The organism is Citrobacter sp. Cpo126, assembly GCF_030332445.1.
Lineage (GTDB): Bacteria > Pseudomonadota > Gammaproteobacteria > Enterobacterales > Enterobacteriaceae > Citrobacter > Citrobacter portucalensis.
Map to the genome: position 1 here is coordinate 115,344 of NZ_JAOWHT010000020.1, position 115,343 is coordinate 230,686.

Here is a 115,343-nt window from a genome sequence, read left to right on the forward strand (position 1 = left end):
GTCCCCTATCGCACGGCGGTTGAGCTCTGTGCACTGGAGCATGGCGGAACAAATACCTGCGATGCCGGAACGAATGGTATCCCCTCTCCAACAACTACCCGTTACGTCTCAGCCATGAGCGTTGAAAAGGGAATTGTCAGTCTTAGTGGGCAGGAAAGCCTGAACGGGCTAAGCATCACCATGACGCCAGGTTGGGACAATGCCAACGGCATTACCGGCTGGAACCGAAACTGCGTCATCCAGAACGACAGCGCATTGCAGCAGGCCTGTGAAGACGTTTTCCGCTTTGATACCCACTAAGGAACAGAGATGAATACCACCCAACTTACGGCACTATGCCAACGTTATCAGGCAATATTACTGGATGCAGACAATGAAGTGGTGCATATCGCCGTCGTAGACGCCCCATCACACGAACTGCTGGATGCGCTGCATTTTGCCACCACCCGACGCATCGACATTGTCTGCTGGACATGTCAGCAAATGGAAGGCCACACGCATACACCGCAGAAAATGCTCCCGGCAGTAGTCACGAAAAGCAGCGCCAGCGCGGCAGACTTGCTGAATCAGACGTTTCATTCCGCTCTGACGCAACGGGCTTCTGATATTCATTTTGAACCCGAGGAAAATCACTATCGAATCAGATTACGCGTAGATGGCGTGCTTCACGCTTTACCGGAAGTCACGACCGAGATGGGCATTGCCATCACCGCAAGGTTAAAAGTATTAGGCAGCCTGGATATCGCCGAGCATCGGCTTCCACAAGACGGACAATTTACCGTTGAGATTTCAGGAGAGCCGGTCTCGTTTCGCATCGCCACCCTGCCCTGTCGCTACGGCGAAAAAGTCGTGTTACGGCTACTTCATCAGGTCGATCAGTCACTGGAGATCGCGGCGCTGGGAATGCAAGACGCGCAGCTGGCCGCATTTTCGCAAGCCTTGCAGCAGCCTCAGGGGCTGATTCTGGTTACCGGGCCTACCGGAAGCGGCAAAACGGTCACGCTGTACAGTGCGCTGCAAACCCGAAACACCCCGGATGTGAATCTTTGTAGCGTGGAAGATCCAGTAGAGATCCCGATCGCAGGTCTCAACCAGACGCAAATTCACCCACGCGCCGGTTTGACTTTTCAGGGAGTCTTACGTGCTCTGCTGCGCCAGGATCCCGACATTATCATGGTGGGTGAAATCCGCGATGGCGAAACGGCCGAAATAGCCCTTAAAGCAGCGCAAACCGGCCATCTGGTTCTTTCTACGCTGCATACCAATTCCACCAGTGAAACGCTGGTGCGCCTGCAACAAATGGGTGTCGCACGCTGGATGATCGCCTCCGCGCTGACGCTCGTTATTGCACAGCGGTTGGTCAGAAAGTTGTGCCCCCATTGCCGACAACGTCAGAGTACGCCTATCACGCTCCCGAAATCTGTCTGGCCTACACCACTACCGAATTGGCAGGCCCCTGGCTGCAAACATTGTTATCACGGATTTTATGGCCGTACGGCATTGTTTGAAGTCCTCCCGGTTACTCCGGCATTACGTCAGAGTATTGCCAGTGGCACATCCGTAGACGAAGTGGAATCTGATGCTCAGCAATCAGGAATGAGAACGCTTTTTGAGAATGGCTGTCAGGCCGTCGAGCAAGGGTTAACGACATTTGAAGAGCTGATTCGTGTACTGGGCATGCCTCATGTCCGCTAAACAGCTTTGGCGCTGGCAAGGCATTAACAACGAAGGTAAATCTCTGGAAGGAACGCTATGGGCCGATACCCGACCGTCATTGATGCTGACTCTTGAGGAACAACAGATTACGCCGCTGCGCATTAAACGTATGCGTGTCAAAATCTCGCACTGGAGCCGTACAAGAAGTGCCGAAACCATACACCAGTTGGCGACATTGCTAAAGGCAGGGTTAACGCTCTCAACAGGGCTAGCTCTGCTTGCTGAACAGCATCCCAGCACTCAATGGCAGGCGCTACTGCGTACGCTGGCTTACGATATGGAACAGGGCATAACCCTCTCCGCCTCGTTATCACAATGGCAACACGTTTTTCCGCCCCTTTACCTGGCAATGATCCGTACCGGAGAACTTACGGGTAAGCTGGACGACTGCTGTTTTGAACTCGCCTACCAGCAAAAGAAACAACAGCAACTTGCTGATAAAGTTAAAAAAGCCCTGCGCTATCCGATCATCATCATAACAATGGCGGTGATGGTCGTATTTGCGATGCTGCAGTTTGTACTCCCTGAGTTTGCCGCTATCTACCAGACGTTCAACACCCCGTTACCGGCGCTCACTCAGTGGATTATTACCATCGCACACTGTAGCAGCCAATGGGGATGGCTGGCGGTAGCGCTTGGCCTGGTAGCAGTTGCCACACATCATTTGATAAAGCAGAAACCGTACTGGCTCATTCTGCGCCAGAAATTGCTGCTCAGCCTCCCGGTCATAGGGCCGATGGTGAGAGGGCAAAAACTCACGCAGATATTCACTGTTCTGGCGTTAACGCAAAATGCAGGCATTCCCTTTTTGCAGGGGCTTGAGAGCGTTACCGAAACGCTGGCTAACCCTTTCTGGTCGCAACGTTTAGCACTGGTTCAGCAGGACATCAGCTCTGGAAAACCGATCTGGTTAGCGCTTAAAAATAGCTGTGAATTCAGCCCATTGTGTATACAGCTGGTCAGAACTGGTGAAGCTTCCGGCTCGCTGGATGCAATGCTGCGCAATCTTGCTCATCACCATGGCGAGAAAACCCTGGCTCAGGCTGAGAATTTGGCTGCATTACTTGAGCCTGCGTTGCTGGTCATTACGGGGCTTATCATCGGTACGCTGGTCGTCGCGATGTATTTACCGATTTTCCATTTGGGAGATGCGATGAGCGGGGTAGCATAGATTCAAATGCCGGATGGCGGCGTAACGCCATCAGGCATTTACAGAACTAGCTGTTCTTACAGGCTATTGAAAACGCGGTTTTCTTGTTCCTGTACACGAATAAACGTTGTACGTTTGGTCAGCTCTTTCAGACGGGATGCGCCCACATAGGTACAAGCAGAACGCAAACCGCCGAGGATATCGCGAGCGGTATTATCAACCGGGCCGCGCAGTGGCAGCTTGACGGTTTTACCTTCTGCAGCGCGGTACTGTGCAACACCACCTACGTGACGCGTCATGGCAGATTCAGAGCTCATACCGTAGAACAGCATGAATTTCTCACCGTTCTCTTCAACAATTTTGCCGCCACTTTCTTCATGACCAGCCAGCATGCCGCCGAGCATCACGAAGTCTGCGCCGCCACCGAACGCTTTTGCCACATCACCCGGCATTGTGCAGCCGCCGTCGCTGACAATCATGCCACCCAGACCGTGGGCTGCATCGGCGCATTCAATAACCGCAGAAAGCTGTGGATAGCCAACGCCGGTTTTTACACGCGTGGTACATACAGAACCTGGGCCAATGCCAACTTTGACAATATCAGCACCGGAGAGCACCAGCTCTTCGCACATTTCACCGGTGACCACATTGCCCGCACAGATCGTTTTAGTCGGCCATGCTTCACGCGCTTTCGACACGAACTGAACAAAATGCTCTGAGTAGCCATTGGCCACATCAATGCAGATAAAGTTCAACGCGGGGTTGAGCGCCAGAATCTGTTTAGTTTTTTCGAAATCTGCATCAGACGTACCGGTTGAAACCATTACGTGTTTAAGCACATCGGCAGAGCTCTCTGCGATGAAGGCGGCCCAGTCTTCAACAGAATAGTGTTTGTGCACGGCGGTCAGGATGTCGAAGGATGCCAGTGCCGTTGCCATGGCAAACGTCCCGACAGTGTCCATGTTCGCGGCAATAATAGGTACGCCGGACCAGGTCTGACCTGAATGCTTAAAGGTAAATTGACGTTCCAGCTCAACATCGGAACGGCTTTTGAGAGTAGAACGCTTAGGGCGGATAAGAACGTCTTTGAAACCTAACTTCAGATCTTCTTCGATACGCATGTGCGGATTCCTGGGGTTAATGGCGAAAAATCGAAACTCACAACTCCAGTGACGCTATCATACGCACTAATCAATGCCGCGCAAGACTGCGAAATTCTCTTTTTTTACGCTACAATCCCATAAATTTACCTGGCGAATAGTAGGTTAATCCTGCAGCAGCCTCGCCTTCGCACGCATAACTTTTAACTGTTTGATAATCAAACTTAAACTCCAGGATCGGCATCTATGAGGTATACGGTAGCCTTAACCGGCGGCATTGGCAGTGGTAAAAGCACCGTTGCAAATGCGTTCGCTGACCTCGGAATAAACGTCATTGATGCAGATATTATTGCGCGCCAGGTGGTTGAACCCGGCACACCTGCTCTTAAGGCGATCGAAGAACATTTTGGTTCCGACGTTATAGCCGCAGACGGATCGTTGCAGCGACGCATTTTACGCGAACGCATTTTTTCCAATCCTGAGGAGAAAAGCTGGCTGAATGCCCTGCTTCATCCGCTTATTCAGCAGGAAACGCAGCGTCAGTTTCAGCAAGCAACCTCTCCTTATCTGCTATGGGTTGTCCCTTTGCTGGTGGAAAATTCGTTGTATAAAAAAGCCGACCGCGTACTCGTGGTGGATGTCACCCCCGAAACCCAGCTCAGACGCACCATGCAGCGTGATGACGTCACGCGTGAGCATGTTGAACAAATTCTTGCTGCCCAGGCAACGCGTGAAGCGCGGCTGGCCGTGGCAGACGATGTTATTGATAATAATGGCGCACCGGAAGCCATCGCCTCGGATGTCGCCCGCCTGCACGCGCTCTATTTGCAATGCGCGTCGCAGTTTGTCTCACAGGAAAAACCGTAATGCACACCCAGGTCCTTTTTGAACACCCTCTCAATGAGAAGATGCGTACATGGCTGCGCATTGAGTTTTTAATCCAACAGCTCTCCGTTAATTTGCCTATTGCTGACCATGCCGGCGCTCTGCATTTTTTCCGCAATATCGGAGATTTACTGGATGTATTTGAACGCGGCGAAGTCCGTACCGAACTCCTCAAAGAACTGGAGCGACAGCAGCGTAAACTCCAGGCCTGGGTCGAAGTTCCCGGCGTCGATCAAAGCAGAATCGACTCTTTGCGTCAGCAGCTAAAAAGTGCAGGTAGCATTCTGATTTCTGCCCCGCGTATTGGACAGACACTGCGCGAAGATCGTCTGATTGGTCTCGTACGTCAGCGTTTAAGTATTCCTGGCGGGTGCTGCAGTTTCGATCTGCCGACTCTGCATATCTGGTTACACCTGGCACAGTCGCATCGTGACGCGCAGGTTGAAACCTGGCTTGCCAGCCTGAATCCGCTCAACCAGGCGCTGTCGCTGGTACTGGATTTAATTCGCAACTCAGCACCGTTTCGTAAGCAAACCAGCCTGAATGGTTTTTATCAGGACAACGGCGAAGATGCAGATCTGCTACGCTTGCAGTTGCCGCTTGATTCGCTGCTTTATCCGCAAATTTCTGGTCATAAGAGCCGTTTTGCCATCCGCTTTATGCCGCTGGATAGCGAGAATGGTCAGGTGCCTGAGCGCCTCGATTTTGAACTGGCGTGCTGTTAAGGAGTCAACATGTCTGAACAAACCATCGTCAACTGCCCAACCTGCGGCAAGCCTGTAGTATGGGCTGAGGTCAGTCCGTTTCGCCCATTCTGCAGCAAGCGCTGCCAGTTAATCGATCTGGGAGAGTGGGCCGCAGAAGAGAAACGCATCCCAAGCTCTGGTGATCTGTCAGAAAGCGACGACTGGAGTGAAGAACAGAAGTAATTCTGCTAAAACGGTGGGTCGGATTAGGCAACGCCGCACCCGGCATTTTATGTTGTTTTGCCTGATGGCGCTGCGCTTATCAGGCCTACGAACTAAAACGTAGGGCGGGCAAGCGTAGCGCCCCGCCATAATTTGCCGGATGCGGCGTTGCCTTATCCGGCCTACAGCACCATTAGCCAGCTATCAGCTTTTCAATGACCGGTGCATTCGCGGGCGGGAAATCCTGCGCATTCAGAGCATCTTGCGCAATCCACTGCGCCGGTTGCCCCTCTTTTCCCCACGGCTCGCCTTCCCAGCTTTCAACCAGCCAGAACCACAGAGTGATATGCCTGTCCGGAAACTGATACTCCAGCTTTTCGAACAATGAGCTTTGAGTCGGCGTGATCCCCACTTCTTCCTGTAGCTCGCGAATCAGCGCCTGCTCCGGCGTTTCGCCCGCTTCAATTTTCCCGCCGGGGAATTCCAGCTTATTTGCCATGTGGGCATCAGCCGCACGCTGGGTGATAAAAATTTCATGTTGCTGATTACGAATAATCCCGACGGCGATTTGCAGTATTTTCATCTTTATCGTCCATAAAAAAGGCGCAGAATTCTGCGCCTTTTCAGTAAGTTATTTTCTTAGCTCAGACGGCCGTGGCACTGTTTGTATTTTTTGCCAGAGCCGCAAGGACACGGATCGTTACGACCCACTTTACGATCGCCGGTTTGTGCTGCCAGCTCTTCTGCTGCGGCAGAATCGTCGCCTTTATGACTCAACTGCTGCATCTGCGCTAAGCGCTCAGCTTCTTCACGACGCTGCTGCTCCATGGCTTCGACTTCTTCAGGCATACGCACCTGAACTTTGCTCAGGGTGCTGATCACTTCGTATTTCAGTGATTCCAGCATTGACGCAAACATAGAGAAGGATTCACGCTTGTATTCCTGCTTCGGATCTTTTTGCGCATAACCACGCAGGTGGATACCCTGACGCAGATAGTCCATCGCAGCAAGGTGCTCTTTCCACAGAGAGTCGAGAGTTTGCAGCATCACGCCTTTTTCGAAGTGACGCATCATCTCCGCGCCCACAACTTCTTCTTTACGCTGATAAACTTCGATGGCGTTTGCCAGGATACGTTCACGCAGCGTTTCTTCGTGCAGCTCAGGCTCTTTATCCAGCCACTCTGAAATCGGCATCTCAAGATCGAAGTCGTTTTTCAGACGTTCCTGCAGACCCGGGATATCCCACATTTCTTCCAGAGACTGCGGCGGAATATAGGCATCAATAGTTGCTTTGAAGACATCTTCACGGATGCTGTTGATGGTTTCGCTAACGTCAGTTACGTCCAGCAGTTCGTTACGCTGGGTGTAGATAGCACGACGCTGATCGTTGGCAACGTCATCATATTCCAGCAGCTGCTTACGAATATCGAAGTTGCGGCTTTCCACTTTACGCTGCGCGTTAGCAATTGCTTTGGTCACCCATGGGTGTTCAATGGCTTCACCTGGCTTCATACCCAGTTTACGCATCATGCCTGACACGCGGTCAGAGGCAAAAATACGCATCAGCGCATCTTCCATCGACAGATAGAAACGGGAAGAGCCCGCATCACCCTGACGACCCGAACGACCACGCAGCTGGTTATCGATACGGCGAGATTCGTGACGCTCGGTACCGATAATATGCAAGCCACCGGCAGCTAATACCGCGTCATGGCGAACCTGCCAATCGGCTTTAATCTGCGCGATTTGTTCCGGAGTTGGGTTTTCCAGCTCGGCAACTTCCGCCTGCCAGCTACCGCCCAGTACGATATCGGTACCACGACCGGCCATGTTCGTCGCGATAGTCACGGCTGACGGGTAACCCGCCTGGGCGACGATTGCAGCTTCGTTGGCGTGGAACTTGGCGTTCAGAACGTTGTGTTTGATACCCGCTTTGCTCAGCTCGTTAGACACTACTTCCGATTTTTCAATGGAGATAGTACCTACCAGCACCGGCTGGCCATTTGCGGTACGCTCTTTAATATCTTCAATGATCGCCTGAATTTTTTCCGCTTCGGTCATGTACACCAGATCCGGTAAATCCTTACGGATCATCGGACGGTTGGTCGGCACAACCACGGTATCCAGTTTGTAGATGGAGCTAAATTCAAACGCTTCAGTGTCGGCTGTACCGGTCATACCGGCCAGTTTTTCGTACAAACGGAAGTAGTTCTGGAAGGTAATAGATGCCAGCGTCTGGTTCTCGTTCTGGATCTCTACGCCTTCTTTAGCTTCAACAGCCTGGTGCAGACCATCGGACCAGCGACGCCCCTGCATGGTACGACCGGTGTGTTCATCGACGATGATAACTTCGCCGTCTTTCACGATGTAGTCTACGTCGCGGGTAAACAGCACGTGCGCACGCAGTGCGGCAGTCACGTGGTGCATCAGCATAATGTTGCCTGGAGAGTACAGTGACTCGCCCTCGTCCATAATGCCTTCGTTAACCAGCAGCTCTTCAATCAGTACCAGACCACGTTCGGTCAGGTTAACCTGGCGCGCTTTCTCATCAACAGAGAAGTGGCCTTCGCCCTGGAACGTGTCGGAATCTTCCTTCTCCTGACGGATCAGGTGCGGGATGATTTTATTCACTTTTTTGTACATTTCCGAGCTGTCTTCAGCCGGGCCGGAAATGATCAGCGGCGTACGCGCTTCATCGATCAGGATGGAGTCGACTTCATCGACCAGCGCATAGTGCAGTTTACGTTGAACACGCTCTTCCGGACTAAACGCCATGTTGTCACGCAGGTAGTCAAAGCCGTATTCGTTGTTGGTACCGTAAGTAATATCGGCGTTGTAGGCTTCACGCTTGGCTGGCGCAGGCAGGCCAGACATGTTGATACCCACGGTCATGCCGAGGAATTCAAACAGCGGGCGGTTATTTTCGGCATCACGCTGAGCCAGATAGTCGTTCACGGTAACCACGTGTACGCCCTTCCCGCTTAATGCGTTCAGGTAGGCTGGCAGCGTCGCGGTAAGGGTTTTACCTTCACCAGTACGCATTTCCGCGATGCAGCGATCGTTAAGCACCATACCGCCCAGCAGCTGAACGTCGAAGTGACGCATACCGAACACGCGTTTACTCGCTTCACGCACTACTGCGAACGCTTCCGGGATCAGGCTCTCAACGCTGGCACCTTTTTCCAGACGGGCGCGGAATTCAGCGGTCTTCGCTTTCAGTTCATCATCGGAGAGTTTTTCCATCTCCGGTTCCATCGCGTTGATGACATTGACCACTTTACGCATACGACGCAGCGTACGCTCGTTACGGCTACCGAATACTTTCGTTAATAATTTGATTAGCATAATAAAATCTCAAACGCCCCGCGGTGCGGAGTCAAAAATTATAAGTTGGAAGGTTCTTTTTTAGCTGAGGCGTTGAGGACCAGCGCGGATACCCTGCAGCTGGCTGATCCAGACCGGAACGCTAAACGCGGCCTGAGAGGTAAAGTGTGCGTATGTCACGCGACTTACTGTCGCGGGCGGAGTGCCTTCCTGCGTCAGCATCGCGCTGAGCGTATTCAGTAACGCAAGATGGTGCGCCTGGATTGGCAATGGCTCTTCGGCAACGGGCAACGCCTGAGGCGCCATGGCAAAAGAAAGATGGCGGATAACCGTACGAATGGCATGTTGATGCCAGTAATCGACGGTAAAATTTGGGCGGCGATTAGTCGCTTCCAGCAAAGCAAGCTGGCTAAAGTTAACTTTAGCGCCTTGATCGTGATTGCTGGCGGTCGCCTTCGCGGGGGTATTAGGTTCAGCAGCATTACCGAGCGCGGGCAGGCCAAAACTAGCCGCGACCATCCCCAACAGGAGATGCGGCCAGAAGTACCGTCTGCCTAACTGTCGCCAGCGCGTCAGTATTCCACTCACGTTATTGCCACCTGATATACCCTGCGTTTGGGGTTACAAATGCAAAACCATTTTTTGCGCACAAATCTTACCATTAATGCGTTCGCACCACAGCAGTAATGACAGCAAGTCGCGGGTAAATATGCTTAAGAAAGCAGCGATCGAACGGTATTTTAATCTACCTGTGGGGAAAAAGTCGCTTCAGATAAGATGGTTTGCACTCGGAAGATAAAAAAACGACTGGCTCACCTGGCCGGAGAGAGTGCCAGATTAACCAGTCGAATTTATGCGACAGGTATACACTTCATCTTTCAAGCTGCCTCTTTGTTGGCTGCTTTCTCTCACCCCAGTCACGTACTAGTGTACGCTCCTGCGGATTCGTTCAGTTGCCGCCTTGATGCAACTTGAATGATTTTGTGTATAGTTATTATGCCAGTACGGTCGAAGGTGCTTTGAACGCCAGCGGCAGTTCTGCATCGTCCTGGAAGGTCACATATTCCCAGGCTTCCTGTTTTGCCAGGACCGCCTGCAACAGTTTGTTATTCAATGCATGACCGGATTTATACGCGGTGAATGCACCAATAATGTTATGACCACACATGAACAAGTCACCAATCGCGTCGAGCATTTTGTGACGAACGAATTCGTCTTCAAAACGCAGGCCGTCTTCGTTCAATACGCGATAATCGTCAACAACGATGGCACAATCGAAGCTGCCGCCCAGGCACAGGCCGCGGGACTGCAGATATTCGATATCACGCATGAAGCCGAAAGTACGCGCACGGCTGATCTGACGCATGAACGCATCCGCAGAGAAGTTCATCGCGTAGCGCTGCGTGCTGGAGTCGATCGCCGGATGGTTAAAGTCGATGGTGAAATCCAACGTAAAACCATTATACGGCTTAAACTCAGCCCACTTATCGCCATCTTCGACACGAACGGTCTCTTTGATGCGAACAAATTTTTTGGCGCTGCTCAGTTCTTCAATACCTGCATCAAGCAGCAGATAAACGAACGGAGCGGCACTGCCATCCATGATCGGGATTTCCGGTGCGTTAACTTCAATAACGATGTTATCGATACCTAAACCCGCCAGAGCAGCATTAAGGTGCTCTACGGTTGAAATCCGTACATCATGCTCATTGACCAGACACGTACAGAGCATGGTATCACGCACAGATTTGGCATCGGCCGGGAAATCTACCGGAGGATTCAAGTCGGTGCGACGATAGATGACCCCGGTGTTGGCCGGCGCAGGGCGTAATGTCAGGGTGACTTTTTTGCCGGTATGCAAACCGACGCCAGTCGCCTGAACGATACGTTTAAGAGTCCTTTGTTTGATCATCGTATAATCTCGCCAAATTACCTATCCAACCGAAGTGTACTATACATTCGGTGGGCCAGTTTAGCACAAAGAGCCACAATTCCCAAATTCCAGCTAATTCTTAATCAGCTTGCTTACGCAGGAATGCTGGGATATCCAGATAATCCGGCTCTTTGGTGGTTTGCGGCGTATTGTCGTTAACCACTTTCGCTACCGGTTTCTGCTCTTGCGTCAACGGCGCCATGCCGTGCTGCTGGTAACGATCCATTACCGGCTGCTGTACCTGCTTGTTGGTCACCAGAGTGATTTCAGGACGTTTGTCCATACCAATTCCAGTTGCAACAACGGTCACGCGCAGTTCGTCGTTCATATCCGGGTCCAGGGAGGTACCGATAACCACGGTCGCATTATCCGATGCAAAGGCACGAATCGTGTTACCGACGGTTTCGAACTCATCCAGACGCAGGTCGAAGCCCGCAGTAATGTTGACCAGCACGCCGCGCGCGCCAGACAGATCGATGTCTTCCAGCAGCGGAGAAGAGATAGCCATTTCAGCCGCTTCTTCTGCACGGTCTTCACCGCTTGCCACGCCTGAACCCATCATCGCGTAGCCCATTTCGGACATCACGGTGCGCACGTCTGCAAAGTCGACGTTCATCAGGCCCGGACGAGTAATCAGTTCAGCGATACCCTGGACTGCGCCTTTCAGCACATCGTTCGCTGCGCCAAACGCATCCAGCAGGGAGATACCGCGACCCAGCACTTTCAGCAGCTTGTCATTCGGAATAGTGATCAGAGAGTCCACATGTTTGGACAGCTCGGTGATACCCTGCTCCGCGAATGCCATACGCTTCTTACCTTCAAAGTTGAAAGGCTTAGTCACGACAGCAACGGTCAGAATACCTAAATCTTTTGCTACTTCAGCAACCACTGGCGCTGCACCGGTACCGGTACCGCCGCCCATGCCAGCTGCGATAAACACCATGTCTGCGCCGTCAAGCGCTGCACGCAGAGCTTCACGATCTTCGTCTGCCGCATTACGACCTACTTCCGGGTTTGCACCCGCGCCCAGACCTTTGGTGATGCCGCTACCAATCTGAATGGTCTGTCCAACCGCCGTTTTACGCAACGCCTGAGCGTCGGTATTCACCGCGAAGAATTCAACACCTTCGATGCGCTCGCGCACCATGTGTTCAACGGCATTACCGCCGCCGCCGCCGACGCCGATGACTTTAATCACCGCGTCATTGGTAAGTTCCATAGGTTCAAACATAGTTTCTCTCTCCGTTGTGCCTGTCGCCTGAGACCGTTAATGTGCGTTGGTCTCTTTAAAAATTAAAACTCTTTTCGCAGCCAGCTATTGAGTCGTTTGATCCACGAGCCAACTGATGCCGTAACGCGTTTTTCTACTTCAGCCTCACCACTCAAATGGGATTCTTTCCCGTAGTGAAGCAGCCCCACTGCCGTTGAATAATACGGCTCCTGGGCATAATCCGTCAGACCAGTGATATTCAGCGGTGCGCCAATACGTACTTGCGTATGGAACACGCGCTGTGCGCAGGCCGCAAGACCTTCAATTTGCGCAGCGCCACCGGTTAACACAATCCCCGCCGCCAGATGATGTTTCACACCCTGCTGGCGAAGCTGTTCTTGTAATTGCAAAATTTCTTCGTTGACCAGGTTGAGCAGCTCGGTATAACGCGGCTCAATGACCTCTGCCAGGGTCTGACGTTGCAGGCTACGCGGTGGACGACCACCTACGCTTGGCACTTCAACGCTTTCGTCTTTACCCACGATGGAGCCCAGCGCGCAACCATGGCGCACTTTGATGGCTTCAGCATCGCTCGGCGGCGTACCAAAGGCATACGCGATATCGCTGGTCACTACATTCCCTGCATAAGGGATAACTTTAGTGTGGCGCAACGCCCCGCCAGTATAAACGGCGATGTCCATTGTACCACCACCAATATCCACCACGCAGACACCCAGCTCACGTTCATCTTCCGTCAACACGGAATAACTGGCTGCCAACCCGGCAAAAATCAGTTGGTCAACTTTCAGACCACAACGTTCAACGGCTTTGACAATGTTCTTTGCCATGTCGTTGTGGCAGGTAATAAGATGGACTTTTGCCTGCATACGCACGCCGGAAAGACCGACCGGATTTTTAATGCCTTCCTGGTAGTCGATGGCGTATTCCTGCGGAATAACGTGCAGAACACGATGTTCATCGCGAACGCGTACGGATTTTGCCGTATGTACCACGTTTTCCACATCTTCCTGCGTCACTTCCTCTTCGGAAATGGGCACCATACCAATTTCATTTTGACAGCTAATATGTTTACCGGAAAGTGCCAGATACACCGAGGAAATCTGGCAATCTGCCATCAGTTCAGCCTGGTCAATGGCGCGCTGTACGCACTTCACCACTGACTCAAGGTCATTCACCCCGCCTTTATCCATACCTCGCGATGGGCAACTGCCCACGCCAATGATATTGACCATACCGTCGGGCAGAACTTCCCCTACTAAAGCGGCTACCTTCGCGGTGCCAATCTCCAGTCCAACTACCAGTTTTCTGTCCGTCGCCTTGATCATTGTTGTTCTGCCTGTGCCTGATTCTGTTGCTGATTAGATTCCTCAGGAGGCAAGGGAACCCAGCCTACTGCCGCTCCTGAGTCATAACGCAAATCAACGTAGCTAATCCGTTTGCCATCGGTTTGCGCCTGCTGCTGTAAAACCGGGTAGAGTTCCACAAAGCGAGCCAAACGTTTTATCGTATCGCCCCTGCCCAGATTCAGCTTAATATCGTTATTCAGCGTCAACTGCCAGGAACGACGAGCGGTCATCGCCGCTTCCTTCAGGGTGAATCTATCCTTAGCCAGCACCTGCCCCATATCGCGGAACCCTTGCAACACTTCACTTGCGCTGCCTTCCGGTCCATACAACATGGGTAATACCTGCTTATTGGCCCGACCGGTTGGAACACTGAACGTATTTCCTTCAGCATCTACCATATGTTGGTCATTCCAACGCGCAATGGGCACATATTCAACCAGATGAATCTTCAATTCATCGGGCCATTGCTTTCTGACGCTCGCCTGTTTAATCCAGGGGAGGCGTTCAATTTGACTCTGAATGATGTTCACATCCTGAGTCATAAAGGTTCCCGGAGCGCCCAGCGCCAAAATGGACTGACGAATATCGTCATTGCGCGTGTAATGTCGTTCGCCGGTTAACACCAGTTTCGATAAAGGCAAACGTTGCGCATCTTCCATCCATCCCAACACTACCCAGCCGCTGACAAACACGGTGCACAGCACTGTCAGCAGGAACAATATTCCTGCAAGACGCGTTCCATTATTGCGGCGTGAGGAGTTTACTTCTTCTTCATCACCGTTTCGCGTGTTCAGCGCAGCCTGCGACATATCAGTCCGCCAACTCCAGAATTCTTACCACCAACTGCGAGAAGCTCAGGCCCGCCTGACGCGCCGCCATCGGCACCAGACTGTGGCTGGTCATACCCGGAGAGGTATTCGCTTCCAGCAGATAAAACTGGCCATCGCTGTCCAGCATGACGTCAATGCGACCCCAACCTTTACAGCCCAATGTGGTCCACGCTTTCAGGACTAATTCCTGTAAACGGGCCTCTTGTTCGACTTCCAGACCGGCAGGGCAGAAATATTGTGTCTCATCAGAGAGATACTTCGCCTCATAATCATAGAAGGTTCCCGCGGGTTGGATACGTATTGACGGTAAAATTTCTTCACCAAGTATCGCAACTGTAAATTCCGGGCCACTGAGCCATTTTTCGATCAGTACTTCTTCATCATGCTGAAAAGCCAATGCTAATGCACCATGCAAAGCATTTTCTTCTTCAACTTTTGACATCCCTACGCTTGAGCCTTCACGGCTTGGCTTCACAATCAGCGGCAAACCTAGCGCAGAAATCTCCGTAACAACCTCATCACTAAGACCTTTTTCGAACTCAGCGCGGGTCAATGCGACCCAAGGCGCGACCGGTAAACCAGCCCCCTGCCACAACAGTTTGCTGCGCAGTTTGTCCATCGAAATCGCAGAAGCCATGACGCCACTACCGGTGTACGGCAGACCAACCAGCTCCAGCATGCCCTGCAACGTGCCATCTTCACCACCACGACCGTGCAGCGCAATAAACACCTTTTGAAAACCCATCGATTTCAAAAGCGTGACATCAACCTCTTTTGGGTCAATTGGATGAGCATCCACACCACCTTCGCGTAACCCTGCCAGTACGGCCGCGCCGGAATTCAGCGAAACGTCACGCTCTGCGGAGGTTCCCCCTAACAGGACCGCGATTTTATCAGCCATGTTGTTCTTCCTCCGGGTTTTGCGGCTTCAGTTTGATTTCAGCTAAGGAACGCGCGATTTTGCCGATATTTCCAGCGCCCTGCACCAAAATCAGATCGTTGCCGGTTAATACCGGCGCCAGCATATCTGCCACCTGAGCCGGATCGGATACCAGAATCGGGTCGATCTTACCGCGACCACGGATCGTACGGCACAGCGAGCGACTGTCGGCTCCTGGAATCGCGGCTTCACCCGCGGCGTACACATCCAGCATCAACAGTGCATCGACCTGAGTCAGCACGTTGGCAAAGTCGTCATACAGATCGCGAGTACGCGTAAAGCGGTGCGGCTGGAACAGCATCACCAAATTTTTGTCCGGCCAGCCCGCGCGTGCAGCTTTAATCGTGGCATCCACTTCCGTAGGGTGATGACCATAATCATCCACCAGCATCGCCGTCCCGGTTTTACCGTTTACCGGCTCAAGTGGGAATTCGCCGAGGAAGTCAAAACGTCGTCCGGTGCCCTGGAAACTTTCCAGCGCGCGCAGAATTGCGTCGTCTTCAATGCCTTCTTCTGTTGCAACTGCTACCGCCGCCGCCGCGTTCAGCGCATTGTGACGGCCCGGTGCGTTCAACGTCACGCGTAAATCTGCCATCCCCTGACGCAGCAGCGTGAAGTGTCCTTGTGGACCAATCTGCTGATAATCTTCGACGCGCACATCAGCATCATCGCTGAAACCATAGGTTGTGGTTTGACGACCAACTCGCGGCAACAACTCGCGGATCACTGGGTCGTCAACGCACATCACCGCACGACCATAAAACGGCAAGTTATGCAGGAAATTAATAAACGTCTGCTTTAAATTTTCGAAGTCGCCATGGTAGGTATCCATATGATCGGCTTCGATATTGGTAACAATCGCTACCATCGGCTGCAAATGCAGGAACGACGCATCGCTCTCATCCGCCTCCGCAATTAAATAACGGCTATGACCCAGACGCGCATGGACGCCTGCGGCCTTCACCAGACCGCCGTTGACAAACGTCGGATCCAGCCCCGCTTCCGCGTAGATACTAGAGACCATCGCTGTGGTCGTGGTTTTACCGTGCGTCCCGGCAATGGCGATACCGTGACGAAAACGCATTAACTCCGCCAGCATTTCAGCACGACGGATCACCGGAATGCGCGCTTCATGCGCCGCAACAATTTCCGGGTTATCCGCAGAAATGGCGCTGGATACCACCACCACGCTCGCATCGCGCACGTTTTCCGGGCGATGGTTGAAGAAAATCGTGGCGCCCAGATTCGTCAACTGCTGCGTCACCGGGTTCGGCGCTAAGTCAGAACCGCTGATCTGATAACCTTCGTTGGCCAAAACTTCGGCAATACCGCCCATACCAGCACCACCGATGCCGACAAAGTGAATGTGCCGAACGCGACGCATTTCGGGCACGATGGAACGCAGTTTTGCCAGTTGTTGTGTATTCATTCTTTAGCCATTAACTTCTTAGTTCATGCGATGCAAAAGGCATCACCACAATTACGCCCGGGCAGCCCGGCTCACTTCATTAGCAACGCGCTCTGTAGCATCCGGAATGGAAGCGGCGCGCGCACGTTCTGCCATGGTTAATAAGGTTTCTCGCGACCACCCGGAAAGGGTGTTAGCGACGGCATCCACAGTAAACTGCGGCTGCTCAAGAATTTTGGCGGCGCCCGCTTTCTCCAGCGGCAGCGCATTCCAGTACTGCTGTCGGTCTTTGTGCTGGAAAGGCACAAACAGCGCAGGCAAACCTGCGGCGGCAATTTCGCTTACCGTCAGCGCGCCGGAGCGACAAACTACAACATCCGCCCACGCGTAGGCAGCTGCCATATCATCAATAAACTCAGTGACCTTGTGCTGCGGTTGTCCCGCGTCGGCATACGCCTGTTCAACGGTTTGCTGCGCGCCTTTGCCACTCTGATGCCAGATAGTCACCGCGTCACCAAGTTTTGCGGCAACCTGCGGCATCGTCTGGTTCAATACGCGTGCGCCCTGAGACCCCCCGACGACCAGCACACGAACCGGGCCTTCACGTCCAGCCAGACGCGCTTCGGGTAACGGCAGCGCCAGCACGTCCGTGCGTACCGGGTTCCCGACCACTTCCGCATTCGGGAAAGCGCCTGGGAAAGCCTGCATAACCTTCGTTGCAATCTTTGCCAGCCACTTGTTGGTTAATCCCGCAATGCCGTTCTGCTCATGCAGGACAACCGGAATGCCTAATGACCAGGCAGCCAGACCGCCAGGGCCGGACACGTAGCCGCCCATCCCCAGCACCACATCAGGCTTAAACTGCTTCATGATGGCGCGCGCCTGACGCCAGGCATTAAAAATACGCACGGGGGCGGCAAGCAGCGCGTTGACACCTTTGCCACGCAAACCGGAGATGCGAATAAAGTCAATTTCAATGCCATGCTTCGGCACTAAGTCCGCTTCCATACGATCGGCGGTGCCCAGCCAACGAACCTGCCAGCCCTGGGCCATTAAATGATGCGCGACCGCCAGCCCCGGGAACACATGCCCGCCGGTACCGCCTGCCATCACCATTAACCGCTTCGGTTGACCACTCATCGTGCACCTCGTGTAAACGCCTGGGCTTTTTCCAGACGCGTTTCATAATCAATACGTAACAAAAACATGATGGCCGTCGACATAATCAACAAACTGGAACCACCATAACTGATCAGCGGTAACGTCAGACCTTTTGTTGGCAGCATACCTGCTGCCGCGCCGACGTTTACCAGGGCCTGGAAGCTAAACCAAATCCCGATGGAGCAGGCTAAAAAGCCTGAAAAACGGTGGTCAATTTCCAGCGCTTTGCGGCCAATCGACATCGCGCGAAAAGCGACGAAGAATACCATTAAAAGTGCCAATACCACACCGATATAACCCAGCTCTTCCCCAATGATGGCGAAGATGAAGTCGGTGTGCGCTTCCGGTAAATACTCCAGTTTTTGCACTGAATTACCTAACCCCTGACCCCAAACCTCACCGCGACCAAAAGCCATCAGCGATTGCGTTAACTGATAGCCGCTGCCAAACGGATCTTCCCATGGGTTCCAGAAGGAGGTTACGCGGCGAATACGATACGGTTCGGCAAGGATCAGCAGCACCACCGCCGAAATCCCCATGCCGATAATGGCAATGAACTGCCACAGTTTCGCGCCAGCGAGAAACAGCATCGCCAGCGTCGTGACAAACAGCACCACCACCGTACCAAGGTCAGGCTGCGCCAGCAGTAAGACTGCCAGCACCAGAATCACACCCATCGGTTTTAAGAAGCCGCGCAGGTTATTACGCACTTCATCGACTTTACGCACCAGGTAGTTAGCGAGATAACAGAACAGCGACAGCTTGGTGAATTCCGCAGGCTGAATACGCAGTGGACCCAGCGCGATCCAGCGCGATGCCCCGTTAACGGAGCTCCCCACCACCAGCACGATCAACAACATGATGATCGAGGCGATCAGCATCGTCGTGCTGTACTTTTGCCAGAACTCCATCGGCAGACGCAGCGTCACCATCGCCAGACAGAACGCGAGGAAGATATACAGCGCGTCACGCTTAGCAAACAGGAAAGGATCGCCTGCCAGGCGTTGCCCTACAGGCATCGATGCCGATGTCACCATCACAAAACCGATCGCTGCCAGACCAAAAGTCAGCCACAGCAGCATGCGGTCATACATGATCAGGCTGTCCGCGTCTTTATCACGCGAAGCCATCACCCAGCCTTTAAGTGCCGCGAAGATCCACGCCAGGACACCCAGTCCCGGTACGCGCGGCATTTTCAGACGAGGGAGAGAGAATCGCATCAACCCAACTCCTTCGCTAAACGGGTAAAGACGTCACCGCGTTGCTCAAAGTTCTTGAACTGGTCAAGGCTGGCGCAGGCTGGCGACAGCAGCACCATATCGCCCGACTTCACACGCGGTGCGAGCAGACGCATTGCCTGCTCCATGGTTTCAGTGTGTTCCGCAACCTCAGGACGCAGAGCGGCAAGCTGCGCGCCATCGCGACCAAAGCAGTACAGACGAATGTTGTCGCCAGTCAGGTAGCGTTGCAGCGGCATAAAGTCGGCGGATTTCCCATCGCCGCCCAGCAGCAGGTGCAACGTACCGTCAACGTGCAGGCCATTCAGTGCCGCTTCGGTGCTGCCAACGTTGGTGGCTTTTGAGTCGTTGATCCAACGCACACCGTTATGATTCAGTACCAACTGGAAACGATGCGCCAGACCGGTAAAGGTAGTCAGCGCTTTCAGGCTGGATGCCCGCGGCAGACCCGCAGCATCCGCCAGCGCCAGCGCCGCCAGGGCGTTGGTATAGTTATGCTGGCCGGTAAGCGTCATCTCTTTCACGTTCAGGACTTTTTCACCCTTCACCCGCAGCCAGGTCTCACCCTGCTGACGATTGAGATGATAGTCACCCATGTTGATGCCAAAGCTCACGCAGCGCTCATCCGCCCCGCGAATCGGCATGGTCAGCGCATCATCGGCATTAACCACACACACTTTCGCATTCTCATAGACGCGCAGTTTGGCTGCACGGTACTGCTGCAAGCCAAACGGATACCTGTCCATATGATCTTCAGTGACGTTCAAAATGGTGGCGGCTACGGCCTGTAAGCTGGAGGTTGTCTCCAGCTGGAAGCTCGACAGCTCCAGTACATACAGCTCACGTTCGTCATCCAGCAACATCAGCGCGGGCAGGCCGATATTTCCGCCAACACCCACGTTCACACCAGCCGCTTTCGCCATTTCTCCCACCAACGTGGTGACGGTGCTTTTCCCGTTGGAACCGGTGATCGCGACGATCGGCGCCTGCGCTTCACGACAGAACAGCTCGATGTCACCGACAATTTCGATCCCTGCATCAGCAGCGGCGCTCAGCGAAGGATGCGCCAGGGCAATACCAGGGCTGGCGACGATAAGATCGGCGGCCAGCAGCCAATCATCATTCAGGCTGCCAACATGACGCTCAACCGCTTCCGGCAATTTATCCAGGCCAGGTGGCGTTGCGCGGGTATCCATCACACGCGGCGTCACGCCGCGCGCCAGAAAGAAATCCACGCAGGACAGCCCGGTCAGTCCCAGACCGATAATGACGACTTTTTTACCCTGGTAATCAGCCATGATTAACGTACCTTCAGCGTTGCCAGGCCAATCAGCACCAGCATCAGCGAAATAATCCAGAAGCGCACAATTACGCGCGGTTCCGGCCAGCCTTTCAGTTCATAGTGATGGTGAATCGGCGCCATACGGAAGATACGCTGCCCGCGCAGCTTAAAGGAGCCAACCTGCAGAATGACCGACAGCGTTTCCACAACAAATACGCCGCCCATGATTACCAGCAGGAACTCCTGACGCAGCAGCACGGCAATAATGCCCAGCGCGCCGCCCAGCGCCAGAGAACCGACGTCGCCCATAAAGACCTGCGCCGGATAGGTGTTAAACCACAGGAAGCCTAACCCCGCACCGACAATCGCCGTACAGACGATCACCAGTTCACCGGCATGGCGTAAATAGGGAATGTGCAGGTAGTTGGCAAAGTTCATGTTACCTGTAGCCCATGCCACCAGCGCAAAACCTGCGGCCACGAACACGGTCGGCATAATCGCCAGACCATCCAGGCCATCGGTGAGGTTTACCGCATTGCCAGTACCTACAATAACGAAGTACGCCAGCAGCACGTAGAACAGCCCCAATTGCGGCATGACATCTTTAAAGAACGGCACCACCAGCTCGGTAGCCGGGGTATCTTTACCGGCGAGGTACAGCGCAAAGGCTACACCCAGCGCAATCACCGACATCCAGAAGTACTTCCAGCGGGCAATCAACCCCTTGGTATCTTTGCGCACCACTTTGCGGTAGTCATCGACAAAACCGATAATGCCGTAGCCAATCAATACCACCAGCACGCACCATACATACGGGTTCGACGGATATGCCCACAACAGAACGGAGATAACAATCGCGGTGAGGATCATGATCCCGCCCATGGTTGGCGTACCACGTTTACTAAAGTGCGATTCCGGACCGTCGTTACGTACAACCTGTCCAAAGGACATTTTTTGCAAGCGGGCAATCATGCGCGGGCCCATCCACAAAGAGATGAACAGCGCGGTCAGCAGGCTGACGATGGCGCGAAACGTCAGATAGGAAAAGACGTTAAAGCCGGAATAATATTTGACCAAATGTTCGGCCAGCCAAACTAACATGTCCCATTCTCCTGTAATGCGCGTACTACCTCTTCCATGGCGGCACTACGTGAACCCTTCACTAAAATCGTCATGACCTGATGTTCTGCAATCAATGCTTTAAGATGCGCGGCCAGCGCGCTTTTATCCGCAAAATGTTCGCCAACGCCGCTGGCGTCGCTAATTGCCTGACTCAGTTTTCCTGTACTCAGTACACGGTCGATACCTGCTGCTTTCGCAGCAACACCTACCTGTACATGGCATGCTTCACTTTCTGCGCCAAGCTCTGCCATATCGCCAACGACCAGTACGCGATAGCCCGGCATTTCAGACAGCACCTGCACCGCTGCGGTCATCGAACCGACGTTCGCGTTATAGGAGTCATCCAGCAGCAGCTGATTTTCTGCGAGTTGAATCGGGAACAGACGTCCCGGTACCGCTTGCAGATCCTTCAAACCCGCTTTGATCGCCTCGTGCGTCGCGCCTACCGCCATAGAAAGCGCCGCCGCCGCAAGGGCGTTAGCGATATTGTGGCGACCCGGCAACGGCAGCAGGACATCAATGCTTCCGGTCGGCGTTTGCAGAGAAAATTCTGTGCCATGCGAGGTCACATGAACGTTGGTAGCAGAAAAGTCGCTGTTGGCCGCATTCGGGGAGAAGCGCCAGACTTTGCGTTCGCCGATGATGCTTTGCCAGTTCAACCAGTCGTTGTTGTCGGCATTCATAATGGCGATACCGTTCGCAGAAAGGCCGGTAAAAATCTCACCTTTTGCCTTCGCAACGCCCGCCAGAGAGCCGAAACCTTCCAGGTGCGCGGCGGCCAGATTGTTCACCAGCGCCGCTTCCGGACGCGTCAGGCCGACGGTCCAGGCGATTTCGCCCTGATGGTTGGCGCCGAGCTCAATCACGGCATAGTCGTAATCGTTATTTAAGCGCAGCAGCGTCATCGGTACGCCGATGTCGTTATTCAGATTGCCCGCGGTATATAGGGTGTTACCACACTGGCTCAGAATGGCAGCCGTCATCTCTTTGACGGACGTTTTACCGGATGAGCCGGTCAGCGCGACAACGCGCGCCGGAACCTGAGCGCGCACCCACGCCGCCAGTTCACCAAACGCCAAACGCGTATCTTTAACAATCAGCTGCGGCAGGTTGGTGTCCAACGGGCGGCTGACCAGCAGCGCACCCGCCCCGCTCTCTTGCGCTTTGTCTGCAAAATCATGGGCATCAAAGCGTTCGCCTTTCAGCGCCACAAACAGGCAGCCCGGCGTCACTTTACGCGTATCGGTTGTTACGGCATCAAGGGTAAGATCGGCCCCTTTCAGTTCGCCACTGAGGATCTCCGCCAGTTGGCTGAGCGTTACGCTAATCATGCGATAACCCCCAGCAGACGCGCTGCGGTCACGCGGTCAGAATAGTCGAGACGCTGCGAGCCGACGATCTGGTAATCTTCGTGACCTTTCCCGGCCACCAGCACCACGTCGTTTTCTTTCGCCTGCATAATGGCGTTTGTCACGGCTTCTGCGCGCCCTTCCATCACCTTCGCCTGTCCGGCATCCAGCATACCCGCCAGAATGTCGTTAATAATGGCGCGCGGCTCTTCGGTACGCGGGTTGTCATCAGTCACCACGACAACATCTGCAAACTGCTCGGCGATTGCGCCCATCAACGGACGTTTGCCTTTATCGCGATCGCCACCGCAGCCAAAGACGCACCACAGTTTGCCAGTACAGTGCAGACGTGCCGCCTGCAGCGCTTTTTCCAGCGCATCTGGCGTATGAGCGTAATCAACCACCACGGTGGTTTTACCCGGCGCGCTGAACACTTCCATACGTCCGCAAACCGGCTGCAATTGTGTCGCCGTTTTCAGTAAATCAGCTAACGGATAGCCCAGTGCCAACAGCGTTGCCAGCGCCAGCAAAAGATTGCTGACGTTAAACGCCCCCATCAGGCGGCTTTCAATTTCGCCGTCGCCCCATGAGGAGGTAAAACGAATCGTTGCCCCGCTGTCGTGATACTTCACGTCAACCGCTTTTAACCAACGACCATGACAGTTCGGGTTGATGTGGTCTTCCATCGAAACGGCAACCGCATCAGGGAGTTTCGCCAGCCAGCGACGCCCGACTTCATCATCCGCATTGACGATGGCCTGACCGCAATGGTGCGTGGAATACAGCAGCCATTTCGCAGCTTCGTAATGTTCCATGTCGCCGTGGTAGTCGAGATGGTCACGGCTTAAGTTAGTAAATACTGATGCGGCAAACTTCAGCGCCGCCACGCGATGCTGAACCAGGCCGTGTGAAGAGACTTCCATCGCGCCAACCGTTGCGCCCTGCGCAGCCAGCCCCGCCAGCACATGCTGGACATCAACGGCTGAACCGGTGGTATTTTCCGTCGGGATCACTTTGCCCAGCAGGCCATTACCTACTGTTCCCATTACCGCGCTGGTTTCGCCAAGCAGTTGGCTCCACTGGGCCAGCAATTGGGTGGTGGTGGTTTTACCGTTAGTCCCGGTTACACCGACCAGACGCATTTTCTCAGAAGGCTCGTGGTAAAAACGGCCCGCCAGTGCAGATAAACGTTCGTTAAGCTGACTGAGATAGATGACCGGAACGCCATGCATTTCACGGATTTCACCATCAGTAGCTTCATCTTTTGCTTCTGCAATAATGGCAGCCACACCTTGCGCTATCGCCTGCGGGATATACCGACGCCCGTCCGCCTGATGACCCAATACTGCGACAAACAGATCGCCTGATGCAGCCACACGGCTGTCAAGCGTCATCTCCCGCAGTGCTCGCTCCGGTGCACCCGGCACCCATGGAGCAAGAAGGTCGCGCAAATTACGATCTGCCACCTGTTGCCTCGCCTTGATTATTCACAAATTCATTTTTATCGCCCGTTGTCAGCGCATCCGGCTCGATGTTCATGGTGCGCAGTACGCCGCCCATGATGGCACCAAAGACCGGCGCGGAAACGGCGCCACCGTAGTATTTACCCGCCTGCGGATCGTTGATAACAACAACCAGCGCGAAGCGCGGCTGACTCGCAGGCGCAACGCCTGCGGTATAAGCAATGTATTTGTTGATGTAGCGGCCATCCGGCCCTACTTTTTTCGCTGTACCGGTTTTAATAGCGATGCGATAGCCTTTAATCGCCGCCTTCACGCCGCCGCCGCCCGGCAGCGCCACGCTTTCCATCATATGCACGACGGTACGCACGGTATCTTCCGGGAAGATACGCTCACCCGGAACAGGAGGGTCAACTTTGGTAATCGACAGTGGACGATAAACGCCGTAGCTGCCGATCGTTGCATAGACTCGCGCTAACTGTAACGGCGTTACCATTAGCCCGTAGCCGAAAGAGAAGGTGGCCCTCTCTATGTCAGACCACCGTTGTTTTTGAGGATATAAGCCACTGCGTTCTCCGACCAACCCCAAATTGGTCGCTTTTCCCAGCCCAAAACGTGAGTAAGTATCTACTAACGCTGAGGACGGCATCGCTAACGCCAGCTTGGAAACACCGACGTTACTCGACTTCTGCAAAACCCCTGTGAGGGTTAATTCGCTATAACGCGCCACGTCTTTGATTTCGTGGCCATTAATTCGGTAAGGGATAGTGTTAAGGACGGTATTTTCGCGTACCACGCCACGCTGCAGCGCGGTCATCACCACCATCGGTTTAACGGTAGAACCCGGTTCAAACACGTCGGTGATGGTACGGTTACGCATCGCGTCTTTTGGCGTACCGGTGAGATTGTTCGGGTTGTAGGACGGACTGTTGGCCATGGCCAGCACTTCACCGGTGTTTACATCCACCAGTACCGCACTGCCTGACTCCGCCTTGTTGAACGCCACGGCGTTATTCAGTTCACGGTAGACCAGTGCCTGTAAACGCTCATCAATGCTCAACGCGAGGTTATGCGCCGCCTGGCTGTCGGTAGAGGAGATATCTTCAATGACGCGGCCATAACGGTCTTTACGTACAATACGTTCGCCCGGTTGTCCGGTGAGCCACTTGTCGAAGCTCTTCTCTACGCCTTCAATCCCCTGGCTGTCGACGTTAGTAAAGCCGATGAGGTGAGCAGTCACTTCTCCGGAAGGATAGTAACGGCGGGATTCTTCGCGCAGGTGGATACCTGGCAGCTTCAGTTTCTTGATGTAGTCGGCCATGTCAGGGTTTACCTGACGCGCCAGATAGATGAAGCGCCCTTTCGGGTTGGCGTTAATGCGGGAAGCCAGTTGATCGAGCGGGAGATTCAGCGCGGTTGACAGCGCTCTCCAGCGTTCGCCAACGCTCACGCCGCCTGCATCATGTACTTCTTTCGGGTCGGCCCATATCGCTTTAACCGGAACGCTCACCGCCAGCGGGCGACCAGAGCGGTCGGTAATCATTCCGCGTGATGTAGACACTTCCTGGACGCGTAGAGAGCGCATATCACCCTGACGCACCAGCATGTCCGGCGCGATGATTTGCAGCCAGGCAACGCGCCCCAGCAGAAAACCCAGTGCCAGCAAAATACAGCCGCACAGTAACGCAAAACGCCAACTGATAAAGTTGGCTTGTTCTTCCTGGCGTTTTGGTTTGTGCGTTTTTGCCGCTGCTTTCATGCGTCGCGTTTATCCTTATTTTTGTACTACGATATTTTCTTGTGAGGGATCGACATGCTGCATTTGCAGCTTTTCCGTTGCGATCCGTTCAACACGGCTATGGTCGCCGAGCGCGTTCTCCTCAAGGATCAAGTTGCGCCATTCGATATCCAGCGCATCTCGCTCCAGAACCAGCTGCTCACGCTGCGCAGTCAGTAACCGCGTATGGTGTGCTGTTGTCACGACGGTAACCGCCGTCAAAATAATGCAAATGAACAGGCAGAGTGGCAGCTTCCCAAACCGCAAAAGATCGTCACCGATCACGCCAGGCAAGGCATGGCGCTCGTTGCTTCCTATCGATCCTTTAACTTTGCTGAGGGCTTCTGTCACTCTGCTGATCATGCGTTCGTCCTCTCTGCAATACGCAGAACTGAACTACGGGCACGAGGATTCTCAGCTACCTCTTCTTCACCCGGCATCATCTTGCCTAGTGCTCTTAACTCACGGCCGCCCAGCTTTTTGATCTGCGCTTCGGTCATCGGTATTCCAGCCGGTACCTGAGGACCACGGCTTTGTTCACGCATAAAGCGTTTCACAATGCGGTCTTCAAGCGAATGGAAACTGATGATCGAAAGGCGACCACCTGGAGCCAGCACGCTGAGCGAGCTTTTTAGCGCCTGCTCTATCTCCTCCAGTTCACTGTTCACCCAAATGCGCACCGCCTGGAAGGTACGGGTCGCGGGATGTTTGAATTTGTCCTTCACCGGCATTGCCGCTGCAATAACTTCCGCCAGCTCTTTGGTGCGGGTCATCGGTTCGATGCGGTTGCGCTCCACGATGGCGCGCGCAATGCGTTTGCCGAAGCGCTCTTCGCCAAAGGTTTTAATCACCCAGGCAATGTCTGCTTCATCGGCGGTTTGCAGCCATTCGGCCGCTGACTGACCGCGTGTTGGGTCCATACGCATATCTAACGGACCGTCACGCATAAACGAGAAACCGCGCTCTGCGTCATCGAGCTGCGGTGAAGAAACGCCGAGATCGAGAAGAATCCCGTCGATCTTACCGGTCAGTCCACGCTCGGCGACATAGTCAGCCAGCGCAGAGAAAGGTCCATGTACGATGGAGAAACGGGGATCGGTAATCGTTTTTGCAACGGCAATAGCCTGCGGATCGCGATCGATTGCCAGTAAACGTCCCTCTTCGCCAAGCTGGGAGAGGATCAGACGTGAGTGACCGCCGCGACCAAATGTCCCGTCAATGTAGATGCCGTCTGGACGAATATTCAGGCCGTTTACGGCTTCATCCAGCAACACCGTTGTATGTTTATAATTTTCCGTCATTTTATAGAGACAAATCCTGCAATCGTTCCGACAACGCGCCAGTAACAGACTGCTCAGCGTCGATATCTTCCTTGACCTGTTGATACCAGGTCGTTTCATCCCACAGCTCAAACTTATTGAACTGCCCAACCAGCATCACTTCTTTCGTTAGCCCTGCGTGTTGCCGCAGAATGGGCGCTATCAGTAATCGACCAGCGTTATCCATCTGACATTCGCTGGCATGACCCAACAATAAGCGCTGTACGCGACGCTCAACTGGATTCATGCTCGACAGACGCGATAGCTTCTGCTCGATTATTTCCCATTCAGGCAGGGGGTACAGCAGCAGGCACGGGTGATGGATGTCAATGGTGCAAACCATTTGACCGGTAGCGCTCTCAAGCAGTTGATCCCGATAACGGGTAGGCACGGATAAGCGCCCTTTACTGTCGAGATTAACTAACGTTGCTCCCCGGAACATGCCAGTCTCACCCCCAATTACCACTTTATCCCACAAATTCCCACTTAAAGGAGTTTACGGAGCGGAGGAAAACCTTGTCAAGCAAGTCGCGGCGCTTAGCGGAGCAAAAAACCCATTGTTTACGGCTAATATCAGCGTTGAACAAATTCCGTACAGCAAACGAAGCAAATTAACGTCATGAATATTTGTAAGAAAAAAATCCAACAACTCATCATTGTTTAAAACAACTGAATATCATCCAAAGAAAATATAAAGTGTCAGTTTGCGACGCGAGCGGCATTTTAGGACAATATGCAGCGAGTTAACAGTACCAGTTAATCGGTCTGTACGCCGCGCAGAGCCGAGGAAAGCACCAGATGGCCGCAATACGAGAGCAAAGTGTTTGTTAATTCGGCAAATCCATACAAGCATGTAACAAAATAATACAAGCGTAACGCGTCGTTACGTATCAATAACCCAAAAATGGATAGTTGCATTTTTAATTCGGGGTATTTCAAGAATGATTTCAGATAATTCTAAAGAATATTCTTAAATATAATGCGGTTATTTCTGAGAATAGAAAAATTGAAGACGTCAGAGGCTTATCCCGCCGACGTCATCAATTGAGGAAACTTAGTTACGGCTGAGAATACCGCGACGGTAGAGATTACGCCGTATACGCGTTAAACCTGGTTTTGGTTTACGCGGTTCGTCCAGACTTGCCAGTACAATCTCCAGCACGCGTTCTGCGACATCACGATGGCGCTGTGCCACTGCCAGTACCGGGCACTGCAGGAAGTCGAGCAGTTCGTGATCGCCAAAAGTCGCAATCGCTAAATCAGACGGCAGTTGCCCATCACGACGCAGGGTCACATCCATCACGCCCTGCAACAGGGCAAACGACGTGGTAAACAACGCCTGAGGCATTGGGTGCGTTTCCAGCCATTTATCAAACAGCTGCGCAGCCGCTTCCCGCTCATAGCTGTTGGCGTACAGGAAATGGACTTCACGCGGATCGTCCTTCCACGCGGTACGAAAACCCTGCTCGCGCAGGAAACTGACGGATAATTCAGGAAGCGCGCCCAGATAGAGGACGGTTTCAGCAGGGAATTTGCGTAACTCCTCTGCCAACATTTCCGCATCATCCTGATCCGCCCCCACAACGCTGGTAAAATGTTCGCGGTCCAGTGCACGGTCCAGCGCCACAATCGGGAATGAACTGTTTGCCCAGCGTTGGTAGAACGGATGCTCAGGCGGCAAAGAAGTCGACACAATAATGGCATCGACCTGGCGCTGTAAAAGATGCTCAATACAGCGCATTTCGTTATCCGGCTGATCTTCAGAGCAGGCAATCAACAGCTGATACCCACGCTGACGCGCCTGGCGTTCCAGATAGTTTGCGATCCGGGTATAGCTTGTGTTCTCAAGATCCGGGATCACCAGCCCGATAGAACGTGTGCGTCCAGCACGCAGCCCGGCCGCCACGGCATTCGGGTGGTAATTATGCTCACGCACCACCGCCATGACTTTTTCAACCGTTTTGTCGCTTACGCGATATTGCTTTGCTTTGCCATTAATAACGTAGCTTGCAGTCGTTCGCGAAACGCCGGCCAACCGAGCGATTTCATCCAGTTTCACAATTGCCCCTTGCGTAAAATGTACAAACCATAACCTTTTAGATGGCATGGGTTAAACTTCTTAACATCTAAGCGCAGAATAATGACTGCGGCAACCGCTTTTGTCTCTGGTTACTGCTGATTTCGCAAAAAAAAGCGCAGCAGGTAGCATCAGCGAAAGCGGGTTCGTTACCTGCAGGCAGGATAAGGCGTTTATGCCGCTATCCGGCATGACCTCCACGATGAGGCCTGATAGCGCTTTGCTTACCAGGCCTACGGTTGACGATTAGCGCATAATTTTATCGCCACGGGAGAGTCCCACCACACCGGAACGAGCAACTTCCACAATTTTGGCGACTTCACGCAAGGTTGCCAGAAACGCATCCAGCTTGTCGCTGGTGCCCGCCAGTTGTACGGTGTAGATAGACGGCGTCACGTCGATGATTTGCCCGCGGAAAATCTCCGTATTGCGTTTCACCTCTTCCCGGCCATAACCACTGGCCTGGATTTTCACCAGCATGATTTCTCGTTCAACGTGGGCACCCTGCCCCAGCTCGCTAACGCGCAGAACATCCACCAGTTTGTGGAGCTGCTTTTCGATCTGCTCAAGGACTTTCTCATCCCCTACCGTCTGAATCGTCATCCGCGATAAGGTGGGGTCGTCGGTCGGCGCGACGGTCAGGCTTTCAATGTTGTATCCACGCTGGGCGAAGAGGCCAATCACCCGCGACAATGCACCCGACTCATTTTCCAGCAATACTGATAATATCCGGCGCATAATCAGGTCCTCTCCGTTTTGCTTAGCCACATTTCATCCATCCCGCCCCCACGAATCTGCATCGGGTAGACATGCTCACTGCCGTCGACGGTGACGTCGACAAACACCAGGCGATGATTACGCACATGCTCCAGCGCTTCACCCAGCTTGCTCTCCAGTTCATCTGGATGATTAATCTGGATACCGATATGCCCATAAGCCTCAGCAAGGCGCACAAAATCGGGCAGCGACTGCATGTAAGACTGGGAGTGACGCCCGGAGTAGATCATGTCCTGCCATTGTTTGACCATGCCGAGATAACGGTTGTTAAGGTTGAGCACCAGCACCGGCAGTTCATACTGCAGCGCCGTCGACAGCTCCTGGATATTCATCTGAATGCTGCCATCCCCGGTGACGCACACTACCGTTTCATCCGGCAACGCCATTTTCACCCCTAACGCCGCAGGTAAACCGAATCCCATCGTGCCGAGGCCGCCTGAGTTAATCCAGCGACGCGGTTTATCGAACGGATAATAAAGTGCGGCAAACATCTGATGCTGGCCAACGTCAGAGGTCACATACGCTTCCCCTTTCGTCAGATGCCAGATGGTTTCAATCACCGCCTGCGGCTTAATGCTTTCGCTTTGCGTGTCGTATTTCAGACACTGACGGGCGCGCCAGTGCTCAATCTGTTGCCACCAGTCACGGTTATCATCCAGTGGCTGCTGTGATTTCTCTTGCTCCAGCAGTTCGAGCATTTGATCCAGCACCAGACGGGCATCACCCACAATCGGAATATCCGCAGTAACGGTTTTAGAAATAGAGGTCGGATCGATGTCGATATGCAGCACGGTCGCATTCGGACAGTATTTTGCCAGGTTATTTGTCGTTCGATCGTCAAAGCGAACGCCGACAGCAAAGATCACATCGGAATGATGCATGGTCATATTCGCTTCGTAGGTACCGTGCATCCCTAACATGCCCAGCGCCTGACGATGCGTGGCCGGAAACGCGCCCAACCCCATTAGCGAGGAGACAACCGGCAGATTCAGCGCTTCAGCAATCTGAGCTAACTGCTCATGGCAAGCAGCATTGACCGCGCCACCACCCACATAGACAACCGGTTTCTTCGCCGCGACCAGCGTCTGTAGCGCCCGTTTGATCTGTCCTTTATGCCCCGTCGTCGTCGGATTATACGAGCGCATACTCACCGAGTCCGGCCAGCTATAAGGCAGTTTCTTCGCCGGATTCAGAATATCCTTCGGCAAATCCACCACCACCGGCCCAGGACGACCGCTTGCTGCCAGCCAGAAGGCTTTTTTCAGCACCTGCGGGATATCTTCCGTTTGTTTGACCAGGAAGCTGTGTTTTACCACCGGGCGGGATATACCTACCATGTCGCACTCCTGGAAGGCATCGTAGCCAATCAGCGACGTTGCGACCTGTCCGGAGAGGATCACCAGCGGAATGGAATCCATGTAAGCCGTTGCGATTCCGGTAATCGCGTTGGTCGCCCCCGGTCCGGAGGTAACTAATACGACCCCCACTTCTCCCGTGGCACGCGCAAGGCCATCAGCCATATGTACCGCCGCTTGTTCATGGCGGACCAGCACATGATCAATACCTCCGACCGTATGCAGCGCATCATAAATATCGAGGACGGCCCCCCCGGGATAACCGAATACCTGCTTCACACCCTGATCGATGAGCGATCGGACGACCATCTCGGCTCCAGACAACATCTCCATGGCTTGCCTCACTCTTATAATGAATTACGGTTTAACAACACATTAACCGCTGACGATGACGCATGGCAATTGACTCCGAAGGGGTGTCACTGGAGTAAATAAGAATAAAAAGGAGGAAAGACGCGAATAAACGGAGAATTAAACCAGCATAAGCAATCAGTATGATAAATAATCGCTTAAAAATGGGAACTTACAGCAATTACTCTATTTTTTGACACTTTTGGACAGACGTAAAAAATAGAGTTCAGCATAAAATTTCAGTTATAAAGACAAAAGCAGAATAAACAGGATGTATTGTCCGGTTTACTCTGCCGAGTGCTACTGCTTACAAACGGAGACTAACAGCTCTTCCATCCATTGATGTCCTTTATCCCGGCCCGCGGCTTCATGCCAGGAAAGATAGCATGTGCGGCTGTTCAATTTTAACGGTAAAGGTAAGATCTGTAGTTCTAAAGAATCGGCAAATTCTTCTGCTAACCAACGCGGCGCAATAGAGACCAAATGCGTTTGCGACACAATATTAAGAACGCTAATTAATGCCATGCCCTGATAAGCTACGCAGGATTGTTTATCCGGTGTGTCATACCACGGTTGGCTGAATGATGCGAAGCGATCAAGTGACACCACCGCATGCTGTTCATTATAGACATCGCTTTCCAGTAACGGACCACTAATGCGCGGATGCTTTTTACTTGCGACTAACACCATTTCGTCATTGAATAACGGAATACTGGTAAATTCAGGACGACGGAATTCTTCATAGCTAATAACGAATTCTGTTTCCTGGTAACGTAATTGATGCTCTGTATTTTGATTGAGTGAAGATTTAAATACGACATGAATGTTTGGCGCTACTTGCTCAACCCGATTATAAATCAACGACGTCAGAATATTATCCAATGGGCTGCATACGCAAAGATTGAATACGCGCTCGCTGCTGGCTGGCTCAAAACCCGATCCAGGTAGTTCATTTTGCACTAATTGCAATGCCTGGCGAACAGAACCAAATAGCTGGAAAGCTCTTGCTGTCGGCTGGATACCGCGTCCATAACGAACAAAAAGCTCATCATTAAACATCACTTTCAGGCGCGCGACCGCATTACTGACAGCAGGTTGCGACATTCCTAAAGTATGCGCGGCACGGGTAATATTTTGTTCTTGCATCACCGCATCAAAGACGGTTAATAAATTAAGATCAACCATGCGAAGCTGTGGCTTCCCCATATCTATAATATTTGTTTTATCTATTATTTTTACTTCTGGCATATTTAACTCCACTGTCACTCTAAACTCCCTTTTCCCAGACGGAGTGAAGAAATAATCTCCGTTAATATGATTTACCATACATATAAGATGAGAAAAAGAAAAAACATTAAAATTAGGAAAACATAAAGGTACAAACCTAAATGAACAAAAGACCAATGCGAGCGCAGTGTGGCAGGTGTCACTGCACGGTGATTCATATGTTTAAATTTCAAAAACAATATAACCATAAGCATGGCGAATATACAATCATACGTATCGTGAATACGTATTTAAGTTTTAATTAAATGTTTATATTATTAATACATTAAAAGTTAACATTAATTTATCAATTATGTGGAGTCATACCGCACATAGCCATTCACGATTACTATAAAAACAGTCAAATCATAAAGATATGAAATCCCAAGAGCGACCTTTTCTTCAGTTCGCCGTTACAATAAATGCAAATAATTATGCTCAAATATGTCAAACCATGAAAAGTATGTACAACCATCAACTGATTAATTTTATGTACTCCGAAAAATTCAGCACAATTCGCTTAAGTTTTGCAGAAACTTCTCCCCTCAAGTAAGGCATTTGCAGAGGTGAGGGTTGACATCAGTCTTCATATCCAGTACCACTAAAAGCATATCGCATTCGCCTGGAGCTTAATTGATGACTTACATTGCTCGTTTTAACGGTCTACTACTACTAAACGCATCTTCATTGCGCGGTAGACTGGTGGACGACATTCAGCATTAAGTCAGCTCCAGTTAAGACAAAAACCCGCGCCGTTGCGCGGGTTTTTTTATGCTCGAAGCAAGGCGCCCTAAGTAACCAAGGACCTAAACCATGAGCCAGCAAGTCATTATTTTCGATACCACCTTACGCGATGGTGAACAGGCGTTACAGGCAAGCCTGAGTGTGAAAGAAAAACTGCAGATTGCGCTGGCCCTTGAGCGTATGGGCGTTGACGTGATGGAAGTAGGTTTCCCCGTTTCTTCACCGGGCGACTTTGAGTCAGTTCAGACCATTGCTCGTCAGGTTAAAAACAGCCGCGTTTGCGCCTTAGCCCGCTGCGTAGAAAAAGATATCGACGTCGCTGCAGAATCGCTGAAAGTCGCTGAAGCTTTCCGTATTCATACGTTTATCGCCACCTCGCCGATGCACATCGCGACGAAATTACGCAGTACGCTGGATGAGGTCATTGAGCGCGCGGTCTACATGGTTAAGCGTGCGCGTAATTATACCGATGACGTGGAGTTCTCCTGCGAAGATGCAGGCCGTACCCCTATCGCCGATCTGGCTCGCGTTGTTGAAGCTGCTATTAACGCGGGTGCCAAAACCATTAACATCCCTGATACCGTCGGTTACACCATGCCTTTCGAATTTGGGGCAATCATTTCTGGCTTGTATGAACGCGTACCAAATATCGATAAAGCCATCATCTCCGTACACACCCATGATGATTTGGGTTTGGGCGTAGGCAACGCACTGGCAGCCGTTCACGCCGGAGCGCGTCAGGTGGAAGGCGCGATGAACGGTATCGGCGAACGCGCCGGTAACTGCTCACTGGAAGAAGTGATCATGGCGATCAAGGTGCGTAAAGATATCCTGAATGTACAGACCCGCATCAATCACCAGGAGATCTGGCGTACCAGTCAGTTAGTCAGCCAAATCTGCAACATGCCAATTCCGGCAAACAAAGCCATTGTCGGTAGCGGCGCCTTTGCCCACTCCTCCGGCATCCATCAGGACGGCGTACTGAAAAACCGTGAAAACTACGAAATCATGACGCCTGAATCCATTGGTCTGAACCAGGTACAGTTGAACCTGACCTCCCGTTCCGGACGCGCCGCGGTGAAACACCGTATGGATGAGATGGGATATAAAGAAAATGAATACAGCCTGGACAACCTGTATGACGCATTCCTGAAACTGGCGGATAAAAAAGGTCAGGTATTTGATTACGACCTGGAAGCGCTGGCCTTCATTAATAAACAGCAGGAAGAACCAGAGCATTTCCGTCTGGATTACTTCAGCGTGCAGTCCGGCTCAAACGACATCGCCACCGCCTCCGTCAAGCTGGCCTGCGGTGACGAAGTCAAAGCCGAAGCGGCGAACGGTAACGGTCCGGTCGATGCTATTTATCAGGCCATCAACCGTGTAACTGAGTACAACATCGAACTGGTGAAATACAGCCTGACCGCCAAAGGGCACGGTAAAGATGCGCTGGGTCAGGTGGATATCGTTGCCAACTATAACGGTCGTCGTTTCCACGGCGTCGGTCTGGCGACAGATATCGTCGAATCTTCTGCTAAAGCGATGGTGCATGTGCTGAACAACATCTGGCGCGCCGAAGAAGTCGAAAAAGAATTGCAACGCAAAGCTCAGAACAACGAGAACAACAAGGAAACCGTGTGATGTCGAAGAATTATCATATTGCTGTTTTGCCGGGTGACGGTATTGGCCCGGAAGTAATGGCGCAAGCCCTGAAGGTACTGGACGCAATCCGCAACCGTTTTAACATGCGCATTACCACCAGCCACTACGACGTGGGTGGTGCCGCGATCGATAACCACGGTCAGCCGCTGCCACCTGCAACGGTTGAAGGCTGTGAACAAGCTGACGCCATTCTGTTTGGCTCCGTTGGCGGCCCGAAATGGGAAAACCTGCCGCCAAACCAGCAGCCAGAGCGTGGCGCACTGCTGCCATTGCGTAAGCACTTCAAATTATTCAGCAACCTGCGCCCGGCTAAGCTCTACCAGGGGCTGGAAGCGTTTTGCCCTCTGCGCGCAGATATTGCCGCGAACGGTTTCGACATCCTGTGCGTACGCGAACTGACTGGCGGGATTTACTTCGGTCAACCAAAAGGCCGCGAAGGCAGCGGACAACATGAAAAAGCTTTTGATACCGAGGTTTATCACCGTTTCGAGATCGAACGTATTGCGCGTATCGCGTTTGAATCCGCTCGCAAACGTCGCCGTAAAGTTACGTCGATTGATAAAGCTAACGTACTGCAAACGTCTATTCTGTGGCGCGAAATTGTCAATGAAATTGCTAATGAATACCCGGACGTTGAGCTGGCGCATATGTACATCGACAACGCGACTATGCAATTAATTAAAGATCCATCCCAGTTCGACGTGTTGCTGTGCTCTAACCTGTTTGGTGACATTCTGTCTGATGAGTGCGCCATGATCACCGGTTCAATGGGCATGTTACCGTCCGCCAGCCTGAATGAGCAGGGCTTCGGTTTGTACGAGCCTGCTGGCGGCTCCGCCCCGGACATCGCCGGGAAAAATATTGCCAACCCTATCGCCCAGATCCTGTCGCTGGCGCTGCTGCTGCGCTACAGCCTGGATGCCAATGATGCGGCAACCGCAATTGAGAGCGCCATCAACCGCGCATTAGAAGAAGGCATTCGCACCGGTGACTTAGCCCGTGGCGCTGCCGCAGTCAGTACCGATGAAATGGGCGACATCATTGCCCGTTACGTCGCAGAAGGGGTGTAATCATGGCCAAAACGTTGTACGAAAAATTGTTTGATGCGCACGTCGTCTTTGAGGCGCAAAACGAAACCCCACTGTTGTACATCGACAGGCATCTGGTGCATGAAGTGACCTCTCCGCAGGCGTTTGATGGTCTGCGCGCGCATGGCCGTCAGGTGCGCCAGCCAGGTAAAACCTTTGCCACCATGGATCACAACGTCTCGACCCAAACCAAAGACATCAACGCGTCGGGTGAGATGGCGCGCATCCAGATGCAGGAGCTGATTAAGAACTGTAACGAATTTGGCGTCGAGCTGTACGACCTGAACCATCCGTATCAGGGTATCGTTCACGTGATGGGACCAGAACAAGGCGTGACGTTGCCGGGTATGACCATCGTCTGCGGCGATTCCCACACCGCTACACACGGCGCGTTCGGCGCACTGGCGTTTGGCATTGGCACCTCTGAAGTTGAACACGTTCTGGCGACGCAGACCCTGAAACAGGGGCGCGCCAAAACCATGAAGATTGAAGTCAACGGTAAAGCAGCCGCTGGCATTACCGCCAAAGATATCGTGCTGGCGATTATCGGTAAAACCGGTAGCGCAGGCGGTACCGGACACGTGGTTGAGTTTTGTGGCGAAGCCATCCGTGCATTGAGCATGGAAGGCCGGATGACCCTGTGCAACATGGCCATTGAAATGGGCGCCAAAGCGGGTCTGGTTGCACCGGATGAAACGACCTTTAACTATGTTCAGGGTCGTTTACACGCACCGAAGGGCGAGGATTTTGACCACGCGGTTACATACTGGAAAACCCTGAAAACCGACGACAACGCGACGTTTGATACCGTCGTTACCCTGCAGGCAGAAGAGATCGCTCCGCAGGTCACCTGGGGAACAAACCCGGGTCAGGTCATCTCGGTGAACGATAATATTCCCGACCCGGCGTCATTTGCCGATCCCGTTGAGCGTGCATCAGCTGAAAAAGCGCTGGCGTATATGGGGCTGAAACCGGGTATTCCGTTAACGGAAGTGGCTATCGATAAAGTGTTCATCGGTTCCTGCACCAACTCGCGTATTGAAGATTTACGCGCCGCGGCAGAAATCGCCAAAGGGCGCAAAGTTGCGCCGGGCGTGCAGGCACTGGTGGTGCCGGGCTCTGGTCCGGTGAAAGCGCAGGCGGAAGCAGAAGGTCTGGATAAGATCTTTATCGAAGCCGGTTTTGAATGGCGTTTACCGGGCTGTTCCATGTGCCTGGCGATGAACAATGACCGCCTGAACCCAGGCGAACGCTGCGCATCCACCAGCAACCGTAATTTTGAAGGCCGTCAGGGCCGCGGTGGTCGCACGCATTTAGTCAGCCCGGCCATGGCCGCCGCTGCCGCCGTTACCGGTCATTTTGCCGACATTCGCAGCATCAAATAAGGAAACTACCATGGCAGAGAAATTTACCCAGCATACCGGCCTGGTTGTCCCACTGGATGCCGCCAACGTTGATACCGACGCAATTATCCCTAAACAGTTTTTGCAGAAGGTTACGCGCACCGGTTTTGGCGCCCATCTGTTTAACGACTGGCGTTTCCTGGACGAAAAGGGCCAACAGCCGAATCCTGAGTTCGTTTTAAACTTCCCGGAATATAAAGGGGCATCAATTCTGCTCGCACGGGAAAACTTTGGCTGCGGCTCTTCACGCGAACATGCGCCGTGGGCACTGACCGATTACGGCTTTAAAGTGGTGATCGCACCAAGCTTCGCCGACATCTTCTACGGCAACAGTTTCAATAACCAACTGTTGCCGGTGACCCTGAGCGACGCGCAGGTTGATGAAATGTTCGCGCTGGTGAAAGCCAATCCGGGCATTAAATTTGAAGTGGATCTGGAAGCGCAGGTGGTGAAAGCAGGCGATAAGTCCTACAGCTTTAAAATTGACGACTTCCGCCGTCACTGCATGCTGAACGGTCTGGACAGCATCGGGTTGACGCTGCAGCATGAAGCGGCCATCACCGAGTACGAAGACAAGCAGCCAGCATTTATGCAGTAATCTCTTCCGCTGGTCACCGCACGGTGGCCAGCCCTTTCTCTTCGCCTACAGCGTATCGCCGTAATAGATTTGGTAGCCAAGATTGACGCTGCCCGGCGCATCTTTCCCGTTCAAACGCTTAATCAGAATATCCGCCGCCGTTTTGCCAATCTCAAAGCGTGGCGTAATCACGCTGGCGATTTTTTGCAGCCGCGCACGGCCAATTTCCAGCCCGTGGAAACCGGCAATCGCCATTTTTCCCGGCACATCGTACTGCTGTGCCTGACACTCCAGCAGCGCGCCAACCGCCAGGTCATCGTTGGTACAGAAAATAGCGTCAATATCCGGCTTTTCCGCCATCGCCTGCTGGAACATCTTGCGGCCCAGCGCCACCGACGAAATAGTTTTTGGCGCCAGGTGGTACGCTTCCAGTCCCTGCGCCGCCAGCGCTTTCTCGGTGCCGCGAAAACGGCTAAGGTCTCGGGGGTCATCCATCGAGCCAAAGAAAGCAATGCTGCGTTTACCGCTGTCGATAAAAGCCTGCGTCATTTCAAACGCGGCTTTTTCGTTATCAAACCCAACCTGTATATCAAGATACTGGCCGCTAATATCCATCAGTTCCGCCACCGGTACGCCGCTGGCGCGCACGTACTGGATCATCCGCTCGGTATGCAGCTTTCCCGTGAGGATCAGGCCGTCGATATTGTAAGAGAGCAGGTTCAGCACCTCGCGTTCTTCACGCTCGGCATCATATTCGTAGTTGGCGATCAGCGTCTGGTACTGGCAGGCCGAGGTGACGGATTCAATCCCTGCCAGCACGTCGGCAAAGATCTGATTACGAAACGAGGGGATCAGCACACCAATGGTTTTGCTGCGTGCGTTGAGCAGAATTTCCGGGGCGCGGTTGGGGATGTAGTTGTTCTCTTCCATCACTTTCGAAATCAATTCGCGGCTGCGTTGCGACACCTGATTCGGGTCACGCAGATAACGGCTGACCGTCATCTTATTCAGCCCAGCCAGATTAGCGATATCCTGTAATGTCATCCGATTGTTTTTCATGAGGTTCTCTACGACCAACAGCCCATTATGCTCGCAGAGAACCTTATCACAGCCGGTTAGCGACTGCACTCCTCGCTCAACCTTAACGCGTAGCCATCTCAGCCGACGGCGACGTGGTTTCATTTTGCGCACGAACGCAGTACATCAGCACCACCGACGCCAGCAGAGCAATCGCCATGAAGGTGTAGGAGACGCCCGGCCCGCCGGTCACACCGTTGAGATAACCCACCAGCCACGCGCCGAGGAATGCCCCTAACGCGCCAAAACTGTTGATCATCCCCATCGACACGCCGGAGACGTTGCGCGGCAGCAGTTCGGGGATCAGCGCAAAGAACGGCCCGTAAGGCGCATACATACAGGCGGCGGCCACAACCAGCAGCGCGTAGGAGAGCCAGAAGGACTGGTTGCCCAACAGCCACGAGGCAAAAAACGCGATGGCGGCAATCAACAGCAGCGGCCAGATAAACAGCTTACGGTTCTGGAACTTATCGGACAGCCAGGAGACGGTCAGCATCAGGCAGATCGCCGCCAGATACGGCACCGCTGCCAGCCAGCCTACCGCCACAATGTCCATCTGAGCCGCATTTTTGAGGATTGACGGCATCCACATCATGAAGCCATACACGCCGATGCTCCACAGCGCATGCACCGCGCAAAGCATAATGACGCTGCGTGAACGCATCGCTTCACCGTAGTTACGCATCGGTTTGATGTCGCGCTGCTCGCGATCCATTGCCTGCTGTAATGCCTGTTTCTCCTGCTCGCTCAACCAGCCCGCTTCCGCTGGTTTGTCGCGTACCAGAATCACCCAGCAGAACGCCCAGATCACCGCCGGGATACCTTCGATAATAAACATTTCGCGCCAGCCCCAGGCTTCAATCAGGTAGCCGGAGACTATCGACATCCACAGCACTGTGACCGGGTTGCCGAGAATTAAAAAGGTGTTGGCGCGCGAGCGTTCAGTTTTGGTAAACCAGTTGCTGATATAAATCAGCATCGCGGGCATCACCGCTGCTTCGACGATGCCGAGAATAAAGCGGATCGCCATCAGCGTTGGGATATTGCTGACAAAGCCGGTCGCCGCGGCACAAAGCCCCCAAAGGATCAGGCTGTAAAAAATCATTTTGCGCACGCTACGCTTAACGGCGTATATCGCGCCCGGCACCTGGAAAAAGAAATAGCCCAGGAAGAATAACGCGCCAATTAACGATGCTGTTCCCTGAGTAATTCCTAAGTCATGTTCAATACCGGCGGCAGCGGCAAAGCCGTAATTGGCGCGGTCGAGATAAGCTAAGCTGTAGGTAATAAAAATAATCGGCATTAAATACCACCAGCGACGCGCTGGCAGTTTTGCGAGCATATTCATACTCACTCCTTGGATTATTGTTTTCGCTCAGGCCGCGCGTTGCGGCCCATTATTGATCAGACCGCGGCGAGCATGCCGCCGTCCACAAACAGAAGATGCCCATTCACAAAGTCAGAGGCGGGCGCGGCAAGATAAACCGCCGCGCCGATAAGCTCTTCCGGGTTACCCCAGCGAGCGGCGGGCGTGCGCTGGAACAGCCAGGCGGAGAATGCTTCATCGTTGACCAGCGCGGTGGTCATGTCGGTAGCGAAATAGCCGGGAGCAATGCCGTTGACCTGAATATTGTATTCCGCCAGTTCCACGCACATGCCACGGGTTAACATTTTGACCGCGCCTTTTGACGCCGCGTATGGAGTAATGGTTTTACGACCTAATTCGCTTTGCATTGAGCAGATATTAATAATCTTCCCGCGGCGGCGTTGCACCATGTAGCGGGAAACCTGCTGCGACACCAGAAAGACCGATTTCTGGTTTACATCAATCACTTTGTCCCATTCAGCCTCCGGGAATTCGGTGAAGGGATAACGACGCTGAATTCCGGCGTTGTTAATTAAAATATCAATGGCCCCAACTTCCTTTTCAATTTGCGCGATGGCGCGCGCAACCTCTTCCCCGTTGGTGACATCAAAACCATAACCAACGGCGCGATAGCCTTCGGCAACCAGTTTGTCCGCCGCCGCCTGAGCGCGCTGCTGGGTAATATCGTTAATCACAATCTCAGCACCGTGCGCCGCCAGACCGTTGGCCAGCAGGTTACCAATGCCCTGAGCGGAACCGGTAATCAGCGCGCGTTTGCCGGTCAGGTCGAATAGGTTTTTCATAAAAAACTCCTTTTTTAATAACTGTTACGCGTAACTGTATACGCGTAACAGTAGAAAAAAGAAGATCAAGGAAGAGGAAAATAATCGTTATGTGATCAACATTACATTTACGTGCAAGATGAAAAAAAGAGGGATAGACCTGATAAGCGTAACGCGATCAGGCCATAAAGACAGGTTGCCGGATGGCGGCGTAAACGCCTTATCCGGCCTACAAAAACGACAAAAGCGAATACGAAATGTCGTCCGGTCGAGCACTGCAACGCCGGGACTGCACCGGACTAAACATCCTTCACCCGCCCGGTCATCCACAGCGTCACCACCGAAATCACCGCAATTACCCAATAGACGGCATAGTGACCGTAGCTTTGCGCAACAGCCCCCTGAATCACCCCTGCCAGAATGACTCCCGTTGAAATACTGTTGGTAAATAATGTGGTCGCTGACCCCGCACGTCCGGGCATCAGATCCTGAAACCACAGCATGCCTATCCCGGCGATAATACCGATAAATACCGCGTTAAACAGTTGCAGCACCAGCAGCGCCGTACGGCTGTGAAAGAAGATCAAACCAAGATAAAACAGCACGCCTGCCGCGACGGCCGCGATCATCATTCGCCGTTTGCCAAAGCGCTTCACGTAATAGCCCGCCAGAATCATCGCCGGAATTTCCAGCCCAGCCGCCGTCCCCATTAGAATCCCGGCCAGCTTGTCCGGCAAGCCCAGTTCGAGGCTTATCCACAGCGGCATATCGATGATGTACATGGTGTTGCAGGTCCACATCAGCGTGGAGGCAATAAACAACATACGCACATTTTTGTCCTGCCAACCACCGGTCTGTTCCAGCGGCACGTCTACAGGCTGCTCCACCCGAGCAACTGACGGCAGTATCAGCGCAATCAGCACCAGGCTAATGGCAAAAATCCCTGCGGCAATGGAAAACATCGCCGTAAAGCCGTAATTCAGCGCCAGCATAAAAGCCAGCGGTGGGCCAACTACCCAGGCCAGTGAAAGCTGCGCACGCATCACCGAGCTAAACATCACCACTTCACGCGCGGAGTTATCAGCATATTCCCGCGCCAGCGCAAACAGCTGCGGCATGGCGGTGTTCGCCAGCGAGGCCAGCAGCACACCGCAGGTGATCAGCGTAAGATAGTGACGATTAAAGGCAAACAGCAACGCATTGCCAATTGCCATCAGGCAGCAGAACATGATCAACTTGCGTCGATCGCCCTGGCTGTCGGATCGTTTCGCGAGGCCAAGGCTGACGACGATCCCGACAATCGCATTGACGGTGTAAAACAGCCCGACCCAAAATGGCTGCGCCCCGACCTCACGGCTCAGGAACAGACTCAGCGTGGGTGCCTGCAATGCCCCCGCCACGCCCATCATAAAAGCGACCAGCATAAATGCCGCGTAAACGCCGTTGAGGCGCCGTCCCATGGTCATAATCCAGAGCATTGTTATCCCTATTGGCTGGGCTGATACGAAAAAAGCCAGCAGAAAAAATCTGCTGGCGGGTGATTTTACACCAATACTCAGTCACACATGATGTCTGCAATTTCCAATTCAGGAGTCAGATGTCATCTCCCACTGCATCAGCTCTTCGAGCATCTTTAAGCGCTGCGGGGCACTCAGGCAAGCCAACCAGGACGATTTTTCTGTCGCGGTAAAGTACTTCAACCAGAACTGACGCATAGATGACCCCTTCGTTGTCTCATCGCTTCATCGGAATCTATTATTGGCTTAATATAGGGATTATAAAATTGCTGAGTTTTCCGCAGGAGTTCCCCTTTTATGTCTTCTGGTCGTTTGCAACAACAGTTCATCCGTCTGTGGCAATGCTGTGACGGCAAGACGCAAGACACGACGCTCAACGAGCTGGCGGATCTGCTGAGCTGCTCGCGCCGCCATATGCGTACGCTGCTTAATACCATGCAGGATCGTGGCTGGTTAACGTGGGAAGCTGAAGTTGGACGAGGTAAACGCTCGCGACTGACATTCCTCTATACCGGGCTGGCGCTCCAGCAGCAGCGCGCGGAAGACCTACTGGAACAGGATCGCATCGATCAACTAGTGCAGCTTGTCGGTGACAAAACGGCCGTACGGCAAATGCTGGTCTCCCACTTGGGCCGCAGCTTTCGCCAGGGTCGGCATATCATGCGCGTTCTCTATTATCGCCCCATGCACAACCTGCTCCCCGGCACGGCATTACGCCGCTCCGAAACCCATATCGCCCGGCAAATCTTCAGTGCCTTAATTCGGGTAAATGAGGAAAATGGGGAACTGGAAGCGGACATTGCTCATCACTGGCAGCAAATTTCACCTTTGCATTGGCGGTTCTTCCTGCGCCCGGGGATCCATTTCCATCATGGCCGCGAGCTGGAAATGGAAGATGTTATCGCCTCGCTGAGGCGCATTAACGCTCTGCCGCTGTATTCGCACATCACGCAAATAGTTTCTCCCACGGCCTGGACGTTGGATATCCATCTGGCCCAGCCAGATCGCTGGCTTCCCTGGCTATTGGGGCAGGTCCCCGCCATGATCCTGCCGCGAGAATGGGAAACACTAAACAACTTCTCCAGTCACCCGATTGGTACCGGTCCGTATGCGGTAATGCGCAACACCAATAACCAACTGAAAATTCATGCATTTGATGATTACTTTGGCTACCGGGCCTTGATCGACGAAGTTAACGTTTGGGTATTACCCGATATCGGAGAAGAACCGGGCGGCGGGTTGACGCTAAAAGGCCCCACAGAGGATGAAAAGGCGATCGAAAGCCGCCTCGAAGAAGGCTGCTACTACCTGCTGTTTGATGCTCGTAGCCACCGTGGCGCTAATCAGGAGGTTCGCGAGTGGGCAAGCCGCGTTCTCTCGCCAACAAATTTAATCTGCCACGCCGATGAACAGTACCAGCGGTTGTGGTTTCCCGCCTACGGTTTGCTTCCCCGCTGGCATCACGCCAAACCAGGCCATGGTGAAAAACCCGCCGGGCTGGAAACGCTGACAATCACCTACTATCGCGATCATATCGAACACCGGGTTATCGCGCAGATCATGAAAACGTTGCTGGCGCAGCATCAGGTACAGTTGAATATTCAGGAGATCGACTACGATCAGTGGCATGCAGGTGAAATCGTCAGCGATATCTGGCTCAACAGCGCCAACTTTACCCTCCCGCTGGACTTCTCACTGTTCGCCCATTTGTGCGAAGTCCCTTTGCTGCAAAACTGTATCTCGCGTGACTGGGAAAACGATGCGGCTCGCTGGCGAACGGGCGAAATGAGCCTGGCGGCATGGTGCCAACAGTTGCTCGCCACAAAGGCCATTGTGCCATTAATCCACCACTGGCTGATCATTCAGGGGCAGCGCAGTATGCGCGGGCTGCGCATGAATACCCTCGGCTGGTTTGATTTTAAATCGGCGTGGTTTGCGCCGCCGGATCCATAAGAGCCAGCTCTTAATTGCTGCCCGGCAACAAAATCACTACACTAACGCCGTTCTCAACGGGGTGCTAAATAAAAAACATACACAAGATCATTCATGATGCATCAAGGCGGCAAGCGAGTGAGTCCCCAGGAGCATAGATAACTATGTGACTGGGGTGAGCGAGCGCTGCCAACACAGAGGCAGCGTGAATGATGAAGTGTATGGGCTGAGAGATACCCGTCGAACCTGATCCGGATAATGCCGGCGAAGGGATTTGAGGCTTATCTCAAGTCCTTTGCCACCCAACTCTTGAGGTGCAAAGTGTTTAAAAAATGTCTTCCGCTTATACTGCTGTGCGCAGCGCCTGCCTTCGCTAAACCTGTACTGACCGTCTATACCTACGACTCGTTCGCAGCTGACTGGGGCCCGGGCCCGACAATCAAAAAAGCCTTTGAAGCTGACTGCAACTGCGAGCTAAAACTGGTGGCGCTGGAAGATGGCGTCTCACTGCTTAACCGCTTGCGCATGGAAGGAAAAAACAGCAAAGCCGACGTCGTGCTGGGTCTGGATAACAACCTTCTGGAAGCCGCTACACAAACCAAACTGTTTGCCAAAAGTGGTGTTGCAAACGACGCCGTTAACGTACCCGGCGGCTGGAAAAACGATACCTTCGTTCCGTTTGATTACGGCTATTTCGCCTTCGTTTATGATAAGAACAAGCTGAAGAATCCGCCCAAAAGCCTGAAAGAACTGGTAGAGAGCGACCAAAAATGGCGCGTCATTTATCAGGATCCGCGCACCAGCACGCCGGGATTGGGTCTGCTGCTATGGATGCAGAAAGTCTATGGCGATAAAGCGCCAGAGGCGTGGCAGAAACTGGCAGCCAAAACCGTCACCGTCACCAAGGGCTGGAGCGAAGCCTACGGCCTGTTCCTGAAAGGTGAAAGCGATCTGGTGCTCAGCTACACCACCTCTCCGGCCTATCACATCATCGCCGATAAAAAAGACAACTACGCCGCAGCCGACTTTAGCGAAGGCCACTATTTGCAGGTGGAAGTCGCCGCCCGTACCGCGGCCAGCAAGCAGCCGGAACTGGCCGAGAAATTCCTGAAGTTTATGGTATCCCCGGCATTCCAGAATGCGATTCCGACCGGCAACTGGATGTATCCCGTGACGCAAGTCGCCCTACCGCCAGGATTCGAGCAACTGAATAAACCGGCCACCGCGCTGGAATTTACGCCGCAGCAGGTTGCGGCTCAACGTCAGGCATGGATTAGCGAATGGCAACGCGCCGTCAGCCGCTAATCCCCGGCTGGCTGGTTCCAGGGCTTACCGCCGCCACGCTGATGGTGGCCGTTGCCCTGGCCGCATTTTTGGCACTGTGGTTTAACGCCCCGCAGGGAGAGTGGCTCTCGCTGTGGCAAGATGACTACCTGTGGCACGTGGTGCGCTTTTCTTTCTGGCAGGCATTTTTATCCGCTGTGCTGTCGGTTGTCCCGGCGATTTTCCTTGCCAGAGCGCTCTATCGTCGTCGTTTTCCAGGGCGTCTGGCGCTGCTGCGTCTGTGCGCGATGACGTTAATCCTGCCAGTGCTGGTCGCGGTATTCGGTATTCTTAGCGTCTACGGTCGCCAGGGTTGGCTGGCCTCGCTCTGGCATACATTCGGGCTGGAGTGGACGTTTTCGCCATACGGTTTGCAGGGCATTCTGCTGGCGCATGTCTTTTTCAATCTGCCGATGGCCAGCCGCCTGCTGTTACAGTCGCTGGAGAATATTCCCGGCGAACAGCGGCAGTTAGCCGCTCAGTTGGGTATGCGTGGCTGGCATTTCTTCCGTTTTGTTGAATGGCCATGGCTGCGTCGTCAGATCCTGCCCGTCGCGGCACTCATCTTTATGCTGTGCTTCGCCAGTTTCGCCACCGTTCTGTCGCTTGGCGGCGGGCCACAGGCCACCACCATCGAGCTGGCTATCTATCAGGCGCTGAATTTTGATTACGATCCTGCCCGCGCAGCCATGCTGGCGTTGATCCAGATGGTTTGTTGTTTGGCGCTGGTGCTCCTCAGTCAACGTCTGAGCCGCGCGATTGCTCCCGGTGCTACCCTGGTACAAGGCTGGCGCGATCCCGACGATCGCCTGCACAGCCGACTGGCTGATGCAATCCTGATTATTCTTGCCCTGTTGCTGTTACTGCCGCCGCTGCTGGCGGTGATTGTCGATGGCTTAAACCGCCATGTTCTGGATGTACTGATGCAGCCAGTGCTGTGGCAGGCGCTGGGAACCTCGCTGCGCATCGCATTAGCAGCAGGAGCGTTATGCGTCGTGCTCACTATGATGCTGTTATGGAGCAGTCGTGAACTTCGTGCCCGACAGCAACTGCTGGCAGGTCAGATGCTGGAGTTGAGCGGCATGATGATCCTCGCCATGCCGGGCATCGTGCTGGCAACCGGCTTCTTTCTACTGCTCAATAATACCATTGGGCTTCCTGAATCTGCCGACGGCATTGTCATTTTTACCAATGCGCTGATGGCGATCCCTTACGCGCTGAAAGTGCTGGAAAACCCAATGCGTGACGTCACTGCGCGCTACAGTATGTTGTGCCAGTCGTTGGGTATTGAGGGATGGTCGCGCCTGAAAGTGGTTGAACTGCGAGCCCTGAAGCGCCCGCTGGCGCAGGCGATGGCGTTTGCCTGCGTCCTGTCGATCGGCGATTTTGGCGTAGTGGCATTATTTGGTAATGAGGATTTCCGTACCCTGCCATTTTATTTATATCAGCAGATTGGCTCTTATCGCAGTCAGGATGGCGCAGTTACGGCGTTATTACTGCTGATCCTGTGCTTTACGCTTTTTACCGTTATTGAGAAATTGCCGGGTCGAAATGTTAAAACTGATTGATATCACATGGCTGTATCACCATTTGCCTATGCGCTTTACGCTGTCGGTCACGCGCGGTGAGCAAATAGCTGTACTCGGGCCCAGCGGCGCCGGGAAAAGTACGCTGCTGAATCTGATTGCCGGCTTTCTCACGCCTGCCAGCGGTACCATGATGATTGACGGTGAAGATCACACCACCACGCCGCCCTCACGCCGTCCTGTTTCCATGCTGTTTCAGGAAAATAACCTGTTCAGCCATCTGAGCGTACAGCAAAACATCGGCCTGGGCCTGAATCCGGGATTGAAGCTGAACACATCGCAGCGGGAGAAAATGCACCACATCGCTCAACAAATGGGACTCGACTCTCTGCTGGAACGCCTCCCCGGTGAGCTTTCCGGCGGGCAGCGGCAGCGCGTGGCGCTGGCGCGTTGTCTGGTGCGAGAACAACCTATTTTACTGCTTGATGAACCGTTCTCAGCGCTCGATCCCGCGCTGCGCCAGGAGATGCTAACGCTGGTCGCCGAAGTCTGTCGCGAGAAGCAGCTGACGTTGCTGATGGTTTCTCACAGCGTAGAAGATGCCGCGCGAATTGCGTCCCGCTCGATTGTGGTCGCCGACGGGCGCATCGCGTGGCAGGGCAAAACGGACGATCTGTTAAGCGGCAACGCCAGCGCCTCGGCGCTATTGGGCATTAAAGCATAATGCGTTGCCGGATGACGGCGTGAACGCCTTATCCGGCCTGTAGGTCGCACATTTTGTAGGCCGGATAAGGCGAAGCCGCCATCCGGCAAAGGTATCGTCAGTAACCTACAACCTTACGCAGAATGTCGATATACACCGGCATCAGCGGATGGCGCAGTAACGCCACCAGCGCGACCACGCCGATCCCGAGCGTTAACGGCGCCAGATACAGCAAACGGCTGCGGGAGAAATACGCCGTTAAGCGATCAACAGCCGCTTTGCCACTACGCCATAGCCGCCAGCAAAACCAGCCGCCCACCCAGAGCAACACCGCCGTCGCCAGCAGCAACCATTTAAAATCCCCGCTCTGCATATCAGAAGGGATATCAATTGCCGCTCCCGCCAGGATCCCCGGCAGGAAGTAGAACGGTGGCCACAGCACGCAGCCAATAATATTCGGGACGATAAATTTAGCGACAGGCAGATCCAGCATGCCTGCTACCATCGGCACTAGCGGGCGCGTCGGCCCGACAAAACGGCCTACCAGAATGGTAAACATGCTGTGTTGATGCAGGGCGTGCTCGGTTTTATCCAGCAACGCCTTGTTCTTTTTCATGAACGACCAACGGTGCAGCGGCTTTTTAAAGCGCCAGCCCAACCAGAAGGAGATCCAGTCCCCCAACAGGCAGCCGACAATGCCCGCAAGCCAGGCATGCCAGAAGTTCAGTTCGCCGCTGCCAATCAGCGCGCCCAACCCCGCCATCATCACGGTCCCGGGCAGAATCAGACCAACCAGCGCCAGCGACTCCAAAAAAGCCACCAGAAGTACGGCGATCAGAGAGTACAGGGCGGACTGGAGAATAAAGTGTTCCAGCAATGCTTGCATAATGTGTCCGTCAAATTTACGAAGCAGGGATTTTGATAACCCCTCTCAACTTCGTCAAGCCATCAATTGTCTGAATAGATTGCGAGTTATGACAACTTTCAGGATACATCATTCACTTTTTATTCACATCCAGCGCGAAACTCGCTCGGACTGGCACCGGTACATTTTTTGAAAACACGAGAGAAATAGAGCTGGTCGTCAAAACCAACATTGCGACCTACGGTGGCGATAGGCATACGTGTGGTACTCAGCAGTAGCTTCGCCTGGCTGATGCGCTGGTCCTCGCGCCAGCTTAATACGCTGATCCCCAACTGCTGACGGAACAGATGCGACAAACGGGAAGGCGACAGGCAGACGTGCTGCGCGACGCTGGCGATATCAAAATTGCTGTCCGCCAGGTGATCGCTGATGTACTGGCAGGCATCACGGACGCGGTTGTCCATGGGCGGGTGTAGCGATTCATTGATGGCTTCCATACGTCGGAGCAACAACTGCTCCAGTAAATTAATCGCCAGCAGTTCGGAATAACGACCTTCTCCCTGCCCAGCGTTAATTATTTGCCCAAACAGCTCGTTAAAATGCGGCTGATGTGCTTCATCCGGGCGGAAAAAACCGGTCTGGCCAAAAATGGCCGGCCAGGTCAGCCACTCCTGCCAGTAGGCGCGCGGTCGAAAGTAAACCCACTGGTGATACCACTCGCTGGCATCAGGATGGCGCCCGTAGTGGTGAATTTCTCCAGGAGGAAACAACAGAATATCGCCAGGCCGGCAGACAAATTGCTTGCCCTGATTATTGATAACCCCTTCGCCACGGATGGTGAGATTGAGGATATAACCCTTCATACCCAGCGGCCTGTCGATAAAAAAATCCAGGTATCCGTTCGCCTCAATGGGGGTTAATCCGGCCACCAAATGCGCGTTAAACGAATAACCAGGCAACAGGGGATCGTTTTGCGTTTCAGCCATAATTTCAATACTCCCTACGTCCTGCCAAGAAACAATTTGTCCATATTACGCCAGACATCATCGCTGTCGCCCCTGCGGGCCGCTGTATTTGCGGCAATGGACCACCAACCCCGCTTGTGAAAAGCTCTTTGTAAAAAACATGTACTACGCCAACGTCAAAATCGGCTAACAAAAGTGTCTATAACTACGGCAGAAATGTCCACATTGATTATTTGCACAGCGTCACACTTTGTGATGCCACAGCATTTTAGTCCATAAGATTAGCGGATCCTGCCTGACGGTTTTTATCGCTACTCACTACTGTTTATCCATACCCGTATTTTTGGATGGAGTAAGACGATGGCGATTGCAATTGGCCTCGATTTTGGTAGTGATTCAGTACGCGCTTTGGCGGTGGAATGTGCCACCGGCGAAGAGATCGCCACCAGCGTTGAGTGGTACCCACGTTGGCAGGAAGGGCAGTATTGCGATGGCCCAAACAACCAGTTTCGCCATCATCCGCGCGACTACATTGAATCCATGGAAGCGGCGCTGAAAACCGTACTGGCCGAACTGAGCGCTGAGCAGCGCGCGGAAGTGGTCGGTATTGGCGTTGACAGTACCGGCTCAACCCCGGCACCCATCGATGCAGACGGTAATGTACTGGCGCTGCGTCCGGAGTTCGCGGAAAACCCGAATGCGATGTTTGTCCTGTGGAAAGATCACACCTCAGTAGAAGAAGCCGAAGAAATCACCCGCCTGTGCCATACACCGGGCAAGATCGATTACTCCCGCTATATCGGCGGCATTTATTCCAGCGAATGGTTCTGGGCCAAAATCCTGCATGTCACTCGTCAGGACCACGCAGTTGCCGAGGCTGCGGTTTCGTGGATTGAGCTATGCGACTGGGTTCCGGCCCTGCTCTCCAACACCGTACGCCCACAGGATATTCGTCGCGGTCGCTGCAGCGCCGGGCATAAATCCCTGTGGCATGAAAGCTGGGGTGGTCTGCCGCCAGCCAGTTTCTTTGACGAACTCGACCCCATCCTCAACCGCCATCTGCAATACCCAATGTTTACCGATACCTTCACCGCGGATCTGCCGGTTGGCACCCTGTGCGCCGAGTGGGCACAGCGTCTGGGACTACCGGAAAGTGTGGTGATTGCAGGCGGCGCTTTTGACTGCCATATGGGCGCGGTCGGCGCAGGTGCGCAGCCTAACACGCTGGTGAAAGTCATCGGCACGTCAACCTGCGACATTCTGATTGCCGACAAGCAAAGCGTTGGCGAGCGTGCGGTGAAAGGCATTTGCGGCCAGGTTGATGGCAGCGTGGTGCCTAATTTTATTGGCCTTGAAGCTGGTCAGTCTGCATTCGGTGACATCTATGCCTGGTTTAGCCGCGTGCTGAGCTGGCCGCTGGAACAGCTTGCCGCGCAGCACCCGGAACTGAAAACACAGATTAAAGCCAGCCAAAAACAGCTGCTGCCTGCGCTCACCGAAGCATGGGCGAAAAATCCGTCGCTGGATCACCTGCCGGTGGTGCTCGACTGGTTCAATGGTCGTCGTACGCCGAATGCCAACCAGCGTTTGAAAGGCGTCATTACCGACCTGAATCTGGCAACCGATGCGCCAGCGCTGTTCGGTGGTCTGATTGCCGCCACGGCCTTTGGCGCACGCGCCATCATGGAATGCTTCACCGAACAAGGCATTGCGGTTAACAACGTGATGGCGCTTGGCGGTATCGCGCGCAAGAACCCAGTCATCATGCAGGCCTGCTGTGACGTGCTGAACCGTCCGCTACAGATTGTCGCTTCAGACCAGTGCTGCGCACTCGGTGCAGCTATCTTCGCCGCCGTTGCCGCGAAAGTACACGCCGATATCCCTGCCGCTCAGCAGCAGATGGCAAGCGCCGTGGAAAACACGCTGCAACCTCGCCCAGAGCAGGCTCAACGTTTTGAACAGCTTTACCGCCGCTATCAGCAGTGGGCAGTAAGCGCTGAACAGCAATACCTTCCGACTGCCGCTCCGGCGCAACAAGCCCCGGTAGACCTGGCAACCCTGACACATTAAGGACACGACAATGACGATTTTTGATAACTATGAAGTGTGGTTTGTGATTGGTAGCCAGCATCTGTATGGCCCTGAAACCCTGCGTCAGGTAACCCAACATGCCGAGCACGTCGTTAACGCACTGAATACTGAAGCCAAACTGCCCTGCAAGCTGGTATTAAAACCGCTGGGCACTTCCCCTGATGAGATTACCGCTATCTGTCGTGACGCGAATTACGACGATCGCTGTGCAGGGATGGTGGTCTGGCTGCATACCTTCTCTCCGGCCAAAATGTGGATTAACGGCCTGACTATTCTCAACAAGCCGCTGATGCAGTTCCACACCCAGTTCAATGCCGCCCTGCCGTGGGACAGCATTGATATGGACTTTATGAACCTGAACCAGACTGCGCACGGCGGTCGTGAGTTCGGCTTCATCGGCGCGCGTATGCGTCAGCAGCATGCCGTGGTCACCGGCCACTGGCAGGATAAACAAGCGCACGAACGCATTGGCTCCTGGATGCGCCAGGCCGTGTCCAAACAAGATACCCGCCACCTGAAAGTCTGCCGTTTTGGCGACAACATGCGTGAAGTTGCGGTCACCGATGGCGATAAAGTCGCTGCGCAGATCAAGTTCGGCTTCTCGGTAAACACCTGGGCCGTGGGCGATCTGGTGCAGGTAGTGAACGCAATTAGCGACGGCGAAATCAACGCGCTAATCGATGAGTACGAAAGCACCTACACCATGACGGCGGCGACGCAAGTCCACGGCGAAAAACGTCAGAACGTCCTGGAAGCGGCCCGTATTGAACTGGGGATGAAGCGCTTCCTGGAACAGGGCGGATTCCACGCCTTCACCACCACATTTGAAGATTTACACGGCCTGAAACAGCTCCCGGGTCTGGCCGTACAGCGTCTGATGCAGCAAGGCTACGGCTTTGCGGGCGAAGGCGACTGGAAAACCGCCGCTCTGCTTCGCATCATGAAGGTGATGTCAACCGGTCTGCAGGGCGGCACCTCATTTATGGAGGATTACACCTACCACTTCGAGAAAGGCAACGATCTGGTGCTCGGCTCGCACATGCTGGAAGTGTGCCCGTCCATCGCGGTGGAAGAGAAACCGATCCTCGACGTACAGCACCTCGGCATTGGTGGTAAAGACGATCCTGCCCGTCTGATCTTCAACACCAAAACCGGCCCGGCAGTGGTTGCCAGCCTGATCGATCTCGGCGATCGCTATCGCCTGCTGGTTAACTGCATCGACACGGTACAAACGCCGCACTCCCTGCCAAAACTGCCTGTCGCTAACGCGCTGTGGAAAGCTCAACCGGATCTGCCAACCGCTTCTGAAGCCTGGATCCTGGCCGGTGGCGCGCACCACACCGTGTTCAGCCACGCGCTGGATCTGAACGACATGCGTCAGTTCGCTGAAATGCACGATATCGAGATCGCGGTGATCGATAACGATACCCGCCTGCCGGCCTTTAAGGACGCGCTGCGCTGGAACGAAGTGTATTACGGCTTCAAACGTTAACAACTGCCGGATGACGGCGTAAACACCTTATCCGGCCTACAAGAATGTGCGATTTGTAGGCCGGATAAGCGTAGCGCCATCCGGCAAGATTCATCGGAGAGCATCATGTTAGAAGATCTTAAACGTCAGGTACTGGAAGCGAATCTGGCGCTGCCAAAGCACAACCTGGTGACGCTGACCTGGGGAAACGTTAGCGCCGTCGATCGCGAACGCGGCGTGTTTGTGATTAAACCTTCCGGTGTCGATTACAGCGTCATGACCGCAGACGAGATGGTTGTTGTCAGTATCGCCACTGGGGAAGTCGTTGAAGGCACGAAAAAGCCCTCCTCCGATACTCCAACACACCGTTTGTTATATCAGGCATTCCCGAGCATTGGCGGTATTGTTCATACCCACTCGCGCCACGCGACAATCTGGGCGCAGGCGGGTCAGTCAATTCCAGCGACAGGCACCACCCACGCGGACTATTTCTACGGCACGATTCCCTGTACGCGGAAAATGACCGACAGCGAGATTAACGGTGAATACGAGTGGGAAACCGGAAATGTAATCGTTGAAACCTTCGAGAAACAAGGCATTGACGCAGCGCAGATGCCTGGCGTACTGGTGCACTCTCACGGTCCGTTCGCCTGGGGAAAAAATGCCGAAGATGCGGTGCATAACGCCATCGTGCTGGAAGAAGTAGCCTATATGGGGATTTTCTGCCGGCAGCTCGCGCCGCAGCTGCCGGATATGCAACAAACCCTGCTAGATAAACACTACTTGCGCAAACACGGTGCTAAAGCGTATTACGGACAGTAACCTCTTTTGAGCATGACAACTGTATAAAATCACAGCTAATCTATCAGAACCAGGCTATAATAATGCCTAGTTTTTTGACGGATACGCAGCGTGGCGCAAGCAGGTTTTATTTTAACCCGGCACTGGCGGGACACCCCGCAGGGAACTGAGGTCTCATTCTGGCTGGCGACAGACGATGGGCCGCTGCAGGTCACGCTCGCGCCTCAGGAGTCGGTCGCGTTTATTCCCACCAGTCAGGTTCCTCGCGTAATGTCATTATTACGCACTGAAAACGGCTATCGCCTGAAATCGCTGCAATTGCAAGACTTCCACCGCCATCCTGTTTCCGGCCTGTATTGCCGCTCACATCGCCAGCTCATGCGGTTGGAAAAACTGCTGCGCGAAAACGCAGTCACCGTCTATGAGGGCGATGTACGCCCACCTGAGCGGTATCTGATGGAGCGCTTTATCACCTCCCCTGTTTGGGTCGAAGGCGACAGACATAATGACATGCTGGTGAATGCCCGCCTGAAGCCGAACCCTGACTATCGACCACCGCTAAAATGGGTATCGCTGGATATTGAAACCACGCGCCACGGCGAACTCTATTGCATCGGTCTTGAAGGCTGCGGGCAGCGTATTGTCTACATGCTCGGCCCGGCAAACGGCGACGCCTCTACGCTTGATTTTGAACTTGAGTACGTTGCAAGCCGCCCGCAGTTGCTGGAAAAACTCAATGACTGGATTGCCCGTCACGATCCTGATGTGATAATCGGCTGGAACGTCGTGCAATTCGATTTACGCGTCCTGCAAAAGCACGCCGAACGTTACCGCATTCCCCTGCGTTTTGGTCGTGATAGCAGCGAGCTTGAGTGGCGCGAGCATGGCTTCAAGAACGGTGTATTCTTCGCTCAGGCTAAGGGGCGCCTGATTATCGACGGTATTGAGGCGCTCAAATCCGCGTTCTGGAATTTCTCGTCATTTTCACTGGAAACAGTGTCACAGGAGCTGCTGGGCGAAGGGAAGTCGATTGATAATCCGTGGGACAGAATGGACGAAATCGACCGTCGGTTTGCCCAGGATAAGCCCGCGCTTGCCACCTACAATCTCAAAGACTGTGAGTTGGTCACGCGTATTTTTCATAAAACCGAGATCATGCCTTTTCTGCTGGAGCGCTCGACGGTCAACGGCCTACCGGTCGACCGTCACGGTGGTTCGGTTGCCGCCTTCGGCCACCTCTACCTTCCGCGCATGCACCGGGCGGGTTACGTGGCGCCAAATCTGGGGGAAGTTCCCGCGCACGCCAGCCCCGGCGGCTACGTGATGGACTCGCGCCCAGGCTTATACGACTCCGTACTGGTGCTGGATTACAAAAGCCTGTATCCCTCAATAATTCGTACTTTTTTAATCGATCCGGTGGGGCTTATCGAAGGGATGGCGCAGCCGGATCCGGAACACAGCACCGAAGGTTTCCTTGACGCCTGGTTTTCACGCGAAAAGCACTGCCTGCCGGAAATCGTTACTCAGATCTGGCACGGGCGCGAAGAAGCAAAACACCGCGGCAATAAGCCACTCTCGCAGGCGTTGAAAATCATCATGAACGCATTTTACGGCGTGCTGGGCACCACCGCCTGTCGCTTTTTCGACCCGAGACTGGCCTCGTCCATTACCATGCGCGGCCATGCGATCATGCGCCAGACCAAAGCGTTAATTGAGGCTCAGGGTTACGATGTCATTTATGGCGATACCGATTCCACCTTTGTCTGGCTGAAAAAGGCGCACTCAGAAGACGATGCAGCCCGAATTGGTCGGGAACTGGTGAGCTATGTCAACACCTGGTGGGCGCAATCGCTGAAGCAACAAAATCTGACCAGCGCGCTGGAGCTGGAATTTGAAACCCATTTTTGTCGCTTTCTGATGCCGACCATTCGCGGTGCAGATACCGGCAGTAAAAAACGCTATGCGGGGATGATTCAGGACGGTGCTGAGCAACGTATGGTGTTTAAGGGACTGGAAACGGTACGAACCGACTGGACGCCGCTAGCCCAACAGTTTCAGCAGGAGCTATACCTACGAATTTTTCGTAACGAACCTTATCAGGAGTTTGTTCGTGAGACTATTGACCGTCTGATGGCTGGTGAAATGGATGAACAACTGGTGTACCGCAAGCGCCTGCGCCGCCCGTTAAGCGAATACCAGCGAAATGTTCCACCACACGTTCGTGCCGCGCGACTCGCCGATGAGCAGAATGTAAAACTGGGGCGTCCACCGCAGTATCAGAATCGCGGAACCATAAAATATGTCTGGACGGTTAATGGCCCTGAACCTGTTGATTATCAGCTATCTGCGCTCGATTACGAGCATTATCTGACCCGCCAGATCCAACCCGTTGCCGAGGGAATTCTTCCCTTTATTGACGATAATTTTGCTACACTACTCACAGGACAACTGGGGTTATTTTGACGCGTGACGAAACCGCCGCCATCCAGTACCATAGCGCCCTTTCCATTCCTGGACCCATTTAACACCACTACCACTGATTTATTAGCCTGGTAGCGGGGTCGTATGCTCTCAATAACGGGGATTAGCCCGGAAAATGACGAGTATTGCCTGCAATTAAAGATATAGAGCCGAACATATATGCCTTTTACACTTGGTCAACGCTGGATCAGCGATACAGAAAGCGAATTGGGACTTGGTACTGTTGTCGCCATGGATGCGCGAACCGTCACTTTACTTTTCTCATCGACGGGCGAAAACCGTCTGTATGCGCGCAGTGATTCCCCCGTGACCCGCGTGATGTTCAATCCTGGCGATACGATAACAAGCCATGAAGGCTGGCAACTGCATGTCGATGAAGTAAAAGAAGAAAACGGCCTGCTTGCCTATATCGGAACCCGCCTGGATACCGAAGAAACCGGTGTCATGCTGCGTGAAGTACTGCTCGACAGCAAACTGGTATTCAGCAAACCGCAAGATCGCCTGTTTGCCGGCCAGATTGACCGCATGGATCGCTTTGCTCTGCGCTATCGCGCCCGTAAATTTCAGAGCGAACAATACCGTATGCCGTGGAGTGGGTTGCGTGGCCAACGTACCAGCCTGATTCCTCACCAGCTGAACATTGCCCATGATGTTGGTCGTCGTCATGCGCCTCGCGTTTTACTGGCAGACGAAGTGGGTTTAGGTAAAACCATTGAAGCCGGGATGATCCTGCATCAGCAACTGCTTTCCGGCGCCGCAGAGCGCGTGCTGATCATCGTCCCGGAGACATTACAGCATCAGTGGCTGGTCGAAATGCTGCGCCGTTTCAACCTGCGTTTTGCACTGTTTGATGATGAGCGTTATGCAGAAGCGCAGCACGACGCCTACAACCCGTTTGAAACCGAACAACTGGTCATCTGCTCGCTGGACTTTGCCCGTCGCAATAAACAGCGTCTGGAGCACCTGTGTGACGCCGAGTGGGATCTGCTGATTGTCGATGAAGCCCATCACCTGGTGTGGAGCGAAGACGCGCCCAGCCGCGAATATATGGCCATTGAACAACTGGCAGAACGTGTGCCGGGCATCCTGCTGCTAACCGCTACACCGGAGCAGCTGGGCATGGAAAGTCACTTTGCACGCCTGCGCCTGCTGGACCCGAGCCGTTTCCACGATTTCGCCCAGTTTGTTGAAGAGCAAAAAAATTATCGTCCGGTCGCCGACGCCGTCGCCATGTTGCTGGCAGGTAACAAGCTGAGTAACAATGAGCTGAACATGTTAGGCGACATGATTGGCGAGCAGGACATTGAGCCGCTATTGCAGGCGGCAAACAGCGACAGCGAAGACGCCCAGAGCGCGCGTCAGGAGCTGGTTTCGATGCTGATGGACCGCCATGGCACCAGCCGTGTGCTGTTCCGTAACACCCGTAACGGTGTAAAAGGCTTCCCGAAACGCGAGCTGCATACCATCAAGCTGCCGCTGCCGACCCAATACCAGACGGCGATTAAAGTCTCCGGCATTATGGGCGCGCGTAAAAGTGCAGAAGACCGGGCGCGCGACATGCTCTACCCGGAACAGATTTATCAGGAATTCGAAGGCGACACCGGCACCTGGTGGAACTTTGACCCGCGCGTGGAATGGCTGATGGGCTACCTGACCAGCCACCGCTCGCAAAAAGTATTAGTTATCTGTGCAAAAGCCACCACCGCGCTTCAGCTGGAGCAGGTTCTGCGCGAGCGCGAAGGTATCCGTGCTGCCGTATTCCATGAAGGGATGTCGATCATTGAGCGTGACCGCGCCGCAGCATGGTTTAGCGAAGAAGATAGCGGCGCCCAGGTAATGCTGTGCTCTGAAATCGGCTCCGAAGGGCGTAACTTCCAGTTCGCCAGCAATCTGGTGATGTTTGACCTGCCGTTCAACCCGGATCTGCTGGAACAGCGTATTGGCCGTCTGGACCGTATTGGTCAGGCGCATGATATTCAGATTCACGTTCCGTACCTGGAAAAAACCGCGCAATCCGTGCTGGTGCGCTGGTACCACGAAGGTCTGGATGCGTTCGAACACACCTGTCCGACTGGCCGTACCATCTATGACACGGTCTATAACAATCTGATCGGCTACCTGGCTGAACCAGAAAATACCGAGGGCTTTGACGATCTGATCAAAACCTGCCGCGAACAGCATGACGCGCTGAAAGCACAGCTGGAGCAAGGTCGCGATCGCCTGCTGGAGATCCACTCTAACGGCGGCGAAAAAGCACTGGCGTTGGCTGAAAGTATTGAAGAACAGGACGACGATACCAGCCTGATCGCCTTCGCCATGAACCTGTTTGATATCGTCGGTATTAATCAGGATGACCGTGGCGACAATTTGATCGTACTGACGCCGTCCGATCATATGCTGGTGCCGGATTTCCCAGGGCTGCCGGAAGATGGCTGCACCATTACGTTCGAGCGCGATGTCGCCCTGTCGCGTGAAGATGCCCAGTTTATTACCTGGGAGCATCCGCTGATCCGCAATGGTCTGGATCTGATCCTCTCCGGCGACACCGGAAGCAGCACTATTTCGTTGTTGAAAAACAAAGCATTACCTGTTGGTACACTGCTGGTTGAGCTGGTCTATGTTGTTGAAGCGCAAGCGCCGAAACAACTGCAGCTAAACCGCTTCCTGCCACCAACGCCGGTACGCATGCTGCTGGATAAAAACGGCAATAACCTTGCTGCACAGGTTGAGTTCGAAACCTTTAACCGTCAGCTCAGCGCCGTTAACCGCCACACCGGCAGCAAACTGGTCAACGCCGTGCAGCAGGATGTTCATGCCATTCTGCAACTCGGTGAAGCGCAGGTGGAAAAATCAGCCCGTGCGCTGATCGACGCGGCGCGTAAAGAAGCGGACGAGAAGCTGACGGCAGAACTTTCCCGTCTCGAAGCGCTGCGTGCCGTTAACCCGAACATCCGTGATGACGAACTTAGCGCAATTGAAAGCAACCGTCAGCAGGTGATGGAAAGCCTGGATCAGGCGGGCTGGCGTCTCGATGCCCTGCGCCTGATCGTCGTGACGCATCAGTAACGGAGCCATACATGGGGATGGAAAACTACAATCCGCCGCAGGAACCCTGGCTGGTCATCCTGTATCAGGATGACCACATTATGGTGGTCAACAAGCCGAGCGGCTTGTTGTCTGTGCCAGGTCGTCTGGATGAGCACAAAGACAGCGTGATGACGCGTATTCAGCGCGATTATCCGCAGGCTGAATCCGTGCATCGTCTGGATATGGCAACCAGCGGCGTGATTGTAGTCGCGCTAACCAAAGCGGCAGAGCGCGAGCTAAAACGCCAGTTTCGCGAGCGCGAACCGAAAAAACAGTATGTCGCACGCGTCTGGGGGCATCCTGCTCCGGCCGAGGGTCTGGTTGATTTACCGCTGATTTGCGACTGGCCAAACAGGCCAAAGCAAAAAGTGTGTTATGAGACCGGGAAATCGGCGCAGACCGAGTATGAAGTTGTGGAGTTCGCGGCGGATAACACCGCCCGGGTAGTGCTCAAGCCCATTACCGGACGCTCACACCAGCTGCGTGTGCATATGCTGGCTTTAGGGCATCCTATCCTGGGCGACCGCTTCTATGCTCCGCCGGAAGCTCTGGCGTTAGCGCCGCGCCTGTTGCTGCATGCAGAGATGTTAACCATCACGCATCCCGAATACGGCAACAGTATGACGTTTAAAGTCCCGGCAGATTTTTAAATTCTGAGCCAATTTATGCCAGGGGCGCTTCGCTTGCCCGGCCTACATTCATTAACGTAGGCCGGATAAGGCGCTAGCCGCATCCGGCAATTCAATCACTTGAATCCTTTTTGATCCTTAATCAGCTCGTAAGCTTTTTGGATTTCCTGCGCTTTTTGCTTCGCCATTTCCATCATCTCTGGCGGCAGACCTTTCGCGACCAGTTTGTCCGGATGGTGCTCGCTCATCAGCTTACGGTAAGCCCGCTTGATGGTGGTCGCATCGTCGGTCGTTTTCACACCCAGCACATTACAGGCGTCTTCCAGCGTCGGGCCGCGTTGCGCCTGCTGCCAGCCACCGCCGCCAGACTGCTGCTGATATCCGCCGCCAAACTGTGCGCCGCCCTGCATCATGCGCAGGAACTGATCAAATTGGGTGCGTGAGATCCCCAACTCTTCAGCAATCACATACAGCACTTCACGTTCGTTAGGATGCAACGACCCATCGGCAAATGCCGCCTGGATCTGAATCTCCAGAAACATGCGGATCAGATCGAATCGACCAAAACAGACGCTGCGAAACTGACGCATCTTTTCACGTAATGGGTAATTATCCGATTTTCCTACCCGGAAGGCATGTTGTGCAGCCGTTCGCGAGTCACCGTGCAAATTCATCCGATCCATCAACTGGCTGGCGATATGTATATCGGCTTCCGTGACGCGACCTTTGGATTTGGTCAGATGTCCCATCACCTCAAAAGTGGTGGCAAAAAACAGCGCCTGGCGTTCACGTTGGTTGGCAAACCACGCCATTTTGCGCATGCGGGCTTTGTCGAACATGTGGCCAACTAACAGCCCCAGAACCACACCCCAGAAGCCGCCGCCCATCATTAAGGCCACGGCTACACCAATTATCTTTCCCCAATACTGCATAGACTCCCCAAATCTTTCCGCTCTCAGCCAGGCTATGTCCCACAATATAAGGTGCTTTTACCGATTTACGGCTGCGGTCAATTGTGGGACATCGCCTATAATTTGCATTATCATACCTGTCATTCAATGCCGTGCCTAACACCACAAACGCTATACCCGTTGGATTTCGAGTTGCAGCAAGGCGGCAACGTAGTGAGTCCCCTGGAGCTTACCCATGTAAGTGACTGGGGTGAACGAGGAAGACAACGAAGATGCAGCTTGAAAGGTGGCGGGTATAAAATGGGCAGGATTAATACTAGCGAAGTGAAGATGAGATAAGTTAGGCTGTGACCGTTTGTCACGCGCGACGCTACTGATGATGGAACAATAAATACAACGTATGAAAAAACGTATTCCCACTCTTCTGGCCACCATGATTGCCAGCGCCCTCTATAGCCATCAGGGCCTGGCAGCCGATCTCGCCTCACAGTGTATGCTGGGCGTGCCGAGCTATGACCGTCCTCTGGTACAGGGCGAGACTAATGAGTTACCCGTCACCATCAATGCCGACAACGCAAAAGGGAATTATCCCGATGACGCGGTGTTTACCGGCAACGTGGATATCGCACAGGGTAACAGCCGCCTGCAGGCCGACGAAGTGCAGCTTCATCAGAAGCAGGCTGAAGGCCAGCCGGAGCCAATTCGTACCGTCGATGCGCTGGGCAATGTCCATTATGACGACAATCAGGTTATTCTGAAGGGGCCGAAGGGCTGGTCCAATCTGAATACCAAAGATACCAACATCTGGGAAGGTGATTACCAGATGGTCGGCCGTCAGGGGCGCGGGAAAGCTGACCTGATGAAACAACGTGGGGAAAACCGTTATACCATTCTGGAAAACGGTAGCTTTACCTCCTGTCTGCCAGGTTCCGATACCTGGAGCGTCGTCGGTAGCGAAGTTATCCACGACCGTGAAGAACAGGTCGCGGAGATCTGGAACGCCCGTTTCAAACTGGGTCCGGTTCCGGTCTTTTACAGTCCTTATTTACAGTTACCCGTCGGCGATAAGCGCCGTTCCGGTTTCCTGATCCCGAACGCAAAATATTCCACCAATAACTATTTTGAGTTCTACCTCCCGTATTACTGGAACATTGCGCCCAATATGGACGCCACCATCACGCCGCACTATATGCACCGTCGCGGCGGGATCATGTGGGAGAACGAATTCCGCTACCTCACCCAGGCGGGTGCGGGCTTGATGGAGTTCGACTATCTGAATTCCGATAAAGTGTACGAGGACGAACATCCGAATGATGACAATTCACGTCGCTGGCTGTTCTACTGGCAGCACTCTGGGGTGATGGACCAGGTGTGGCGTTTCAACGTCGACTACACCAAGGTCAGCGACTCCAGCTACTTTAACGACTTTGACAACAAGTACGGTTCCAGTACCGATGGCTACGCCACGCAAAAATTCAGCGTCGGATACGCGGTGCAGAACTTTGACGCCACGGTATCGACCAAGCAGTTCCAGGTCTTTGCTGATCAGAACAACAGTAGCTACTCCGCTCAGCCACAGCTAGACGTTAATTTCTATCAGAATGACGTCGGTCCGTTCGATACCCGGATTTATGGGCAAGCGGTGCATTTCGTTAATACCAAGGATTACATGCCGGAAGCAACGCGTGTTCACCTGGAACCGACGATCAATCTGCCGTTGTCGAATAACTGGGGCAGTGTCAATACCGAAGCGAAGCTGCTGGCAACGCACTACCAGCAGACCAACCTGGATTGGTATAACACCAATAATGCCACTAAGCTTGATGATTCCGCCAACCGCGTCATGCCGCAGTTTAAAGTCGACGGCAAGATGGTATTCGAGCGTGACATGCAAATGCTGGCGCCGGGTTATACCCAGACGCTGGAGCCGCGCGCGCAGTACCTGTACGTCCCGTATCGCAACCAAAGTCATATCAATAACTATGACTCCTCCCTGCTGCAATCTGACTACAGCGGCCTGTTCCGTGACCGCACCTATAGTGGTCTGGACCGTATCGCTTCTGCCAACCAGGTAACGACCGGGGTCACATCTCGCGTTTATGATGACGCGGCAGTTGAACGTTTTAATATTTCTGTGGGTCAAATCTACTATTTCACCGAGTCTCGCACTGGCGATGACCATACAGAATGGGAGAATGACGACAAAACAGGTTCACTGGTATGGGCTGGCGATACCTACTGGCGCATCTCCGATCGTTGGGGTTTACGCAGTGGGATCCAGTACGACACGCGTCTGGATAGCATAGCCACCAGCAATAGCAGTATCGAATACCGACGCGACGAAAACCGTATGCTGCAGTTGAACTACCGTTATGCCAGCCCAGAGTATATTAAGGCCGCTGTACCTTCACGTGATGTAACTAACGCCCAGTATGAAAACGGGATTTCGCAGGTGGGCGCAGTGGCAAGCTTCCCGATCGCCGATCGTTGGTCGATTGTTGGTGCTTACTACTTCGATACCAACGTGAACAAAGAAGCAGATTCAATGTTGGGCTTACAGTACAACTCCTGCTGTTACGCCATTCGCTTTGGCTACGAGCGTAAGCTGAACGGTTGGGATGACAAAATGCAGCACGCGATTTATGACAACACGATCGGCTTTAATATCGAACTCCGCGGCCTGAGCTCAAACTACGGTCTCGGCACGACTCAAATGTTACGTTCGAACATTTTGCCGTATCAAAGCGCTTTATGATCTGATTGATTTACTACGTAATCCGCATTGCGGTTAATTAATAATGGAAAAAGTATGAAGAACTGGAAAACGCTGCTTCTCGGTATCGCCATGATCGCGAATACCAGTTTCGCTGCCCCACAGGTAGTCGATAAAGTCGCAGCCGTCGTCAATAACGGCGTCGTTCTGGAAAGCGACGTCGATGGCTTAATGCAGTCAGTAAAACTGAATGCAGGTCAGGCTGGTCAGCAATTACCGGATGACGCCACGCTGCGTCATCAGATCCTGGAACGTTTGATCATGGATCAAATCCTCCTGCAAATGGGTCAGAAGATGGGGGTGAAAATCTCTGACGAGCAGTTGGATCAGGCTATTGCCAACATCGCCAAGCAGAACAACATGACGCTGGATCAGATGCGCAGCCGCCTGGCACAGGATGGCTTAAGCTATTCAACCTATCGTAGCCAGATCCGCAAAGAGATGACCATCTCTGAAGTGCGTAACAACGAAGTTCGCCGTCGCGTCACCATTCTGCCTCAGGAAGTAGATGCCCTGGCGCAACAGGTGGGCAACCAAAACGATGCCAGCACCGAGCTGAACCTGAGCCACATTCTGATCCCATTACCAGAAAACCCAACGTCCGACCAGGTTAACGCGGCTGAAAGCCAGGCGCGCTCGGTTGTTGATGAAGCGCGTAACGGTAGTGATTTCGGCAAACTGGCTATTACTTATTCCGCTGACCAGCAGGCGCTGAAAGGCGGTCAGATGGGGTGGGGACGTATTCAGGAGCTGCCGGGTATCTTTGCCCAGGCGTTAAGCACTGCGAAAAAAGGCGATATCATTGGCCCAATTCGTTCCGGTGTCGGCTTCCACATCCTGAAAGTCAACGATATGCGTGGCCAAAGCCAGAGCATCTCCGTGACTGAAGTTCATGCTCGCCACATCCTGCTTAAGCCGTCGCCGATCATGACCGATCAGCAGGCGCGTCTGAAGCTGGAACAAATCGCGGCAGATATTAAGAGCGGTAAAACTACCTTCGCGGCAGCCGCTAAAGAGTTTTCTCAGGATCCAGGCTCTGCCAACCAGGGCGGCGATCTGGGCTGGGCTGCAGCGGATATTTTCGACCCTGCTTTCCGCGATGCACTGACCAAACTTAACAAAGGCCAGATGAGCGCCCCGGTGCACTCCTCTTTCGGTTGGCATCTGATCGAACTGCTGGATACGCGTAACGTTGATAAAACTGACGCAGCGCAGAAAGACAGAGCTTACCGTATGCTGATGAACCGTAAATTCTCGGAAGAAGCAGCAACCTGGATGCAGGAACAGCGCGCCAGCGCTTACGTTAAAGTTCTGAGCAACTAATGACTCGTGCTCAACGCGTTGTTATCACTCCCGGCGAACCCGCCGGGATTGGCCCGGACCTGGTGGTTCAGCTCGCCCAGCGCGATTGGCCTGTAGAACTTGTTGTCTGTGCGGATGCAGCACTCCTCAATGACCGGGCAGCGATGCTCGGTTTACCGCTTTCACTCCTCCCCTACTCTCCAGATACCCCAGCCAAACCGCAATCAGCAGGCACATTGACGCTGTTACCGATTGCGCTGCGGGCACCTGTTGTCGCGGGTCAGTTGGCGGTAGAAAACGGGCAATATGTGGTGGATACGCTGGCTCGCGCCTGCGATGGCTGTCTGCAAGGTGAGTTTGCGGCGCTGATCACCGGCCCGGTTCACAAGGGCGTTATCAATGACGCTGGCGTCCCGTTTACCGGACATACCGAGTTTTTTGAAGAGCGCTCACAGGCAAAGAAAGTTGTTATGATGCTGGCGACCGAAGAGCTGCGCGTTGCCCTGGCAACCACGCATTTGCCGCTCAGAGCCGTTGCCGACGCCATTACGCCCGCCCTGCTTCAGGAAGTGATCGGCATTTTGCATCATGATTTACGCACCAAATTCGGCATTGCCGATCCGCATATTCTGGTGTGCGGTCTTAACCCGCATGCTGGTGAAGGCGGTCATATGGGAACGGAAGAGATAGATACCATCATTCCGGTACTCGATGAACTGCGTGCGCAGGGAATGAAATTAAACGGTCCGCTGCCCGCAGATACGCTGTTTCAGCCCAAATATCTCGACCACGCGGATGCCGTGCTGGCAATGTACCACGATCAGGGTCTCCCCGTGCTAAAATACCAGGGATTTGGTCGCGGTGTGAATATCACGCTGGGCCTGCCCTTTATTCGCACATCCGTCGATCACGGCACCGCACTTGAACTCGCGGGCCGTGGGCAAGCAGATGTCGGCAGTTTTATTACGGCGCTTAATCTCGCCATCAAAATGATTGTTAATACCAATGAATAATCGAGTCCATCAGGGCCATTTAGCCCGTAAACGTTTCGGGCAGAACTTCCTCAACGATCAGTTTGTGATCGAAAGTATTGTCTCTGCTATCAACCCGCAGAAAGGTCAGGCTATGGTCGAAATCGGCCCAGGCCTGGCGGCATTGACCGAACCAGTAGGCGAACGCCTGGACAAGCTCACGGTCATTGAACTCGACCGCGATCTGGCAGCACGCCTACAGACACACCCGTTTTTAGGGCCTAAGCTGACGATTTATCAGCAAGATGCTATGACCATGAACTTCGGCGAACTGGCACAAACGATGGGGCAGCCGCTGCGCGTATTCGGCAACCTGCCGTACAACATCTCCACGCCGCTCATGTTCCATCTTTTTTCCTATACTGATGCCATTGCCGACATGCATTTCATGTTGCAAAAAGAGGTGGTGAATCGTCTTGTTGCAGGGCCAAACAGTAAAGCGTATGGTCGATTAAGCGTCATGGCGCAGTATTACTGCAATGTGATCCCGGTACTTGAAGTACCGCCTTCCGCATTTACGCCAGCGCCTAAAGTTGATTCAGCCGTTGTGCGTCTGGTCCCTCATACGACGATGCCGTACCCGGTTAAAGATGTTCGTGTGCTGAGCCGTATTACCACCGAAGCGTTTAATCAGCGCCGTAAAACGGTACGTAACAGTCTCGGCAACCTGTTTACCGTTGAAGTACTGACAGAGCTGGGCATTGATCCGGCGATGCGAGCGGAAAATATCTCTGTCGCGCAATACTGCCGGATGGCTAACTATCTGTCAGAAAACGCGCCATCGAAGGAGAGTTAAACATGATCAATTCGCCCCGAGTGTGCATTCAGGTACAAAGCGTCTACATTGAGGCGCAATCCTCACCTGATGATGAACGTTACGTTTTTGCTTACACCGTAACTATCCGCAATTTGGGGCGAGCGCCTGTGCAGCTGTTGGGGCGTTATTGGTTGATCACTAATGGTCATGGCCGCGAAACCGAAGTTCAGGGTGAAGGCGTGGTTGGCGTCCAGCCCCACATCGAACCCGGCGAAGAGTACCAGTACACCAGCGGTGCGGTGATTGAAACACCGCTGGGCACCATGCAGGGTCATTACGAAATGATCGATGAACAAGGCATCGCCTTTACCATCGATATTCCCGTATTCCGACTCGCCGTTCCAACACTCATTCATTAAAACAATAACTATGGCGACATACCTTATTGGCGACGTTCACGGTTGTTACGATGAACTGGTAGCCTTGCTGCATCAGGTAGACTTTAATTCCGAAAAAGACACCCTATGGCTCACCGGCGATCTGGTCGCTCGTGGACCGGGCTCGCTGGACGTTTTGCGCTACGTGAAATCACTGGGCGACAGCGTGCGGTTAGTATTGGGTAATCACGATTTACACCTGCTGGCCGTATTTGCTGGTATCAGTCGTAATAAACCTAAAGACAGGGTCACATCGCTGCTCGAAGCACCGGATGCCGACGAATTACTTAACTGGCTCCGCCGTCAACCGCTGTTGCAGGTAGACGAAGAGAAGAAGCTGGTGATGGCGCATGCCGGTATCACCCCACAGTGGGACCTGCAGACAGCAAAAGACTGTGCTCGCGATGTTGAAGCCGTGTTGTCGAGCGACTCGTATCCCTTCTTCCTTGATGCGATGTACGGCGACATGCCCAATAACTGGACCCCGGAACTGACCGGGCTGGCGCGCCTGCGTTTTATTACCAACGCCTTTACCCGCATGCGTTACTGCTTCCCTAACGGTCAGTTGGATATGTACAGCAAAGAGTCACCAGAAGACGCACCTGCCCCGCTGAAGCCGTGGTTTGCCATTCCTGGACCTGTCAGTGAAGCATACAGCATTGCATTCGGGCACTGGGCATCGCTGGAGGGTAAAGGCACGCCAGAAGGCATTTACGCGCTGGATACGGGGTGTTGCTGGGGAGGCGATCTCACCTGTCTGCGCTGGGAAGACAAACAGTACTTCGTGCAGCCGTCAAATCGCCATCTGAATCTGGATCCTGGCGAAGCGGTCAACGCCTGATAGTCGTTTGCCGGATGCGGTGCTCGCACCTTATCCGGCCTACATTAGCTGGATGATAAGGCGTTTCGCCGCCATCCGGCACTTACAGTATTAACGACGTTCCAGAATCTCGAAGCAGTAGCTGTGAGAGTTTTGCGCGTCGGCATCGTGGAATTCACTGAACACCGATTCCCAGTCATCCGGTTCGTAGTCCGGGAAATGCGTATCCCCTTCCACTTCCGCATCAATGTGCGTCAGATACAGTTTCTGTGCTTTTGGCAGGAACTGCTCATACACACGCCCACCGCCAATTACCATAATTTCAGGTTCATCGCCGCAGGCCGCAATTGCTTCATCCACAGACTTCACCCACTGCACGCGATCGTCGGTGCCAGGATTACTGCTGATGACGATATTTTTACGCCCAGGTAACGGTCGCCCGATGGATTCCCAGGTATGGCGTCCCATGACAACCGGCTTGTTTAAGGTATTACGTTTAAACCAGGCGAGATCGGCAGGGAGGTTCCACGGCATGGCGTTCTCCATACCGATGACGCGATCTACCGCTAACGCCGCAATCAGACTGATCATTGAATATTTCCCGGATACAAAAAAATTGTCGCCACTATACGGAAAGCGCAATCTTTCGTCGACTGGCGGAAAGAGGATGAACAGGAAAATTTTCCGTTCTGCTGGCGAACCGACCTATTTAAGGTGGTACGCCAGCATTACAGTAGTTCAAAAACAGCCAATTAGCAGTAAAGTTTGCAGAACATCACATTTTTTACCCTATGCTGACGGTTTCACTTCCGGCTCATCGGCGACGTCGCCCGTATGCTTACCTTCATCCGTGCCTTGCCAGCCATGGCGCTGAATTAACGATAAGTGCTGACGATCTTCCGCAATAATTTCACTCAGCATTGCGCTGGTGCGTTTATAAACGGCCGCGCGGGAAGTCGCGTCATTTTCCCCTTTCACCATCTCCTCTACCATCATGGTATTGAATCGGCGGAATACGTCAGCCCGCTCACGTGCCTCATAGCGCCCAAGCCCGAGACCTTCCAGCGCCAGACGTCCGGTCTTCAGTGCACCTTCAAAGGTTTCACGTTCCGGCATATCCACGCCCGCCTGGCGCAGGCGGATGTAATGATCCACGTCGCGCGCACGAGCAATAATTTGCAGATGCGGGAAATGCTCTTTCACCATTTCGGTTAATTGCAGACTGGTTTGCGGATCGTCAATGGCATTAATAATGACTTCAGCTTTCGCCGCCCCGGCAGACTCCAGCAGATCCATCCGGGTCGCGTCGCCATAGAAAACCTTCATCCCGAATTTACGCAGCGTTTCGATATGATCTGGGTCATGATCAAGAACCACCATTTTGACCCCGCTCGACAACAGCAAACGACCGGTTATCTGGCCAAATCGCCCAAACCCGGCGATGATCACCCTAGGTTGTTCCTCATCGATTTCATCGGCTTCGCGCTCTTCCTCAGTCGCCGATTTTTCCAGACGCGTCAAAATCACCAGCAAAATCGGCGTAGCCGCCATCGACAACGCCACCGCCAGCGTCAGCGATTTCGCCCAGTCAGGATCGAGCACATTTGCCATTTGCGCCGCGCCAAACACCACAAAGGCAAACTCACTGCCCTGCCCTAATAATACGGCAAACCAGCGACGCTGCTTGTTCGGCACCTGCAACGGTTTCGCTATCAACCACAGCATGACGGTTTTGATAACCAGGAAACCGACCAGTAGAATGATAATACGCAAGGGATTATCAATCAGCGTACCAAACTCGATAGACATCCCTACACCGATGAAAAACAGCCCCAGCAGCAGTCCTTTAAATGGTTCAATGTCGCTTTCCAACGCGTGGCGATACTCAGAGCTTGCCAGCAACACCCCGGCCAGGAATGCCCCCATCGCCATCGACAATCCAACCTCTTCCAACAGCAGACCGAAGCCAAACACGAGGAACAGCGCAACGGCACTGAACACTTCCCGCAGGCCCGAACGGGCGACAAAACGCAAGGCAGGACGTGTGACATAACGACCTAACAGCACCACCAGCACCAGTGCGCCCGCTACCTTAAGGGCAGACAATGCAAACGCCCCAAGCGTTGTTGATGCGCCACTCGCTGCCAATAATGGGATCATCGCCACCAGTGGAATAGCAGCGATGTCCTGGAACAGCAGCACGGCAAACGCGCTGCGGCCCATTTGCGAAACCATCAGGTTGCGTTCATTCATTGCCTGCATAGCGATGGCCGTAGAGGAAAGCGCCAGCGTCATGCCGATCAGCTCCGCTACCTGCCAGCGCAGGCCGAGGAACATACAGAACACACCAATCAGGCCTCCGCAGACCACCATTTGCAATGCGCCGCCGCCGAACACCGAAGCTCGCAGTTTCCACAAACGTTGCGGATCCAGCTCCAGACCAATGACAAACAGCATCAGCACCACACCGATCTCCGCAAAATGCAGGATGGATTCAGCGTCCGTCACCAGCCTCAGGCCCCATGGGCCGATAATGCACCCGGCGATGAGATACCCCAGTACCGACCCGAGTCCCAGCCGTACGGCGATGGGGACAATCAGTGCCGCCGATCCGAGATAAATCAGCGCCTGTATCAGCGTATGGCTATCCATGGTGTGCCTCCTGCCATTCCATCAGACGCTGTTTGTAGTGACGCGCCTGCGCTTGCAGGGTTTCATCATCACAGATAAACGTACAGTGCATCGCAAACGGCGGTAGCCATTTGAGGCCACAATAAAGTGCCGTCGCCTGTAAGGGTTGAGAAAGCACATCAAATCCGGGATGGGAGCCAATATCGAAGTGGTTTTCACCGCCGCCGGTCGTCACCGCCCACAGCAGATGTTTACCGTGCAGCGCAGTACCGCCATGGCCATACGCCCAGCCGTGCGAAAGGACTTTATCCATCCACAGCTTGAGTAATGGAGGTGTGCTGTACCACTGCATCGGATGCTGCCAGATGATCAAATTAGCGCGTGCCAGCGCATCCTGTTCAGCGGCAATATCGATATTGAAGTCGGGGTAGAGCTGGTAGAGCGAGCGGATCTCCACGCCCTCCAGCGTCCTTGCCTGTTCAAGCATCCGCTTATTCGCATGCGAGTGCTGCGGATAGGGATGCGCATAAATGATGAGGATCATGATTAGCCTGTTTCACTGCATTATTGTAATAACAGTGAGTTTAGTCACTTAATCCACAGGCTAACAGTCAATATTATTGAGTGGCTGAATGGAGAAAACTGAACTAGTTATCCAGTTCACTCATATCTTTAACCTGATCGCGGTTAATCTGTTCCGTCTTACCCGTTTGCGCATTTTTATACGACACCAGGCCAGTATCATCATCGACTTGCGGTTTGCCGTCAGTGACGATTGTTTTGCCATCGGTGGTTTTAACCGCCTGGTTTGAGGAACAACCGGCCACGGTAAACAGTGCTGCTGCGGTAAAAATTGAGGTGATCAGGATATGTTTTTGCATGGTGTTCTCCCTGCTTTTCAGTTGTTTTCAGTGATATACCCAGTTAACTGTAGGCTAACTGACTGAGTTGCAGGGAAAATACAGAACACTCCTAATAACTCGCCCTGGTCACGGGCTTACTGCGAATCGTCATTTGACTGGTTTGCGCCAGCGTCAGACCTCGCGTTTCCGGGGCGAAAGCGATGGACACCAGCAGGCCAATCAGCGAAATTCCTGCGCCCATCAGCATGACATTGCTGATCCCGTATTTGGTAATGAACACCGGCAGCGCCCAGGTTGAAACAATGGTGCCGATGCGGCTTAAGGACATAATCACCCCGACGGCAGATGCGCGAATGTCGGTAGGGAACAGTTCATTTGGGTACAGCCACTGAAGATTTCCCGGCCCCCCCGAGAAAAAGGCGTACACGGCAAACGCCAGCACCACCAGCCACGCTCCCATATCAGGAATTAACCCCAGCACGGCCAGCGCCAGCGTCATCATAATAAAGCTGCCAATTAACAATGGCCGACGGCCCGCGCTATTGAGCCAGAACATGGGTGGAATGCACCCCAGCATAAAGCACAGGCTTATCACCACATTGCCCAACGCCGCGCTTTTCCCGGCACCAAGCCCCAACAGTCCAACAATCTGCGGACCAAAGGTATAAATGGCGAACATCGGGATCACCTGACAGGTCCAGATAGCGGCGACAAACAGGACAAACGGGAAATGACGGCGGTTAAACAGCTGCAGGAAGCGCGTCTCCTGCGGCGCCTCTTCGTCGAACACCACCGGTTCGCCGAACAGTTTGATCATCATCGCTTCACACTCTTTCACCCGACCTTTACGCAGCAGCCAGCGCGGCGATTCAGGAAGATCGAAGCGCCCAATCAGGATCAAAATACAAGGGATCACAGCGCTGCCCAGCATCCAGCGCCATCCTCCTTCAACATCATACAGCCAGTAACCGACCAGATCGGCACAGGTGGCGCCGACATACCACATCGCGGCGATAAAACCGATGGAGAAAGCGCGCTGGCGGGTATTGGAGAACTCAGTAATCATCGAGGTAGCAATTGGATAATCGGCACCAATCACAATGCCGATCAGCACACGCATTACCAACAGCTCAATGGGTGAGGAAACAAACATGGTTGCCGCCGATATCACGCCAATGGCAATAATATCGATGATAAACATTTTGCGCCGCCCGACCTTATCGGAAATGTAGCCAAACAGCGACGTCCCCACAAACAGACCGGCGAGCGTGCCAGCCCCCAGTAGACCAATCCACTGTGCGTCCAGTTTCAATGCTGGCGTGAGTTGTTCCAGCGCCACGCCAATCATCACCAGCACATAACCATCCAGAAATGGCCCACCGCTTCCCCACAGCATTATCCGGCGGTGAATAGAGGTAAATTTGATGTCATCAAAGTTCCTGGGCTGCTGCATAGCGACTTCCTGTTTCAACACGGGCAAAGCGTCATCTGTAGGCCGGATAAGGCGTTTAGGCCGCCATCCGGCATTGGCGCCACATGATTGCCGGATGGCGACGCTACCACGTCTTATCCGACCTACGGGTGCACAACCTCGTACTTATTAGCCGTAGCGAAACTCCACGCCAAATGTCCCGCGCGGGTATTCCCATTTTTCCAACGCTGTATCAAGTCCGAGAATGCGGCACGTTCCGCACTCCAGGCATCCGGCGTAATCAAAACGGACGCTGCCGTCGTCCTGTTTTTTATACAGTCCGGCCGGACAGGCCTTAATCAGCACTTCCAGCGCCTGTTTATCAGGATCGGTTTTGAGAATGATGTGCGGGCTGTCTTCATCCACATTGAACTTATTGACGCCCAGTTTGACGTCCACATTGACGGGAGATGTCATAATACGGTCACTCCTTTCAGGCCATCTTTCATCAGGTTGATGAAGCCCACTTTCTTCGCATGACGCAGGATTTTTTTGCGCATTGGCACCGGAGCAGAGCCATCCACGGTGAACAGGTCGCGCGCGATGCTGACCGCCATTTCGGGATAGGCGGTAAACATGCGTGGGTTATCAAGGAAAGCGGGAAGCTTCTGATACATGCGCATATCGCGCATTGGACCATCATCGAGATGCTGACGGTATTCGCCCAGCGACTGTTTGCTGAAGTCGTCGCGCTTCATTGCGGAAAGCACCGTTTTCGCCGCCGCTTCGCCTGCGGATATGGCGAGATCCATACCGCGGATGGTAAAGCCGAGGTTCATACACATTCCGGCAGCATCACCGGCAATCAGCACACCGTCACCCACCAGTTCAGGCTGCATATTCATACCGGCCTCCGGTACGACGTGCGCGGCATATTCCACCAGCTTGCCACCGGCGATCAGTGGGGCAACCGCCGGATGCTGTTTGAAATCTTCCAGCATTTGTGGGACCGATTTTTTAGCATCTTTCAGATGATGAAGACCGCAGACCAGCCCCAGAGAAAGGGTCGTTTCATTAGTATAGAGGAAGCCCCCGCCCATCAACCCATCGGTTGGAGAACCGGCAAACAGGCAAGCTGCACCTTCGTTCCCCTGTAACTGGAAACGATCTTCAATCACCGATTTTGGCAATTCGATCAGCTCTTTTACGCCAACGGCAACATGCGATGCCTCAACGCGCTTTGCCATGCCCAGTTTTTCTGCCAACAGAGAATTCACCCCGTCAGCGAGGATCACCACTTTGGCTTCCAGAATATCGCCGTCGGCTTCCACACCCACGACTTTGCCTTCGCGCTGCACAACGTTATCCACCCGAATACCGGTGATAAGCTGGGCTCCCGCCTCCTCGGCCTGCTCCATCAGCCAAGCGTCAAATTTGCTGCGTAAGACGGAATAAGAAACCTGCGACGATGCAGCCTCTTCACCATTGCAATAGTCGATGGTCATCGCCCCTTTATCGGTCATAAAGGCGAGTTTTTCGTGGGTGATTATGCGTTCAATGGGGGCCTGCTCAGCAAAGCCGGGAATGATGCGTTCCAGGCTATGGGCATACATGCGCCCACCGGTGACATTCTTCGCGCCAGCAGAATTGCCGCGCTCGATGACCAGCACCTGTGCACCTTCCCGAGCCAGCACCAGCGCCGCAACCGAACCGGCCAGACCAGCACCCACGATGATGGCATCAAAGATATCTTCGGACATACGTACTCCTGTCAGTGGCAGGATACTTTCGCACCCTGCCCGAATGGTTTAACGCGCCAGAGCAGCCGTCAGCGCAGGCAGGATCTTCAGCGCATCGCCAACGATGCCAAAATCTGCGTACTGGAAGATCGGCGCATTTTTATCTTTGTTGATGGCGAAAATCGTCTGCGCGCCGTTGGCGCCGACCATATGTTGGATCTGCCCGGAGATCCCCACGGCCAGGTACAGTTCTGGTTTGAGCATCAGGTTGGAAATGCCGACGTAGCGTTCGTGCTCCATCCACTTCTCGTTTTCCGCCACTGGACGGGAACAGGCCAGCTCAGCGCCAATCGCCTGGCACAGCGCTTCGGCCAGCGAGATATTTTCTTTGCTACCAATACCGCGTCCCACGCTGACCACCAGACGGGCTTTGTCGAGATCGACGCTGTTGCTCTGACGCACCTGCGTTGCCGTACGGGTCACGGCGATAGTCGGAGCCTGCCACTGGACGGTGTGCACCTCGCCGCTGCGGGCAGTATCCGGTTGCTGCGCGTCAAACGTTCCGCTGCTGAGAGTGATCACGGCAAACGGTGAAGCGATTGTTTCTGCTCCCATCGCCAGGCCGCCGTAGACCATATGTTTGACCGCCGCTTTTCCGTCCTGCACCGCGACTGCGCTGGCGTCGTTTGAGACTGCAGCCGACAAGCGAAAGCCCAGCTTTGCCGCTAACAGCTTGCCCCGACGCGTATTCGGCAGCAGCACCGCGCCGCCCTCGCTGTGCTGACGAATGGTTTCGGCCATCGCATCGGCGTAGTCTTCAACCATACGGTCTTCTGGTTTGCCGCTGAGCAGCCAGACATGATCCGCACCTAAATGGCATGCCGCCGCGCTGTCCTCATCGCTGAGCACAAACGTGTTAACGTTTTCACCTAAAGCCTGCGCACCATTCATCAGTTCCGGCAGACGAGAAGGGGTATCGCTGAATACCCAGACACTGGAAAATTTGTTCATAACATCCCCTGATAATTAAATGATTTTGCGAAGATTCTCGACAATCGCGGCAATCTGTTCTTCACCGTCACCTTCAATCACAACGCGCTGACGCTCGCGCTGCTTCGGTGCGGCAACCTGTTGTTCGGAATACGCTTGCGCGCCGTTCAGCCCAATGTCCGCAGACGACCAGACCTGGACCGGTTTTTTCGCTGCACCAAGAATGGCTTTCATGGAAGGGATTTGAGGGGTGTTGATGTCGGTAGAGACCGCGATCACCGCCGGAAGCGGGATACTCAGGGTTTCAACTTCATCTTCCAGTTCACGCTCTACCGTCAGCGTGCTGTCGGTAAGAGAGAGGATTTTACTCACGCCGTTAATCGCCGGCACGTTCAGCATTTCGCCCACCAGCAGACCAACCTGCTGTGCATAAAGATCGGAAGAACCGTCGCCGCAAATAAGCAGATCAAAACCTGATTTTTGTGCGGCGGCAGCCAGCGCAGTGGCGGTTTGTTGCGGCAGCGCCTGTTCAAAGTGATCGTCAATGACAACAATCAGTTCATCAGGGCCACGGGAGAGCACATCTTTGCGCCCTTTTGCATTGGTCAGCGCTTTGCCGCCGACGCTCATGGCCACAACCTGAGCCTCTCCCACCTGCTGTTTTAACTGGCAAGCCGCTTCGATCGCATTCAGATCATATTGGCTGATTTTGCCATCTGCTTTGCTGAAATCGAGTGTTCCATCAGCATTATTAATCGCAATATCCTGCTCATCAGGTACGCATTTGTAGCAAGTAATTATCTTCATTGCATCTCCAGAAATCATGAAGGAAACGTATTTATATCGGCGGTGTTAAATACAGATATCACGCTCTTTAATTCGGAAATAAAACATTAATCACCAATATTGAAAATGTCACACATTGATATTCGTAACTTTCAATAGTGTTATGCACCTCACCAATATTGAAAGAAACATGTCAAATACGAAAATTTTCAATATTGTTTGCTGGTTCAACAATATTGAACGCCAGTCACTTAAAAAAGTTAAAAAAGCAACATCAACATTATGATTAATAAGGGAATTATTTGTATTTTCAGACAAAATAACCAGCATAAGAAAGTGTGACGCAGATAACAGAATAGCCGGAAATGAATACCCATTATGAGTTACTCACTGAGGCGCCCAGAGGTTAAAAAGTTATCAACAAATCATTAATAACAAATAAACAAACGATCACATACGGGCACGCTAAATAAATTTCGTTTTCACACTGGAATTCACTTATGAAAAATGAAAAGAGAAAGTCGGGAATTGAACCGAAGGTTTTTTTTCCGCCATTAATAATTGTTGGGATACTTTGTTGGTTAACAGTAAGAGATCTTGATGCCGCTAACATCGTTATTAATGCGGTATTCAGTTATGTCACCAACGTCTGGGGTTGGGCATTCGAATGGTATATGGTCGTCATGCTCTTCGGCTGGTTCTGGTTGGTCTTTGGCCCGTATTCGAAAAAGAAATTAGGCGACGAAAAACCTGAGTTTAGTACCGCCAGCTGGATTTTTATGATGTTCGCTTCCTGTACATCCGCCGCGGTGCTGTTCTGGGGTTCCATCGAGATCTACTACTATATCTCTACCCCTCCGTTTGCTCTCGCCCCCAACTCCGTTGGCGCAAAAGAGATAGCTCTGGCGTACAGCTTGTTCCACTGGGGACCGCTGCCGTGGGCGACCTACAGCTTCCTTTCAGTCGCGTTCGCCTACTTCTTCTTTGTACGCAAAATGGACGTTATCCGCCCTAGTTCCACGCTGGTACCGTTAGTTGGCGAGAAGCATGCTAAGGGCTTGTTCGGCACCATCGTCGATAACTTCTATCTGGTGGCGCTGATCTTCGCGATGGGCACCAGCCTCGGTCTCGCTACCCCGCTGGTAACCGAGTGTATGCAATGGCTGTTCGGTATTCCACATACGCTGCAACTCGACGCCATCATCATTACCTGCTGGATCATATTGAACGCCATTTGCGTGGCCTGCGGCCTGCAAAAAGGGGTCAAGATCGCCAGCGACGTACGTAGTTATCTGAGCTTCCTGATGCTCGGCTGGGTGTTTATCGTCAGCGGCGCCAGCTTCATCATGAACTACTTCACCGACTCGGTCGGCATGCTGCTGATGCATCTGCCGCGCATGCTGTTCTATACCGATGCCATCGGCAAAGGCGGCTTCCCGCAGGGCTGGACTGTTTTCTACTGGGCGTGGTGGGTTATTTACGCTATCCAGATGAGTATCTTCCTGGCACGTATTTCTCGCGGTCGTACCGTACGTGAACTGTGTTTCGGGATGGTACTGGGCCTGACCGCTTCCACCTGGATCCTGTGGACCGTCCTTGGCAGCAACACGCTGCTTCTGATGGATAAAAACATTCTCAACATCCCGCAGCTGATTGAACAACACGGCGTGGCGCGCGCCATTATCGAAACCTGGGCTGCTTTACCGCTCAGCACCGCCACCATGTGGGGATTCTTTATCCTCTGCTTTATTGCCACCGTCACGCTGATTAACGCCTGCTCCTACACCCTGGCGATGTCCACCTGTCGCGAAGTTCGTGATGGTGAAGAACCGCCGCTGTTGGTGCGTATCGGTTGGTCAGTTCTGGTCGGCGTCATCGGCATCGTTCTGCTGGCGCTGGGTGGGCTGAAGCCCATTCAGACCGCAATTATCGCCGGGGGATGTCCGCTGTTCTTCGTCAACATCATGGTGACGCTGTCCTTTATTAAAGACGCCAAAGTGCACTGGAAAGACAAGTAATTCTTATTAACCCAATTGATCAAGAGGCTGAAAGATGGATTTCAACTTAAATGACGAGCAGGAACTGTTTGTCGCCGGTATTCGTGAACTGATGGCCAGTGAGAACTGGGAAGCTTATTTTGCCGAGTGCGATCGCGACAGCGTCTACCCTGAGCGTTTTGTAAAAGCGCTGGCGGATATGGGCATCGATAGCCTGTTGATCCCGGAAGAACACGGCGGGCTGGAAGCCGGTTTTGTCACCGTTGCCGCCGTCTGGATGGAACTCGGACGTCTTGGCGCACCGACTTACGTGTTGTACCAATTACCAGGCGGTTTTAACACTTTTCTGCGTGAAGGTACCCAAGAGCAAATTGATAAAATCATGGCGTTCCAGGGGACCGGTAAGCAGATGTGGAACTCGGCGATCACCGAACCGGGAGCGGGATCGGATGTTGGCAGTCTGAAAACCACTTATACACGCAAAAATGGTAAGGTTTATCTTAATGGCAGTAAGTGCTTTATCACCAGTAGCGCCTATACCCCGTACATCGTAGTGATGGCGAGAGATGGTGCATCACCGGATAAACCTGTTTATACCGAGTGGTTTGTTGACATGAGCAAAGCGGGTATCAAGGTCAACAAACTGGAGAAACTCGGTCTGCGCATGGATAGCTGCTGTGAAATCACCTTTGATGACGTTGAACTGGACGAGAAAGACATGTTCGGTCGGGAAGGTAATGGCTTCAACCGTGTGAAAGAAGAGTTTGACCATGAACGCTTCCTCGTCGCGCTGACCAACTACGGTACGGCAATGTGCGCTTTTGAAGACGCCGCGCGCTACGCCAACCAACGCGTACAGTTTGGCGAAACGATCGGCCGTTTCCAGCTGATCCAGGAGAAGTTCGCACACATGGCGATCAAACTGAACTCCATGAAAAACATGCTGTTGGAAGCCGCATGGAAAGCGGATAACGGCACCATTACTTCTGGTGACGCGGCAATGTGTAAATACTTCTGCGCCAACGCCGCGTTTGAAGTGGTAGACACCGCCATGCAGGTACTGGGAGGTGTTGGTATCGCGGGCAACCACCGCATCACGCGTTTCTGGCGTGACCTGCGCGTTGACCGTGTTTCTGGTGGTTCTGACGAAATGCAGATCCTGACGTTAGGTCGTGCGGTACTCAAGCAATACCGATAGAACGACGCAACCTGTAGGCCTGATAAGACGCCTTAGCGTCGCCATCAGGCAATCAATGCCGGATGGCGGCGCGAGCGCCTTATCCGGCCTACATGGACACCCATAAATGCCAGGAGAAAAATGATGAATCATTTACCAATGCCAGCCTTCGGCCCGCTTTCCGGGGTACGCGTTGTCTTTTCAGGGATCGAAATTGCCGGTCCGTTCGCCGGACAGATGTTCGCCGAATGGGGCGCTGAGGTTATCTGGATTGAAAACGTCGCATGGGCCGATACCATCCGCGTACAGCCTAACTATCCGCAGCTCTCACGCCGTAACCTGCACGCCCTGTCGCTGAATATTTTCAAAGATGAAGGCCGGGAAGCGTTTCTGAAGCTGATGGAAACCACCGATATTTTCATTGAAGCCAGTAAAGGTCCGGCCTTTGCCCGCCGAGGTATTACCGATGAAGTGCTGTGGGAACATAACCCGAAACTGGTTATCGCCCACCTTTCCGGCTTCGGCCAGTTTGGTACCGAGGAGTACACCAATCTTCCGGCATATAACACCATCGCGCAAGCGTTCAGCGGCTATCTGATCCAAAACGGCGACGTGGATCAGCCAATGCCCGCCTTCCCGTACACCGCCGATTACTTCTCCGGGATGACCGCAACGACAGCAGCGCTGGCGGCCCTGCACAAAGTGCGCGAAACGGGTAAAGGTGAAAGCATCGATATCGCTATGTACGAAGTGATGCTGCGCATGGGTCAGTATTTCATGATGGATTACTTCAACGGCGGAGAAATTTGCCCACGCATGACCAAAGGCAAAGACCCGTATTACGCTGGCTGCGGCCTGTATAAATGCGCCGATGGCTATATCGTCATGGAGCTGGTCGGCATCACGCAAATCAACGAATGCTTCAAGGATATTGGCCTCGCCCACATTCTTGACACACCGGAAGTCCCGGAAGGCACCCAGCTTATCCATCGTGTGGAATGCCCTTACGGCCCGCTTGTGGAAGAGAAACTGGACGCCTGGCTGGCAACGCACACCATCGCCGAAGTCCAGGCGCGCTTTGCTGAGCTGAACATCGCCTGCGCGAAGGTGCTGACTATTCCTGAACTGGAAGGCAACCCGCAGTACGTTGCCCGTGAATCTATTACGCAGTGGCAAACAATGGATGGCCGCACCTGCAAAGGGCCAAACATCATGCCGAAATTTAAAAACAACCCGGGGAAAATCTGGCGTGGCATGCCGTCACATGGCATGGATACTGCCGCCATTCTGAAAAATATTGGTTATAGCGAAGCAGACATAAATGAGCTGGTCGGCAAAGGCCTGGCCAGAGTTGAGGAATAAACGCGACGCGCTGACCCCTCGATGGTTAGCGCTCACGCCTGATTTCAGTGGATAAAGCAATATGGATATCGTTGGCGGACAAAACTTACGTCAGATGTGGGACGACCTGGCCGGGGTGTACGGAGATAAAACGGCGTTAATTTTCGAATCCTGCGAAGGAATCGTTCGGCAGTTTAGCTATGCCTCGCTCAATGAAGAGATTAACCGCACGGCAAACCTGTTCCATTCCTTAGGGATCCGCAAGGGCGATAAGGTCGCATTGCATCTGGATAACTGTCCGGAATTCATTTTTTGCTGGTTTGGGCTGGCAAAAATTGGCGCCATCATGGTACCGATTAATGCCCGCTTGCTGGGTGAAGAAAGTGCCTGGATCCTGCAAAACAGCCAGGTAAGTCTGCTGGTCACCAGCGCCCAGTTTTATCCTATGTACCGCCAGATACGGCTGGAAAATAGCACCCCGCTTAATCATATCTGTCTGATTGGCGAACAGCTTCCGGCTGACGACGGCGTGAGTCACTTTACCCAACTGCAATCCCGCCAGTCCGCCACGCTGTGCTATACGCCCGCGTTATCCACTGACGATACGGCGGAAATTCTGTTTACCTCAGGCACCACCTCACGGCCTAAAGGGGTGGTAATTACCCACTACAACCTGCGTTTTGCAGGCTACTACTCTGCCTGGCAAATCGCCCTGCGCGATGATGACGTCTACATGACGGTGATGCCCGCGTTTCATATCGATTGTCAGTGTACCGCCGCAATGCCCGCATTCTCCGCTGGCAGCACCTTTGTGCTGCTAGAGAAGTACAGTGCCAGGGCGTTCTGGAATCAGGTGCATAGATATAAGGCGACGGTTACCGAATGCATTCCGATGATGATCAGAACGCTAATGGTGCAGCCCGCTGCACCAACCGACAGACAGCATCACCTGCGCGAAGTGATGTTCTACCTCAATTTATCCGAGCAGGAAAAAGACGATTTTACCGAACGCTTTGGCGTCAGGCTGCTGACCTCCTACGGTATGACTGAAACCATCGTCGGTATTATCGGCGACCGTCCCGGTGACAAACGACGCTGGCCCTCCATTGGCCGCGTGGGATTTAGCTATGAAGCCGAAATCCGTGACGATCACAACCGTCCCCTGCCCGCCGGAGAAATTGGCGAAATCTGTATTAAAGGCGTGCCGGGCAAAACAATCTTCAAAGAGTACTACGCGCAGCCGGAGGCTACCGCCAAAGCGCTGGAACCTGAGGGCTGGTTGCATACCGGTGATTCGGGCTATCAGGATGAGGATGGCTATTTTTATTTCGTCGACAGGCGCTGCAACATGATTAAACGCGGCGGGGAAAATGTCTCCTGCGTCGAGCTGGAAAATATTATTTCTGCGCATCCCAAAATTCAGGACATTGTGGTTGTCGGTATTAAAGATTCGATCCGTGATGAAGCCATTAAAGCGTTTATCGTCCTTAATGAAGGTGAAACATTAAGCGAAGCCGAGTTCTTCAGCTTCTGCGAAAACAATATGGCGAAATTCAAGGTTCCCTCTTTTATGGAGATAAGAACCGACCTGCCGCGCAATTGTTCAGGAAAAATAATCAAAAAAAATCTGAAATAACCCTTCCGACAGGAACTCCTCCTGCCGGGAAATCTATTTATCTGGAGATGAACTATGAGTGATTCATTACATCTGACCCGTAACGGCCCGATCCTGGAAATTACCCTCGACAGGCCTAAAGCCAATGCCATTGACGCCAAAACCAGCTTTGCCATGGGTGAAGCGTTTCTTAATTTTCGTGACGACCCGGAATTACGCGTAGCGATTATCACCGGCGGCGGTGAGAAATTCTTTTCTGCGGGCTGGGACTTAAAAGCGGCAGCTGAAGGTGAAGCGCCAGATGCCGATTTTGGCCCAGGCGGCTTCGCCGGTTTAACCGAAATTTTCGACCTCGATAAGCCGGTCATCGCTGCGGTAAACGGCTATGCGTTTGGCGGTGGTTTTGAGCTGGCGCTGGCGGCGGATTTTATTGTCTGCGCGGAAAATGCCAGCTTCGCACTGCCGGAAGCCAAGCTCGGGATCGTGCCTGACAGCGGCGGCGTACTGCGTCTGCCTAAGCTGCTGCCACCGGCAATCGTCAACGAAATGGTGATGACCGGCAGACGAATGAGCGCCGAAGAAGCGCTGCGTTGGGGCATCGTCAACCGCGTTGTCAGCCAGGGCGAACTGATGGATAGCGCGCGTGAACTGGCGCAGCAGTTGGTCAATAGCGCCCCGCTGGCTATCGCCGCACTGAAAGAGATCTATCGCACCACTAGCGAAATGACGGTGGAAGAAGGCTACCGCTACATCCGCAGCGGCGTGCTGAAGCACTATCCATCTGTACTGCATTCGGAAGATGCGCTTGAAGGACCGCAGGCGTTTGCCGAAAAACGCGACCCGGTGTGGAAAGGTCGTTAATGTGCCGATGCCGGATAGCGATTCGCTTATCCGGCAATAAAACCGAGATAAAACGATGAGCTACTACGCCTTTGAGGGCCTGATTCCGGTGGTACATCCGGATGCCTTTGTCCATCCCAGCGCCGTCCTGATTGGCGATGTCATAGTGGGTGCCGGAGTTTATATTGGCCCGCACGCGTCATTGCGCGGTGACTATGGTCGCTTGATCCTGGAGGCAGGTTCTAATTTGCAGGATGGCTGCATCATGCACGGCTACTGCGACACCGACACCATCGTGCATGAGAACGGACACATCGGCCATGGCGCAATCCTGCACGGTTGCGTGGTGGGCAGAGATGCGCTGATCGGCATGAACAGCGTCATTATGGACGGCGCAGCGATTGGCGAAGAGAGCATTGTCGCCGCCATGAGCTTTGTCAAAGCCGGATTTCAGGGAGAGGCAAGGCAGATGCTGGTTGGCTCACCCGCTCGCGTATTGCGTGAAGTCACGGACCAGGAACTGCACTGGAAACGGCTAAACACCAAAGAGTATCAGGATCTTGCAACTCGCTGCCACACAGGTCTACACGAAACACTGCCCTTAACGCGGGTCGAAGAAAACCGGCCACGCCTGAAAGGCACAACGGACGTAAAACCCAAATCAGCACAGTAATTGATGCCGGATGCGCTCACGCTTATCCGGCCTACGCGTCAATCACCGTTTATGCCGCCATCAGGCAAACTGATTATTAGCGACGCATACTCTTGGAGAGCATCATCTGCCATTTCTGCTCACGGTTGAGCTCTGTTGGAGGAACGGCAGACAGGCGTGGCGTTTTCGCCATGCTCACCTTTTTCTCCTGCAAATTGTGATTCAGTCGGCTATAGAGATGAGAGTCAATACTCACGACTTTCACCAGACGCTGGCACTGACAACCCCGACCGGCAATCTGATTAGGGATCATCTTAACTTCACAAACAATTTCTCCCACTTCCGACAGAATATAAGAGAGCGTATTAATTGCTTTGCAGTGCTCGATATCAAAATGGCGGGAAATTTCCTTTGCAGTGATCCAACGATCCTCGGCCATCATCCAGTCAGCAATTAACAAATAAAGCGGTCTTTCAACATATTTTTCACACATAAGCACACCATTTTCACAAATTAAAAATCTGGCTACGGCCTGTCCAAATTAATAAAAACTAAGCCATATTAAAATTGTGGATATAAAGGATAGTATGCGACTTGAATGTTGATTAGTGTGAGCAATATCGTGCTTATTACATTGAAAATGTGGTTACGGAAACGGACCTGTCCAGGAATGACCTTACGCAAGACAAAAAAAGGGTTTCTTTACAGAAACCCTTTCAAAATTATATTACAGATCCGGTTAGAGCAATATTCACCGGACCTTTTGTTTATTACTTTTTGATCTGCGCGTGCATTTCCTGCACCGAGGTTACCTTCTCGGTGGCATCAGCATTCAACGCCATCGCTGTGGCGAAACCGCCGTTCAGCGTAGTGTCATAATGCACTTTGTACTGCAGCGCGCTGCGGCGAATCAGCTTGGAGTCTTCAATCGCCTGACGACCTTCGGTGGTGTTGATGATATAGGTGTACTCGCCATTCTTGATACGGTCCTGAATGTGCGGACGACCTTCATGCACCTTGTTCACCAGACGTGGATTGATACCCGCTTCACCCAGAACAATCGCGGTCCCGTGCGTCGCATCCAGCTCGAAGCCAAACTTCAGCAGTTTCGCTGCCAGGTCAACCACACGCTCTTTATCGCCTTCGCGAACGGAGAGCAGTGCACGACCCTGTTTTTTCATGGTGGAGCTGCTGCCCAGCTGTGCCTTGGCGAACGCTTCCGCGAAGGTACGGCCCACGCCCATCACTTCCCCGGTAGAGCGCATTTCTGGCCCTAACAGCGGGTCAACGCCCGGGAACTTGTTGAACGGCAGCACCACTTCTTTTACCGAGTAGTACGGCGGGATAACTTCTTTGGTTACGCCCTGCTGTGCCAGCGTTTTCCCGGCCATCACGCGCGCCGCGACTTTCGCCAGCGGTACACCAGTTGCCTTGGAGACGAACGGAACGGTACGTGCCGCACGCGGGTTCACTTCAATCAGGTAAACTTCGTTATTCTTCACCGCAAACTGGACGTTCATCAGACCGCGAACCTGCAGTTCGAAGGCCAGTTTCTGCACCTGTTGGCGCATCACATCCTGAATTTCCTGGCTCAGGGTGTACGCTGGCAGAGAACATGCGGAGTCACCGGAGTGCACGCCCGCCTGTTCGATGTGCTCCATGATGCCGCCAATCAGCACCATTTCACCGTCGCAGATAGCGTCCACGTCCACTTCAACCGCGTCATCAAGGAAACGGTCCAGCAGTACCGGCGCATCGTTAGAAACGCTGACTGCGGTCTGGAAGTAGCGACGCAGGTCGGCTTCGTCGTAGACGATTTCCATCGCGCGACCACCGAGAACATACGACGGACGCACTACCAGCGGGTAGCCAATCTCTTTCGCCTTCTCAACAGCCTGTTCGATAGCCGTTACGGTAGCATTCGCCGGTTGTTTCAGCTTCAGACGGTCAACCGCCTGCTGGAAACGCTCGCGGTCTTCCGCGCGGTCGATGGCATCCGGGCTGGTACCGATAACCGGTACACCTGCCGCTTCCAGCGCACGCGCCAGCTTCAGCGGGGTCTGTCCACCGTACTGTACAATGACGCCTTTCGGCTTCTCGATACGAACGATTTCCAGTACGTCTTCCAGCGTGACCGGTTCGAAGTACAGGCGGTCAGAGGTGTCGTAATCAGTTGAAACGGTTTCCGGGTTACAGTTGACCATGATGGTCTCGTAACCGTCTTCGCGCAGCGCCAGCGAGGCGTGTACGCAGCAGTAGTCAAACTCAATACCCTGACCGATACGGTTTGGACCACCGCCCAGCACCATGATTTTATCGCGGTCAACGGACGGGTTCGCTTCGCACTCATCTTCATAGGTGGAGTACATGTAAGCGGTGTCGGTGGCAAATTCTGCCGCACAGGTATCCACGCGTTTGTAGACCGGGTGCAGATTGTACTGGTCGCGCAGTTTGCGGATTTCCGCTTCGCGAACGCCGGCCAGTTTCGCCAGACGCGCATCGGCGAAGCCTTTGCGCTTCAGTACGCGCAGGAAGTCAGCGTCGAGGCCGTTGATGCCAAGGTCGGTGACTTTTTCTTCCAGACGTACCAGCTCTTCAATCTGCACCAGGAACCAGCGGTCGATGTTGGTCAGGTTGAACACGCCATCGACGGACAGGCCAGCACGGAAGGCATCGGCGATGTACCAGATACGCTCAGCGCCAGCGTCTTTCAGCTCGCGACGGATTTTAGTCAGTGCTTCCGGGTCGTCCAAGCTTACTTTCGGGTCGAAGCCGGTCGCGCCCACTTCCAGACCGCGCAGCGCTTTCTGCAACGATTCCTGCTGGGTGCGGCCAATCGCCATCACTTCACCGACAGATTTCATCTGCGTGGTCAGGCGGTCGTTAGCACCAACGAATTTCTCGAAGTTGAAGCGTGGTATTTTCGTCACAACATAGTCGATGGACGGTTCAAACGAGGCCGGAGTACGGCCACCGGTGATGTCGTTCATCAGTTCGTCGAGGGTGTAACCTACGGCCAGCTTGGCGGCAACTTTCGCAATCGGGAAGCCAGTAGCTTTGGACGCCAGCGCCGAGGAGCGGGATACGCGAGGGTTCATTTCGATGACAATCAGGCGACCGTTTTTCGGGTTTACCGCAAACTGGACGTTAGAACCGCCGGTTTCCACGCCGATTTCACGCAGTACCGCCATCGAGGCGTTACGCATGATTTGATATTCTTTGTCGGTCAGCGTCTGGGCAGGTGCTACGGTGATGGAGTCACCGGTATGGATGCCCATCGCGTCGAAGTTTTCGATGGAGCAGACGATGATGCAGTTGTCGTTTTTATCACGCACCACTTCCATCTCGTACTCTTTCCAGCCAATCAGTGATTCATCAATCAGCAGCTCGTTGGTTGGGGAAAGATCCAGACCGCGTTCGCAGATTTCTTCGAACTCTTCGCGGTTGTAGGCGATACCGCCACCGGTGCCGCCCATGGTGAAGCTAGGGCGGATAATGCACGGGAAGCCAACGTCAGCGGCAACCGCCAGCGCTTCTTCCATGGTGTGAGCGATGCCTGAACGTGCGGTGTCGAGACCAATCTTCTTCATCGCGATATCGAAGCGACGACGGTCTTCCGCTTTATCAATGGCATCCGCCGTTGCGCCAATCATGGTCACGCCGAACTCAGCCAGTACGCCCTGGCGTTCCAGTTCCAGCGCACAGTTCAGCGCTGTCTGACCGCCCATGGTTGGCAGCACCGCATCCGGGCGTTCTTTCTCAATAATTTTGCGCACCACTTCCCAGTGAATCGGCTCGATGTAAGTGGCATCGGCCATTTCCGGGTCGGTCATGATGGTTGCCGGGTTGGAGTTCACCAGAATAACGCGGTAACCCTCTTCACGCAGGGCTTTACACGCCTGCGCGCCGGAATAGTCAAACTCACACGCCTGACCGATAACAATCGGACCCGCGCCCAGAATCAGGATACTTTTTATGTCTGTACGTTTTGGCATGGCTCTTTTACTCCTGATTATTTCGCGGACTGACGGTATTGCTCAATTAACTCGATAAAGTGGTCGAACAACGGTGCTGCGTCGTGCGGACCCGGACTCGCTTCAGGGTGCCCCTGGAAGCTGAACGCCGGTTTGTCGGTACGATGAATCCCCTGCAAGGTGCCGTCGAACAGTGACTTGTGGGTCACGCGCAGGTTGGCAGGCATTGAGGCTTCATCTACAGCAAAACCGTGGTTCTGCGCGGTGATCATCACGGTGTTGTTATCAATATCTTTTACCGGATGGTTACCGCCGTGGTGGCCAAACTTCATCTTAATGGTCTTCGCACCGCTCGCCAGCGCCAGCAGCTGATGGCCGAGGCAGATGCCAAATACCGGAATATCGGTTTCGAGGAATTTCTGAATCGCGGTAATTGCGTAGTCGCACGGCGCCGGGTCGCCAGGGCCGTTGGACAGGAAAATACCGTCCGGATTCATCTTCAGAACGTCTTCTGCTGAGGTTTTCGCCGGTACAACCGTCAGGCGGCAGCCGCGGTCCGCTAACATACGCAGAATGTTACGTTTGGCGCCGAAATCGTAAGCCACAACGTGGAACGGCATTTCATCGGCAGATTTCGCTTCCGGCAGGTCACCGGCTAGCGTCCAGCTCCCCTGCGTCCAACTATAAGGCTCCGCGGTGGTCACTTCTTTCGCCAGATCCATACCGTTCAGGCCTGGGAAAGCTTTTGCTTTTTCCAGTGCCAGCGCCGCATCCGGGTTATCGCCCGCGATGATGCAGCCGTTCTGTGCGCCCTTTTCACGCAGCAAACGCGTCAGCTTACGGGTATCGATATCAGCAATCGCCACAATGTTATGGCGCTTGAGGTAAGAAGAGAGGTCTTCAGTATCGCGGAAGTTGCTGGCAATCAGCGGCAGGTCGCGGATGACCAGGCCTTGCGCATGTACCTGAGAAGATTCTGCATCGGCTTCATTGGTGCCGACATTACCGATATGAGGATAAGTAAGAGTGACGATTTGGCGGGAATAGGAAGGATCAGTGAGGATTTCTTGATAACCGGTCATTGAAGTATTGAAAACGACTTCCCCAACCGCCGAACCTGTTGCCCCTATGGCCCGACCGTGAAACTGGGTTCCGTCTTCCAGAACCAATAGCGCTGACTTAATCAAAACACCCTCCAGAGAATATTCACTCACTTTATTTGCATATTAATTCATTAACACCTCATGAATCAATGCAAATTTGCTTACCTATGGATTTCTGGCAAACGGCGGCATTCTAGAGATAGCTCACACAAAAGTCTACCCAAAAGGGCTTTTTTTATTATTATTTTGCGCCACTGGGATAAAACACACGATTTAACAGGCAAAAAGATCAGCTAACTCAGGGTGGAAAACGCTTGCGGCAGGCAAAGAGTGTAAAAACAGAATGCGGGAGAGAAAAAAGTGGACCATTTGGTCAAAATTTACATTGAGATAACAGAATAACCCAACAAAACATAGAAAAATAACCAATTAAAAGAAAAAACACATTCAGAATCTAAAAATAAAAGGGCAATAAAATATTGCCCTATGTAATCAAATAATTATGATTACAATAACCACATCACGAAGGGTAATGAAAGCTATAAACTGCGTAAATCAAGCACATCTTTCATATCAAAAAGACCATTTGACTTTGATTTTAGCCAAATTGCCGAACGCACTGCGCCATTGGCAAAAGTCATGCGGCTGGACGCTTTATGCGTGATCTCAATACGCTCGCCAATATCAGCAAACATCGCGGTATGCTCACCGACGATATCCCCCGCCCGCACCGTGGCAAAACCAATCGTGCCCGGTACGCGCTCGCCGGTGTAACCTTCACGCGAATAGACGGCACACTCTTTTAAATCTTTATCCAGCGCCCCGGCAATCGCCTCGCCCATCGCCAGCGCAGTGCCTGACGGCGCATCAACTTTATGGCGGTGGTGAGCTTCAATAATCTCAATATCGGTGTAATCGCCCATCACTTTCGCCGCCTTCTCCAGCAGCTTAAGCATAACGTTCACGCCGACGCTAAAGTTCGCGGCAAAAACGATCGCAATCTCCTGCGCGGCATCACGAATAGCCTGTTTGCCGGCATCGTCAAAGCCGGTGGTGCCAATCACCATCCCTTTACCGTGCTGGCGGCAAAACGCCAGATGCGCCAGCGTGCCTTCCGGGCGGGTAAAATCGATGAAAACATCGAAATCATCTTTCACCGCTTCAAGGCTGCTTTGCACGGTAACGCCCGTTTTTCCAGCCCCCGCTAATTCTCCGGCATCGCTTCCCAGTAAGGACGAGCCTTCGCGCTCTAACGCGGCACCCAATTGAACACCTTCCATCGCCATGGCGGCCTGGATTAACTGCCGTCCCATGCGGCCACCGGCGCCGGCAATGGCGACACGGATTTGTGCTTCATGCATAGCTATTCTCTTTTATAAAAATTGCGTAAACCGTTTTCAGAGTAACCAGCGCGCCCGGAGGCCGCTAGCTGAAAACACCCATAATTAGAATTTAATGATAAACAGAGGGGAATATCAGTAAAAGACATGATTCATCCCGCAGGATGAATCATTGCTGGAGCACAGGAAAGAAGTCAAACTTACTCAGTATGGCGCGAAATGATGGGAAAACGACGGAAATACGAGCACAAACCAGCCAGTCTGCGTAGATATTTTCGCGAATGTGGTTTTATGGCACGAGTGTGTAGTTGACGATCATTTGCCCTTTTTTCATCTTCACCTGAGTAATCGTCACCGGTCCAATCTCAGAGAGATGGGCAACATGCGTCCCTCCGCAGGGATAAGCGAGGAGATGACCAAATCCAACCTGCCGCAACCCGTCGGTGAATGTCACTTGTCTGGAGAGATTGTCTGCCTGCCAGGCGTTGATTTTCTCCTGCAGCAATAGCGTATCCGGTAACGTACCGTTTTCACCGGCGGCGAAAGTAATGCGCCCCTCATTGGGCCAATGGTGTGCTTTCACCGGGAGCCAGCCGAACGCTGTACCCGCCAGGCCGATAAGATGTCCTGCCGAGTGCAGGCGGGCGTGCAGTTGACGCAGTGCGGCATCCACACAAAGGTTCACGATGCCGGGGAGGAGCGGTTTTGCCACGATGTGCACCACATCGTCACCGCTCGCGAGGACTGTTTCAACCCGCTCATCATCAATCCAGCCCGCATCCGCAGGCTGCCCGCCTCCCTGCGGGTGAAAAAGGGTTCTATCCAGTACCACCGCGTACCGTCCATCCGGCTCAGCCGAGCAACTCAGTAAGTTAGCCTGGCCTTCAGTGTTATCGCTGGTGTAATAAAGACGTTCAGTCATGATTGCTCTCCTATTGATGGGAAGAGTATATTCACTTTACTGACGGCGATAATCCTGCGCTGGTTCAATGCATCTTTGCCTGGTACGCACAAATGAACCCTAACCTTCTTCCCGACCTTGCCACCTTTGTGTTGATTATCGACCAGGGGAGCTTCTCCGCTGCCGCCAAAGCCTCGGGTGCTACGCCTTCCGCTATTAGCCGCAGCGCTTCACGCCTCGAGAAGGCGTTGGGCAGTAAGCTGCTGCACCGTACGACGCGCAAGCTGGCGCTCAGCGAAACGGGCAAAATTGTGTATGCACACGCGCAGGAAATGCTGCATGCGGCGCAAATGGCCGTCGACTCAGGCAGCAGTCGACAAACCATCGCGCAAGGGCAACTGACCCTCAGCGTGCCGAAAGCGGTGGGGCGATTTGTCATTCATCCACTGATGGCCGAATTCTTTACGCGCTACCCGCAAGTGGACGTCTGCCTTCGGCTGGAAGACCGGTATATGGATTTAATCGACGACGGCGTCGACCTTGCACTGCGCATCAGTCAGTCGCCCTCCCCGGGCCTGTACGGGAAACCGCTGATGCCGGTCAGCCATGTGATATGCGCAACCCCCGAATACTTACGCAAGCACGGTACGCCCGAGCACCCGCAGGCACTGAGAGAGCATAGCTGTATCAGTCTTGGCGAGACACCTGCGGATTCACGCTGGAAGTTTCGACGCGGTGAGCGCATGGAGACCATTCAGACTCATGGCCGCTACGCCGCCAACCACACCGGTGTACGTCTGGACGCGATAAAAAAGGATCTGGGAATCGGCAGCCTGCCACTGTTCACCGCCAGCGAGGCACTCGCCAATGGCGAGATTGTCCAGGTACTGCCAGAATGGGAATTTATCAGCGACTACAGCGGGGAACTGTGGCTGCTATGGACGCGCAATCAACATATGCCCGCCAGAATGCGGGCGATGATTGATTATCTCAGCGAGAAGGTGCCGTTGCACAACACCTGATTACAGCGCGCGGGCAAATACCTCTGCCACCCACTGCTGGAACCCCTCAACGTTCAGGCCCAGCGCAACCTGCGCATTTGCCGGATGCCCCAAGCGTCCTTCAATGTCCACTACCGTCGTACCCGAGGTATATTCGCCCTGGGTTTCAACCGCCACGAAACACGGCTGCAGGGTAAACAGTTCCGGGCGCACCAGCCAGGCAATGGCGCACAGATCGTGCATTCGCAGCCCCGTATTCATACTGCCGCTACGGTAATGGCTAAACAGCGCATGCAGCATTTTTCCCGTCTGGTTAAGCTGGGGGAGCGTTGCCAGATAGTCCGGGGCGAGCATGGCCTGATTAGTGACATCCAGCCCACACATCACAATCTCCAGCCCGCTCTGGAAGACTTTCGCGGCGGCCTCGGGATCGATAGCAATATTAAACTCGGCGTTGGGTGTGAAGTTCCCGCGCCCGGCAGAGCCGCCCATAATCACCAGACGGTGAATGTTGAATACGCATTCAGGATAATGGGTCAGCAGCAGCGCAATGTTGGTCAGCGGGCCAATTGCCACCAGCGTCACGGGCTGCGGGGCATGCATCAGCGCATCACGAATCGCCTGGAAGGCGGGTTTTGCCATCGCCTGGCGGTCGTGTTCGACAAATTCATACCCTTCCATACCGGACTCGCCGTGCACGGAAGCGGCATCACGCAGCGGCCGCACCAGCGGCATTGATGCTCCCTGCGCTAGCGGAACATCCGCATTCCAGAAGTGCAGCAGTTGCAACGCATTACGGGTGGTTTTTTCCACCGACACATTGCCTGCTACCGTGGTCATCAGTTGCAGATCCAGCTCAGGGGCAAACAGCGCGGCGGCAATGGCGGCGGCATCATCAATGCCGGGATCGGTATCAAGAATGATCGGTAAGCGCATGGTTTCTCCATAAAAAAATGCCAGACGTTAAGTCTGGCATCTTCTCATAATCGTAACCGGAAAGACTTACTCTACTTCACGAACATCCACACGCAGCTCTTTCGGCACTTCGAAAACGATGTTCTCTTCGCGGCCTTCCAGTGGGATCGCTTCCCCACCACCAAGCTCTTGCAGGCGAGCAATCACGTTTTGCACCAGGATATCCGGCGCCGAGGCTCCGGCCGTCACACCCACACACTTCGCTTCTTTCACCCACGCTTCCTGAATGTCGGTCGCATCGTCAATCAAATACGCCGCTTTCCCCATTCGCTGGGCCAGTTCAGCCAGACGGTTGGAGTTAGAGGAGTTCTTAGAGCCGACCACCAGCACAACATCAGCCTGTTCCGCCAGCGCGCGAACCGCTTCCTGACGGTTGGTGGTGGCATAACAGATATCGTCTTTGCGCGGCCCGACAATTTTCGGGAAGCGTTGACGCAGCGCATCAATAACGTCAGAAGTGTCGTCAACGGAAAGCGTTGTCTGCGTCATGAAGGATAATTTTCCTTCATTTTTCACATTCAGTTTCAGCACATCATCCGGTGATTCAACCAGATACATTCCCCCTTGCGGGTTGCTGTACTGGCCCATCGTGCCTTCGACTTCCGGGTGCCCGGCGTGACCAATCAGAATGGATTCTTCGCCACGACGACTGGCACGGGCAACTTCCATATGGACCTTCGTTACCAGCGGGCAGGTCGCATCAAAAACCGTGAGGTCACGGCCTTTGGCTTCGTTACGCACCGCCTGAGATACGCCATGAGCGGAGAAAATCAGGATCGCGCCATCCGGCACTTCGCTGATTTGCTCGATAAAAATAGCGCCGCGCTCGCGCAGGCTATCCACCACATAGCGGTTATGCACCACCTCGTGACGGACATAAATCGGCGCGCCATAAATAGCCAGCGCGTTTTCCACAATGCTGATAGCGCGGTCTACGCCAGCGCAAAAACCGCGCGGGTTGGCCAACAGGATCTGCATTTTACGCCTCCAGTGCCGGTTCGACTTCCAGCACTTCAATATCAAAATGAACGGTATGCCCGGCCAGCGGATGGTTGAAATCAACCGTGATCGAATCACCGTTGATTTCGCGGATCACGCCAGGCATCTCACTGCCGTCCATTGCGGTAAAGAGCATGATAGCGCCAATTTCTGGCTCGCCCGCGTCCATAAACTCCCGACGCGAGAAATACTGAATTAAGTCCGGACTTGACACGCCAAAGGCGGCATCCGGTTCCAGAGCAAAAGTGGTTTTATCACCTTCTTTTAGCCCCAGCAGGTGTTGTTCCAGTCCTTCAGACAGAGAACCGTCGCCCAGGCGAAACAGCGCAGGCTTGCCGTTATTGCGGGTTGACTCTGCGGTTGAGCCATCGTCGAGCTTAAGGGTGAAGTGCACCAGCACCGCACTGTTACTCTGTACTGATTTAGACATGCAGGTTGCTCTTTAAAATTGCTGCCGCCTGTTTGCCCGGTGGCGGTACGCTTACCGGGCCAACAAGGATCGCAGTATATTGTAGGCCGGATTAGCATAGCGCCATCCGGCATTTTTTTATGCGGCTTTTTTCTCTTTCGACGGCAGGAAGCCTTCGAGAACAATCAATGCCGCGCCGATACAGATAGCAGTATCGGCCAGATTGAAAGTCGCGAAATGCCAGTCGCCGACGTAAAAGTCAATCATATCAACCACGAAGCCGTGCCACAGGCGGTCGAACAAGTTGCCCAGTGCACCGCCAATGATTAACGCATACGCGATGTTGTTCAGCTTCTGGGTCGCCTTCGAGCGATACATCATCACCATCAGGATGACGCAAATACCGATGGCGATGCCGGCAAAGAACCAACGTTGCCAGCCGCCGCTGTCGGCTAAGAAGCTAAACGCCGCACCATAGTTACGCGCGTAGTGCAGATTAAGCGACGGAAACAGCGACACCGTATCCCCCAGAGCAAAGTTCTGGAGGATCAGGTATTTGCTGCCTAAATCGATAATCAGCACGACTACCACCAGCCACAGCCAGCGTAGTCCTGTTGAACAAAGAGGCTTACTCATCAGGCAAACTTACGTTGTTCGCCATCACCGGCGATGTTGCTGACACAGCGTCCGCAGATATCTGCATGTTCCGCCACCTTGCCGACGTCGGTAGTGTAATGCCAGCAGCGCGGGCATTTCTCACCTTCGGCTTTGCTCAGTACGATTTTCAGACCTTTGAGCAGTTCGCTCTGCTGAGCATCAGCAGGAGCCGCTGCATAATCCGCAACCGTCGCACCAGAGGTCAGCAGTACAAAACGCAACTCTTCGCCCAGCGCGGTCAGTTTCGCCGCCAGCTCAGGTTCAGCGTACAGGGTCACTGAAGCCTCCAGAGAACCACCGACTTTCTTATCCGCACGCGCCTGTTCGATGACTTTGTTCACTTCGCCACGCACTTTCAGCAGCTCGTCCCAGAAGGCATCGTTCATCGCCTCGGTTTCGCCTAAGCCAAACAGACCTTCGTACCACTCACCGGTAAAGACGTACTTCTCACGATCGCCCGGCAGGTAGCCCCAGATTTCATCGGCGGTGAAGGACATGATCGGCGCCATCCAACGAACCAGCGCTTCAGCGATATGGAACAGCGCAGTCTGGCAGCTACGACGCGCCACGCTGTCCGCTTTCGCGGTGTACTGACGGTCTTTGATGATGTCGAGGTAGAACGAACCCATTTCGACGGAGCAGAAGCGCATCAGGCGCTGTACCACTTCGTGGAAGTCATAGGCTTCATAGGCTTTCAGGATTTCGTCCTGCGCCGCTTGCGCACAACCTACCGCCCACCTGTCCAGAACCACCATCTCTTCCGGTTTCACCATGTCTTTAACCGGATCGAACCCGTTCAGGTTCGCCAGCAGGAAGCGCGCGGTGTTACGGATACGACGATAGCTGTCGGCAGCACGTTTCAGGATTTCGTCAGAAACGGCCATTTCACCGGTATAGTCGGTTGAAGCCACCCACAGACGCAGAATATCCGCGCCCAGTTTGTTCATCACATCCTGCGGAGAAACGGTGTTACCGATAGACTTGGACATCTTACGGCCCTGACCATCAACGGTGAAACCGTGAGTCAGTACCTGGCGATAAGGTGCTTTGCCTTTCATGGCGGTGGAGATCATCAGAGATGACATGAACCAGCCACGGTGCTGGTCAGAGCCTTCCAGATACATATCTGCCGCATGGCCTGCAAACTCAGGACGTACGTCCACGACGGAGGAGTGGGTTGAACCAGAGTCGAACCACACGTCCAGCGTATCCGGGACTTTGACATACTGGTCAGCTTCGTCGCCGAGGATATCTTTCGGATCGAGATCCCACCACGCCTGGATACCGTCAACTTCAACGCGTTTAGCCACTTCTTCCATCAGTTCGATAGCGCGCGGATGCAGCTCTTCGGTGTCTTTGTGAACAAACAGAGACATCGGCACACCCCACGTACGCTGACGGGAGATACACCAGTCAGGACGGTTAGCAACCATCGATTCAATACGCGCCTGGCCCCAGTCCGGGATCCACTGCACGCCTTTGATCTCTTTCAGCGACTGTGCGCGCAGGCCTTTTTGATCCATGCTGACGAACCACTGTGGGGTCGCGCGGAAGATGATCGGTGACTTGTGACGCCAGCAGCATGGGTAGCTGTGCTGCATCTTCTCAACGTGCAGCAGCGCACCTTTTTCGCTCAGCAGCGCAACGATTTTGTCGTTGGCTTTAAAGACGTTCACGCCGTCCAGATCCGGATAGGTACCCGCCAGGTATGCACCGTCCGGGCCAACCGGGTTAGCGATTTCCAGACCGTATTTCTGGCTGATGACGTAGTCATCCGGACCGTGACCGCCAGCGGTATGAACCGCACCGGTACCCGCATCCAGCGTAACGTGATCGCCAAGGATAGCTGGCACATCAAAGCCCATAAACGGATGGGTAAAGCGCAGCAGTTCCAGCTCAGCGCCTTTAACGGTGCCGAGAATGGTGTATTCAGCCGCGCCAATACGCTGCATGACGCTTTCAACCAGATCTTTAGCCAGAATCACAGCCTGGCCGTCAATCTGCACCAGCGCATAGTCAAAATCAGGTGCCAGAGAGATTGCGCGGTTCGCCGGTAACGTCCACGGGGTAGTGGTCCAGATAACCAGAGAGATCGGGCCGTTGACGTCAGAAACGCCAAATTTCGCTTTCACCGCATCCTGATCGGCGGCGTGGAACGCCACGTCGATGGACGGGGAGGTTTTGTCATAATACTCAACTTCCGCTTCCGCCAGCGCGGAACGGCAGTCAACGCACCAGTGCACCGGCTTCGCACCTTTGTGCAGGTGACCGTTGCCGATGATTTTACCCAGCGCACGAATGATGTTGGCTTCGGTTTTGAAGTCCATGGTCAGGTACGGATGCGACCAGTCGCCCAGTACGCCAAGACGGATAAAGTCTTTACGCTGACCGTCAACCTGGGTCGCTGCGTATTCGCGGCACTTGGCACGGAACTCAGCGGCGGTAAACTTCTCGCCCGGTTTGCCGTATTCCTGCTCTACTTTCAGCTCGATCGGCAGACCGTGGCAGTCCCAGCCCGGAACGTAAGGCGAGTCATAACCCGTGAGTCCTTTGGACTTCACGATAATGTCTTTCAGAATCTTGTTAACCGAGTGACCAATATGAATGCTGCCATTCGCATAAGGAGGGCCATCATGCAGAATGAAGGTTTTTTTGCCTTTTTTGGCCGCACGAATGATGCCGTACAGGTCATCATCAGTCCAACGCGCCAGCATTCCCGGTTCGCGCTTGGCGAGATCGCCGCGCATCGGGAACCCTGTTTCCGGCAAATTCAGGGTTGATTTATAGTCACTCATCAGATTCTCGGTTCCGTATTTAAAACTCGTATAGGCATTAAGCCGGTTTTGTTAGCCCAAAAAATTCACGGGCAGTCAACTCATCACGCGCAATCTGCGCTTTTAGTTCATCCAGCGAGGCAAATCGCTGTTCGCTGCGTATTTTTTTACGCAGTACTACATCTATATGGCGACCATACAGGTCCATTACAACGTCCAATAGATGCACTTCCAACTGTTGGCGTACGCCTGCTACCGTCGGGCGGGTGCCGATGTTGGCGACGCCGGGCAACGGTTTGTCACCCAGTCCCATCACTTCAACCGCATAAACCCCTTTCACCGGAGAAACCTGGCGACGCAGCGGTAAGTTTGCCGTCGGAAAACCGATGGTGCGCCCTAATTCATCACCGTGAACGACACGTCCTGAGATAGTAAAAGGATGCCCAAGCAGGCTTTCGGCCAGTTGCAGGTTATCTTCTGCCAGCGCCTGACGTACCGCAGTGCTGCTAATGCGCACACCGCCTTCGCAGAAGGTTTGGGTGCTGGTGATATCAAAACCATACTCAGCGCCCGCTTCCTGTAATAACAAGAAATCGCCCGCTCGGCTAGCGCCAAAGCGGAAATCATCACCAACGGCAAGAAATTGTACACCAAGGCGCTTAACCAGCAGATCGCTGATGAAGGTCTGCGCCGTTAATGCCGCAAAGCGCCTGTCAAAACGCACGCACAGCACGTAGTCCACGCCGCATTCCGCCAGATAACGCAGTTTTTCGCGCAGGCGAGTGAGGCGCGCAGGTGACTTGTCGGTCGCAAACAGCTCTAGCGGCTGCGGCTCGAAAATCATCACCATCACCGGTAAATTGCGTTTGCGCCCTTCTTCCCGTAAACCCTGCAGCAACGCACGGTGGCCACGGTGCACGCCGTCGAAATTACCAATAGTCAGCACACACCCATGCGGGGCCTGACTGAGATTATGTATGCCTCGTATCAGCTTCATGTCTGGCTCAAAACAGTGAAAATCGTGAAAGTATACCCTGTACCGCGGTCAACGTTAACCGGCGATTGTTTCTACGAAACAGAAAGAGGATTGTTTTCATTGTTATGAAACAAATTGCAGACCTTCATGGGCACGCCAATGCAATTTTTCTCGTGGAAAAGCTGTATTCACGCCACGCAAGCTGGTAGAATCCTGCGCCATCACTACGCAACGAGTGCTGCAATTTAAACGGCGCTTATTTGCACAAATCCATTGACAAAAGAAGGCTAAAAGGGCATATTCCTCGGCCTTTGAATTGTCCATATAGAACACATTTGGGAGTTGGACCTTGGCTAATATCAAATCAGCTAAGAAGCGCGCCGTTCAGTCTGAAAAGGCCCGCAAGCACAACGCTAGCCGTCGCTCTATGATGCGTACTTTCATCAAGAAAGTATACGCAGCTATCGAAGCTGGCGACAAAGCTACTGCACTGAAAGCATTTAACGAAATGCAACCAATCGTGGACCGTCAGGCTGCTAAAGGTCTGATCCACAAAAACAAAGCTGCACGTCATAAAGCAAACCTGACTGCACAGATCAACAAACTGGCTTAATCGCCTGCTTGTTGTCGCTTTGTGAAAAAACCCGCGCAAGCGGGTTTTTTTATGCCTGCTATCTGACGTTTTTCTCTTTAGCCACTGATGTTGTTCTCGCTCGTTCACGCTCTTCCTGACCAGCCTGTTTTTTCAGCTCTCCCATCCTCAGTCGCGTCGCGTAATACTTGAAAGTTATTTTCTTTCACTGTTTTCCTTTTTTTATTTCATTATTAATAAAACTGTGACCACCTTAGCAAATAGAAACATCGTTCATTCAAAAACGAATAAACGCAATCCTGATGTAAGATTTGATAATTGATTGCCGCGGTAGGGTTAACTACTTTTCATGTACACCTTACTCACTCATTTTAATCTGAGGATAAATTCAGTAACGACATAAAAAATAATATTTAAAACTTGCTTGGAAAGTAAAAGTTGTTTTTCTGGGCGTATCGTTCCAGTATCGGAGTTATTATTATGAGTTCTGTTATTGAGGATACCCAGTCATGCGGGTCAACATCATTATCTTTACTACAGCGTATTAGCTACGGCTCTTTGGATGTGGCGGGTAATCTGCTGTATTGTTTCGGTTCAACTTACATTTTATATTTCTACACAGACGTTGCAGGTATTAGCCTCGCTGTAGCAGGCGTCATCCTGCTGCTGGCACGTATTGTCGATGGCATAGACGCCCCCATATGGGGGATCATCATCGATAAAACGCGTTCGCGTTACGGTAAATGCCGCCCCTGGTTTTTATGGTTGCCATTACCTTTTGCTGTATTCAGCGCCCTGTCATTTTGGTCTCCTGATATCAGTATGACCGGAAAAGCTATCTATGCAGCAATATCTTATATGATTGCCAGCATTCTATTTACCGGACTTAATACACCGCTCAGTGCAATATTACCCCTGATGACCTTATCTCCTAAGGAAAGACTGGTTTTAAATTCCTGGCGAATGACCGGTGGGCAGATTGGGGTTTTATTAATGAATGCGACTGCACTGCCGTTAGTTGCTTTTTTAGGTAACGGAAATGATCATGCGGGTTTTATTTATACGGCGATTATATTTGCCGTAATATCCTGTTCGCTAACGCTTTTCGCCTTTAAAAATATCCGTGAAATGGATACGGATAAAATACAGCAAGAACCTAAATTGCCGATGAAAAAGAGTTTTGCGGCAATGAAAGGCAACTGGCCATGGATCCTGATGGTGCTGGCAAACCTGATCTTCTGGATTGCCCTACAACAACGCTCCACAACGATTGTCTACTATCTGACCTACAATCTCGACCGCAAAGATCTGGTTCCGCTGATTAATAGCCTGGCGACAATTCAGATCCTGTTTATCATCGCTATCCCCTTCTTTAGCAAATACCTGGCTAAAACATGGATATGGGTAGGCGGTCTGCTGGTCGCCACGCTTGGCGGCGTCATGATGTGGCTGGCAGCAGATAACATTCCTTTTCTCATCGCCGCCTGGATACTCGGCAATATCGGCAGCGGTATCGCCTGCTCAATGCCGTTTGCCATGCTGGGCTTCGCCGTCGATTTCGGTGCCTGGAAGACGGGTATTAAAGCTACCGGCATTCTTATCGCCTTCGGCAGCACCTTCTGCATCAAGATGGGTAGTGGCCTCGGTACCGCTTTCGCTGCCTGGATCATGAACAGTTTTGGCTATGTCCCCAACCATGCCCAGAGCGCTGCGGGTCTGGAGGGAATTACCTGGGCCTTTATCTGGGCACCCGCCCTACTCTTCGCGCTCGCAGCGATCCCACTACTTTTCTTTCGTAAATACGAAGCGATGGAAGAGAAGATTCGCCACGATCTGGAAACCATCAACTAAAAACGATCTTTACCTTCACCCTCGAAATATGGGAGGCACCACCATGCCATTTATGCAACATGACCCGCGTCGCCTGGTCTGGCAGCAAAACGATCGCTATTTATGGATTGAACCCTGGGGCGAGAACAGCCTGCGCGTACGCAGTGGCCGTCATCTGCCGGTAATGAGAAATGAAGACTGGGCATTGACTGAGCCAGTCGCAGAAAGCCACTGCCATATTGTTTATGAACACCACCAGGCGACGCTGACCAACGGCAAAATTATCGCTATCGTCAATCAAAAAGGACAAGTTACCTTTTACCGCCATCCACACAAACCTCTGTTGCAGGAGTTCTGGCGCTTGCGGGGCGAAATTGGCGAGGATGAATCTTCTCACGGCCAGTACGTCAGCGCACTCAACCTTGAGGGACGCGAATTCCGCCCTATTCAGGGTGGGAAATATTCACTTAAAGCCCGCTTCGAAGCCAGCGAAGGGGAAAAAATTTATGGTATGGGGCAGTATCAACAGGCTAACCTGGATCTCAAAGGATGCGTTCTTGAGCTGGCGCAACGTAACTCCCAGGCCTCAGTACCGTTTATGCTCTCCAGTCTGGGCTATGGATTTTTATGGAATAACCCGGCAGTCGGGCGCGTAACCTTTGCCCACAACGTTACCGAATGGGAAGCACAGGTCAGCGAACAGCTGGACTACTGGATCACGGCTGGCGATACCCCGGCAGAAATTAGCCGGGCTTATGCGCTGGCTACCGGCACACCGCCGATGATGCCGGACTACGCCATGGGCTTCTGGCAGTGCAAACTCCGCTATCGTACGCAGGCAGAGCTGCTGGAGGTTGCCCGCGAATATAAGCGCCGCAATCTGCCTATCTCGGTGATCGTTATCGACTTCTTTCACTGGCCGAATCAGGGTGACTGGATGTTTGATGCGCGCGACTGGCCCGACCCTGATGCCATGATTGCCGAGCTGAAATCGCTGGGAATTGAGCTGATGGTCTCCGTCTGGCCGACGGTGGATAACCGCACTGAAAGCTATCGGGAGATGCGCGAAAACGGCTGGCTGGTACAGACGGAACGTGGCTTGCCGATCAATATGGATTTCCTCGGCAACACCACTTTCTTTGATGCTACCCATCCGGGTGCGCGGGACTACGTCTGGGGCAAAGCCAAACGCAACTATTATGATAAAGGCGTGAAGCTATTCTGGTTAGACGAAGCCGAACCTGAGTTCAGCGTTTATGACTATGATAACTATCGCTACCATGCCGGGCCGGTACTGGAAGTGGGCAATATCTACCCGCGAATGTACGCCAAAACCTTTTTTGATGGTATGAAAGCCGATGGTGAAGACAAGGTTATCAACCTGCTACGCTGCGCCTGGGCCGGCAGTCAAAAGTATGGCGCACTGGTCTGGTCAGGTGATATTCACTCCTCGTTTAGGTCGCTACGCAACCAGTTTGCCGCCGGACTCAATATGGGAATCGCGGGGATACCGTGGTGGACGACGGATATCGGTGGTTTTCATGGCGGTAATATTCACGACCCACATTTCCATGAACTGCTGATCCGCTGGTTCCAGTGGGGCGTATTTAGCCCGGTGATGCGTCTGCACGGCAACCGCGATCCGCAGATTTTACCGGAACAACCGTACCGGGATGGTATCGCCCAGTGTCCTACCGGTGCACCGAACGAAGTCTGGAGCTACGGTGAGGACGTGTGTGACGTACTGACGGATTGCCTGGCGTTGCGAGAGAAACTGAAGCCCTATATTAAAGCGCTGATGGAGGAAACCCATAAGCACAATACACCAGTGATGCGCCCCCTGTTTTTTGATTTCCCCGAACAGGAAACAAGTTGGGCAATCACCGACCAGTACTGTTTTGGTCCTGACCTGCTGATTGCCCCCGTAATGCATGAAGGTATGCGCGAACGTGATATCTGGCTACCGGAAGGGGAAACATGGACGGATCTTACGACCGGCGAGAGTTATTCGGGAGGGCAAACGTTGCACTATGCCGCGCCATTGAACAGAATTCCGGTATTTATCCGCGAAGGTGGGCAGTATCGTAGCTTATTGAGGCTATAGCATGAAACCGGCTGCGGGTGAGTACCGCAGCCGGAAGTATTACGGTAAGTATGTCTACTGTGGCTTGAACAATGCCGAGTAGTCCGCATTGCAAATACGCTGCACCGCCGGATGCTGGATCATTCTTTCCGCAAATATGGCGTGATACTCTTCCATCACATTTTCTACGCGTCCAATTTCAACAATAGAATCATCGGCATAGAAATTGTGCGAATACAGAGTAGGTGCAACAAAAATAGCATTATGCGTTGCCCCAAACGCTTTCATCAGCGCAGCGTCATCAAACTCGCCGAGGATTTCGACATTCAATCCTTGTGAGTTGATCCAGTTCAGCAGCTTACGTCCGAGCATCGAACGACGTCCAGGGATCAGCAACCGACGTTCCTCAAGGCAGGCCGGGAATGGTTTTTCAGGCAGCGGTTTGGTGCACCAAAAACTCACGCTGCACTCGCCTATCCGCACTGAGAACAACCCTTCCTGCTGCGTAGAATCGATCGGGCAGTCGGAGATGATCATATCCAGCTTATGTTGGCTGAGTTGATCCAACAGCATCTCGTGCGTTGACTCAAAACAACGCAGATGGATTTGTTCATCTTCAACCACAGCGGCATCCAGTACGCTGCTGACCAACTGCTTCGATAGCGCATCCGCCACGCCGACATCGAACAGCAAATTAGACTCTTTGCGGTAGTTCACGATATCCAGCATTTCCTGGCTTAAGGTGAACATCTTATCCGCGTAACGAAAAACCAATTCGCCTAACTCACTGGGCTCCAGCCCACGCCCCTTCCGCTTAAACAATTTTCCCTGTAAGCGTTCCTCAAGCGCTTTAATCTGCCCGGTAATGGTCTGCGGTGTCAGATAAAGCGCTTCTGCTGCACCAACCACTGACCCTTCTTTATAGACATGCCAAAAGTAGTACAGATGGTTGTAATTTATATGAGACATACTCTCTCCCTGAAAATTGTCACGAAAGGGTTATCCCGTCAGGCTGATGCGTTCAACCGGGCACGTAACCAGCAGTAACCTATCACTGCCGACAACAAGGAGCCGATCAGGATCCCCAGTTTTGCCCAGTTAATCAGCTCAGGATCAACGTTGCCAAACGCCAGGCTGGCAATAAAAATCGACATCGTAAAGCCAATACCGCAAAGAATACCGACCGCCATAATCTGCTGGAAATTCGTTCCTTCCGGCAATTGCGCCACCTTGAGGCGTAACGCCAGCCAGCAAAACAGACTGATACCCAACGGCTTACCGATCAACAAACCCGCAATGATCCCCAGCGGTAACACCGAGGTCAGTCCATCAATAGTGACGCCCTGCAGTGAAACGCCTGCGTTAGCGAAGGCAAACAGTGGCAGGATCAGGTATGCCACCCATGGATGCAGAACATGCTCCAGTCGCTTCGCCGGTGAACGCCCGTGTTTTTCCTTCAATGGAATGAAGAAGCCCACGATCACGCCCGCCAGCGTTGCATGCACGCCAGACTTCAGTACGGCAGTCCACAGCACCACGCCGACCAGAATATAAATACCGGTGCGTCTCACTCCGCACAGATTCAATCCTGCCAAAACAAGGATTGCGCACGCGGCAACGCCCAGCGACAGCAGCGAGAGGTCGCTGGTATAGAACAGTGCGATGATTACGATAGCGCCGAGGTCATCAATAATCGCCAGCGCCATCAGGAAGATTTTCAACGCCAGTGGTACACGACTGCCCAACAACGCCAGCACACCTAACGCAAAAGCGATATCCGTTGCCGCCGGGATCGCCCACCCTTCACGGGTGATGGGATCGGCATAGTTGAATGCCAGGTACAGCAGCGCCGGGACAATCATGCCCCCGATAGCAGCAATGATCGGGAACGCCGCCTGACGCAGACTGGCCAGCGAACCTTGCATTAACTCGCGCTTTACTTCCAGACCAATCAACAGGAAGAACACCGCCATCAACGCGTCGTTGATCCACAGCAGCATATTTTTGTTGATCTCAAGCGCGCCAACCCGCAGTTGAACGGGCGTTTCCAAAAAGGCGTGGTACCATCCACTGGTAACCCCGATATTTGCCATCAGCATAGCGACCACGGCTGCGATGATCAGAATGATGCCCCCCGAGGCGTCACTACTAAAAAAACGATGCAGATGTTTCACTTTTATTCTCTCTATTGGGTGAATACTTCGTAAATACTATCTTACACCCTCAAAAAGCTCGTTAAAATTAGATTATTCATGATGGATAAATCGGTTTTTACGATCTATATAGAGTAAGTCGATAAAGATTTTCCGAGCGGAAAACAGAAATAAAAAAGCCTGAGACTTTTCAGTCCCAGGCTTTTTATTCGAGATAAAACTGCGAATTAGCGAGTCAGATCGTCAAAGAACTTCTTCACACCGTCGAAGAAACTTTTGGAGCGCGGACTGTTTTGTTCGCCGGTCGGGCCGCCAAAGCTGTCCTGCAGATCTTTGAGCAGTTGCTTCTGCTTATCGTTCAGGCCCACTGGGGTTTCAACCACCACGCGGCACAGCAGGTCGCCCTGAGCGCCACCGCGTACAGACTTGACGCCCTTTCCACGCATGCGGAAAAGTTTGCCAGTTTGCGTTTCGCCCGGAATTTTTAGCTTCACGCGACCGTCCAGAGTCGGGACTTCAATCTCACCGCCCAGCGCAGCCATCGCAAAGTTAATCGGTACTTCGCAGTACAGGTTATTGCCTTCACGTTCGAAAATTGGGTGCTGTTTTACCTGCACCTGAACGTACAAATCACCTGCTGGCGCACCATGTTCACCGGCTTCACCTTCGCCCGCTAAACGAATGCGGTCGCCGGTATCAACCCCTGCCGGGATCTTAACGGACAGCGTTTTGCTTTTCTCAACACGACCATGACCGTGGCATTTGTTGCACGGATCTTTGATCAGCGTACCGCGGCCCTGACAGTGTGGACAGGTCTGCTGTACGGCAAAAAAGCCCTGACGCATCTGTACCTGACCAGAACCGTGACAGGTTGGGCAGGTCTGTGGCTGAGTACCTGCCTTCGCACCGCTACCGTGGCAGACGTCACACTCTTCCAGAGTCGGAATACGGATCTCTTTGGTGACGCCACGCACGGCTTCTTCCAGAGTGAGATCCATGTTGTAACGTAAATCAGCACCACGTGAGGCGCGCTGACGACCACGACCGCCGCCAAAGATATCGCCAAACACGTCACCAAAGATATCGCTGAAGTCAGCCCCGCCGCCAAAACCGCCGCCGCCGCCCATGCCGCCTTGCTCAAACGCAGCATGACCGTACTGATCGTAAGCCGCACGTTTTTGCGCATCGGTCAGGATTTCGTACGCTTCTTTGATCTCTTTAAACTTGGCTTCGGCCTCTTTATCACCCTGGTTGCGGTCCGGGTGATATTTCATGGCCAGGCGCTTGTAGGCCTTTTTGATTTCACGCTCTTCCGCTGATTTGGAAACGCCTAAAATCTCGTAATAGTCTTGCTTAGCCATCTCTTTTTATCTGCCCCTAACATGCGTGCACGGGCGGAGAGGAAACCTCTTCGCCCGTGCCAGTAATTACCCGTTCAAAGGGCGATTATTTTTTGTCTTTCACTTCTTCAAACTCGGCGTCGACAACGTCGTCATCTTTCGCGTTGTTTGCAGAAGCATCAGCGCCTGCTGCACCAGCCTGCTGCTGTGCGTGCTGCTGCTGAGCGATTTCCATCAGTTTCTGGGAAACCTGTGCCAGCGCCTGCATTTTCGCTTCGATATCCGCTTTGTCTTCGCCTTTCAGAGAAGTTTCCAGTGCGGTCAGTGCAGACTCGATGGCAGTTTTGTCGTCAGCCGGCAGTTTGTCGCCTGCTTCTTCAACCTGCTTACGAGTGCTGTGCAGCAGATGGTCACCCTGGTTACGAGTCTGAACCAGCTCTTCAAACTTACGGTCAGATTCTGCGTTCGCTTCTGCTTCGCGAACCATTTTCTGAATTTCTTCTTCGTTCAGACCAGAAGAAGCCTTGATGGTGATCTTCTGCTCTTTACCGCTGTTTTTGTCTTTCGCGGAAACGTGCAGGATACCGTCGGCATCGATGTCAAAAGTAACTTCGATCTGCGGCATACCGCGCGGAGCCGGGCTGATACCATCCAGGTTAAACTGACCCAGATCTTTGTTATCAGCGGCGCGTTTACGTTCACCCTGCAGCACGTGGATGGTTACCGCAGACTGGTTGTCTTCAGCGGTAGAGAACACCTGGCTGTGCTTGGTCGGGATAGTGGTGTTTTTCGCGATCAGTGGAGTCATCACGCCACCCATGGTTTCGATACCCAGAGACAGCGGGGTAACGTCCAGCAGCAGCACGTCTTTCACATCACCGGTCAATACACCACCCTGAACGGCAGCACCGATTGCCACTGCTTCGTCCGGGTTAACGTCTTTACGCGGCTCTTTACCGAAGAACTCAGCAACTTTCTTCTGTACCATCGGCATACGAGTCTGACCACCGACCAGGATAACGTCCTGAACGTCGGAAACAGACAGACCAGCATCCTGCAGAGCAACTTTCAGCGGCTCGATAGAACGGTTAACCAGGTCTTCAACCAGGCTTTCCAGTTTCGCACGGGTCACTTTGATGTTCATGTGTTTCGGACCAGTCGCGTCTGCAGTAATGTACGGCAGGTTCACGTCGGTCTGCTGAGCGGAAGACAGTTCGATCTTCGCTTTCTCAGCGGCTTCTTTCAGACGCTGCATCGCCAGCGGGTCATTACGCAGATCGATACCCTGATCTTTCTTAAATTCGTCAACCAGGTAGTTGATCATACGGCTGTCGAAGTCTTCACCACCCAGGTGGGTATCACCGTTGGTTGCCAGAACTTCGAAGGTTTTTTCGCCGTCAACTTCGTCGATTTCGATAATAGAGATATCGAAAGTACCACCACCGAGGTCATAAACCGCGATAGTACGGTTGCCGACTTCTTTATCCAGACCGTAAGCCAGTGCCGCTGCGGTCGGTTCGTTGATGATACGTTTTACTTCCAGACCTGCAATACGGCCAGCATCTTTGGTTGCCTGACGCTGAGCATCGTTGAAGTATGCAGGTACGGTGATAACCGCTTCAGTTACCGGTTCGCCCAGGTAATCTTCAGCCGTTTTCTTCATTTTTTTCAGCACTTCAGCAGAAATCTGCGGCGGTGCCATTTTCTGACCTTTTACGTCAATCCATGCATCACCGTTGTCAGCACCGATGATTTTGTACGGCATGATGGCTTCATCACGCTGTACTTCTTCGTCCTGGAAGCGGCGGCCAATCAGGCGTTTAATCGCAAACAGGGTGTTTTGCGGGTTTGTCACTGCCTGACGTTTAGCCGGCTGACCAACCAGAGTTTCACCATCCTGGGTATAAGCAATGATAGAAGGCGTGGTGCGATCGCCCTCGGCGTTCTCCAGCACACGTGCAGTAGTGCCATCCATAATCGCTACACAAGAGTTGGTAGTACCCAGGTCGATACCAATAATTTTACCCATCTAAACGTCTCCACTAAAAATTCGGTCATCATGTGGTTGTGAATCTGTAATAAGGGCGAAACGTGCGGTTTCAACTACCATGAATCGTTTTTTTTCAGACTCACCACTGCGGTTGTCTACAAGATGGGGTCGTAACCCACGTCATCAAGGGGGGCATGAAAATTTTTTTTAGCACAGTGGCGATAAAATTAAGGTAAAAAGGCAGAAAGGCAAAAAAACGAATAGTTTCCAATCAAAATCAATTCACAAAACAAATCAAAACCAGCACGGTAATTCATGTGAAAATTGTAATAAAAAGAAAAGATTACGACCATGAAACGGTTTCCCGTCGGCGGTAAGATGGTCTGATGTCACACACTTTTACAGCCGTCAAAGAGAAATTCCATGAAATCCGTGTTAACCCTTTCCACCAGCCTGCTTATGGGCCTGCTGCTGAGCAGCGCCGCGCACGCTAACGATCATAAAGTTCTGGGTATGATTGCGATGCCCCGCAATGCAACCAACGACCTCACGCTGAGAATTCCCGTTTGCCGGGTGGTGAAGCGCATTCAGCTCACCGCCGATCGCGGCGATATTAAACTTAACGGCGCATCCGTCTACTTCAAAGCAGTACGCACTTCCAGCCAAAGCCTGAACGTCCCGTCATCCATTAAAGAGGGACAAACGACTAATTGGATCACTATTAATAGCGATAACGACAATAAACGCTGCGTGTCTAAAATCACCTTCTCAGGCCAGTCAGTAAACTCCTCTGACATGGCAACGCTGAAAATTATTGGCGACGATTAATTCCGCACATTTTGATTCAGAAGCCATAGAAAACATGCGGGGCAGACACGCGGTTGATGTGAAAGCCATTGAACTGGAATAACCACTGCCGCGCCCATGACGCAGCGCCATCTGGCGATGGGTATTTCTCACCAGATCGTCCACCAAATCCCTCAGCTCCCGGCGGTACTTCAAATCGTCTGTCTTAGCAAAATGATCAACCACGCGTAAGCGTGATGCCCATCACAGGGAAAATAATTCATTTTCCCTTCGTTAGATCATAGACAGTGCCCTCTCCCCTGATTATCATGCCGCGCCCCGAAGACAGTGATCGTTATTTGGGGAAACTATTTCACCATTCAATCAATGATGATTTTGAGGAATTATGGGCAACACTAAGTTGGCTAATCCGGCACCGCTGGGCCTGATGGGCTTTGGCATGACCACCATTCTGCTTAACCTGCACAACGCGGGTTTCTTCGCCTTTGACGTTATTATTCTGGCGATGGGCATTTTCTACGGCGGTATCGCGCAAATATTTGCCGGTCTGCTGGAATATAAAAAAGGCAACACCTTCGGTTTAACCGCCTTTACCTCCTACGGTTCGTTCTGGCTGACGCTGGTTGCAATCCTGATCATGCCGAAAATGGGCCTGGCGGATGCAACCAATGGTCAGTTCCTGGGCGTATACCTGGGTCTGTGGGGCGTGTTCACACTGTTCATGTTCTTCGGCACGCTGAAAGCTAACCGCGCGTTGCAGTTTGTCTTCCTGAGCCTGACAGTGCTGTTCGCACTGCTGGCGGTCGGCAACATTGCAGGTAACGAAGCGATCATTCACGTTGCTGGCTGGATTGGCTTAGTGTGTGGCGCAAGCGCCATTTACCTGGCGATGGGTGAAGTGCTGAACGAACAGTTTGGCCGTACCATCCTGCCGATCGGTGAAGCGCACTAATCTGACGCTATCCCCCCGAACGGGGGGATATTCCTTACAAGCGCTGTAACTCTCCCTGCACGCTTGTATCGCGATGATAAATATCCTGTCGCAGCCAAACCCCCAGACCTAATCCCACCAGCGATAACGCCAGCACATACCAGGCCGGAGCCATTGGCGACACGCTCATTAACATCGTCACGGCGATTGGTGTCAGACCACCAAAAATGGCGTACGACACGTTGTAAGAAAAGGAGATTCCGGTAAAGCGGACCTCCGCCGGAAACGCCCGCACCATCACATAAGGCACAGCCCCCACCACGCCAACGCACAACCCTACCAGCCCGTATAGCAAGAACAAGTGCTGAGGATGGCTGCCGGTCAGATGATAGAAAAACCAGCTTGAACAGGCCAGCAGCAGGCTGCCGACAATAAAGGTTTTGCTGGCGCCGACCCGGTCGACAATAAACCCGGCCAGCAGACAGCCGACGCACAGCATAATGGTCGCGGCACTGTTGGCTTGTAACGTCAACGCCGGTGCAAAACCATACTGCTTCTGCAACCAGACTGGCGACATCAGGATCACCACCACAATCCCGGCCGATAACAGCCAGGTCAGCAGCATGGAAATGACCACCGCTTTTTTATGTTTGCTCACCACCGACTTCACCGGTAGCTCTTGCGCCAGCGCTTTACGCTGCTGCATTTCGAGGAAAATGGGCGTTTCCTGCAACCAGCGACGCAGGTACATCGCCACCAGCCCAAACACGCCCCCCAGCAGGAACGGGATACGCCAGCCGTAGTCATGCACCGCCTGCTGCGTCAGGCTGGTATTCACCAGCGTCGCAACCACCGATCCCAGCAGAATTCCCACCGTCAGCCCGGCGGTCAGCGTGCCACAGGCAATGCCGATGCGGCGCTCCGGTACGTGCTCTGCCACGAACACCCACGCGCCCGGCACTTCTCCGCCGATGGCAGCGCCTTGCAAAATGCGCATCAGGAGTAACAGCAGAGGCGCGAGGATCCCCATTGAGGCGTAGGTAGGCAAAAGACCAATCGCCAGCGTCGGTATCGCCATCAGCAAAATGCTCAGGGTGAACATTTTCTTACGCCCGACCAGATCGCCAAAGTGCGCCATGATGATGCCACCCAGTGGACGCGCCAGATATCCGGCGGCAAAAATGCCGAAGGTTTGCACCTGACGTAGCCATTCAGGAATGTCTGCCGGGAAGAAGAGTTCGCCAACAACAGCGGCAAAGAAGACAAAGATAATGAAATCATAAAACTCAAGCGCACCGCCGAGGGCAGCAAGCGTAAGAGTTTTATAATCCTGGCGATTCAGCGGTCGAGTGTGTTGTGACATAGCAAACCATGAGTCAGTGGAGTTATTGAATCTGTCTGTCGATATATGTAAAGCAAAAATTACTATATCGTAAACAATTCAATACTCCACTGTCATTGGCACTTATGTCACGATCGGGCTACTTTCAGGCGTTTGTATCGCGGATTGCGCTTTTAGGACGAAAAGATGCTACAACAGCCGGTGCGGTTTCCACATACGGCCCATCCAGTAACTGTATACAATACGGTACACTTGCAAAAATACCCGGCACGATAACCTTACCGTCGGCATCTTTCACGCCTTCCAGCGTTTCTTTGATCGATTTCGGCTGCCCTGGCAGATTCAGAATCAACGCCTGTTTGCGAATCACACCAACCTGGCGGGAGAGAATAGCCGTTGGCACAAAGTGCAGGCTTATCTGGCGCATCTGCTCGCCAAAGCCCGGCATCTGGCGGTCGGCTACGGCCAGCGTGGCATCAGGCGTTACATCGCGGCGGGCCGGACCCGTTCCGCCGGTAGTCAGCACCAGATGACAGCTCATTTCATCCACCAGCTCACATAAGGTCTGTTCGATGATCGCCTGTTCATCCGGGATCAGTCGCGTTTGCAGCTCAAAAGGGGTGGTAAGGGCAGATGCCAGCCACTCTTCAAGGGCCGGGATACCTTTATCCTGGTAAACGCCGCTGGAAGCACGGTCAGAAATGGAAACCAGGCCAATGCGTAAAGTATTCATGATTATTCCGTTTAAACAGTCTCGTTAAACAGAATGATACACTGCGAAGGGAAGGACAGACAGGTTTCAGAAGAGGTAGCGTGACCCATATCAGGGCCACGCATTAATGATTACAGCAGATCGCCGATCATTTTTTCCAGTTTACCCTGGTCTACAGCAAACTTACGGATACCGTCCGCCAGTTTGTCTACAGCCATCGGATCCTGGTTGTGCTGCCACAGGAACTCAGCTTCGGTGATGCGTGCAGGGCGCGCTTTCACTTCGCCAGAGAAGGACAGTTTACGTTCGATAGTGCCTTCGCTTTCCGCCAGTTCTTTCAGCAGTGCCGGTGCAATCGTCAGACGATCGCAGCCTGCCAGCTCAATGATTTCGCCGACGTTACGGAAGCTCGCACCCATCACCACGGTTTCGTAACCGTGCTGTTTGTAGTACTCATAGATTTCCGTTACGGAAACCACACCCGGATCTTCTGCCGGTGCATACTCTTTCTTGTCAGTGTTGGCTTTGTACCAGTCCAGAATACGACCAACAAACGGAGAAATCAGGTATACGCCAGCTTCTGCACATGCGCGCGCCTGCGCGAAGGAGAACAGCAGAGTCAGGTTACAGTTGATACCTTCTTTTTCCAGCTGCTCAGCGGCACGGATGCCCTGCCAGGTTGAAGCCAGTTTGATCAGAATGCGATCGTTGCTGATGCCAGCATCGTTGTACATTTTGATCAGACGTTTTGCTTTCGCGATGGACGCGTCGGTGTCGTAGGACAGACGAGCGTCAACTTCAGTAGAGATACGACCCGGGACCAGTTTCAGGATCTCCAGACCGATATTTACTGCCAGTTTATCGGCCGCGTCGACGATCTGCTGTGCGCGGTCGTTGCTCTGCTGCTTAGCCCAGGCTACAGCGTCATCAATCAGCTTGCGGTATTCTGGGATCTGCGCTGCGTTAAGAATGAGAGAAGGGTTAGT

At 53.2% G+C, this 115,343-nt stretch carries 98 protein-coding genes and 1 pseudogene (2 of these 99 cut by a window edge); 39 read left to right on the forward strand and 60 right to left on the reverse strand.

Features of this window, described 5'->3' with window-relative positions; all coding sequences use genetic code 11:
- The 3 genes in view from ppdD to hofC are tightly spaced (at most 9 nt apart) and all read left to right on the forward strand, a layout consistent with a single transcriptional unit that may run on beyond the window.
- On the forward strand, window positions 1–300 hold the 3' portion of the coding sequence (ppdD, locus tag OGY17_RS01320; protein ID WP_048214935.1) for a prepilin peptidase-dependent pilin. The gene continues 138 nt to the left of window position 1, outside the view; 300 of the gene's 438 nt are visible here — the last part of the coding sequence; its start codon lies off the left edge, out of view; it ends in the stop codon at window positions 298–300.
- A 9-nt stretch (window positions 301–309) separates the two neighbouring features.
- Entirely contained in the window at window positions 310–1,695 is a 1,386-nt protein-coding gene (gene gspE / locus OGY17_RS01325; RefSeq protein WP_213785974.1) for a type II secretion system protein GspE, read from the forward strand.
- Window positions 1,685–2,887 (forward strand): protein transport protein HofC, encoded by a 1,203-nt coding sequence (gene hofC / locus OGY17_RS01330; RefSeq protein ID WP_286606271.1) that lies wholly within the window; start codon window positions 1,685–1,687, stop codon window positions 2,885–2,887. Before gspE ends, hofC begins: the two co-directional genes overlap by 11 nt.
- Before the next feature lie 56 nt (window positions 2,888–2,943).
- Here hofC and OGY17_RS01335 read toward each other — a convergent pair whose 3' ends face one another.
- Window positions 2,944–3,987 carry a GMP reductase gene (locus OGY17_RS01335; RefSeq protein ID WP_003829510.1) on the reverse strand — a complete coding sequence of 348 codons (1,044 nt, stop codon included), beginning with the start codon at window positions 3,985–3,987 and terminating at the stop codon, window positions 2,944–2,946.
- A 225-nt stretch (window positions 3,988–4,212) separates the two neighbouring features.
- On the opposite strand from OGY17_RS01335, the gene coaE reads away from it, so the two are divergent.
- Genes coaE through yacG form a run of 3 tightly spaced genes read left to right on the forward strand, consistent with a single transcriptional unit; the run spans window position 4,213 to window position 5,780 of the window.
- On the forward strand, window positions 4,213–4,833 hold the full coding sequence (gene coaE / locus OGY17_RS01340; RefSeq protein WP_003829511.1) for a dephospho-CoA kinase: 621 nt from the start codon (window positions 4,213–4,215) through the stop codon (window positions 4,831–4,833).
- Window positions 4,833–5,576, forward strand: a complete 744-nt coding sequence (zapD, locus tag OGY17_RS01345) for a cell division protein ZapD (protein ID WP_003829513.1) — start codon at window positions 4,833–4,835, stop codon at window positions 5,574–5,576. The genes coaE and zapD overlap by 1 nt, the downstream gene beginning before the upstream one ends.
- A 9-nt stretch (window positions 5,577–5,585) precedes the next feature.
- Entirely contained in the window at window positions 5,586–5,780 is a 195-nt protein-coding gene (gene yacG / locus OGY17_RS01350; protein WP_003018740.1) for a DNA gyrase inhibitor YacG, read from the forward strand.
- A gap of 172 nt (window positions 5,781–5,952) precedes the next feature.
- On the opposite strand, the gene mutT is transcribed toward yacG, so the two are convergent.
- From mutT to leuO, 23 genes are all read right to left on the reverse strand, one after another.
- Window positions 5,953–6,342 (reverse strand): 8-oxo-dGTP diphosphatase MutT, encoded by a 390-nt coding sequence (gene mutT / locus OGY17_RS01355; protein WP_008786200.1) that lies wholly within the window; start codon window positions 6,340–6,342, stop codon window positions 5,953–5,955.
- A 56-nt stretch (window positions 6,343–6,398) separates the two neighbouring features.
- The gene (gene secA / locus OGY17_RS01360; protein WP_008786199.1) at window positions 6,399–9,104 is read right to left on the reverse strand and encodes a preprotein translocase subunit SecA; all 2,706 of its coding nucleotides are present in this window, start codon (window positions 9,102–9,104) and stop codon (window positions 6,399–6,401) included.
- 60 nt (window positions 9,105–9,164) lie between these two features.
- Window positions 9,165–9,671, reverse strand: coding sequence for a secA translation cis-regulator SecM (gene secM / locus OGY17_RS01365; protein ID WP_003829520.1), 507 nt, complete (start codon window positions 9,669–9,671; stop codon window positions 9,165–9,167).
- A gap of 406 nt (window positions 9,672–10,077) precedes the next feature.
- Window positions 10,078–10,995 carry a UDP-3-O-acyl-N-acetylglucosamine deacetylase gene (gene lpxC, locus OGY17_RS01370; protein WP_006686706.1) on the reverse strand — a complete coding sequence of 306 codons (918 nt, stop codon included), beginning with the start codon at window positions 10,993–10,995 and terminating at the stop codon, window positions 10,078–10,080.
- Between the two features lie 100 nt (window positions 10,996–11,095).
- The gene (ftsZ, locus tag OGY17_RS01375; RefSeq protein ID WP_003018753.1) at window positions 11,096–12,247 is read right to left on the reverse strand and encodes a cell division protein FtsZ; all 1,152 of its coding nucleotides are present in this window, start codon (window positions 12,245–12,247) and stop codon (window positions 11,096–11,098) included.
- Between the two features lie 62 nt (window positions 12,248–12,309).
- The gene (gene ftsA / locus OGY17_RS01380; RefSeq protein WP_003018755.1) at window positions 12,310–13,572 is read right to left on the reverse strand and encodes a cell division protein FtsA; all 1,263 of its coding nucleotides are present in this window, start codon (window positions 13,570–13,572) and stop codon (window positions 12,310–12,312) included.
- Window positions 13,569–14,402, reverse strand: coding sequence for a cell division protein FtsQ (gene ftsQ / locus OGY17_RS01385; protein ID WP_003018758.1), 834 nt, complete (start codon window positions 14,400–14,402; stop codon window positions 13,569–13,571). Before ftsQ ends, ftsA begins: the two co-directional genes overlap by 4 nt.
- Before the next feature lies 1 nt (window position 14,403).
- Complete coding sequence (locus OGY17_RS01390) at window positions 14,404–15,324, reverse strand: D-alanine--D-alanine ligase (protein ID WP_048214939.1); 921 nt, start codon at window positions 15,322–15,324, stop codon at window positions 14,404–14,406.
- The gene (gene murC / locus OGY17_RS01395; protein ID WP_048236139.1) at window positions 15,317–16,792 is read right to left on the reverse strand and encodes a UDP-N-acetylmuramate--L-alanine ligase; all 1,476 of its coding nucleotides are present in this window, start codon (window positions 16,790–16,792) and stop codon (window positions 15,317–15,319) included. Before murC ends, OGY17_RS01390 begins: the two co-directional genes overlap by 8 nt.
- 51 nt (window positions 16,793–16,843) lie before the next feature.
- Complete coding sequence (gene murG, locus OGY17_RS01400) at window positions 16,844–17,911, reverse strand: undecaprenyldiphospho-muramoylpentapeptide beta-N-acetylglucosaminyltransferase (protein ID WP_003829528.1); 1,068 nt, start codon at window positions 17,909–17,911, stop codon at window positions 16,844–16,846.
- The gene (gene ftsW / locus OGY17_RS01405; protein WP_003829529.1) at window positions 17,908–19,152 is read right to left on the reverse strand and encodes a cell division protein FtsW; all 1,245 of its coding nucleotides are present in this window, start codon (window positions 19,150–19,152) and stop codon (window positions 17,908–17,910) included. Before ftsW ends, murG begins: the two co-directional genes overlap by 4 nt.
- Entirely contained in the window at window positions 19,152–20,468 is a 1,317-nt protein-coding gene (murD, locus tag OGY17_RS01410; RefSeq protein WP_032942364.1) for a UDP-N-acetylmuramoyl-L-alanine--D-glutamate ligase, read from the reverse strand. The genes ftsW and murD overlap by 1 nt, the downstream gene beginning before the upstream one ends.
- A gap of 2 nt (window positions 20,469–20,470) precedes the next feature.
- Window positions 20,471–21,553, reverse strand: a complete 1,083-nt coding sequence (mraY, locus tag OGY17_RS01415; RefSeq protein ID WP_003018774.1) for a phospho-N-acetylmuramoyl-pentapeptide-transferase — start codon at window positions 21,551–21,553, stop codon at window positions 20,471–20,473.
- Entirely contained in the window at window positions 21,547–22,905 is a 1,359-nt protein-coding gene (murF, locus tag OGY17_RS01420; RefSeq protein WP_286606273.1) for a UDP-N-acetylmuramoyl-tripeptide--D-alanyl-D-alanine ligase, read from the reverse strand. The genes mraY and murF overlap by 7 nt, the downstream gene beginning before the upstream one ends.
- A complete protein-coding gene (gene murE, locus OGY17_RS01425) occupies window positions 22,902–24,389 on the reverse strand; it encodes a UDP-N-acetylmuramoyl-L-alanyl-D-glutamate--2,6-diaminopimelate ligase (RefSeq protein ID WP_008786196.1) in 1,488 nt (495 codons plus the stop codon). The genes murF and murE overlap by 4 nt, the downstream gene beginning before the upstream one ends.
- Entirely contained in the window at window positions 24,376–26,142 is a 1,767-nt protein-coding gene (gene ftsI / locus OGY17_RS01430; protein WP_003829538.1) for a peptidoglycan glycosyltransferase FtsI, read from the reverse strand. The genes murE and ftsI overlap by 14 nt, the downstream gene beginning before the upstream one ends.
- A 15-nt stretch (window positions 26,143–26,157) precedes the next feature.
- On the reverse strand, window positions 26,158–26,523 hold the full coding sequence (gene ftsL, locus OGY17_RS01435; protein WP_000625651.1) for a cell division protein FtsL: 366 nt from the start codon (window positions 26,521–26,523) through the stop codon (window positions 26,158–26,160).
- Window positions 26,520–27,461, reverse strand: a complete 942-nt coding sequence (rsmH, locus tag OGY17_RS01440; RefSeq protein WP_003018789.1) for a 16S rRNA (cytosine(1402)-N(4))-methyltransferase RsmH — start codon at window positions 27,459–27,461, stop codon at window positions 26,520–26,522. The genes ftsL and rsmH overlap by 4 nt, the downstream gene beginning before the upstream one ends.
- 1 nt (window position 27,462) lies before the next feature.
- The gene (gene mraZ, locus OGY17_RS01445; protein ID WP_003018792.1) at window positions 27,463–27,921 is read right to left on the reverse strand and encodes a division/cell wall cluster transcriptional repressor MraZ; all 459 of its coding nucleotides are present in this window, start codon (window positions 27,919–27,921) and stop codon (window positions 27,463–27,465) included.
- A gap of 612 nt (window positions 27,922–28,533) precedes the next feature.
- Complete coding sequence (cra, locus tag OGY17_RS01450) at window positions 28,534–29,538, reverse strand: catabolite repressor/activator (protein ID WP_003018794.1); 1,005 nt, start codon at window positions 29,536–29,538, stop codon at window positions 28,534–28,536.
- 264 nt (window positions 29,539–29,802) lie between these two features.
- Window positions 29,803–30,294, reverse strand: a complete 492-nt coding sequence (gene ilvN, locus OGY17_RS01455; protein ID WP_003829566.1) for an acetolactate synthase small subunit — start codon at window positions 30,292–30,294, stop codon at window positions 29,803–29,805.
- A 2-nt stretch (window positions 30,295–30,296) separates the two neighbouring features.
- Window positions 30,297–32,021, reverse strand: coding sequence for an acetolactate synthase 3 large subunit (gene ilvI, locus OGY17_RS01460; RefSeq protein ID WP_286576402.1), 1,725 nt, complete (start codon window positions 32,019–32,021; stop codon window positions 30,297–30,299).
- Between the two features lie 318 nt (window positions 32,022–32,339).
- The gene (leuO, locus tag OGY17_RS01465; RefSeq protein WP_020996231.1) at window positions 32,340–33,287 is read right to left on the reverse strand and encodes a transcriptional regulator LeuO; all 948 of its coding nucleotides are present in this window, start codon (window positions 33,285–33,287) and stop codon (window positions 32,340–32,342) included.
- Between the two features lie 654 nt (window positions 33,288–33,941).
- On the opposite strand from leuO, the gene leuL reads away from it, so the two are divergent.
- The 5 genes from leuL (at window position 33,942) to leuD (ending at window position 38,800) form a co-directional block, all read left to right on the forward strand.
- Window positions 33,942–34,028 carry a leu operon leader peptide gene (gene leuL, locus OGY17_RS01470; RefSeq protein ID WP_048998978.1) on the forward strand — a complete coding sequence of 29 codons (87 nt, stop codon included), beginning with the start codon at window positions 33,942–33,944 and terminating at the stop codon, window positions 34,026–34,028.
- A 90-nt stretch (window positions 34,029–34,118) separates the two neighbouring features.
- Window positions 34,119–35,690: a 2-isopropylmalate synthase gene (gene leuA / locus OGY17_RS01475; protein ID WP_008786191.1), complete on the forward strand. Its 1,572-nt coding sequence runs from the start codon at window positions 34,119–34,121 to the stop codon at window positions 35,688–35,690.
- Complete coding sequence (gene leuB / locus OGY17_RS01480; RefSeq protein WP_003829570.1) at window positions 35,690–36,781, forward strand: 3-isopropylmalate dehydrogenase; 1,092 nt, start codon at window positions 35,690–35,692, stop codon at window positions 36,779–36,781. The genes leuA and leuB overlap by 1 nt, the downstream gene beginning before the upstream one ends.
- 2 nt (window positions 36,782–36,783) lie before the next feature.
- Window positions 36,784–38,184, forward strand: coding sequence for a 3-isopropylmalate dehydratase large subunit (gene leuC / locus OGY17_RS01485; RefSeq protein ID WP_032942358.1), 1,401 nt, complete (start codon window positions 36,784–36,786; stop codon window positions 38,182–38,184).
- A 10-nt stretch (window positions 38,185–38,194) separates the two neighbouring features.
- Window positions 38,195–38,800, forward strand: a complete 606-nt coding sequence (gene leuD, locus OGY17_RS01490; RefSeq protein ID WP_003829572.1) for a 3-isopropylmalate dehydratase small subunit — start codon at window positions 38,195–38,197, stop codon at window positions 38,798–38,800.
- 45 nt (window positions 38,801–38,845) lie between these two features.
- Here the strand turns inward: leuD and idnR are convergent, their stop codons facing one another.
- From idnR to sgrT, 5 genes are all read right to left on the reverse strand, one after another.
- A complete protein-coding gene (gene idnR / locus OGY17_RS01495) occupies window positions 38,846–39,838 on the reverse strand; it encodes a DNA-binding transcriptional regulator IdnR (protein ID WP_032944294.1) in 993 nt (330 codons plus the stop codon).
- An 82-nt stretch (window positions 39,839–39,920) separates the two neighbouring features.
- Window positions 39,921–41,204 carry an MFS transporter gene (locus OGY17_RS01500; RefSeq protein WP_191215168.1) on the reverse strand — a complete coding sequence of 428 codons (1,284 nt, stop codon included), beginning with the start codon at window positions 41,202–41,204 and terminating at the stop codon, window positions 39,921–39,923.
- A 56-nt stretch (window positions 41,205–41,260) separates the two neighbouring features.
- Window positions 41,261–42,025 carry a gluconate 5-dehydrogenase gene (gene idnO / locus OGY17_RS01505; protein WP_003829575.1) on the reverse strand — a complete coding sequence of 255 codons (765 nt, stop codon included), beginning with the start codon at window positions 42,023–42,025 and terminating at the stop codon, window positions 41,261–41,263.
- Between the two features lie 278 nt (window positions 42,026–42,303).
- On the reverse strand, window positions 42,304–43,482 hold the full coding sequence (locus OGY17_RS01510) for a sugar efflux transporter (protein ID WP_048214949.1): 1,179 nt from the start codon (window positions 43,480–43,482) through the stop codon (window positions 42,304–42,306).
- Between the two features lie 108 nt (window positions 43,483–43,590).
- Window positions 43,591–43,719, reverse strand: a complete 129-nt coding sequence (gene sgrT, locus OGY17_RS01515) for a glucose uptake inhibitor SgrT (RefSeq protein WP_020996233.1) — start codon at window positions 43,717–43,719, stop codon at window positions 43,591–43,593.
- A gap of 99 nt (window positions 43,720–43,818) precedes the next feature.
- On the opposite strand from sgrT, the gene sgrR reads away from it, so the two are divergent.
- From sgrR to thiQ, 4 genes are all read left to right on the forward strand, one after another.
- A complete protein-coding gene (sgrR, locus tag OGY17_RS01520) occupies window positions 43,819–45,474 on the forward strand; it encodes an HTH-type transcriptional regulator SgrR (RefSeq protein WP_191215169.1) in 1,656 nt (551 codons plus the stop codon).
- Window positions 45,475–45,774: 300 nt separating this feature from the next.
- On the forward strand, window positions 45,775–46,758 hold the full coding sequence (thiB, locus tag OGY17_RS01525) for a thiamine ABC transporter substrate binding subunit (RefSeq protein ID WP_286576401.1): 984 nt from the start codon (window positions 45,775–45,777) through the stop codon (window positions 46,756–46,758).
- A complete protein-coding gene (gene thiP, locus OGY17_RS01530; protein WP_079937100.1) occupies window positions 46,734–48,344 on the forward strand; it encodes a thiamine/thiamine pyrophosphate ABC transporter permease ThiP in 1,611 nt (536 codons plus the stop codon). The genes thiB and thiP overlap by 25 nt, the downstream gene beginning before the upstream one ends.
- Entirely contained in the window at window positions 48,328–49,026 is a 699-nt protein-coding gene (gene thiQ, locus OGY17_RS01535; protein WP_032942352.1) for a thiamine ABC transporter ATP-binding protein ThiQ, read from the forward strand. The genes thiP and thiQ overlap by 17 nt, the downstream gene beginning before the upstream one ends.
- A gap of 97 nt (window positions 49,027–49,123) precedes the next feature.
- Here the strand turns inward: thiQ and OGY17_RS01540 are convergent, their stop codons facing one another.
- The gene (locus OGY17_RS01540; RefSeq protein ID WP_125362743.1) at window positions 49,124–49,891 is read right to left on the reverse strand and encodes a DedA family protein; all 768 of its coding nucleotides are present in this window, start codon (window positions 49,889–49,891) and stop codon (window positions 49,124–49,126) included.
- Window positions 49,892–50,010: 119 nt separating this feature from the next.
- The gene (gene araC, locus OGY17_RS01545; protein WP_003829586.1) at window positions 50,011–50,856 is read right to left on the reverse strand and encodes an arabinose operon transcriptional regulator AraC; all 846 of its coding nucleotides are present in this window, start codon (window positions 50,854–50,856) and stop codon (window positions 50,011–50,013) included.
- Window positions 50,857–51,195: 339 nt separating this feature from the next.
- Between araC and araB the strand changes: the two genes are divergently transcribed.
- The 6 genes from araB (at window position 51,196) to rluA (ending at window position 61,416) form a co-directional block, all read left to right on the forward strand.
- Window positions 51,196–52,905: a ribulokinase gene (gene araB, locus OGY17_RS01550; protein WP_103285774.1), complete on the forward strand. Its 1,710-nt coding sequence runs from the start codon at window positions 51,196–51,198 to the stop codon at window positions 52,903–52,905.
- Between the two features lie 10 nt (window positions 52,906–52,915).
- Window positions 52,916–54,418, forward strand: a complete 1,503-nt coding sequence (gene araA, locus OGY17_RS01555) for an L-arabinose isomerase (protein ID WP_003829590.1) — start codon at window positions 52,916–52,918, stop codon at window positions 54,416–54,418.
- Window positions 54,419–54,523: 105 nt separating this feature from the next.
- Window positions 54,524–55,219 (forward strand): L-ribulose-5-phosphate 4-epimerase, encoded by a 696-nt coding sequence (gene araD / locus OGY17_RS01560; protein WP_286606277.1) that lies wholly within the window; start codon window positions 54,524–54,526, stop codon window positions 55,217–55,219.
- Between the two features lie 90 nt (window positions 55,220–55,309).
- The gene (gene polB, locus OGY17_RS01565) at window positions 55,310–57,661 is read left to right on the forward strand and encodes a DNA polymerase II (RefSeq protein ID WP_286606279.1); all 2,352 of its coding nucleotides are present in this window, start codon (window positions 55,310–55,312) and stop codon (window positions 57,659–57,661) included.
- Window positions 57,662–57,838: 177 nt separating this feature from the next.
- Entirely contained in the window at window positions 57,839–60,745 is a 2,907-nt protein-coding gene (gene rapA, locus OGY17_RS01570) for an RNA polymerase-associated protein RapA (protein ID WP_048236149.1), read from the forward strand.
- Window positions 60,746–60,756: 11 nt separating this feature from the next.
- On the forward strand, window positions 60,757–61,416 hold the full coding sequence (gene rluA, locus OGY17_RS01575; protein ID WP_008786174.1) for a bifunctional tRNA pseudouridine(32) synthase/23S rRNA pseudouridine(746) synthase RluA: 660 nt from the start codon (window positions 60,757–60,759) through the stop codon (window positions 61,414–61,416).
- Window positions 61,417–61,511: 95 nt separating this feature from the next.
- Here rluA and djlA read toward each other — a convergent pair whose 3' ends face one another.
- Complete coding sequence (djlA, locus tag OGY17_RS01580) at window positions 61,512–62,327, reverse strand: co-chaperone DjlA (protein WP_008786173.1); 816 nt, start codon at window positions 62,325–62,327, stop codon at window positions 61,512–61,514.
- Window positions 62,328–62,706: 379 nt separating this feature from the next.
- Between djlA and lptD the strand changes: the two genes are divergently transcribed.
- Genes lptD through apaH form a run of 6 tightly spaced genes read left to right on the forward strand, consistent with a single transcriptional unit; the run spans window position 62,707 to window position 69,447 of the window.
- Window positions 62,707–65,061 carry an LPS assembly protein LptD gene (gene lptD, locus OGY17_RS01585; protein ID WP_126319275.1) on the forward strand — a complete coding sequence of 785 codons (2,355 nt, stop codon included), beginning with the start codon at window positions 62,707–62,709 and terminating at the stop codon, window positions 65,059–65,061.
- Window positions 65,062–65,115: 54 nt separating this feature from the next.
- Window positions 65,116–66,402 (forward strand): peptidylprolyl isomerase SurA, encoded by a 1,287-nt coding sequence (gene surA / locus OGY17_RS01590; RefSeq protein WP_003829603.1) that lies wholly within the window; start codon window positions 65,116–65,118, stop codon window positions 66,400–66,402.
- A complete protein-coding gene (gene pdxA / locus OGY17_RS01595) occupies window positions 66,402–67,394 on the forward strand; it encodes a 4-hydroxythreonine-4-phosphate dehydrogenase PdxA (RefSeq protein ID WP_008786171.1) in 993 nt (330 codons plus the stop codon). Before surA ends, pdxA begins: the two co-directional genes overlap by 1 nt.
- Window positions 67,387–68,208 carry a 16S rRNA (adenine(1518)-N(6)/adenine(1519)-N(6))-dimethyltransferase RsmA gene (gene rsmA / locus OGY17_RS01600; RefSeq protein ID WP_204558823.1) on the forward strand — a complete coding sequence of 274 codons (822 nt, stop codon included), beginning with the start codon at window positions 67,387–67,389 and terminating at the stop codon, window positions 68,206–68,208. Before pdxA ends, rsmA begins: the two co-directional genes overlap by 8 nt.
- Window positions 68,209–68,210: 2 nt before the next feature.
- Window positions 68,211–68,588, forward strand: coding sequence for a Co2+/Mg2+ efflux facilitator ApaG/CorD (gene apaG / locus OGY17_RS01605; RefSeq protein WP_003018867.1), 378 nt, complete (start codon window positions 68,211–68,213; stop codon window positions 68,586–68,588).
- Window positions 68,589–68,598: 10 nt separating this feature from the next.
- Entirely contained in the window at window positions 68,599–69,447 is an 849-nt protein-coding gene (gene apaH / locus OGY17_RS01610) for a bis(5'-nucleosyl)-tetraphosphatase (symmetrical) ApaH (RefSeq protein ID WP_003829612.1), read from the forward strand.
- A 90-nt stretch (window positions 69,448–69,537) separates the two neighbouring features.
- On the opposite strand, the gene folA is transcribed toward apaH, so the two are convergent.
- The 9 genes from folA to OGY17_RS01655 form a co-directional block, all read right to left on the reverse strand.
- Entirely contained in the window at window positions 69,538–70,017 is a 480-nt protein-coding gene (gene folA, locus OGY17_RS01615) for a type 3 dihydrofolate reductase (RefSeq protein ID WP_286606282.1), read from the reverse strand.
- Window positions 70,018–70,215: 198 nt separating this feature from the next.
- Window positions 70,216–72,078 carry a glutathione-regulated potassium-efflux system protein KefC gene (gene kefC, locus OGY17_RS01620; protein ID WP_204558822.1) on the reverse strand — a complete coding sequence of 621 codons (1,863 nt, stop codon included), beginning with the start codon at window positions 72,076–72,078 and terminating at the stop codon, window positions 70,216–70,218.
- Window positions 72,071–72,601: a glutathione-regulated potassium-efflux system oxidoreductase KefF gene (gene kefF / locus OGY17_RS01625; RefSeq protein ID WP_204558821.1), complete on the reverse strand. Its 531-nt coding sequence runs from the start codon at window positions 72,599–72,601 to the stop codon at window positions 72,071–72,073. The genes kefC and kefF overlap by 8 nt, the downstream gene beginning before the upstream one ends.
- 103 nt (window positions 72,602–72,704) lie before the next feature.
- The gene (locus tag OGY17_RS01630) at window positions 72,705–72,938 is read right to left on the reverse strand and encodes a YgdI/YgdR family lipoprotein (protein ID WP_003018880.1); all 234 of its coding nucleotides are present in this window, start codon (window positions 72,936–72,938) and stop codon (window positions 72,705–72,707) included.
- Window positions 72,939–73,029: 91 nt separating this feature from the next.
- Entirely contained in the window at window positions 73,030–74,373 is a 1,344-nt protein-coding gene (locus OGY17_RS01635; RefSeq protein ID WP_020996234.1) for an MFS transporter, read from the reverse strand.
- 147 nt (window positions 74,374–74,520) lie between these two features.
- Window positions 74,521–74,808, reverse strand: coding sequence for a ferredoxin-like protein FixX (gene fixX, locus OGY17_RS01640; RefSeq protein WP_000203736.1), 288 nt, complete (start codon window positions 74,806–74,808; stop codon window positions 74,521–74,523).
- Complete coding sequence (locus tag OGY17_RS01645; RefSeq protein WP_003018887.1) at window positions 74,805–76,091, reverse strand: FAD-dependent oxidoreductase; 1,287 nt, start codon at window positions 76,089–76,091, stop codon at window positions 74,805–74,807. The genes fixX and OGY17_RS01645 overlap by 4 nt, the downstream gene beginning before the upstream one ends.
- A gap of 48 nt (window positions 76,092–76,139) precedes the next feature.
- On the reverse strand, window positions 76,140–77,081 hold the full coding sequence (locus tag OGY17_RS01650) for an electron transfer flavoprotein subunit alpha/FixB family protein (RefSeq protein WP_267445136.1): 942 nt from the start codon (window positions 77,079–77,081) through the stop codon (window positions 76,140–76,142).
- A 15-nt stretch (window positions 77,082–77,096) separates the two neighbouring features.
- Window positions 77,097–77,867, reverse strand: coding sequence for an electron transfer flavoprotein FixA (locus tag OGY17_RS01655; RefSeq protein WP_267445135.1), 771 nt, complete (start codon window positions 77,865–77,867; stop codon window positions 77,097–77,099).
- Window positions 77,868–78,346: 479 nt separating this feature from the next.
- Between OGY17_RS01655 and caiT the strand changes: the two genes are divergently transcribed.
- From caiT to caiE, 6 genes are all read left to right on the forward strand, one after another.
- Window positions 78,347–79,864, forward strand: coding sequence for an L-carnitine/gamma-butyrobetaine antiporter (caiT, locus tag OGY17_RS01660; protein ID WP_267445134.1), 1,518 nt, complete (start codon window positions 78,347–78,349; stop codon window positions 79,862–79,864).
- Window positions 79,865–79,898: 34 nt separating this feature from the next.
- Window positions 79,899–81,041, forward strand: a complete 1,143-nt coding sequence (gene caiA, locus OGY17_RS01665; RefSeq protein WP_003018898.1) for a crotonobetainyl-CoA dehydrogenase — start codon at window positions 79,899–79,901, stop codon at window positions 81,039–81,041.
- A gap of 123 nt (window positions 81,042–81,164) precedes the next feature.
- Entirely contained in the window at window positions 81,165–82,382 is a 1,218-nt protein-coding gene (gene caiB, locus OGY17_RS01670) for an L-carnitine CoA-transferase (protein ID WP_286606309.1), read from the forward strand.
- Window positions 82,383–82,443: 61 nt separating this feature from the next.
- Window positions 82,444–83,997 (forward strand): crotonobetaine/carnitine-CoA ligase, encoded by a 1,554-nt coding sequence (gene caiC, locus OGY17_RS01675; RefSeq protein WP_048227113.1) that lies wholly within the window; start codon window positions 82,444–82,446, stop codon window positions 83,995–83,997.
- Between the two features lie 54 nt (window positions 83,998–84,051).
- Window positions 84,052–84,837 carry a crotonobetainyl-CoA hydratase gene (gene caiD, locus OGY17_RS01680; protein ID WP_008786162.1) on the forward strand — a complete coding sequence of 262 codons (786 nt, stop codon included), beginning with the start codon at window positions 84,052–84,054 and terminating at the stop codon, window positions 84,835–84,837.
- Between the two features lie 55 nt (window positions 84,838–84,892).
- The gene (gene caiE / locus OGY17_RS01685) at window positions 84,893–85,489 is read left to right on the forward strand and encodes a carnitine operon protein CaiE (RefSeq protein WP_008786161.1); all 597 of its coding nucleotides are present in this window, start codon (window positions 84,893–84,895) and stop codon (window positions 85,487–85,489) included.
- A 76-nt stretch (window positions 85,490–85,565) separates the two neighbouring features.
- On the opposite strand, the gene caiF is transcribed toward caiE, so the two are convergent.
- The 5 genes from caiF to OGY17_RS01710 all read right to left on the reverse strand — a co-directional run bounded on the left by caiF (window position 85,566) and on the right by OGY17_RS01710 (window position 92,807).
- Window positions 85,566–85,961, reverse strand: a complete 396-nt coding sequence (gene caiF / locus OGY17_RS01690) for a carnitine metabolism transcriptional regulator CaiF (RefSeq protein WP_003829705.1) — start codon at window positions 85,959–85,961, stop codon at window positions 85,566–85,568.
- A 277-nt stretch (window positions 85,962–86,238) separates the two neighbouring features.
- Window positions 86,239–89,463: a carbamoyl-phosphate synthase large subunit gene (carB, locus tag OGY17_RS01695; protein ID WP_003829707.1), complete on the reverse strand. Its 3,225-nt coding sequence runs from the start codon at window positions 89,461–89,463 to the stop codon at window positions 86,239–86,241.
- 17 nt (window positions 89,464–89,480) lie between these two features.
- A complete protein-coding gene (gene carA, locus OGY17_RS01700) occupies window positions 89,481–90,629 on the reverse strand; it encodes a glutamine-hydrolyzing carbamoyl-phosphate synthase small subunit (protein ID WP_003829709.1) in 1,149 nt (382 codons plus the stop codon).
- Window positions 90,630–91,084: 455 nt separating this feature from the next.
- Window positions 91,085–91,906, reverse strand: a complete 822-nt coding sequence (dapB, locus tag OGY17_RS01705) for a 4-hydroxy-tetrahydrodipicolinate reductase (protein ID WP_060682771.1) — start codon at window positions 91,904–91,906, stop codon at window positions 91,085–91,087.
- A gap of 268 nt (window positions 91,907–92,174) precedes the next feature.
- Window positions 92,175–92,807 carry an alanyl-tRNA editing protein gene (locus OGY17_RS01710; RefSeq protein WP_267454162.1) on the reverse strand — a complete coding sequence of 211 codons (633 nt, stop codon included), beginning with the start codon at window positions 92,805–92,807 and terminating at the stop codon, window positions 92,175–92,177.
- 92 nt (window positions 92,808–92,899) lie between these two features.
- Between OGY17_RS01710 and OGY17_RS01715 the strand changes: the two genes are divergently transcribed.
- Window positions 92,900–93,808: a LysR family transcriptional regulator gene (locus OGY17_RS01715; RefSeq protein WP_267454161.1), complete on the forward strand. Its 909-nt coding sequence runs from the start codon at window positions 92,900–92,902 to the stop codon at window positions 93,806–93,808.
- Here the strand turns inward: OGY17_RS01715 and rihC are convergent, their stop codons facing one another.
- From rihC to OGY17_RS01750, 7 genes and pseudogenes are all read right to left on the reverse strand, one after another.
- On the reverse strand, window positions 93,809–94,723 hold the full coding sequence (rihC, locus tag OGY17_RS01720) for a ribonucleoside hydrolase RihC (RefSeq protein ID WP_213752500.1): 915 nt from the start codon (window positions 94,721–94,723) through the stop codon (window positions 93,809–93,811). It abuts the gene before it with no gap.
- Window positions 94,724–94,789: 66 nt separating this feature from the next.
- Window positions 94,790–95,740 carry a 4-hydroxy-3-methylbut-2-enyl diphosphate reductase gene (ispH, locus tag OGY17_RS01725; protein WP_003018925.1) on the reverse strand — a complete coding sequence of 317 codons (951 nt, stop codon included), beginning with the start codon at window positions 95,738–95,740 and terminating at the stop codon, window positions 94,790–94,792.
- 1 nt (window position 95,741) lies between these two features.
- On the reverse strand, window positions 95,742–96,191 hold the full coding sequence (fkpB, locus tag OGY17_RS01730) for an FKBP-type peptidyl-prolyl cis-trans isomerase (RefSeq protein ID WP_003018929.1): 450 nt from the start codon (window positions 96,189–96,191) through the stop codon (window positions 95,742–95,744).
- Window positions 96,192–96,308: 117 nt separating this feature from the next.
- A complete protein-coding gene (gene lspA, locus OGY17_RS01735; protein ID WP_003018932.1) occupies window positions 96,309–96,806 on the reverse strand; it encodes a signal peptidase II in 498 nt (165 codons plus the stop codon).
- Window positions 96,806–99,622 carry an isoleucine--tRNA ligase gene (gene ileS, locus OGY17_RS01740; RefSeq protein WP_220395070.1) on the reverse strand — a complete coding sequence of 939 codons (2,817 nt, stop codon included), beginning with the start codon at window positions 99,620–99,622 and terminating at the stop codon, window positions 96,806–96,808. The genes lspA and ileS overlap by 1 nt, the downstream gene beginning before the upstream one ends.
- 37 nt (window positions 99,623–99,659) lie before the next feature.
- Window positions 99,660–100,598: a bifunctional riboflavin kinase/FAD synthetase gene (gene ribF, locus OGY17_RS01745; RefSeq protein ID WP_003829725.1), complete on the reverse strand. Its 939-nt coding sequence runs from the start codon at window positions 100,596–100,598 to the stop codon at window positions 99,660–99,662.
- Between the two features lie 7 nt (window positions 100,599–100,605).
- A pseudogene (locus OGY17_RS01750) lies at window positions 100,606–100,821 on the reverse strand (DUF2575 domain-containing protein).
- A 105-nt stretch (window positions 100,822–100,926) separates the two neighbouring features.
- Here OGY17_RS01750 and rpsT point away from each other — a divergent pair.
- The 3 genes from rpsT (at window position 100,927) to OGY17_RS01765 (ending at window position 105,103) form a co-directional block, all read left to right on the forward strand.
- Entirely contained in the window at window positions 100,927–101,190 is a 264-nt protein-coding gene (rpsT, locus tag OGY17_RS01755) for a 30S ribosomal protein S20 (RefSeq protein WP_003018940.1), read from the forward strand.
- Window positions 101,191–101,649: 459 nt separating this feature from the next.
- A complete protein-coding gene (locus OGY17_RS01760; RefSeq protein ID WP_286606287.1) occupies window positions 101,650–103,020 on the forward strand; it encodes an MFS transporter in 1,371 nt (456 codons plus the stop codon).
- Between the two features lie 43 nt (window positions 103,021–103,063).
- Entirely contained in the window at window positions 103,064–105,103 is a 2,040-nt protein-coding gene (locus tag OGY17_RS01765) for a glycoside hydrolase family 31 protein (protein WP_079934408.1), read from the forward strand.
- Window positions 105,104–105,157: 54 nt separating this feature from the next.
- Here the strand turns inward: OGY17_RS01765 and nhaR are convergent, their stop codons facing one another.
- The 4 genes from nhaR to dnaK all read right to left on the reverse strand — a co-directional run bounded on the left by nhaR (window position 105,158) and on the right by dnaK (window position 110,604).
- A complete protein-coding gene (gene nhaR / locus OGY17_RS01770; protein ID WP_032942332.1) occupies window positions 105,158–106,051 on the reverse strand; it encodes a transcriptional activator NhaR in 894 nt (297 codons plus the stop codon).
- A gap of 38 nt (window positions 106,052–106,089) precedes the next feature.
- Window positions 106,090–107,256 (reverse strand): Na+/H+ antiporter NhaA, encoded by a 1,167-nt coding sequence (nhaA, locus tag OGY17_RS01775; protein WP_137378059.1) that lies wholly within the window; start codon window positions 107,254–107,256, stop codon window positions 106,090–106,092.
- A 206-nt stretch (window positions 107,257–107,462) separates the two neighbouring features.
- Entirely contained in the window at window positions 107,463–108,596 is a 1,134-nt protein-coding gene (gene dnaJ / locus OGY17_RS01780; RefSeq protein WP_008786151.1) for a molecular chaperone DnaJ, read from the reverse strand.
- An 85-nt stretch (window positions 108,597–108,681) separates the two neighbouring features.
- On the reverse strand, window positions 108,682–110,604 hold the full coding sequence (gene dnaK / locus OGY17_RS01785) for a molecular chaperone DnaK (protein WP_003829739.1): 1,923 nt from the start codon (window positions 110,602–110,604) through the stop codon (window positions 108,682–108,684).
- Between the two features lie 384 nt (window positions 110,605–110,988).
- Between dnaK and OGY17_RS01790 the strand changes: the two genes are divergently transcribed.
- Together OGY17_RS01790 and satP are read left to right on the forward strand one after the other, a co-directional pair.
- On the forward strand, window positions 110,989–111,393 hold the full coding sequence (locus OGY17_RS01790; protein WP_286606290.1) for a DUF2541 family protein: 405 nt from the start codon (window positions 110,989–110,991) through the stop codon (window positions 111,391–111,393).
- Window positions 111,394–111,757: 364 nt separating this feature from the next.
- Window positions 111,758–112,324 (forward strand): acetate uptake transporter, encoded by a 567-nt coding sequence (gene satP, locus OGY17_RS01795; protein WP_003829744.1) that lies wholly within the window; start codon window positions 111,758–111,760, stop codon window positions 112,322–112,324.
- Between the two features lie 34 nt (window positions 112,325–112,358).
- Here satP and OGY17_RS01800 read toward each other — a convergent pair whose 3' ends face one another.
- The 3 genes from OGY17_RS01800 to tal form a co-directional block, all read right to left on the reverse strand.
- On the reverse strand, window positions 112,359–113,666 hold the full coding sequence (locus OGY17_RS01800; protein ID WP_286606292.1) for an MFS transporter: 1,308 nt from the start codon (window positions 113,664–113,666) through the stop codon (window positions 112,359–112,361).
- Between the two features lie 124 nt (window positions 113,667–113,790).
- On the reverse strand, window positions 113,791–114,378 hold the full coding sequence (gene mog / locus OGY17_RS01805; RefSeq protein WP_003018973.1) for a molybdopterin adenylyltransferase: 588 nt from the start codon (window positions 114,376–114,378) through the stop codon (window positions 113,791–113,793).
- A 110-nt stretch (window positions 114,379–114,488) separates the two neighbouring features.
- Window positions 114,489–115,343: the 3' portion of a transaldolase gene (tal, locus tag OGY17_RS01810; protein WP_286606294.1), read on the reverse strand. Its footprint extends 99 nt past the window's final position; 855 of the gene's 954 nt are visible here — the last part of the coding sequence; the start codon falls outside the window, past its right edge; the stop codon is at window positions 114,489–114,491.

What these genes read in the sequence shown, in the direction of transcription:
- satP (WP_003829744.1), top strand. Translation starts at nt 111,758, where the DNA reads ATGGGCAACACTAAGTTGGCTAATCCGGCACCGCTGGGCCTGATGGGC.
- lspA (WP_003018932.1), bottom strand. Translation starts at nt 96,806, where the DNA reads ATGAGTAAGCCTCTTTGTTCAACAGGACTACGCTGGCTGTGGCTGGTG.
- ilvI (WP_286576402.1), bottom strand. Translation starts at nt 32,021, where the DNA reads ATGGAGATGTTGTCTGGAGCCGAGATGGTCGTCCGATCGCTCATCGAT.
- OGY17_RS01510 (WP_048214949.1), bottom strand. Translation starts at nt 43,482, where the DNA reads ATGCTCTGGATTATGACCATGGGACGGCGCCTCAACGGCGTTTACGCG.
- murG (WP_003829528.1), bottom strand. Translation starts at nt 17,911, where the DNA reads ATGAGTGGTCAACCGAAGCGGTTAATGGTGATGGCAGGCGGTACCGGC.
- hofC (WP_286606271.1), top strand. Translation starts at nt 1,685, where the DNA reads ATGTCCGCTAAACAGCTTTGGCGCTGGCAAGGCATTAACAACGAAGGT.
- nhaR (WP_032942332.1), bottom strand. Translation starts at nt 106,051, where the DNA reads ATGTCTCATATAAATTACAACCATCTGTACTACTTTTGGCATGTCTAT.
- OGY17_RS01390 (WP_048214939.1), bottom strand. Translation starts at nt 15,324, where the DNA reads ATGGCTGATAAAATCGCGGTCCTGTTAGGGGGAACCTCCGCAGAGCGT.
- gspE (WP_213785974.1), top strand. Translation starts at nt 310, where the DNA reads ATGAATACCACCCAACTTACGGCACTATGCCAACGTTATCAGGCAATA.
- ftsW (WP_003829529.1), bottom strand. Translation starts at nt 19,152, where the DNA reads ATGCGATTCTCTCTCCCTCGTCTGAAAATGCCGCGCGTACCGGGACTG.
- mutT (WP_008786200.1), bottom strand. Translation starts at nt 6,342, where the DNA reads ATGAAAATACTGCAAATCGCCGTCGGGATTATTCGTAATCAGCAACAT.
- lptD (WP_126319275.1), top strand. Translation starts at nt 62,707, where the DNA reads ATGAAAAAACGTATTCCCACTCTTCTGGCCACCATGATTGCCAGCGCC.
- fixX (WP_000203736.1), bottom strand. Translation starts at nt 74,808, where the DNA reads ATGACATCTCCCGTCAATGTGGACGTCAAACTGGGCGTCAATAAGTTC.
- dnaK (WP_003829739.1), bottom strand. Translation starts at nt 110,604, where the DNA reads ATGGGTAAAATTATTGGTATCGACCTGGGTACTACCAACTCTTGTGTA.
- murC (WP_048236139.1), bottom strand. Translation starts at nt 16,792, where the DNA reads ATGAATACACAACAACTGGCAAAACTGCGTTCCATCGTGCCCGAAATG.
- OGY17_RS01500 (WP_191215168.1), bottom strand. Translation starts at nt 41,204, where the DNA reads ATGAATATGCTCGCAAAACTGCCAGCGCGTCGCTGGTGGTATTTAATG.
- murF (WP_286606273.1), bottom strand. Translation starts at nt 22,905, where the DNA reads ATGATTAGCGTAACGCTCAGCCAACTGGCGGAGATCCTCAGTGGCGAA.
- mog (WP_003018973.1), bottom strand. Translation starts at nt 114,378, where the DNA reads ATGAATACTTTACGCATTGGCCTGGTTTCCATTTCTGACCGTGCTTCC.
- ftsQ (WP_003018758.1), bottom strand. Translation starts at nt 14,402, where the DNA reads ATGTCGCAGGCTGCGCTGAACACGCGAAACGGTGATGAAGAAGAAGTA.
- OGY17_RS01655 (WP_267445135.1), bottom strand. Translation starts at nt 77,867, where the DNA reads ATGAAGATAATTACTTGCTACAAATGCGTACCTGATGAGCAGGATATT.
- mraY (WP_003018774.1), bottom strand. Translation starts at nt 21,553, where the DNA reads ATGTTAGTTTGGCTGGCCGAACATTTGGTCAAATATTATTCCGGCTTT.
- OGY17_RS01800 (WP_286606292.1), bottom strand. Translation starts at nt 113,666, where the DNA reads ATGTCACAACACACTCGACCGCTGAATCGCCAGGATTATAAAACTCTT.
- kefF (WP_204558821.1), bottom strand. Translation starts at nt 72,601, where the DNA reads ATGATCCTCATCATTTATGCGCATCCCTATCCGCAGCACTCGCATGCG.
- idnO (WP_003829575.1), bottom strand. Translation starts at nt 42,025, where the DNA reads ATGAAAAACCTATTCGACCTGACCGGCAAACGCGCGCTGATTACCGGT.
- OGY17_RS01645 (WP_003018887.1), bottom strand. Translation starts at nt 76,091, where the DNA reads ATGTCCGAAGATATCTTTGATGCCATCATCGTGGGTGCTGGTCTGGCC.
- carB (WP_003829707.1), bottom strand. Translation starts at nt 89,463, where the DNA reads ATGCCAAAACGTACAGACATAAAAAGTATCCTGATTCTGGGCGCGGGT.
- araC (WP_003829586.1), bottom strand. Translation starts at nt 50,856, where the DNA reads ATGGCTGAAACGCAAAACGATCCCCTGTTGCCTGGTTATTCGTTTAAC.
- zapD (WP_003829513.1), top strand. Translation starts at nt 4,833, where the DNA reads ATGCACACCCAGGTCCTTTTTGAACACCCTCTCAATGAGAAGATGCGT.
- fkpB (WP_003018929.1), bottom strand. Translation starts at nt 96,191, where the DNA reads ATGTCTAAATCAGTACAGAGTAACAGTGCGGTGCTGGTGCACTTCACC.
- OGY17_RS01765 (WP_079934408.1), top strand. Translation starts at nt 103,064, where the DNA reads ATGCCATTTATGCAACATGACCCGCGTCGCCTGGTCTGGCAGCAAAAC.
- OGY17_RS01650 (WP_267445136.1), bottom strand. Translation starts at nt 77,081, where the DNA reads ATGAACAAATTTTCCAGTGTCTGGGTATTCAGCGATACCCCTTCTCGT.
- rluA (WP_008786174.1), top strand. Translation starts at nt 60,757, where the DNA reads ATGGGGATGGAAAACTACAATCCGCCGCAGGAACCCTGGCTGGTCATC.
- OGY17_RS01710 (WP_267454162.1), bottom strand. Translation starts at nt 92,807, where the DNA reads ATGACTGAACGTCTTTATTACACCAGCGATAACACTGAAGGCCAGGCT.
- caiE (WP_008786161.1), top strand. Translation starts at nt 84,893, where the DNA reads ATGAGCTACTACGCCTTTGAGGGCCTGATTCCGGTGGTACATCCGGAT.
- ftsZ (WP_003018753.1), bottom strand. Translation starts at nt 12,247, where the DNA reads ATGTTTGAACCTATGGAACTTACCAATGACGCGGTGATTAAAGTCATC.
- OGY17_RS01715 (WP_267454161.1), top strand. Translation starts at nt 92,900, where the DNA reads ATGAACCCTAACCTTCTTCCCGACCTTGCCACCTTTGTGTTGATTATC.
- thiQ (WP_032942352.1), top strand. Translation starts at nt 48,328, where the DNA reads ATGTTAAAACTGATTGATATCACATGGCTGTATCACCATTTGCCTATG.
- sgrT (WP_020996233.1), bottom strand. Translation starts at nt 43,719, where the DNA reads ATGCGTCAGTTCTGGTTGAAGTACTTTACCGCGACAGAAAAATCGTCC.
- ftsA (WP_003018755.1), bottom strand. Translation starts at nt 13,572, where the DNA reads ATGATCAAGGCGACGGACAGAAAACTGGTAGTTGGACTGGAGATTGGC.
- leuB (WP_003829570.1), top strand. Translation starts at nt 35,690, where the DNA reads ATGTCGAAGAATTATCATATTGCTGTTTTGCCGGGTGACGGTATTGGC.
- rsmH (WP_003018789.1), bottom strand. Translation starts at nt 27,461, where the DNA reads ATGACGGAAAATTATAAACATACAACGGTGTTGCTGGATGAAGCCGTA.
- dapB (WP_060682771.1), bottom strand. Translation starts at nt 91,906, where the DNA reads ATGCATGAAGCACAAATCCGTGTCGCCATTGCCGGCGCCGGTGGCCGC.
- araD (WP_286606277.1), top strand. Translation starts at nt 54,524, where the DNA reads ATGTTAGAAGATCTTAAACGTCAGGTACTGGAAGCGAATCTGGCGCTG.
- ispH (WP_003018925.1), bottom strand. Translation starts at nt 95,740, where the DNA reads ATGCAGATCCTGTTGGCCAACCCGCGCGGTTTTTGCGCTGGCGTAGAC.
- folA (WP_286606282.1), bottom strand. Translation starts at nt 70,017, where the DNA reads ATGATCAGTCTGATTGCGGCGTTAGCGGTAGATCGCGTCATCGGTATG.
- sgrR (WP_191215169.1), top strand. Translation starts at nt 43,819, where the DNA reads ATGTCTTCTGGTCGTTTGCAACAACAGTTCATCCGTCTGTGGCAATGC.
- thiP (WP_079937100.1), top strand. Translation starts at nt 46,734, where the DNA reads ATGGCAACGCGCCGTCAGCCGCTAATCCCCGGCTGGCTGGTTCCAGGG.
- leuL (WP_048998978.1), top strand. Translation starts at nt 33,942, where the DNA reads ATGACTTACATTGCTCGTTTTAACGGTCTACTACTACTAAACGCATCT.
- mraZ (WP_003018792.1), bottom strand. Translation starts at nt 27,921, where the DNA reads ATGTTCCGGGGAGCAACGTTAGTTAATCTCGACAGTAAAGGGCGCTTA.
- OGY17_RS01335 (WP_003829510.1), bottom strand. Translation starts at nt 3,987, where the DNA reads ATGCGTATCGAAGAAGATCTGAAGTTAGGTTTCAAAGACGTTCTTATC.
- yacG (WP_003018740.1), top strand. Translation starts at nt 5,586, where the DNA reads ATGTCTGAACAAACCATCGTCAACTGCCCAACCTGCGGCAAGCCTGTA.
- ftsI (WP_003829538.1), bottom strand. Translation starts at nt 26,142, where the DNA reads ATGAAAGCAGCGGCAAAAACGCACAAACCAAAACGCCAGGAAGAACAA.
- ileS (WP_220395070.1), bottom strand. Translation starts at nt 99,622, where the DNA reads ATGAGTGACTATAAATCAACCCTGAATTTGCCGGAAACAGGGTTCCCG.
- rihC (WP_213752500.1), bottom strand. Translation starts at nt 94,723, where the DNA reads ATGCGCTTACCGATCATTCTTGATACCGATCCCGGCATTGATGATGCC.
- apaH (WP_003829612.1), top strand. Translation starts at nt 68,599, where the DNA reads ATGGCGACATACCTTATTGGCGACGTTCACGGTTGTTACGATGAACTG.
- coaE (WP_003829511.1), top strand. Translation starts at nt 4,213, where the DNA reads ATGAGGTATACGGTAGCCTTAACCGGCGGCATTGGCAGTGGTAAAAGC.
- leuO (WP_020996231.1), bottom strand. Translation starts at nt 33,287, where the DNA reads ATGCCAGAAGTAAAAATAATAGATAAAACAAATATTATAGATATGGGG.
- lpxC (WP_006686706.1), bottom strand. Translation starts at nt 10,995, where the DNA reads ATGATCAAACAAAGGACTCTTAAACGTATCGTTCAGGCGACTGGCGTC.
- OGY17_RS01540 (WP_125362743.1), bottom strand. Translation starts at nt 49,891, where the DNA reads ATGCAAGCATTGCTGGAACACTTTATTCTCCAGTCCGCCCTGTACTCT.
- leuD (WP_003829572.1), top strand. Translation starts at nt 38,195, where the DNA reads ATGGCAGAGAAATTTACCCAGCATACCGGCCTGGTTGTCCCACTGGAT.
- caiB (WP_286606309.1), top strand. Translation starts at nt 81,165, where the DNA reads ATGAATCATTTACCAATGCCAGCCTTCGGCCCGCTTTCCGGGGTACGC.
- rsmA (WP_204558823.1), top strand. Translation starts at nt 67,387, where the DNA reads ATGAATAATCGAGTCCATCAGGGCCATTTAGCCCGTAAACGTTTCGGG.
- OGY17_RS01790 (WP_286606290.1), top strand. Translation starts at nt 110,989, where the DNA reads ATGAAATCCGTGTTAACCCTTTCCACCAGCCTGCTTATGGGCCTGCTG.
- araB (WP_103285774.1), top strand. Translation starts at nt 51,196, where the DNA reads ATGGCGATTGCAATTGGCCTCGATTTTGGTAGTGATTCAGTACGCGCT.
- apaG (WP_003018867.1), top strand. Translation starts at nt 68,211, where the DNA reads ATGATCAATTCGCCCCGAGTGTGCATTCAGGTACAAAGCGTCTACATT.
- OGY17_RS01635 (WP_020996234.1), bottom strand. Translation starts at nt 74,373, where the DNA reads ATGCAGCAGCCCAGGAACTTTGATGACATCAAATTTACCTCTATTCAC.
- OGY17_RS01760 (WP_286606287.1), top strand. Translation starts at nt 101,650, where the DNA reads ATGAGTTCTGTTATTGAGGATACCCAGTCATGCGGGTCAACATCATTA.
- OGY17_RS01630 (WP_003018880.1), bottom strand. Translation starts at nt 72,938, where the DNA reads ATGCAAAAACATATCCTGATCACCTCAATTTTTACCGCAGCAGCACTG.
- murD (WP_032942364.1), bottom strand. Translation starts at nt 20,468, where the DNA reads ATGGCTGATTACCAGGGTAAAAAAGTCGTCATTATCGGTCTGGGACTG.
- caiA (WP_003018898.1), top strand. Translation starts at nt 79,899, where the DNA reads ATGGATTTCAACTTAAATGACGAGCAGGAACTGTTTGTCGCCGGTATT.
- ftsL (WP_000625651.1), bottom strand. Translation starts at nt 26,523, where the DNA reads ATGATCAGCAGAGTGACAGAAGCCCTCAGCAAAGTTAAAGGATCGATA.
- ribF (WP_003829725.1), bottom strand. Translation starts at nt 100,598, where the DNA reads ATGAAGCTGATACGAGGCATACATAATCTCAGTCAGGCCCCGCATGGG.
- araA (WP_003829590.1), top strand. Translation starts at nt 52,916, where the DNA reads ATGACGATTTTTGATAACTATGAAGTGTGGTTTGTGATTGGTAGCCAG.
- caiC (WP_048227113.1), top strand. Translation starts at nt 82,444, where the DNA reads ATGGATATCGTTGGCGGACAAAACTTACGTCAGATGTGGGACGACCTG.
- caiT (WP_267445134.1), top strand. Translation starts at nt 78,347, where the DNA reads ATGAAAAATGAAAAGAGAAAGTCGGGAATTGAACCGAAGGTTTTTTTT.
- caiD (WP_008786162.1), top strand. Translation starts at nt 84,052, where the DNA reads ATGAGTGATTCATTACATCTGACCCGTAACGGCCCGATCCTGGAAATT.
- leuC (WP_032942358.1), top strand. Translation starts at nt 36,784, where the DNA reads ATGGCCAAAACGTTGTACGAAAAATTGTTTGATGCGCACGTCGTCTTT.
- rapA (WP_048236149.1), top strand. Translation starts at nt 57,839, where the DNA reads ATGCCTTTTACACTTGGTCAACGCTGGATCAGCGATACAGAAAGCGAA.
- pdxA (WP_008786171.1), top strand. Translation starts at nt 66,402, where the DNA reads ATGACTCGTGCTCAACGCGTTGTTATCACTCCCGGCGAACCCGCCGGG.
- kefC (WP_204558822.1), bottom strand. Translation starts at nt 72,078, where the DNA reads ATGGATAGCCATACGCTGATACAGGCGCTGATTTATCTCGGATCGGCG.
- caiF (WP_003829705.1), bottom strand. Translation starts at nt 85,961, where the DNA reads ATGTGTGAAAAATATGTTGAAAGACCGCTTTATTTGTTAATTGCTGAC.
- dnaJ (WP_008786151.1), bottom strand. Translation starts at nt 108,596, where the DNA reads ATGGCTAAGCAAGACTATTACGAGATTTTAGGCGTTTCCAAATCAGCG.
- surA (WP_003829603.1), top strand. Translation starts at nt 65,116, where the DNA reads ATGAAGAACTGGAAAACGCTGCTTCTCGGTATCGCCATGATCGCGAAT.
- ilvN (WP_003829566.1), bottom strand. Translation starts at nt 30,294, where the DNA reads ATGCGCCGGATATTATCAGTATTGCTGGAAAATGAGTCGGGTGCATTG.
- idnR (WP_032944294.1), bottom strand. Translation starts at nt 39,838, where the DNA reads ATGAAAAACAATCGGATGACATTACAGGATATCGCTAATCTGGCTGGG.
- djlA (WP_008786173.1), bottom strand. Translation starts at nt 62,327, where the DNA reads ATGCAGTATTGGGGAAAGATAATTGGTGTAGCCGTGGCCTTAATGATG.
- leuA (WP_008786191.1), top strand. Translation starts at nt 34,119, where the DNA reads ATGAGCCAGCAAGTCATTATTTTCGATACCACCTTACGCGATGGTGAA.
- secA (WP_008786199.1), bottom strand. Translation starts at nt 9,104, where the DNA reads ATGCTAATCAAATTATTAACGAAAGTATTCGGTAGCCGTAACGAGCGT.